The organism is Cohnella faecalis, from assembly GCF_003570905.1.
GTDB classification, from domain to species: Bacteria; Bacillota; Bacilli; order Paenibacillales; family Paenibacillaceae; genus Cohnella; species Cohnella faecalis.
The window spans coordinates 1-115,343 of sequence record NZ_QXJM01000042.1; the positions used below are offsets into that span (position 1 = coordinate 1).

At 53.9% G+C, this 115,343-nt stretch carries 93 protein-coding genes, 5 tRNA genes, 2 pseudogenes and 1 other annotated feature (1 of these 101 running past the window's edge); of the genes and pseudogenes, 17 read left to right on the forward strand and 83 right to left on the reverse strand.

The window, feature by feature from the left end:
* Positions 1-747 precede the first annotated feature (747 nt).
* Positions 748-921 carry a hypothetical protein gene (locus D3H35_RS30950; protein ID WP_158594262.1) on the forward strand — a complete coding sequence of 58 codons (174 nt, stop codon included), beginning with the start codon at positions 748-750 and terminating at the stop codon, positions 919-921.
* A 181-nt stretch (positions 922-1,102) separates the two neighbouring features.
* Here the strand turns inward: D3H35_RS30950 and D3H35_RS35060 are convergent, their stop codons facing one another.
* From D3H35_RS35060 to D3H35_RS25400, 11 genes are all read right to left on the reverse strand, one after another.
* Positions 1,103-1,417 (reverse strand): DUF6382 domain-containing protein, encoded by a 315-nt coding sequence (locus D3H35_RS35060; protein WP_411675178.1) that lies wholly within the window; start codon positions 1,415-1,417, stop codon positions 1,103-1,105.
* Positions 1,418-1,513: 96 nt separating this feature from the next.
* On the reverse strand, positions 1,514-1,996 hold the full coding sequence (locus D3H35_RS25355; protein ID WP_158594263.1) for a prepilin peptidase: 483 nt from the start codon (positions 1,994-1,996) through the stop codon (positions 1,514-1,516).
* Between the two features lie 18 nt (positions 1,997-2,014).
* Entirely contained in the window at positions 2,015-2,878 is an 864-nt protein-coding gene (locus D3H35_RS25360; protein ID WP_147355943.1) for a hypothetical protein, read from the reverse strand.
* A gap of 49 nt (positions 2,879-2,927) precedes the next feature.
* Complete coding sequence (locus D3H35_RS25365) at positions 2,928-5,186, reverse strand: hypothetical protein (protein ID WP_147355944.1); 2,259 nt, start codon at positions 5,184-5,186, stop codon at positions 2,928-2,930.
* The gene (locus D3H35_RS25370; RefSeq protein ID WP_119151961.1) at positions 5,183-5,872 is read right to left on the reverse strand and encodes a hypothetical protein; all 690 of its coding nucleotides are present in this window, start codon (positions 5,870-5,872) and stop codon (positions 5,183-5,185) included. Before D3H35_RS25370 ends, D3H35_RS25365 begins: the two co-directional genes overlap by 4 nt.
* On the reverse strand, positions 5,869-6,081 hold the full coding sequence (locus tag D3H35_RS25375) for a Flp1 family type IVb pilin (protein WP_233568160.1): 213 nt from the start codon (positions 6,079-6,081) through the stop codon (positions 5,869-5,871). The genes D3H35_RS25370 and D3H35_RS25375 overlap by 4 nt, the downstream gene beginning before the upstream one ends.
* Positions 6,082-6,105: 24 nt before the next feature.
* Positions 6,106-6,948, reverse strand: a complete 843-nt coding sequence (locus D3H35_RS25380) for a type II secretion system F family protein (RefSeq protein ID WP_119151962.1) — start codon at positions 6,946-6,948, stop codon at positions 6,106-6,108.
* A 27-nt stretch (positions 6,949-6,975) separates the two neighbouring features.
* Positions 6,976-7,716, reverse strand: coding sequence for a type II secretion system F family protein (locus D3H35_RS25385; RefSeq protein ID WP_119151963.1), 741 nt, complete (start codon positions 7,714-7,716; stop codon positions 6,976-6,978).
* 63 nt (positions 7,717-7,779) lie between these two features.
* On the reverse strand, positions 7,780-9,027 hold the full coding sequence (locus tag D3H35_RS25390) for a CpaF family protein (RefSeq protein WP_233568161.1): 1,248 nt from the start codon (positions 9,025-9,027) through the stop codon (positions 7,780-7,782).
* A complete protein-coding gene (locus tag D3H35_RS25395) occupies positions 8,984-10,162 on the reverse strand; it encodes an AAA family ATPase (RefSeq protein WP_158594264.1) in 1,179 nt (392 codons plus the stop codon). The genes D3H35_RS25390 and D3H35_RS25395 overlap by 44 nt, the downstream gene beginning before the upstream one ends.
* Positions 10,163-10,298: 136 nt before the next feature.
* On the reverse strand, positions 10,299-11,099 hold the full coding sequence (locus D3H35_RS25400; protein ID WP_119151965.1) for an alpha/beta hydrolase: 801 nt from the start codon (positions 11,097-11,099) through the stop codon (positions 10,299-10,301).
* A 184-nt stretch (positions 11,100-11,283) separates the two neighbouring features.
* Here D3H35_RS25400 and D3H35_RS25405 point away from each other — a divergent pair, with 184 nt between their 5' ends.
* Positions 11,284-13,677: an ATP-dependent DNA helicase gene (locus D3H35_RS25405; RefSeq protein WP_119151966.1), complete on the forward strand. Its 2,394-nt coding sequence runs from the start codon at positions 11,284-11,286 to the stop codon at positions 13,675-13,677.
* Between the two features lie 1,349 nt (positions 13,678-15,026).
* On the opposite strand, the gene D3H35_RS25415 is transcribed toward D3H35_RS25405, so the two are convergent.
* The 10 genes from D3H35_RS25415 to D3H35_RS25460 all read right to left on the reverse strand — a co-directional run bounded on the left by D3H35_RS25415 (position 15,027) and on the right by D3H35_RS25460 (position 24,673).
* The gene (locus D3H35_RS25415; protein WP_119151968.1) at positions 15,027-15,965 is read right to left on the reverse strand and encodes an SPFH domain-containing protein; all 939 of its coding nucleotides are present in this window, start codon (positions 15,963-15,965) and stop codon (positions 15,027-15,029) included.
* 6 nt (positions 15,966-15,971) lie between these two features.
* The gene (locus tag D3H35_RS25420; RefSeq protein WP_119151969.1) at positions 15,972-16,400 is read right to left on the reverse strand and encodes an NfeD family protein; all 429 of its coding nucleotides are present in this window, start codon (positions 16,398-16,400) and stop codon (positions 15,972-15,974) included.
* Between the two features lie 204 nt (positions 16,401-16,604).
* The gene (locus D3H35_RS25425; protein ID WP_119152043.1) at positions 16,605-17,198 is read right to left on the reverse strand and encodes a DJ-1/PfpI family protein; all 594 of its coding nucleotides are present in this window, start codon (positions 17,196-17,198) and stop codon (positions 16,605-16,607) included.
* Positions 17,199-17,459: 261 nt separating this feature from the next.
* Entirely contained in the window at positions 17,460-18,773 is a 1,314-nt protein-coding gene (locus D3H35_RS25430; protein WP_119151970.1) for a 6-phospho-beta-glucosidase, read from the reverse strand.
* Positions 18,770-19,753: an N-acetylglucosamine kinase gene (locus D3H35_RS25435; protein ID WP_119152044.1), complete on the reverse strand. Its 984-nt coding sequence runs from the start codon at positions 19,751-19,753 to the stop codon at positions 18,770-18,772. The genes D3H35_RS25430 and D3H35_RS25435 overlap by 4 nt, the downstream gene beginning before the upstream one ends.
* 22 nt (positions 19,754-19,775) lie before the next feature.
* Complete coding sequence (locus tag D3H35_RS25440) at positions 19,776-20,474, reverse strand: MgtC/SapB family protein (protein WP_119151971.1); 699 nt, start codon at positions 20,472-20,474, stop codon at positions 19,776-19,778.
* Between the two features lie 74 nt (positions 20,475-20,548).
* Positions 20,549-21,349, reverse strand: a complete 801-nt coding sequence (locus D3H35_RS25445; protein ID WP_119151972.1) for a histidinol-phosphatase HisJ family protein — start codon at positions 21,347-21,349, stop codon at positions 20,549-20,551.
* A 72-nt stretch (positions 21,350-21,421) separates the two neighbouring features.
* Positions 21,422-22,276: a carbohydrate ABC transporter permease gene (locus D3H35_RS25450; protein ID WP_233568162.1), complete on the reverse strand. Its 855-nt coding sequence runs from the start codon at positions 22,274-22,276 to the stop codon at positions 21,422-21,424.
* 14 nt (positions 22,277-22,290) lie between these two features.
* Positions 22,291-23,196 (reverse strand): carbohydrate ABC transporter permease, encoded by a 906-nt coding sequence (locus tag D3H35_RS25455; RefSeq protein WP_119151974.1) that lies wholly within the window; start codon positions 23,194-23,196, stop codon positions 22,291-22,293.
* A gap of 85 nt (positions 23,197-23,281) precedes the next feature.
* Complete coding sequence (locus D3H35_RS25460) at positions 23,282-24,673, reverse strand: ABC transporter substrate-binding protein (protein WP_158594265.1); 1,392 nt, start codon at positions 24,671-24,673, stop codon at positions 23,282-23,284.
* Positions 24,674-24,946: 273 nt separating this feature from the next.
* Here D3H35_RS25460 and D3H35_RS25465 point away from each other — a divergent pair, with 273 nt between their 5' ends.
* From D3H35_RS25465 to D3H35_RS25480, 3 genes are all read left to right on the forward strand, one after another.
* Positions 24,947-25,801, forward strand: coding sequence for a helix-turn-helix domain-containing protein (locus D3H35_RS25465; RefSeq protein WP_158594266.1), 855 nt, complete (start codon positions 24,947-24,949; stop codon positions 25,799-25,801).
* Positions 25,802-26,130: 329 nt separating this feature from the next.
* A complete protein-coding gene (locus D3H35_RS25475; RefSeq protein ID WP_119151978.1) occupies positions 26,131-26,817 on the forward strand; it encodes a response regulator transcription factor in 687 nt (228 codons plus the stop codon).
* Positions 26,814-28,217 carry a sensor histidine kinase gene (locus tag D3H35_RS25480; protein WP_119151979.1) on the forward strand — a complete coding sequence of 468 codons (1,404 nt, stop codon included), beginning with the start codon at positions 26,814-26,816 and terminating at the stop codon, positions 28,215-28,217. The genes D3H35_RS25475 and D3H35_RS25480 overlap by 4 nt, the downstream gene beginning before the upstream one ends.
* A gap of 147 nt (positions 28,218-28,364) precedes the next feature.
* On the opposite strand, the gene D3H35_RS25485 is transcribed toward D3H35_RS25480, so the two are convergent.
* The 16 genes from D3H35_RS25485 to D3H35_RS33690 all read right to left on the reverse strand — a co-directional run bounded on the left by D3H35_RS25485 (position 28,365) and on the right by D3H35_RS33690 (position 45,469).
* Positions 28,365-29,765 (reverse strand): glycoside hydrolase family 5 protein, encoded by a 1,401-nt coding sequence (locus D3H35_RS25485; RefSeq protein WP_119151980.1) that lies wholly within the window; start codon positions 29,763-29,765, stop codon positions 28,365-28,367.
* 30 nt (positions 29,766-29,795) lie between these two features.
* Positions 29,796-30,752 carry a sugar ABC transporter substrate-binding protein gene (locus tag D3H35_RS25490; RefSeq protein ID WP_119151981.1) on the reverse strand — a complete coding sequence of 319 codons (957 nt, stop codon included), beginning with the start codon at positions 30,750-30,752 and terminating at the stop codon, positions 29,796-29,798.
* Between the two features lie 118 nt (positions 30,753-30,870).
* Positions 30,871-31,869, reverse strand: a complete 999-nt coding sequence (locus D3H35_RS25495) for an ABC transporter permease (RefSeq protein WP_199728609.1) — start codon at positions 31,867-31,869, stop codon at positions 30,871-30,873.
* Between the two features lie 39 nt (positions 31,870-31,908).
* Positions 31,909-33,414 (reverse strand): sugar ABC transporter ATP-binding protein, encoded by a 1,506-nt coding sequence (locus tag D3H35_RS25500; protein WP_119151982.1) that lies wholly within the window; start codon positions 33,412-33,414, stop codon positions 31,909-31,911.
* Positions 33,415-33,463: 49 nt separating this feature from the next.
* Positions 33,464-34,483, reverse strand: a complete 1,020-nt coding sequence (locus tag D3H35_RS25505; protein WP_147355945.1) for a LacI family DNA-binding transcriptional regulator — start codon at positions 34,481-34,483, stop codon at positions 33,464-33,466.
* A gap of 216 nt (positions 34,484-34,699) precedes the next feature.
* Positions 34,700-34,900: a hypothetical protein gene (locus D3H35_RS32960; protein WP_119152046.1), complete on the reverse strand. Its 201-nt coding sequence runs from the start codon at positions 34,898-34,900 to the stop codon at positions 34,700-34,702.
* A gap of 105 nt (positions 34,901-35,005) precedes the next feature.
* Entirely contained in the window at positions 35,006-35,878 is an 873-nt protein-coding gene (locus D3H35_RS25515; protein ID WP_119151984.1) for an ROK family protein, read from the reverse strand.
* Between the two features lie 13 nt (positions 35,879-35,891).
* Positions 35,892-36,734 carry a sugar phosphate isomerase/epimerase family protein gene (locus tag D3H35_RS25520; RefSeq protein WP_119151985.1) on the reverse strand — a complete coding sequence of 281 codons (843 nt, stop codon included), beginning with the start codon at positions 36,732-36,734 and terminating at the stop codon, positions 35,892-35,894.
* Positions 36,731-38,365, reverse strand: a complete 1,635-nt coding sequence (locus D3H35_RS25525; protein WP_119151986.1) for a response regulator — start codon at positions 38,363-38,365, stop codon at positions 36,731-36,733. The genes D3H35_RS25520 and D3H35_RS25525 overlap by 4 nt, the downstream gene beginning before the upstream one ends.
* 3 nt (positions 38,366-38,368) lie before the next feature.
* A complete protein-coding gene (locus tag D3H35_RS25530) occupies positions 38,369-40,147 on the reverse strand; it encodes a cache domain-containing sensor histidine kinase (RefSeq protein ID WP_119151987.1) in 1,779 nt (592 codons plus the stop codon).
* 119 nt (positions 40,148-40,266) lie between these two features.
* A complete protein-coding gene (locus tag D3H35_RS25535) occupies positions 40,267-42,249 on the reverse strand; it encodes an alpha-amylase family protein (protein WP_199728610.1) in 1,983 nt (660 codons plus the stop codon).
* Between the two features lie 19 nt (positions 42,250-42,268).
* A complete protein-coding gene (locus D3H35_RS25540; RefSeq protein ID WP_119151988.1) occupies positions 42,269-43,111 on the reverse strand; it encodes a carbohydrate ABC transporter permease in 843 nt (280 codons plus the stop codon).
* A gap of 15 nt (positions 43,112-43,126) precedes the next feature.
* Positions 43,127-43,663, reverse strand: a complete 537-nt coding sequence (locus D3H35_RS25545) for a carbohydrate ABC transporter permease (RefSeq protein ID WP_158594267.1) — start codon at positions 43,661-43,663, stop codon at positions 43,127-43,129.
* Positions 43,600-43,995, reverse strand: coding sequence for a carbohydrate ABC transporter permease (locus D3H35_RS25550; RefSeq protein ID WP_119151990.1), 396 nt, complete (start codon positions 43,993-43,995; stop codon positions 43,600-43,602). Before D3H35_RS25550 ends, D3H35_RS25545 begins: the two co-directional genes overlap by 64 nt.
* A gap of 98 nt (positions 43,996-44,093) precedes the next feature.
* The gene (locus D3H35_RS25555; RefSeq protein ID WP_119151991.1) at positions 44,094-44,894 is read right to left on the reverse strand and encodes an extracellular solute-binding protein; all 801 of its coding nucleotides are present in this window, start codon (positions 44,892-44,894) and stop codon (positions 44,094-44,096) included.
* A complete protein-coding gene (locus D3H35_RS33690; RefSeq protein ID WP_119151992.1) occupies positions 44,843-45,469 on the reverse strand; it encodes a type 2 periplasmic-binding domain-containing protein in 627 nt (208 codons plus the stop codon). Before D3H35_RS33690 ends, D3H35_RS25555 begins: the two co-directional genes overlap by 52 nt.
* 289 nt (positions 45,470-45,758) lie before the next feature.
* On the opposite strand from D3H35_RS33690, the gene D3H35_RS25565 reads away from it, so the two are divergent.
* Positions 45,759-46,373 (forward strand): TetR/AcrR family transcriptional regulator, encoded by a 615-nt coding sequence (locus D3H35_RS25565; RefSeq protein WP_119151993.1) that lies wholly within the window; start codon positions 45,759-45,761, stop codon positions 46,371-46,373.
* 35 nt (positions 46,374-46,408) lie between these two features.
* Positions 46,409-48,772 (forward strand): MMPL family transporter, encoded by a 2,364-nt coding sequence (locus D3H35_RS25570; protein WP_119151994.1) that lies wholly within the window; start codon positions 46,409-46,411, stop codon positions 48,770-48,772.
* 312 nt (positions 48,773-49,084) lie between these two features.
* On the opposite strand, the gene D3H35_RS25575 is transcribed toward D3H35_RS25570, so the two are convergent.
* The 7 genes from D3H35_RS25575 to D3H35_RS25610 all read right to left on the reverse strand — a co-directional run bounded on the left by D3H35_RS25575 (position 49,085) and on the right by D3H35_RS25610 (position 51,675).
* Entirely contained in the window at positions 49,085-49,534 is a 450-nt protein-coding gene (locus D3H35_RS25575) for a hypothetical protein (RefSeq protein ID WP_119151995.1), read from the reverse strand.
* A 729-nt stretch (positions 49,535-50,263) separates the two neighbouring features.
* Positions 50,264-50,349, reverse strand: a tRNA-Leu gene (locus D3H35_RS25585).
* Positions 50,350-50,397: 48 nt separating this feature from the next.
* Positions 50,398-50,473: transfer RNA gene (locus tag D3H35_RS25590), tRNA-Lys, on the reverse strand.
* Between the two features lie 3 nt (positions 50,474-50,476).
* Positions 50,477-50,551 (reverse strand) — tRNA-Glu (locus D3H35_RS25595).
* 328 nt (positions 50,552-50,879) lie between these two features.
* A tRNA-Ser gene (locus D3H35_RS25600) sits at positions 50,880-50,970 on the reverse strand.
* Position 50,971: 1 nt separating this feature from the next.
* Positions 50,972-51,047, reverse strand: a tRNA-Asn gene (locus D3H35_RS25605).
* A 130-nt stretch (positions 51,048-51,177) separates the two neighbouring features.
* Positions 51,178-51,675: a SprT family protein gene (locus tag D3H35_RS25610; protein ID WP_119151996.1), complete on the reverse strand. Its 498-nt coding sequence runs from the start codon at positions 51,673-51,675 to the stop codon at positions 51,178-51,180.
* A 140-nt stretch (positions 51,676-51,815) separates the two neighbouring features.
* On the opposite strand from D3H35_RS25610, the gene D3H35_RS25615 reads away from it, so the two are divergent.
* Both D3H35_RS25615 and cmpA read left to right on the forward strand, forming a co-directional pair.
* Complete coding sequence (locus tag D3H35_RS25615; RefSeq protein ID WP_119151997.1) at positions 51,816-52,172, forward strand: hydrolase/acyltransferase; 357 nt, start codon at positions 51,816-51,818, stop codon at positions 52,170-52,172.
* A gap of 86 nt (positions 52,173-52,258) precedes the next feature.
* Positions 52,259-52,411 carry a cortex morphogenetic protein CmpA gene (gene cmpA / locus D3H35_RS25620; protein ID WP_119151998.1) on the forward strand — a complete coding sequence of 51 codons (153 nt, stop codon included), beginning with the start codon at positions 52,259-52,261 and terminating at the stop codon, positions 52,409-52,411.
* Between the two features lie 249 nt (positions 52,412-52,660).
* On the opposite strand, the gene D3H35_RS25625 is transcribed toward cmpA, so the two are convergent.
* The 9 genes from D3H35_RS25625 to D3H35_RS25665 form a co-directional block, all read right to left on the reverse strand.
* Complete coding sequence (locus tag D3H35_RS25625) at positions 52,661-53,317, reverse strand: nitroreductase family protein (RefSeq protein ID WP_119151999.1); 657 nt, start codon at positions 53,315-53,317, stop codon at positions 52,661-52,663.
* Positions 53,318-53,558: 241 nt separating this feature from the next.
* Positions 53,559-54,008, reverse strand: a complete 450-nt coding sequence (locus D3H35_RS25630; protein ID WP_119152000.1) for an RrF2 family transcriptional regulator — start codon at positions 54,006-54,008, stop codon at positions 53,559-53,561.
* A gap of 174 nt (positions 54,009-54,182) precedes the next feature.
* Positions 54,183-56,366: a Tex family protein gene (locus tag D3H35_RS25635; RefSeq protein ID WP_119152047.1), complete on the reverse strand. Its 2,184-nt coding sequence runs from the start codon at positions 56,364-56,366 to the stop codon at positions 54,183-54,185.
* Between the two features lie 71 nt (positions 56,367-56,437).
* Positions 56,438-57,031, reverse strand: a complete 594-nt coding sequence (locus D3H35_RS25640) for a TetR family transcriptional regulator (protein WP_119152001.1) — start codon at positions 57,029-57,031, stop codon at positions 56,438-56,440.
* A 94-nt stretch (positions 57,032-57,125) separates the two neighbouring features.
* A complete protein-coding gene (locus D3H35_RS25645; RefSeq protein WP_119152002.1) occupies positions 57,126-58,280 on the reverse strand; it encodes a YhgE/Pip domain-containing protein in 1,155 nt (384 codons plus the stop codon).
* Between the two features lie 189 nt (positions 58,281-58,469).
* Entirely contained in the window at positions 58,470-58,820 is a 351-nt protein-coding gene (locus tag D3H35_RS25650; protein WP_119152003.1) for a type II toxin-antitoxin system PemK/MazF family toxin, read from the reverse strand.
* Between the two features lie 4 nt (positions 58,821-58,824).
* On the reverse strand, positions 58,825-59,106 hold the full coding sequence (locus tag D3H35_RS25655; protein WP_119152004.1) for a CopG family ribbon-helix-helix protein: 282 nt from the start codon (positions 59,104-59,106) through the stop codon (positions 58,825-58,827).
* 145 nt (positions 59,107-59,251) lie between these two features.
* The gene (gene alr, locus D3H35_RS25660; protein WP_119152005.1) at positions 59,252-60,433 is read right to left on the reverse strand and encodes an alanine racemase; all 1,182 of its coding nucleotides are present in this window, start codon (positions 60,431-60,433) and stop codon (positions 59,252-59,254) included.
* 165 nt (positions 60,434-60,598) lie between these two features.
* Positions 60,599-61,750, reverse strand: a complete 1,152-nt coding sequence (locus D3H35_RS25665) for a LolA family protein (RefSeq protein WP_119152006.1) — start codon at positions 61,748-61,750, stop codon at positions 60,599-60,601.
* A gap of 570 nt (positions 61,751-62,320) precedes the next feature.
* On the opposite strand from D3H35_RS25665, the gene D3H35_RS25675 reads away from it, so the two are divergent.
* Positions 62,321-63,526 (forward strand): low temperature requirement protein A, encoded by a 1,206-nt coding sequence (locus D3H35_RS25675; protein ID WP_119152008.1) that lies wholly within the window; start codon positions 62,321-62,323, stop codon positions 63,524-63,526.
* A 349-nt stretch (positions 63,527-63,875) separates the two neighbouring features.
* Here the strand turns inward: D3H35_RS25675 and D3H35_RS25680 are convergent, their stop codons facing one another.
* Positions 63,876-65,291 carry a GNAT family N-acetyltransferase gene (locus D3H35_RS25680; RefSeq protein WP_233568163.1) on the reverse strand — a complete coding sequence of 472 codons (1,416 nt, stop codon included), beginning with the start codon at positions 65,289-65,291 and terminating at the stop codon, positions 63,876-63,878.
* A gap of 437 nt (positions 65,292-65,728) precedes the next feature.
* On the opposite strand from D3H35_RS25680, the gene D3H35_RS25685 reads away from it, so the two are divergent.
* Positions 65,729-66,370 carry a hypothetical protein gene (locus D3H35_RS25685; RefSeq protein WP_119152009.1) on the forward strand — a complete coding sequence of 214 codons (642 nt, stop codon included), beginning with the start codon at positions 65,729-65,731 and terminating at the stop codon, positions 66,368-66,370.
* Positions 66,371-66,438: 68 nt separating this feature from the next.
* Here D3H35_RS25685 and D3H35_RS25690 read toward each other — a convergent pair whose 3' ends face one another.
* Positions 66,439-66,909, reverse strand: a complete 471-nt coding sequence (locus D3H35_RS25690; RefSeq protein WP_119152010.1) for a 2-thiouracil desulfurase family protein — start codon at positions 66,907-66,909, stop codon at positions 66,439-66,441.
* Between the two features lie 223 nt (positions 66,910-67,132).
* On the opposite strand from D3H35_RS25690, the gene D3H35_RS25695 reads away from it, so the two are divergent.
* The 3 genes from D3H35_RS25695 (at position 67,133) to D3H35_RS25705 (ending at position 73,537) form a co-directional block, all read left to right on the forward strand.
* Positions 67,133-69,787, forward strand: coding sequence for a stalk domain-containing protein (locus tag D3H35_RS25695; protein WP_119152011.1), 2,655 nt, complete (start codon positions 67,133-67,135; stop codon positions 69,785-69,787).
* 13 nt (positions 69,788-69,800) lie between these two features.
* Positions 69,801-71,417 (forward strand): FAD-dependent oxidoreductase, encoded by a 1,617-nt coding sequence (locus D3H35_RS25700; RefSeq protein ID WP_119152012.1) that lies wholly within the window; start codon positions 69,801-69,803, stop codon positions 71,415-71,417.
* Between the two features lie 176 nt (positions 71,418-71,593).
* On the forward strand, positions 71,594-73,537 hold the full coding sequence (locus D3H35_RS25705; RefSeq protein WP_119152013.1) for an ABC-F family ATP-binding cassette domain-containing protein: 1,944 nt from the start codon (positions 71,594-71,596) through the stop codon (positions 73,535-73,537).
* 747 nt (positions 73,538-74,284) lie between these two features.
* Here D3H35_RS25705 and D3H35_RS25710 read toward each other — a convergent pair.
* From D3H35_RS25710 to D3H35_RS25720, 3 genes are read right to left on the reverse strand one after another with little or no spacing between them, the layout of a single operon-like run.
* Positions 74,285-75,007, reverse strand: a complete 723-nt coding sequence (locus tag D3H35_RS25710; RefSeq protein ID WP_119152014.1) for an amino acid ABC transporter ATP-binding protein — start codon at positions 75,005-75,007, stop codon at positions 74,285-74,287.
* Positions 75,000-75,671, reverse strand: a complete 672-nt coding sequence (locus D3H35_RS25715; RefSeq protein WP_119152015.1) for an amino acid ABC transporter permease — start codon at positions 75,669-75,671, stop codon at positions 75,000-75,002. The genes D3H35_RS25710 and D3H35_RS25715 overlap by 8 nt, the downstream gene beginning before the upstream one ends.
* A 47-nt stretch (positions 75,672-75,718) precedes the next feature.
* Positions 75,719-76,573, reverse strand: coding sequence for an ABC transporter substrate-binding protein (locus tag D3H35_RS25720; protein ID WP_119152049.1), 855 nt, complete (start codon positions 76,571-76,573; stop codon positions 75,719-75,721).
* Positions 76,574-76,730: 157 nt separating this feature from the next.
* Between D3H35_RS25720 and D3H35_RS25725 the strand changes: the two genes are divergently transcribed.
* Both D3H35_RS25725 and D3H35_RS25730 read left to right on the forward strand, forming a co-directional pair.
* Positions 76,731-77,909, forward strand: a complete 1,179-nt coding sequence (locus tag D3H35_RS25725) for a M20 family metallopeptidase (RefSeq protein ID WP_119152016.1) — start codon at positions 76,731-76,733, stop codon at positions 77,907-77,909.
* Positions 77,910-79,130: 1,221 nt separating this feature from the next.
* Positions 79,131-80,870, forward strand: coding sequence for a methyl-accepting chemotaxis protein (locus D3H35_RS25730; protein WP_119152017.1), 1,740 nt, complete (start codon positions 79,131-79,133; stop codon positions 80,868-80,870).
* A gap of 61 nt (positions 80,871-80,931) precedes the next feature.
* Here D3H35_RS25730 and D3H35_RS25735 read toward each other — a convergent pair whose 3' ends face one another.
* The 11 genes from D3H35_RS25735 to D3H35_RS25785 all read right to left on the reverse strand — a co-directional run bounded on the left by D3H35_RS25735 (position 80,932) and on the right by D3H35_RS25785 (position 94,950).
* A complete protein-coding gene (locus D3H35_RS25735) occupies positions 80,932-82,500 on the reverse strand; it encodes an S-layer homology domain-containing protein (protein ID WP_119152018.1) in 1,569 nt (522 codons plus the stop codon).
* Between the two features lie 5 nt (positions 82,501-82,505).
* Complete coding sequence (locus D3H35_RS25740) at positions 82,506-87,044, reverse strand: alpha-amylase family glycosyl hydrolase (protein WP_119152019.1); 4,539 nt, start codon at positions 87,042-87,044, stop codon at positions 82,506-82,508.
* 361 nt (positions 87,045-87,405) lie between these two features.
* Complete coding sequence (groL, locus tag D3H35_RS25745) at positions 87,406-89,040, reverse strand: chaperonin GroEL (RefSeq protein WP_119152020.1); 1,635 nt, start codon at positions 89,038-89,040, stop codon at positions 87,406-87,408.
* A gap of 48 nt (positions 89,041-89,088) precedes the next feature.
* The gene (groES, locus tag D3H35_RS25750) at positions 89,089-89,373 is read right to left on the reverse strand and encodes a co-chaperone GroES (protein WP_119152021.1); all 285 of its coding nucleotides are present in this window, start codon (positions 89,371-89,373) and stop codon (positions 89,089-89,091) included.
* A 227-nt stretch (positions 89,374-89,600) separates the two neighbouring features.
* A complete protein-coding gene (locus D3H35_RS25755) occupies positions 89,601-90,872 on the reverse strand; it encodes a methyl-accepting chemotaxis protein (protein ID WP_119152022.1) in 1,272 nt (423 codons plus the stop codon).
* A gap of 97 nt (positions 90,873-90,969) precedes the next feature.
* The gene (tatC, locus tag D3H35_RS25760; protein ID WP_233568164.1) at positions 90,970-91,710 is read right to left on the reverse strand and encodes a twin-arginine translocase subunit TatC; all 741 of its coding nucleotides are present in this window, start codon (positions 91,708-91,710) and stop codon (positions 90,970-90,972) included.
* 111 nt (positions 91,711-91,821) lie between these two features.
* Positions 91,822-92,058, reverse strand: a complete 237-nt coding sequence (gene tatA / locus D3H35_RS25765; RefSeq protein WP_119152023.1) for a twin-arginine translocase TatA/TatE family subunit — start codon at positions 92,056-92,058, stop codon at positions 91,822-91,824.
* 48 nt (positions 92,059-92,106) lie between these two features.
* Entirely contained in the window at positions 92,107-93,165 is a 1,059-nt protein-coding gene (locus D3H35_RS25770) for a molybdopterin-binding protein (RefSeq protein ID WP_119152024.1), read from the reverse strand.
* Positions 93,162-93,656 carry a MogA/MoaB family molybdenum cofactor biosynthesis protein gene (locus D3H35_RS25775; RefSeq protein ID WP_119152025.1) on the reverse strand — a complete coding sequence of 165 codons (495 nt, stop codon included), beginning with the start codon at positions 93,654-93,656 and terminating at the stop codon, positions 93,162-93,164. Before D3H35_RS25775 ends, D3H35_RS25770 begins: the two co-directional genes overlap by 4 nt.
* 137 nt (positions 93,657-93,793) lie before the next feature.
* Complete coding sequence (gene moaC / locus D3H35_RS25780; RefSeq protein ID WP_378125093.1) at positions 93,794-94,300, reverse strand: cyclic pyranopterin monophosphate synthase MoaC; 507 nt, start codon at positions 94,298-94,300, stop codon at positions 93,794-93,796.
* Positions 94,297-94,950, reverse strand: a complete 654-nt coding sequence (locus D3H35_RS25785) for a 5-formyltetrahydrofolate cyclo-ligase (RefSeq protein ID WP_119152027.1) — start codon at positions 94,948-94,950, stop codon at positions 94,297-94,299. The genes moaC and D3H35_RS25785 overlap by 4 nt, the downstream gene beginning before the upstream one ends.
* Positions 94,951-95,117: 167 nt before the next feature.
* Here D3H35_RS25785 and D3H35_RS25790 point away from each other — a divergent pair, with 167 nt between their 5' ends.
* Positions 95,118-97,061: an ABC-F family ATP-binding cassette domain-containing protein gene (locus tag D3H35_RS25790; protein WP_119152028.1), complete on the forward strand. Its 1,944-nt coding sequence runs from the start codon at positions 95,118-95,120 to the stop codon at positions 97,059-97,061.
* A gap of 1,149 nt (positions 97,062-98,210) precedes the next feature.
* Here D3H35_RS25790 and D3H35_RS25800 read toward each other — a convergent pair.
* The 14 genes and pseudogenes from D3H35_RS25800 to D3H35_RS30955 all read right to left on the reverse strand — a co-directional run.
* A complete protein-coding gene (locus tag D3H35_RS25800; protein ID WP_119152030.1) occupies positions 98,211-98,636 on the reverse strand; it encodes a protein phosphatase 2C domain-containing protein in 426 nt (141 codons plus the stop codon).
* Positions 98,633-99,016 (reverse strand): PP2C family serine/threonine-protein phosphatase, encoded by a 384-nt coding sequence (locus D3H35_RS25805; RefSeq protein ID WP_119152031.1) that lies wholly within the window; start codon positions 99,014-99,016, stop codon positions 98,633-98,635. The genes D3H35_RS25800 and D3H35_RS25805 overlap by 4 nt, the downstream gene beginning before the upstream one ends.
* A gap of 37 nt (positions 99,017-99,053) precedes the next feature.
* Complete coding sequence (locus D3H35_RS25810) at positions 99,054-100,634, reverse strand: 2-isopropylmalate synthase (RefSeq protein ID WP_119152032.1); 1,581 nt, start codon at positions 100,632-100,634, stop codon at positions 99,054-99,056.
* A 454-nt stretch (positions 100,635-101,088) separates the two neighbouring features.
* Positions 101,089-101,350: a binding site (T-box leader), on the reverse strand.
* Positions 101,351-101,395: 45 nt separating this feature from the next.
* Entirely contained in the window at positions 101,396-102,532 is a 1,137-nt protein-coding gene (gene tsaD, locus D3H35_RS25815; RefSeq protein ID WP_119152033.1) for a tRNA (adenosine(37)-N6)-threonylcarbamoyltransferase complex transferase subunit TsaD, read from the reverse strand.
* A pseudogene (rimI, locus tag D3H35_RS25820) lies at positions 102,529-103,067 on the reverse strand (ribosomal protein S18-alanine N-acetyltransferase). Before rimI ends, tsaD begins: the two are co-directional and overlap by 4 nt.
* The gene (tsaB, locus tag D3H35_RS25825) at positions 103,064-103,891 is read right to left on the reverse strand and encodes a tRNA (adenosine(37)-N6)-threonylcarbamoyltransferase complex dimerization subunit type 1 TsaB (protein ID WP_119152034.1); all 828 of its coding nucleotides are present in this window, start codon (positions 103,889-103,891) and stop codon (positions 103,064-103,066) included. The pseudogene rimI and the gene tsaB overlap by 4 nt, the downstream one beginning before the upstream one ends.
* A pseudogene (gene tsaE, locus D3H35_RS25830) lies at positions 103,888-104,386 on the reverse strand (tRNA (adenosine(37)-N6)-threonylcarbamoyltransferase complex ATPase subunit type 1 TsaE). The gene tsaB and the pseudogene tsaE overlap by 4 nt, the downstream one beginning before the upstream one ends.
* Positions 104,387-104,391: 5 nt before the next feature.
* Positions 104,392-105,438 carry a thiamine-phosphate kinase gene (gene thiL, locus D3H35_RS25835; protein WP_119152035.1) on the reverse strand — a complete coding sequence of 349 codons (1,047 nt, stop codon included), beginning with the start codon at positions 105,436-105,438 and terminating at the stop codon, positions 104,392-104,394.
* Positions 105,439-105,546: 108 nt separating this feature from the next.
* A complete protein-coding gene (locus D3H35_RS25840) occupies positions 105,547-106,881 on the reverse strand; it encodes a hypothetical protein (protein WP_119152036.1) in 1,335 nt (444 codons plus the stop codon).
* Positions 106,882-106,913: 32 nt separating this feature from the next.
* Positions 106,914-112,610, reverse strand: a complete 5,697-nt coding sequence (locus D3H35_RS25845) for an Ig-like domain-containing protein (RefSeq protein ID WP_119152037.1) — start codon at positions 112,608-112,610, stop codon at positions 106,914-106,916.
* A 26-nt stretch (positions 112,611-112,636) separates the two neighbouring features.
* Positions 112,637-113,350 carry a hypothetical protein gene (locus D3H35_RS25850; RefSeq protein ID WP_119152038.1) on the reverse strand — a complete coding sequence of 238 codons (714 nt, stop codon included), beginning with the start codon at positions 113,348-113,350 and terminating at the stop codon, positions 112,637-112,639.
* A 308-nt stretch (positions 113,351-113,658) separates the two neighbouring features.
* Positions 113,659-114,789 carry an ABC transporter substrate-binding protein gene (locus D3H35_RS25855; RefSeq protein ID WP_119152039.1) on the reverse strand — a complete coding sequence of 377 codons (1,131 nt, stop codon included), beginning with the start codon at positions 114,787-114,789 and terminating at the stop codon, positions 113,659-113,661.
* A 26-nt stretch (positions 114,790-114,815) separates the two neighbouring features.
* Positions 114,816-115,163, reverse strand: a complete 348-nt coding sequence (locus D3H35_RS25860; RefSeq protein ID WP_119152040.1) for a hypothetical protein — start codon at positions 115,161-115,163, stop codon at positions 114,816-114,818.
* Positions 115,164-115,263: 100 nt separating this feature from the next.
* Positions 115,264-115,343, reverse strand: the final stretch of a protein-coding gene (locus tag D3H35_RS30955) for a carbohydrate ABC transporter permease (RefSeq protein ID WP_158594268.1). 418 nt of this gene lie beyond the right edge of the window; only the last 80 of its 498 coding nucleotides appear in the window; the start codon falls outside the window, past its right edge; it ends in the stop codon at positions 115,264-115,266.

Genomic DNA, 115,343 nt, shown 5'->3' on the forward strand with positions numbered 1-115,343 from the left:
AGAGTGCTCCCGTTGCGCGATCCAAGATCTTTCGCCATCCATCCTTCGCCGCCGCACAAGCTCCAGATGAACGCGGATACTCCTTTGACTCGTCTATATGCCGGCGGCTTCGCGAGACTTTCCGATGACTAGAGATTCGCCTTGAGAGCTATTCTCGCTCTTCCTTCGGACTCCATTCGAGATAATAAACTTGCGATTCGCCCTCCGAATTCCGCTCCCAGTTGCTCCGTAGCCGCTTCTTGCGTGGGCAGCCAAACGGTATTTTGCGGCTTTTCTTCCATCGAAAGCTGACGAAATGACGCCCTCCGCTTTCGGAGTTCGGTATTGACGGCTGCGACCGCCTCCCGGAACGACGGCATCGTCTAGCGAAGGTTTATCTACTAAAATAGCAGCCTCCAGAGCGACGCTGTTCCGACCCCCGCGATTGGAGAATCCATTCCAAGCAATAGCGAGGCTGCTCCGGCAAGCAGCGTTAAGCCTGACGCCAGCCACATTCCCGGACCTGACGACTGTCCGACGTAGATCCATTTCCATCCCCCGCCGTACGATAGACGCGCCGCAAACGATCCAAATCCGCAACCGCTTGATTTCTTCCCTTTGCCTGATACGGGTCTGCTCTCCCCTCCGCGCCCCGCTCGGTTTAAACGCTCCGTGAGGCTTTTCCGCCGCTGCTTCCGCAGCTCCATTTCGCATCTCTTGAGGCTCATCGCCCAATAACCCGGACAACGAATGAGGATCTGAATTCGGTTGAAACCATCTCCAGCTCTCGCGCTTTTCGCGAACGGAAGGAAGACGGATATTTCCGAAGCGGCACCGACGGCAACGGAGCATTGGAAACCGATTGTTCCATTAATGGAAGCTGCGCCGTTCAGGCTTACGTTCTTCCACGCCTTGAAAATCGGATTGCCTCTCTTTCGCTGACGAGATTGATCCGGCCAACGTTTTCTCGCGAAAGCCCTTAGCGGTTAGAGAGAAGTCGTCCGACGCCGCGAGCGGAGAGCAAACTTTGCATCGTCGCTCCATCGACTTGGGGCACGAACATTATCCATCGCACGATAAGCCGCTCGATATTCTCGTTCAGAGTTCCATATCCCTCCGTGAATCACCGCAAATAGACTAGCCTTAAATCCAGCCAATCGTCGCCCACGAAAAAAATCGTCCGACAAAAAAACAAAAAATCAAGCGCGTAGTGGCGAGAATCCTCCAAAATCTCCGCTAGTCGGCAAACGCAGCCCAGCATCTCCGTCATGGACCATTTCGACGCTCTAAGCGCTTGCGACAGCATGCGAGTACCGGCCAGCGCATATCGCAATGAAACAGTCCCGTCAAATGTACGGCTTCCATCCCCCAATAGCCCTGGAACCTTGCAGGATTGTATCATTCGAATATGAAATTCATCGAAATGCTCCCTCGTCAAGGACGTTCCCTATTGACTATCATAAAATGACCTCGCCCTTGCTCGAACCGGATCCGATACTGCCGCATTTCGTCCCTCCTTCATCTGCCGGAGCTTTTACCGGCTGTCCAAACTACCGCTAAGCCGGCACAACTGCCAGCATGAACGAAATTTGACTCCCCGCGCGACGGCGGTCGGATGCTCCCCCCATGGCCACGGTATTTTCCTCGCCATTCTCTTGATCAACGGGGCTTTCATTAACGCGACGGCAACGGCGATAACACCTGCAATCAGAATCGACCACACGACCAGTTGCAAGGTTATCCCCGCTCCCGCCCAAATTCCGAAAGCTCCGAACCATTTTACGTCTCCCCCTCCCATGCCCTTTAGTAGCAATAAAAGTCCAAGGGGGAGCATCCCCGCAAGAGCGCCGAAAATGGCATATCCGAGTCCTACAGATCCGTCGACAATTCCTTGATACAATAACCCGGCAACGGCAAAGCCCGCATTGAGCGCATTCGGAATTCGCATCGTCGTTAAATCCGTCCATGCGGCTGCGAAAAGCAGCATAGCTGCAGCTCCCCATTCAATCTCATTCATCCTGCTCATCCTCGCCCTTCATTCATTCGCCCCCCGCTTTTTGACCTGGAAAGTCTGCTTAAGCCGGCTTCCGTCTCCCGACGCGGCCTCCCAAACCCATTCGCCGGGCGTCGTCCTGCCCGACACATGCCAAGTCCATTGGACGAAACCGGAGGAATCAACCGTTACGCTTCCCAAATGTTTGGCCTCGCTCGGACCGCTTTTGTATAATACATTCAAATCGACGATCTCCCCCGGCTTCCCTCTCAATAGCAAGGTAGCTTTCTTGCCGGGCCGAACGGGGTTCGGTTCGAGCGACACGAAAGAAAGCGTCCCTATGCTCGCTTCGCCATCCACCAGTCGAGCCGTTGAAGGCTTTCCTCCGATCCAAGCCCGTTCCTTCACCGTTTCGCGAATCGTAATCGGCCGATTTGTGAAAGGAATTCGAAACGGCAATCGATACTCCGCCGACAATGTAAGGAACGCCGTCTCCGAAAAATCCTCGGCAGGCACCTGCGCTTCCGTAATCCGGATACGATTTTTATCGATCATGCCGTCGTCGGCAGACGAACGAACCCATCGCTCCGTCGCTTCTCGGACGGGATAATTCGCAGCGTTACGCGCACCGTCCGCAGCATCCCGCGCCCAGCCCTTAAGCGGTTCGGGCAAATAATCGCCGTATTCGCCTATCGTTTCTCCAATATCGGTGAGCCGTCCTCTCCATTCCTCCGCTTGCGAATAGATCTGGTTATCGCGAGCCTTGTCCATTCCCAGCGAGATTGGATACCAGGCCGAAGCCGCTTGACGAGCAGTCTGCGACAATGCGCTATGCAGCGCCATCACCGTTATCGATGTCTGGATCAAAAACACAAGAACGAAAGCGACCGTCAAAAATATGGGCACGACGAGCGCGGCCTCCAACGTTACGGTACCTTCCGTTCGATCGCGTGTATTACTGGTAGGAGCTGTCCGCCGTGAACGTAACTTCATACCGATTTCCCCTTATCGTCCCGCCCAACGAATCCGATCTTCCGAACAGCTTCAGCAGCCCGGGAAAAAACCATAGCTTAAGAGATGCTGTGCCTTCGCCGCTAACGTAGGTATATGCTTTCGTTAGCGCAAGTCCGAGCTTCCGTTCCATCACGGCGATACACCTGGCCGCAGCGCTAGCGGGCTGTCCGTGGGCGATTAGGAAGAATCTCGCATAGTCCCCATAGGCCGTATCCGCCTTCGCATATTTGGACAGTGGCACGCTTCCTTTTTCGACCAGCCGCACGACATCCGTCAGAGCATTCGAAAAGCCGTATGCCAGCGCCGCCGCAAGAATGACGAGCGGATGACCAAATCCGCGGCATTCGATCAGCCCTTCCATCGTCCGGATCGCAAGCCGAAAAGCAAACAATTCTCCATAGGACGCGGCGACGTTCGCTGCAGGCTCGGTCAGACCGTACAAGATGAACTCGGTTTCCATTCGTTCGAGCGAAAGCGATGAACCGCCCTCGTTCCCTCCGCTCAGCGCTTCTCGCAGGTCGGCAGGCTCGAATCGGGAAAATCGTTCATAGACGTACTCTCCGAAAAATATGGAATCCCTCGCCTCGGCCACTCCGCTTAAGAGCAAATTCAGCCAGCCTTCGGTTGCCTCCAACGCCTCGTCCCGCTCTCCGGAGGCATCGTCCCGGCTATGTCGCTCCAAATGCTCTTCCTCCGTCTTGTTCCATTCCAGATTCGCCTTGTAGAGCTTGATCGCTTCCTCGAACCCAAGCCGCTGCTCCTTGGAGCCTTGCAGACTTTGAATAGCGCCTAACCATCCCGCCGCGCTCTTCCGGGCCTCGTTCGCCTTGTCTTCCTGCAACCGACGCTCGTTGTCCCCGGTTCTGTGCCCGTCCAGAAGCTTCTTTCTCTTGTCGGGTATGGAGCCTTCAGATCCATAGGCCAAATGAAAACCGTTATAGTCATTTTGGACATTGGCAGCCTCATCCTTCAATGCCTGTCCATCGTTTTCGGTTCCGATTGAAGCCGCAACAGCCGAGGCGACCCGATAAACGCTATCCGATACCGCGATTCCTGACGATCGCTGCTCTTCAAGCTCCGAGCGATAGTCAGAGAAAAACGAACCGTCCAACACCAGATCGGTAACGGACTTGCGAATGTCCGACAATGGCGAGATCGTATCCGCTCCAAGCTTGGCTTCCGGATCGTCGTAACCGGAATCTTCTCCGGAATACTCACCCTTCAAAGAGGAGGCTTCCTCGGCAAGACGGCTTAGCTCGGCATTGTAGCTCTCGGCCTCCTCTAGCTTCAGGCTCGCCATATCCAGCCGCCTGTCGAGTTCCTCTTTGAAATCGGTCGAAGCCGCATTTAAAGAAGCCGTCAACTTTGCCATACTCGCTTCATAAGCCAATATAGCTGCAGAATGGATCGGTCCTGCGGATTCCTCCGGAGCGTTTCCGTCTTCCTCGCTAAGTCGCCGAGCCTCGTCTCTGGCGGTATCCTCCCGCTTTTTTTCCACATAGTCTCCGTACATGAGGGCTGCGTCTGCCGTATCGACCGCTTTGCCTGCCGTCCGAACTCCCGACAAGGCAACCGGAGGGTACGGAATAAGTCCTCCAAAAGCGTGCGGCAAGCTTATTCCCGCCGACTCCTGCTCGCGTAGAACGCCGTCCAGCGCCGCCTCTCGCTTGTCGTAGGCATTGCGCATTCGCTCCAATACGTCGACCGTGCTTGCCGCATCCTTGACGGCAGGAACGATACCGCGAAAACGGGCCAGCAGCTCCAATGTCAGATTAATAGGCGCTTTGTATTTCATTTCTTCCATCGTTTGACGGCGAAAAACGCCATGCTCTGCGAGCGGTCGGCTTTCCGTCACGCCAATTCCGCTCCATTGCGCATCGAGATAGCGAAACAAGCCTTCTCCGTCGCCAATCTCGCCGTTTCCCTCCACCGTCTCGCGAAAGAGCTCGTCCGCCGGATCTCCTCCCCGGATGAACAATCCATATTTCGAATAAACGTCAGGATCGAAGGACGACAGCACCGAGCGTACTCCCGCTTTGGCCGCGAGCTCCGATTGCTTTCGGAACGCCGCCACCCTGGAGAAATCGATAAGAAGAGAAGTGAATGCCACGAATGCGGCCGTCACCATGATGAAATAGACCGACACCGTTCCGGAGTCCCGTCGTTGCCGACGATTATGACACGTTCGCCGGCCGTTCATTGTACGACTCCCAATCGGCCAACTATTGCAGCCGCTTTGCCTCGGTAAGCGGGTTCGCCTTCCTTGGAGCTTCTTATCTTAGCGGCATAATAGCGAATCAAATCGAAGGACCGGACGGATTCGGCCGGTTCAACGGACACCGCTCTCGCAGCCGAGCTTGCGTCGGCATCTTTCCCCCTGAACTTGGCGATCGGAGCGTACAAGGAAAGACCCCCGGCTTCAGCGACAATTAGGCCCCAAAGAAGATCGTTGCGGTAACGGAGCTCCCCGCGCATTCCAATGCCAAGGTCTCGTGATCCCTCACGGAGCTTTCTTCGCGACAAATCTTCGTCGTCTGACGGGACATTCGCGGGAAAAGCGACGGTCGTCTCTCCGTCATTCCCTGCGGCTATTCCAAACAAGCGGGCCAAGGCCGCATCCTCGAACAAACGACGATACAAGCCATCGTATCGCCCGTCCGGGTATGCTCCGGTAGCGAACGCCTTGGATGAATTGGACCAATTGAACGCGATTCTTTCCGCAGCCGCCGATGCGCGAAAATAGACGATCGCCCTATCGGCGGTCCATGCGGCAAAGACTACCACGAGCAGCATGACCGTTAATATGATGGGAAACACAAGCGTCGATTCGATAGAGAACGATCCCGACTCGCTCTTCCATAGCCGCGTTGTCGACAGGCTGCTCATCCGAAAAAGGTATCGGACTTTCCTTCGACCTTGTCCATGAGCGATTCGAGAAAGTCCAGAATCCAGTCTTTGAACAGCAAAGCGATAGCGATAATAACCGCTGCGATCAACACAATTTCCAACGTTCCGATCCCTTCTTCGTCTTCCGCCAGCGACTCCAGCTTTCGAACTGCACCCAAATAACAAGCAGTCATGAAATGATCGATCATATGAACCATCCCCTCCGATTGGCTTTACATCAGTAGCAACGCCGGTGCACCGGCCAGCGCCATAATTACGAGAAAGACGACGGCAAGCGGAAACGCAAGCCGAGAGGAAGCCTGCTCCCCCATCGTCAAAGCGACAACCTTGCGCTTTTCCCATAATGCGCGCGTGAGCTCCCGCAACGCGGGCGCCAGCGTCTCGCCTCCTCGTCTGGCATTCATAAGAAGAACGGTCGCGAACAGCTTTGCTTCCGGCACGGCGCATCTGCGGCCGAATTCCTCCATGGCTACGGTCATCGATTCCCCCCGATTCATAGCGGCGAGAGCCGCATTCAACTGATCGTATAGCGGATGGGCAACGGCCCCGCTTCCTCTCTCCGAGCTTCGGATCAGCGCTTTCATCACGTTCTCGCCGGCTCCAACCAGCAATAGCAGACGATTCAACAGCTCCGGCAGCTCGATTAGTATCCGTCTCCGTCTTGATTCAACGCGCTTCTGAAGCTCCTTCGCCCGAAGAAGCGGGAGCCCCGCTCCTACGATCAGCCCGATCCAAGCGAGCGCCGCATTGCCCGATAACGAACCGATAAGCAGAAAAGCCATTAATGCCGCGTAGCCCTGGCCGACGCTTTCCGCCGTCCAGCGAAAGAGCGCGTCGCGATCGGCTTTACCTTCCCGCAAAAGCAGCAGAGCGGATTCTTGCCGACGCAAGATCGGCTGCAACCGAACAAACCATCCGGTTCGAAGAAGAAGCTGACCGATCGGCTCCGTCAAAGCATGGAAAGCAGTTTCTCTCTCTTTTCTAGCCATCAAAGCCAAAATGAGTAGAACGACGTACACCGTTATCGTAATCGCCGAAGCCATCGTTATCAGCATCAATACCGTCACCTTTTTTAGATCAGCTTAGACCCGGATCGCCATTATTCGAGCTATCCACCAGCAGCAGAAGCCGAGCAACGCCAGCCCGCCCGTTAATAACACCCAGCCCATCCCTTGCCGCAGCGCAGCCATATATTCCGGAGCGAAAAATCCAAGGAGCCCGACAAAAGCGAACGGCATCGCCATAAGAAACTTTGATTCAAACCGTTTCTGCGCCATGAGCACCGTCATCTCAAGCTCGACCTCCAGCTTTTCGCCGATCAATTGGGACGTTCGCCGGATCACTTCGACCATGTCGCCGCCCGAACGCTTGCAGACGACGAACACTTCCGCAAAATTGGCGATATCCTCCACGCCGGAACGAACGGCCAGATCGCGCAACGGCTGCTCCAGCGGCTCTCCGTTATGCATCCGATTTGCAATCGTCCGGAGCTCCTTCAATAAATCCGATGTCCCCTCTCCAAGCAAATAAGCCAAATCCCGCTCCAGCAGGGCAAAAGCGCTCTCGACCGAACGGCCGGCGGCGAGAAGAGAGGACAATCCTTGCAAAGCTTCCTTGAAATGAAGCCGAAGGCGCTCCTGCCTATTGCGGCATAGCCGTTTCTTGAGGAGCCGTGGGTAAAACAACCCTGCGGACGATCCGATCGTTGCGATCCAGAAATTTTGATAAAGCAGCCAGATCGCTGTAAAACAAGCGAAGCACCCCAGCGCAACGCCAAAAGCTCGCTCACGCCGACTAAGCGTGTATGACCGGTAATCCGTCATCGTTTACTCGCCCCTATGATTTTCACCCGCCCTGTCGTTCGCGCTTTAATAGAGAGCTCGTCCTCATGCCGTATCCGTCCCTTCTCCTGCAAACCGCAGCTTGCTCTCGTTCCTAAGCCGACCGACCTGAACAAGCTTTCCGACCGATTCGCCTATCCGCTCTCCCTCCTCCTCGAACCGGAAGAGAGACGCTAGCTCCACCTCTCCGTTCTGCCCGATGCCGATGACCTCGCTAATCTCCGCCACACGCCGCGAACGGTCCCTAAATCGGCTAAGATGAATGAAAATATCGATCGCAGAGGAAATTTGCTTACGGACGACCGATACCGGCAGATCCGCTCCGCTGAGCACCATCGCCTCGAGCCTGGATACCATATCTTTCGTTCCGTTGCTATGAGCGGTACTCAATGAACCGTCGTGCCCCGTATTCATCGCCTGCAGCATTTCGAGCGCCTCTTCTCCCCGCACTTCGCCGACGATAATCCGATTCGGTCTCATTCGCAATGAAGCGCGGATCAGCTCCCGAATACCGATTCTCCCCTTCCCTTCGCTGTTCGCATTGCGCGTCTCCAAAGGAACCCAATTCGGAATGCCGCGAAGCCGCAGCTCGGCCGAATCCTCGATCGTAACGATTCTCTCGTCCTCTGGAATCCACTCCGCCAGCGCATTAAGGAAAGTCGTCTTGCCGGACCCTGTCCCTCCGCTAATGAACAGGTTGTACTTCGCTCGCACCAATCGACGAAGCAGTCTCGCAGCTTCTTCGGAGACCGAACCGCGAGCGACCAGCTCCTTCATGTCTAGCGGCTTCGGCGGGAATCGGCGTATCGTTACGGTTGGCCCGTTCAACGCGACGGGAGGAAGCACGACATGAACGCGCGATCCGTCGGGAAGCCTTGCATCTACGATCGGAGACGCTTCATTCACGATGCGATTGACGCCTCCGACCATGAACTGGATCAAATCCTCCAGCCGCTCGCGGCTTTCGAACTCGATTGGAACAGGCACGACCTCACCTTCCCGCTCGATATAGATGTCCCGATGTCCATTGATCATAATCTCCGTGATGCTTGGGTCGCTAAGGAGCGGCTGCAGCGCATCCAGTCCGCGGAACGAATGAAATACCCGGCTGACGGCGGAATGACGTTCCGCTGCGGTCAATCGGCGATGCTTCTCCCGCCGGAACAGCTCGGATTCGATCAAAGTCCGCAGATCGTCGTCGGATACTTGATCGTCCCATTCCATTGTTGCCCGGACCGCCTCTCGGAGTTCAGCCAATTCCCCGGACGACACCCCCGCTCCCATGGCTTCCATGACTATGGCTCCCCTCCTTCTCCCGGCTTCTTCCGCTGGCGCCCGGCGGTCCTCCTTCCGTCAAGCCAAGTCGATCCAGCACAGCTTCCAGCGCACCGCTGAAAGCGGGCGAAAGGAACCACTTTCCCGGCTGGTCAATCGCTTTCCACTGCGGGATGTAAGGCAGAACGGCATCGGGACCTCTTCCCGGCAATTTCCAGCCGTTCATGAGCTCTCCGATTTTCTTGTTCAGCACGTACGTAATTCCGATCGGCGTTCCGGACGCCTCGCCCTGCCAGTATCGATGCAATTGCTCCGCCTTGACCATGCTCGTCCATTCGTCGGTAACGACCCAAAGCACCCGGTCGCAGCAATTCTGCAGCCTCTTGTGCTTGTCCGTCGCGCCGCTGTCCGAATCGACTACTACAATATCGTAGCGGCCGATATCGCGAATTCCTTGAATGAGCTTCTCCAACTGCTCCGAGGTCATCGCCATGCGCTCTCCGGGATGATCGGGAGCATCGATATAGTCCGCCCGCAGCGTAGGCTGGTGCTTGATCGCCCGGCCCAATTCCTCTCCGAATCGTTCAGGGTAAGCCTGCATCGCATATAACAACCGAGATAAGCGATCGGGCTCGCCCGCCCCGAACAGCGTGCCGGAAGGATCGAGCGTCTCCATATTCAAATAGAACGTCCGCCAGCCCCGTTCGGCCGCTTGTCGAACGACATTCAAAGCAATCGTCGATTTGCCGACTCCTCCGGATGCCGAAAAGACGCCCAACGTCAGCGTTCCCGCCCTTGCCTCCCTGTTGCAGCCGATCTCATTGTCTAAGAGAATAGACCGAATCGCCGCCGCCAATTGCGGAAAGGGCTGATACAACGAAAGCTCCCTTGCTCCTCCGCCTTGACCCTGGTACTCCACCAGCGCGACACGCGACCGGATAGCGGCGCTTCCCTTGCTCTCTCCCGCGTCCGCCAAAAATTCAGGCGATGCTGCCAGCAAGTCGACTTGCCCGAACGACGCCAGCTCCCTCCGAAGAGCGGCCTGCTGCGTAACCGCAGCCGTCTCCCATTCCGGCTCCGCCTCTCGAAGGTAGCGGGACAGCTTAGCCGCGTAATCCCTATTCCCTATCGCTATCACCACGTTCACAGCCATATCTCCCCCCTCTCCCGGAACGCAAAAAAGCACCGCAACCTCGCGCATAGCGCGACGATTGCGGTGCTTCCGCTTCCGTTCGTTTTTCGTACCGTTACGATACCATGATTGGCAAAATACGTCAAGCCAGGTTCGGTTAAACAGGGCCGGCTCCGACCCTCTCCGGCAATGGCAGCCATTCCAGCGTCCTGCGAATAGCCGCATCCCAATAACCCCATTCATGGCCGCCCGGCCCTTCCTCGTACAAAAGCTCAAGCCCCAAAGCACGGATGTGCTTCAAAAAGCGCAAGTTGTCCTCATAAAGAAAATCCTCAGTCCCGCAGCATTGATACAGCTTAGGAACGGGCCCATCCGAAGCGGCCAGCTTCTCCGCCAATCGGAACAAATCGTCATCGGACCCCCGCGTCTCCGCCTTGCTGCCGAAAATTCTCTCGTACTCTCTCTTCTCGAACAGAAAATCCAGACTTTCGCTGACCACGTCCAACGCGCCGGAAAATCCCGCTCCCGCTGCGAACATTTCCGGACGGCGCAGCGCCATTTTCAAAGCGCCATAGCCTCCCATGGACAGTCCCGCCGCGAAGTTGTGCTCCCGTCTGGCGGACAGCGGAAAGCTAGCTTGCGCAAAAGACGGCACTTCTTCGCTGACAAACGTCCAGTAGTCGAAGCCGTTTTTCATATTCGTATAAAAGCCTCGATGAACGTTCGGCATAACGACGGCAATTCCAAACTCGTCGGCGTACCGCTCGATTGACGTGCGACGAAGCCAGATCGTATGGTCGTCCGACAAGCCGTGCAACAAATACAGCGTCGGATATTTGCCGGAGGACGAGCCGTCCGGCTCCTTCGCGAACTTCGACGGATCGCGCGGCAAAATGACGGTCATCGAAGTGGCCATTTTTAACGTATCGGAAAAAAAATCGCATTGAAACAGCGGCATCGTTCAGCTTCCTTCCCGGTTTTCGGATAACGTGAATACCCTCTTTTCAGCAAGCCCGCATCTATTATAAGCCAGCCGAGCTTCCGAATGCGATAATAATTAATTCAACCTTTCAAATAGGCAAGTATGCTAAAATAGTGAATAATGCGAACAAAATGCGAACAAAGGCTGGAGAAGAGATGCCATGCTTGACAAAGTTACCATTGCGGTCAGACCACTGGTCGAATATGCGTTTCGAGGCGGCAGTCTGGACGCGGGCTTCCGCTCGGCAGCCTCGCTGACGGAAGGAACGAAAGCGCACCAAGCCGTGCAAAAAGGGTACGGAGAGGCGGATCGCAGCGAGGTCTACGTCAGCGGCGAGATAGAATGCGACAATATCGCCTTCGTCATCGACGGAAGATGCGACGGCGTTCTTGCGTCGGACGACGGAACGTTTACGATTGACGAGATCAAATCGACGGTCCGAGATTTGGCGCTTATCGACGAAGAAAGCTATCCCGTACATTGGGCGCAGGCCCGTTGTTATGCTTATTTGTACGCCCGAGAGCACGCGCTGGACCGGATCGGAATTCAGCTAACCTACGTCCAGATCGACACGGACCGGCAAAAAAGGTTCGTTCAAGAAGCTACCTGCGACGAGCTGGGGGACTTCGTATCGGAGGTCCTGCATCGCTACGCGCCGTATGCCAAAATGCTTTTCGAGCATCAACGGCGTAGAGACGAGAGTATCCGCTCGCTTCCGTTTCCTTTTCGACAGTATCGCAAAGGCCAGCGAACGCTCGCAGGCGCTATCTACAAGTCGATCGAGAATGGAACGGGGCTGTTCGCCCGAGCGCCGACCGGCATCGGGAAGACGATGTCTACCGTTTTTCCTGCCGTCAAAGCGATGGGAAACGGCTTGCTTCAGCAGCTTTATTATTTGACCGCGCGAACGACTACGCGAACGGCGGCCGAGGAAGCTTTCAACCGTATGAAGGCCGAAGGGCTGCATCTCCACTCCGTGACGATTACGGCTAAGGAAAAAGTATGCTTCCAGGAGCAAGTCGATTGCCGGGCGGAAGCGTGCGAGTTCGCAAACGGCTACTACGATCGCATTAACGATGCCATTCTCGACGTGCTCAAGCGCGAAACGTCGATCGACCGAACCGTCGTCGAGAGCTATGCCCGGAAGCACCGCGTCTGTCCTTTTGAATTTTCCCTCGATGCGGCCTATGCGTCGGATGCGGTCATTTGCGATTACAATTATATTTTCGACCCCCGAGTTTCGCTCAAAAGAATGTTCGCCGAACGAAAGGCCAAGACAGCCTTGCTTGTCGACGAGGCGCACAACCTGATCGACCGCGCTCGCGAAATGTATTCGGCGGAGCTGAACAAGCGGGACTTCATGCTGCTGGAAAGAGAATTCAAGGGCATTCGAGCGGATATTGGCGAGGCTGCTAAGACAATTAATCGTCTGTTCATCCAGCTTCGCAAGCAAAAGGGAGGCGCAAGCTTCGCGCTGGCCGAGAAGCCGGACGAGCTGCTGAAAGCGGTGGAGGCATTCGCTGCAATCGCGGAGAACACGTTGGCCGGGCACGGCAGCGGGCATGACAGGAGTGGGGTCGGTGACGAAGAGGGCGCATCCTTCCAAGGATGGGGGGACGGCTCAAGAGACGTTGCCTCAGCCTCCGGTTCCGATCTGCTTCTGGAAGCTTATTTTGCGGCGTCGGCTTTCGTCCGGATCGGCAAGCTCTATGACGACGAGCGTTACGTTACGTTCGTCGAGCCCGTCGGCAACGAGGTTCGTCTGAAGCTGCTGTGTCTGGACCCTTCGGAACTGCTCAGACAAGCCGGGAAAGGATTTCGCACACGCATCTTTTTTTCCGCTACTCTGTCGCCTCTCCGCTTCTATATGGATGTGCTTGGCGCGGGTGAGAACGACTACTCCGTCTCCGTTCCCTCTCCATTCGAAGCCGCTCAATGGGAGGTCGCCGCGCTTCCGATCTCGACTCGTTACGCCGACCGGGCGGACAGCCGCGCTCCAATCGTCGCGCTGCTAGGACAATTGCTGGAGCGGAGGCCGGGAAATTATTTGTTTTTCTTTCCTTCCTACGCCTATATGAACGATATCTATGAGGCGTTCTGCGACAGCTGCCCGGACCAACGGACGATGCTGCAAGGCGCGGCGATGCCGGAGGAGGAGCGCGACCGATTTTTGGCCGCTTTCGACGCGGACAACGAATCGGCGTTCGCCGGATTCGCCGTTCTGGGAGGCGTCTTCTCCGAAGGCGTCGACCTGGTCGGAGATCGGCTGACGGGAGTCGTCGTGGTCGGAGTCGGCCTTCCTCAGATCGGGCCGGAGCGCGATTTGATCCGCGATCACTACAATGCCACGACAGGCAAAGGCTTCGACTATGCTTACGTTTATCCCGGCATGAACAAGGTGCTTCAAGCAGGGGGGCGGCTAATCCGATCCGAGACCGATCGGGGCGTGCTCATACTGGCGGACGACCGCTACTTGCTGCCTCACTATCGGCGCCTTCTACCGGAAGAATGGCGGAATTTCAAAATTATTCGTGGCGAAGATTCGTATTGGTAGTCGATATTGTAACAGATTGGCGGGGGCGAGCGCTCAACAGTGGAACGGGGTACCATTCTTTCGGCGATTGGCATGGTGCAGACGCGCAACAGTGGGACGAGGTACCATCCTTTCGGCGATTGGCGGGGGCGAACGCTCAACAGTGGGACGAGGTACCATCCTTTCGGCGATTGGCGGGGGCGAGCGCTCAACAGTGGAACGGGGTACCATTCTTTCGGCGATTGGCGGGGACGAACGCTCAACAGTGGGACGAGGTACCATTCTTTCGGCGATTGGCTGGGATCGGCGCGCAATAGTGGGACGGGGTACCATTCTTTCGGCGATTGGCTGGGATCGGCGCGCAACAGTGGGACGAGGTACCATTCTTTCGGCGATTGGCGGGGGCGAACGCTCAACAGTGGGACGAGGTACCATTCTTTCGGCGATTGGCTGGGATCGGCGCGCAATAGTGGGACGAGGTACCATTCTTTCGGCGATTGGCGGGGGCGAACGCTCAACAGTGGGACGAGGTACCATTCTTTCGGCGATTGGCGGGGGCGAGCGCTCAACAGTGGAACGGGGTACCATTCTTTCGGCGATTGGCATGGTGCAGACGCGCAACAGTGGGACGAGGTACCATTCTTTCGGCGATTGGCGGGGGCGAACGCTCAACAGTGGGACGAGGTACCATTCTTTCGGCGATTGGCGGGGGCGGGCGCGCAACAGTGGGACGAGGTACCATTCTTTTGACGATTGGCATGGTGCAGACGCTCAACAGTGGGACGAGGTACCATTCTTTCGGCGATTGGCGGGGGCGAACGCTCAACAGTGGGACGAGGTACCATTCTTTCGGCGATTGGCTGGGATCGGCGCGCAATAGTGTGACGGAGTACCATTCTTTCGGCGATTGGCATGGTGCAGACGCTCAACAGTGGGACGAGGTACCATTCTTTCGGCGATTGGCATGGTGCAGACGCGCAACAGTGGGACGAGGTACCATTCTTTTGACGATTGGCATGGTGCAGACGCTCAACAGTGGGACGAGGTACCATCCTTTCGGCGATTGGCGGGGGCGAACGCTCAACAGTGGGACGAGGTACCATTCTTTCGGCGATTGGCTGGGATCGGCGCGCAATAGTGGGACGGGGTACCATTCTTTCGGCGATTGGCATGGTGCAGACGCGCAACAGTGGGACGAGGTACCATCCTTTCGGCGATTGGCGGGGGCGAACGCTCAACAGTGGGACGAGGTACCATCCTTTCGGCGATTGGCGGGGGCGAGCGCTCAACAGTTGGACGGGGTACCAGCACCAAAAAAAGCCGCTCCCCGGGGAACAAAGCTATCCGGGGAACGGCCTCCGCCGCACCAACTATGCGTCGGTTTTTTTGACTGCTTTAAACATTTCGCCGATCGCCCCGACAGCGCCGAGCGTCTCAATCGCATTCGACGGGATGAACACCTTGTTCGCCGGCCCTTTGGCGATTTCGCCGAGCGCCTCGAACGACTTGTATGCCAGCACATTTTCGTCCAGCCCCGCCGCTCTCAGCATCTCGATGCGGACTTTTTCCGCCTCGGCGACGGCTTGGATCGCTTTGGCCTGACCGAGCGCTTCCAGCTCCTGCGCCTGCCTGAAACCTTCCGCCTCGCGAATGCGCGCTTCCTTGTCGCCCTCGGCTTTCAGAATCTTGCTCTGCTTGTCGCCCTCGGCCCGCAAAATCATATCCTGCTTCGCCGCTTCCGCCTCCAGCACGATAGCGCGCTTGCTCCGCTCCGCTTTCATCTGCTTATCCATCGAGTCCTGGATATCCGCCGGCGGCTTGATGTCCAGCACTTCCACGCGCTCGATCCGAACGCCCCACTTCTCTGTCGCCTCGTCGAGCGCATGACGGATTTCCGTCGAAATCTTTTCCCGTCCGGACAGCGTTTCATCCAACTCCAGCTTGCCTATAATTTGGCGCAGTGTCGCCGTCGTAATGTTGCGCACACCGAATACGTAATCGGAAATGCCATACGTAGCTTGCTCCGGCGATACGATCTGATAAAAAATAATCGTGTCGATCTGCACCTGTACGTTGTCTTTCGTAATAACCGTCTGAGGCGGTACGTTCGCTTGCTGAATGCGCAAATCGTGATTGACGCGCACATGGTCGATGATAGGCACAAGAATATTGATGCCCGGCGTCAACAGCCGATTAAATTTACCGAGCCGCTCGACAACCCCTACCCGCTGCTGCGGAACGATCTTAACCGATAATGCGATGGCTACAACGATGATGGCCAATATAACAAGAGCGATGAACAAACCCATATTCCTTTATCCTCCCTTTTTTCGGACTTCTAGCACGGTTGTGCCTCTGTGGATGACCGTCACCGTCTCGCCCGCCTGCAGCGGTTCATCGGCCGTCGCGCTCCACGTCTCGTTGCCGACCTTCACGATTCCGGTTCTTCCAATAACAACTGGATCAACGATAATGCCTTCCTTGCCTACCAACTCGTCGATCGCATCGCGATACCCTCGGCCGGATCGGAATTTTCGCGTCAACGGTTTCGTGTAGATCGTAAGCAATAGCGACGCAACAGCTCCCGCGATAATTTGAATGACCAGTGAATCCGGGAACAAAAGCCCGACCACCGCCGCCACAAGTGCTCCGATCCCCAACCAAAGCAAATAAAAAGTAAGCGTAAACATTTCAATCACAAGCAATACTCCGGCAGCGATGAACCAGATTACCCATCCATCCATCTAAATCACCACCTTTTCCAACCTATTTTACCAGTATCTCTATGAATTTACGACAAGTTTCGCAGATTCGAGAGTATCGCGTTCATCATTATACGTCGGCACAATCGAGGACATGACCGCCGACATGGAACTAACGTCGAGAAAATAAAAAAAACCGACGAGCGATCGCCGGCTTCTTTCTTATTATATTCACTAGTAAGCACGTTACTTGGTCGAAGAGGACAATTCCTTGTTAGAGGTCTGGCGAAGCAGATTCAAAAACTCGCGCATAAAGCCCGGCAGGTCGGGCCAGGCATGTCCGCTCACCAAGCGGCCGTCCACATGAAGCGTCTCGCTCGCATAAGTTGCTCCAAGCGATTCCACTTCCAGCTTGCAGGCATTGTACGCGGTTAGCGTCCGGCCTTCAAAGTAGGAACGGTCGCCAAGCGCGAGAAATACCTGGGCCCCATGGCAGATCGCTCCGACCGGCTTATCGGCATCGAGAAAATGCTTAAGGATTCGCGGAAGCTCGGGATCGTTGCGAATAAATTCCGGAGCCCTTCCGCCCGGAATGATCAACGCGTCATAATCGGCAGGCTCCACATCCGCAAAAGAGACATCGGCCGCGAGCAGATGCGCGGGCTTCTCGGTATAAGTGTCCCAGCCTTCTACGAAATCGTGGCACACCGTGTGCAGCACTTTTTTCTTCGGCGATGCGACAACCGCTTCATACCCTTCCTCTTTAACCCGATACAAAGGATAGTAAACCTCCAGCACCTCTGCTCCGTCACCCGTCAGAATAAGCACGCGTTTGGACAAGGAATCCACTCCCTATTCGTCATCTTTGGGGATTTTCGCTAACAGATAGAAATTACCATGGAATGCGCAGCCTCACAATAGTCTGAAAGGCAGACGCCTCTGTCGAACTTCCGGTAGCTGGAAATACCTATTTTCGGTTTTTATCGCATTCTCTCAATCGAGCTCCCGCTGTTAATGCTCGGCGGGTTGGAGGCCATGCACAGCGGGACAAATCAAACTATTCTCTTCACAGATTGCTTAAATTGCTTCTATATAGGGCCCTTACTTAAATTGAGGGAGATACTCTCGATGAGCTGCCAGAATATCAGCAAGCAAGCGTTTGGCTTTGTCCGCCGATCCCACTAGCGGATGAATCGTCAGCGCCTGCAGCGCTGCGGACTCATCGCCATGGACGGCAGCCTGCACGGTCAGCTCCTCATAGGCTTTAACAACCTGCAGCAGTCCGCGAATTTGCGGGCTAAGCTCTTTGGATGGCTGTACGGGCTGTGCGCCGTTGGCTCCGATGACCGCGTTCACTTCCACACTGACATCATTCGGCAGACAAGGCAAAATGCCGTTGTTGCGAACATTGACAGTCTGGATATCCTGGCGATCGTTATAGATGGATGTCATGAGGTTTACGGCAGCCTCCGAATAATAAGCGCCTCCGCGTTGCTCCAGCTGGGTTGGCTTGATCTTCAAATCGGGATCGCGGTATAGCTCGAATAGCTCCGCCTCGACTTGTTTGACCCGATCAGCCCGGGTAAAGCCTTGCTGCAGCTGCTCCTTTTGATGCTCCAGCATCTGTTCGGGCATATAGTAGTAGCGATGATAGCTGCAAGGCAATGCTCCCATTGAACGTAGAAAATCAGTGTCCCAGCCGAAGTCCGGAATATTCTTCATCGTCAGACCGCCGGCCCCGCTCGCTTTGCTGAGAAGAGCTTCCGTTACATCGATGCCTTCTACGCTTACACGAGTAGCCCAATTCAGATGATTGATGCCGACGACCTCGACATCCACTTTAGATACATCAACGTCGAATAGTTTGGCAATTTGCATCCGGGTGCCGATCGGCAGATTGCACAAACCAATGGTGCGAACGCCCCCGTGCTTTAATACAGCTTCTGTAATGATGCCTGCCGGGTTGGTGAAGTTGATAAGAAAAGCTTCGGGCGCCAGCTCCCGGATATCGCGGCAAATATCGAGAATAACCGGAATTGTCCTGAGCGCCTTGGCGAAGCCGCCGGCTCCGGTTGTCTCTTGTCCGATCAGGCCATATTCGGCGGGAATTCGTTCATCCTTCGCCCTGGCGTTCAATAGCCCGACGCGAAGCTGGGTGGATACGAAGTCGGCCCCCTTAATAGCTTTACGGCGGTCCAACGTCAATTCAATGTCGATAGGGACATTGGCTTCTTCCACCATCCGCTTGGCGAGCGCGCCGACAATTTCCAGCTTTTCGCGTCCGGCTTCGACATCGACAAGCACCAAGCGTTTAACCGGAAGCTCGCGATGATGTCGAATGAAGCCCTCGACCAGCTCCGGCGTATAGGATGAGCCTCCTCCAATTACGGCAACCTTCAGATTTTCGTTCTTCATTTATCGTGACCTCCGTATTGTATGAATTTTTGTTTCATCCCATCATCGATCTCTATGCCCAGCGTATCCATAGCGATCATAACGGCTCCATACACAGGCGCTGCTTCCGGAATGACCAGCTCGTACGCCAGGTTTTCCTGTTCCAGCGTGTCGCTTAACGCCTTCAGCAAGTGCGGGCTCCGTCCTTTCGTCAGAATACTGCCTACAAGGACAATCGGAATTTTTGCGAGCTCTTCGAATCCGCCTAATCGGCGAATAACGGATATAGCCGCGAGGCCCAGCTCTCTTCCGGTTTGTGCCAGTATGGAGCCCGCCGCCTCATCCCCTTGATCGGCGGCATCATGAAGCACAAGGGTTAAATGTGCCGGAACGCTGTAGATGTCTTTATCCAAGTAATCGTTCCATAACTGCTCCATTGTGTCGTAACCAAGGTGTCGGGGCACCAGATCGGTTAACAAGGAAGGACTCTCGCGCAATTCCCAGGAACGGACGGCAGCCCGGAATGTTGCAATGGCCATATCGCTGCCGCCAGCGCCGTCCCCGTACAGGAAGCCGAACCCTCCAGTTTGTACGGACTGGCCCTGCGGATTTCTGCCAGCGGCGTTCGTACCTGTACCGCACACAAGTACGACTCCCGTGTAATCCGAACTGCCGACACGAAGTCCTTCCATCGTATCGCATACCAAACCCCAATTCCGGCAAGGCAGGGCAGCAAGCGCAGGGCGAAGAATGTCGTAATCTTTGTCCCGGTCCGCCCCTGCGAGTCCGTATTGAAAGTAATCGATATCGTCCCAAGATAGCGCTGCCTCTTGCAGGGCCAGCTCGATAGATTTCTTAATCTGGCTTAGCGCCGCATGGATGCCGGCGGATTGATGATTGCCCCGTCCGGCCAGACCGGTTCCAAGAAGATTGCCTCTTTCGTCGACGAGCACAGCATAGGTTTTACTGCCTCCGGCATCCACACCGACAATGCGTGTCATAGCTGTCCACATCCGTTCCATATTATTCGATGGAGATGGCAAATACCCCATCGATCCGCCGCAGGTCGGCAATCATTTTGCTAATTTCGATGGATTTGGGGACGTCGATTTTCAAGTGCAGCTCGGTTTGTCTTTGATCGGTTAATTCGGATTTCGTATTCGCCCAGCGCATGTCTCTCGTAATAATCGCTTTATTCGTTAATTGATCGCACACCTGGTCAAGAAGCTGATCTCTTGTCGACGCCTGAATAATGAGCACCCTTGTTTTCCTTCTTTTCAGGAAACGCTGCTCGATTTTATTGAATACCCACAAATTGATCAGCACGATTACGCTGGCGGCTATCGCTGCGAAGTTAAAACCTGCCCCAACGGCCAGCCCAATTGCGGCAACAACCCATAGGGATGCGGCAGTGGTCAGTCCAGTGATGGATTTTCCTGTGAAAAGGATCGTTCCCGCTCCTAAAAACCCGACCCCGGTAATGACAGCCGTCGCAAGTCTGGCTGGATCGATTCGAACGTTCGCCTCGCCTACGAATTCTGCAAAACCGTACACGGACAGCATCATAATGAGCGTGGAGCCCATACAAACAAGAATATGAGTTCGAAAACCGGCAGGATGATTATGGTGCTCTCGCTCAAAGCCGATGGCTCCGCCGAGTATGACGGCGAGGAGCAATCGGATTAAAATATGGACATTGTCAATGACCCAAGGATTGTGCATAGCGATGGCCCCTCTCTAGCAGCCGTCGCATCTTGAAGATGCGGAGATTCAAGCTCAAAGTCACAGCATCAGCATTACCGTGCATGAAGTTCTACCATCGTTCTTTTTCGTCCACGGAATGTCGCCCACTCTCGATATCCGATATCCCGCAGGCTGCTTTGTACTTTCTCGAAATCGTGTCCTGTCTGTTCCGGCTCATGCGCATCTGAACCAAAAGTAACTTTAACGCCGTGGTACAGCGCTCTCTCCAGGAAAGCCTCGTTTGGAACCCAGTTGTTGTCGGATGAATTGATTTCAATGACTACATCGCTTGCGGCGATCGTCTTTAGCGTCACATCCGCAGCTTCCGTGCGCAAATCCGAATATTCAGGAAAATATCGATTCAACGCGTCGACATGGCCTAAAATATCGTATAATCCACATTTCGCGGATTGGGCAATATATTGATAATAGAGATTTTTGAGTTCGAGCTTTCCTTGGCTAGTCAAATTTGTCCAATGGTCTGCATTGTAAAGACCGATTCCTGCGAAATCATGTACGGAACCGATGACATAGTCAAAAGGGTAAGAGTGGATGACACTGCGATAAACATCCAGCGAGTCCGGCAGGAAATCCGCTTCAATGCCTAACAGAACTTCAATGCGTCCAGCATAATCTTGCTTGAGCTGAAGCACTTCGTTCACATAAATCGGGAACTCGCTTTTTGCCATTGCACCTCCGGGCCAAGGGCGATCCTCTTCAAGAGCGAATGCCGGAGTGTGGTCAGATATTCCAATAATGTGCAAGCCATTATTCAAAGCGGCTTCGATATAATCTCGGACAGAACCGCTCGCATGTCCGCAACGTTCGTGATGGGTATGATAATCAAATTTCATATTAAGTTCCTCCGAGTGGGTGCTGGCGCATAGATGATATCCGGCTCAATCAACAGCAAAATTTAACGATAATTATCCCTTGGAGCCGGAGACAACAATGCCTTGAATGAATACTTTCTGAGCAAAGAAAAAGATAAGAAGCAAAGGAGCTACCGCAACGATGGAAGCGGCCATAAGCAGATTCCAAGGCGTTTGCCCATAGGCAGCAGTAAAATTAGCGAGTCCTAGCGACAGCGGATATTGAGCGCTGTCGTTCAAATAAATCAACGGACCGAACAAGTCGTTCCACCGCGACATCAGCTCCAACACCGCTGCGGTGGCCAGCGCCGGCGCTGACAGCGGGAGCAGAATTCGCCAATAGAGCGTAAACCGGCTTCCCCCGTCAATCTTGACGGCTTCATCCATCTCTCGCGAGATGCCCAGGTAAAATTGTCGCAGCAAGAAGATGATGAAGGCACTGCCTGTAAATGCCGGCACGACGAGAGGCAGGTAGGAGCCTGTCCAATGAATCTCGTTAAATAGCAAATACTGCGGAATGAGCGTTACTTGCGATGGGATCATCATGGTGCTCAGCGCGAGGGCAAAAAGCAGAGTACTGCCTCTGGCTCGCAGGCGCGCGAAAGCAAATGCAGCCATCGAGGAAGCAATCATAATGCCGACTACAGAGACGCAGGTGTACCAGATTGAATTCCACAGAAATTTCCCCATAGGCGCATCGATGAATATTTGCTTGTAATTGCCCCATTGAATGGGAGAAGGAATCCATGTCATAGGTAGTTTATGAATGTCGCCAAGCGTTTTAAGCGAGGTGATCAGCATCCAGAACAACGGAAATACGAATAGAATAACCCCGCCGTATAGAACGAAATAGAGAAGACCTTTCTCCACGAGCTTGAGTTCACCATACGCAAATGATTTTCGTTTCATTCGGCAGGGCCCCCTTATCTCTTCGAGTCATATTCATAATGGACAAACCTTTTTGAACTCCAGAGAGAGATCAGTGTCAGCGACAAAATAATAATAAATAGAATCCACGCCTGCGCGGATGCGTATCCCATCCGGAATTGTTTGAACGCTGTATCGAACAAGTAGTATACATAGAAATACGAGTTCCAGTCGGGTCCTCCCTTGGTGATGACGTAGGACTCGGTAAATACTTGAAGCGCCGCAATCATGGCAATGATGGAATTGAACAAGATGACAGGCGAGAGCAGCGGCAGTGTGATTTGCAGAAACTTTCGCCATTTTCTCGCGCCGTCAATGGAAGCGGCCTCATACAACTCCGTTGGCAAGGACTGCATCGCAGCAAGAAAAATGACCATCGTGCCGCCTGAGGCTGTTAATTGCATCAGCACCATGGAAGGCACTACGGTGTCAGGACCTGTGAACCAGGCTGGCCCCACAATGCCGAACCAGTCGTAGAGCAATGAATTAACGACTCCAAAAGTCGGGTTGAGAAGCCAAGACCAGAGAAAAGAGACAGCAACCCCCGAGATGATGCTCGGAGCATAATAGAGAGTTCGCAATATCGTTTGGCCGCGCACTTTCTGGTTAAGCAGTGCCGCAATGATCAACGAAGTAATAATCGTAAACGGAACGGACAATACACTGTAGTACAGGGTGACCGACAATGATTTGAAGAATAGACGGTCATGGAACAGAGACTTAAAATTGTCCAAGCCTATTATCGTTGGCGATGAAATTACGTTGTATTCCGTGAAGCTGAGCAGTAAAGAGGCCAGAATCGGACCTCCCGTAAAACATAAAAAGCCGATAAACCACGGCAGAATAAACAGCCAGAAGGCGCGTTCTTCCCGTTTGTTTTCCAAGGTTATTCGCCGCTTCATTCGTCTCCCCCTTCCACAGCCGCTTGATGGTATGGCCGCAGCCGTACCATCAAGCGGCTGATTATTTAACGGCCTTGCAGAATGATTATTTCAAATTAAGCGAACGGAGATTTTGATCCATTTCCTTCAAGCCTGTATCTAGTGTTTTTCTGCCATTCCATACGGAAGACATCGTTTGATTCATGGTTTCCAGAATCGTATTGAACTTGACGATCAAGTGATTCTCGGCTTCACGACCGTATTTAATGGAGCCTTCATGGACCTGTTTGAAATCGTTCTTGTCCATATTGATTTGCTTTGAAATTTTCTCATACCACAGTTCAAACAGGCTGCTATCGGCCGGTGTTCTGCCAACTTCATTCATATACTTGTATGCGCCTCCGCCTTCGGCAGGGTTAGCCAGGTGCCGTACGAACTCCCAAGCTTCGTCCGGATGCTTGCTGCTGGCCGAGATGCTCCATGGGTCGACATAAAGCGTAACCTTGCGTCCATCCTTGTAAGGAACTGCAGCAACGCCCCATTTGAAATCGGCCTTTTCGTACGCGCCTAATCCCCAGCCTCCATTAATGAACATGCCTACCTTGCCCGTCATGAATACGTCTCCGAGCTGTGCGGAAGCAGCGACAGTCTGCTGATCCGGCGAGACCTTGTATTTCTCGATCAAATCGAGATTATATTGCAAAGCCTCTACATTCTTCGGATTCGAGAGGTCCGGCTCTCCCATAACTCCTGTCGTGTAGGCTTCAGGTTTGAAGAAATCGCCGCCGAATGACCAAGCCATTGCATTAGCGGTGAGATTGCTGGAGAAGCCGAAAACCTGTTTGCGGATATCGCCTACATCGTGGGTCAGCTTCTGGGCGATTTCGAGCATCTTGTCGTAAGTCCATGTCTTGTCGTCCCAGTCCGTAGTTGGATATGGAATGTTCGCTGCATCAAACAAATCCTTATTATAGAACAAGTACGTTGCATTGCTGACGAGTGGAATGCCGTAATATTTGCCGTCAATCCGATAAATATTCAGCAAGTCCTTATCCATGGTCTCTAGCTCCGGAACCCCTTTCTCGATATAAGGCGTCAGATCCTTGATGGCGCCCATGCTCATGTAAGTCGCAAAGCCGCTATCCGCCTGGTTCGGATTCCATACGTCAGGTGCATTGCCGCTTGAGATCATCGTTGTCAGCTTCTGATCGAATTGATCGTAGGGGATATTCTCAAGATGAACCTTGATATTAGGGTGCGAAGCTTCGAAAGAAGCAATGACCGAATCCTGCCAAGCTTTTTTGTCCGGGTCCGCAGCCATGACCCAGTTTATTTCAACCTTCTCTGTGTTGCCCGATGAAGCGGGTAATTCGCCGGTAGTGGATGGAGAAGCGGCATTATTAGTACCCGATTTACTGGAGCATGCTGACAACAGCAGCACGATAACCAATGTTAGCAGCAGTGAGGAGACGACTTTTTTCGGTGATTGTTTTGTCAAGGGACTTTCCCACCTTTTCGCTGTTTTGAATGAGATTTTACATTCCGGCAACATTATGAGATGAAAGTTAACATAAAGCAATCATTGCTGTTCACCGTTCCCGTGTTTTCCCTGTTGCCCTCCCTTTTTTCTAAAAGAATCTATCGAACTGGTTTTCATTATAAACGGTTAATAGTATGAATTTAAGCACATATCCTCGCTGTTTTACTTGATTTTCTACATTAATTACTGTTAATATAGTTGACACAGATGCTTCTTTGGGAGGGATTCCATATGGAAACCAATTTTTATGAAGCGCAGAACTTCGATATCAGTCGAGAAAAAAAATATCAATCCAGCATGCCAACGCAGCATTATCATAACGGGTTTGAAATCTTCTATCTGGTAGCCGGCGATGTTTGTTATTTTATTAACGATAAGGCGTATCAGGTTGTTGGCGGCGTTATGCTTCTCATTGATGTCGATGAAATTCATAAGCTTGTCAACTTTAGCGGGGATACCTTTGAACGTATTACGCTCGTCTTCAAACGGGAGTTTATTGAAGGTATTTTCCCAGGCAACCATTCCTTCGACGTTCTCTCCTGCTTTCTCAAGGATCGGCATATGCTGACGTTCAGCGGCTATGAGCAAAGCTTTATTGAAAAATTATTCGACAAAATGATTTCGGAGTTTACCAAGCAGCCGCCCGGCTATGAATTTTATTTGAAGACGTTGCTGTTCGAGCTGCTTATTTTCATCTATCGGCACCTTGAATCCTCGCAAACGAAGGCTTATTCGGAAGAAAACAACATCGTTAATCGGAAAATATTTGATATCGTAGATTTTTTAAATCGGAATTACGATAAGCAGCACACGATTCGCGATATCTCCAGCCGCTTCTTTATAAGTCCGTCCTATTTCTGCAAGTCGTTTCGCGATAGCACGGGATTTACCTTTACCGAATATTTGAACAACGTCAGAATTAAAGAAGCGCGCGTACTGCTGACCCAGACAGGCATGAAGGTGGCGGATGTTGCAGAGAAAGTGGGATTTGAAAATTTGACGCATTTCGGCCGTGTTTTCAAGGAAATAACCGGCCTTTCTCCGCTTAAATATCGGCAAGCTAATCGTGTAAATCCCGCTTCGTAGTGTATTATTTCCAAACAAGCTAGTACCATACAGAATGAACGGAAGATATGGCTTGCGAAGAGCGGGCGTTTATAGTCAAAAGGCATCCTTTCATTCTGCGGATGCCTTTTTTGCTTGCTGCCATAGTGCTGCCACGAAGCTGGTTTGAGCAAAACTCCCTCGTCTTTCTCCCCCTGTCCGCCATACCAGAAGATTTCCGCTTCCCTATTTACAAGAAACTCTTAATGAAATCTTAAAAGATTGGACAAATGCGACAATGAACTGACAACTGGAGGAGTATTCTTGCTATGATGAAACCAATCGATAATGTTGGACGGTGATGAAAAAGAATGGAACGAATTCTCGTGGTTGACGATGATCCGCAAATTCGCGAAGTGATCCGCACCCATATCGAGCAAGCGGGGATGGATGCACGGGAAGCCGAATCCGGAAATCAAGCGATTGAACGGATGGAATCTGAGCATGTGGATGTCATCATTCTGGATCTCATGATGGGTGATCGCGATGGTTTCGAGGTGCTGCGCTACTTGCACAACCGCAAATTAGACACGCTGGTCATCGTAGTTAGTGCAAGAAGACAAGAACAAGACAAGATCGTCACGCTTGGACTCGGGGCTGACGATTATATCACGAAGCCCTTTAGCCCGATGGAGTTAATGGCCCGCATCCAAGCCGTTCTGCGCCGACGACATCCGAAGTCAAGTCACTCTTCTCTAGTTATTCGTCTGAACAATATGATTCTGGACATCGATAATTTTACGTTGCTCGTTTATAATGAGAAGATTTCTTTAACATGGGTGGAGTGCGGACTTATGCAGCTCTTCATGCAAAATCCCGACCGTGTGATGACGAAGCTGGAAATCTATCAGCAAGTCTGGCAGCACGAACGGTATGACGATAACAACTTAAGCGTATATATGAGCCGGCTGCGCAAACAATTGGAACGGGCGCAATCGACTTGGGAAATTCAAACGGTTCGCGGTGTAGGTTACCGATTGACGGGAGTTGGAACATGAAGCTGCGCACCAAGTTATGGTTACTGCTTGTACTTAGCGCCGCTATGAGTATGGTGCTGTTCGGCTATACATCCGTCTGGATCGGTAAGATCGCGAATAAAGGGTACGCCTTGTTCCAATTGAATCCGCTCGCGCAATCCATCGTGGATTCTATCGAGGAACAATCTCCACTCGGTCGGGACTCGCTGAAGCTAACATTAGACCTCGCGCACGAGGAACATCCCGACATCCGATTGATATGGATGGACGACCAAGGTCAGTCTATCTATGATACGGCGGGACTCAATCCGACCTATACATTCAAGGATTTGGCACGGATGATGCAAAATATGCCTGAGCGATACTTAACGGAGGATGATGTTCATATCCTCACGCAGGCAACCAGCGGAGAACAGTCGTATTTCTTGCTTCTCAGTATTCCCTCCTCCGCGATGAAGCAAGGCGAGGTGTATTTTCTTGTACGCACGCATAAATCGTTGCTAACTTTGGTCGTTCCGCTTGTCCTGTCGTTTTCCATTCCTTTTTTGCTGGCCTTATGGATCTTCTCTCGAATTAACAAACGAATTCGCAAGCTGAACAAAGCGTTGAATCAACTCAATATCCAGGGCGATTCTCCCGTCATTAAGTTGGAGGATAAATCCAAGGACGAGCTTGGACAGCTTACGCAGCATTATAATTCTATGGCGCTTCGGATCCGCTCTCAATTCGCAGAGATTCAGCAGTTCGAGAACAATCGCAATCTCCTTCTGTCCAATCTGTCGCACGATCTGCGCACGCCTCTGACGACGATGCTCGGTTGCGCCGAAATCATTCGCACCGGTAACTATAAGGACGAAACCGAGCTTCAATCCCGAGCCAAAATCATTCTTCAACGTTGCAGATATATGGATAAGCTCCTTGATCAGATGCTGGACATCTCCCGTCAAGATGCGGATAGTCTGTCTCTTCAGTTAGTCAATCATAATTTGTCCGAGATCATTCGCAAAATCGCTGTCGAATATATTATGGTCCTCGACGGTGATCAGGTGGTGTTGGATGTCGATTTGCCGAATGAGGACATTGCGAACGCTATCGATGCTCCGCTTATGGAAAGAGCGCTGCGCAATCTCCTCGATAACGCGATCCGATACGGGAAAGATGGACGATATCTTGGCATTCGGCTGTCAGCGGACGAGCAATCCGTCAATATCACCGTGATGGATAAGGGCAAAGGTATTCCTCCGGAGCATCAGGCGCATATCTTCGAACGCTTTTACCGGGTAGACCGCGGAAGAACGGGAGAAGGTTTGGGAATTGGTCTGTCTATTGTTAAGGATATCGTCGAAGCCCACCAAGGCAGCATAGAGATGAGCAGTACGCCGAACGTGGAGACGGTGTTTCGGATCAAGCTGCCTTGCTAGAACGGAAGTTCAGCGACTAGGTGTTGCCTGTTCATGTGCTCTTGGATGATGCGTGCCTCTGGGCACGCCCGCGCCAAAAAGCCAACCATGAGCGGTTGGCTTTAACGAAGGTGACGGGGAAGCGTCCCTACTGCTAATCTTGTTCGGCTATGAGTTCAGAAATCGCTTGACGACCCCGAGAGAATCGTGACGCAGGCAACGGTCCTCGCGGAAGGCTTCGAGTATGCTCTCTATTCGTTCCGGCGTTTGGCCTTCGAAAAGCTTGACGTACGACGGCAACAGCAATACTTGCAAATAATTTTCCCTGACGCTCATCTCCAAGAAATAACGGTTCAGATCCCGGTCGATTCCAGCGTCTTCGATTGCTTCCTTCATTCGATCAGCCATAACGGCTACCTGCTGTCTTCCCCAGCCGTCGTCCCGGTTAAAAGCGTATTCCACCTGGAGCAAGGGGGCGATCATCCGGGCGTATTCCGATGACGGATCTATTTGGAGCAATCCCATATGGCCGATATCCTTGAACGTCCACACCGTCCAATGGGCCCCAAAATCCTCGAACGCCTCAATCATGTCTCCGAGCGCGCGATTGCGGGATTCCAATTCCTCCGGGTGAATATACAATGCTCCGAATTCTCCCACTAGCAACGGTACGTTATGCTTGCGGGCGAACTGCGCTCCTTCCGATTCGAAGAAAGCTTGACGCAGCTTTTCCTTATCCCACTCTTCCCCGTCGATCACGCCGGGATAGTGGCCCTCCTTGACGGCCGGGGGAGGATACAAATGACTGCTGTACACCAAATGTTCGGCAAACGGAGCTTCGAAGCCTTCGAAATAAAAACCGAGGTAATCTCCTTCGAGTATGAGAATCCGTTCGGCGTCGATTGCTCGGATCGCCTCTACCGCCCGCCGGTACACACCGTTGATCTTGTCCCAATCGCTGCGGTATTGGGCGGGAAAACGTCCGTACGACGCATTGGATACAGGTTCGTTCAGAAGATCGAATCCTGCGATGACGGCGCGTCCTCTGTATCTCGCTGCGAAGTGCTCCCAGAGGGTAATGAACCGGTCCTGGAATTGAATATGCTCCCAGAAATACGCCCTTTGCGAGGAGTTGTCGCTATGCCAGTCCGGACTTTGGAAGCCCGGCGCGGTATGCATGTCGAGAATGGCATACATCTCGTGCTTCTCGCACCACTCCAACGCCTGATCCAGAAGCTTGAAGCCCTCTTCGCGATAGACGAATGGCTGAAGATCGCTCTCGAAATGACGATAGTTGACCGGAATTCGCAGAACGTTCATCCCGCATGCCTTCAGAAACACGACGTCTTCCTCCGAGAACATGCCGGACAGCAACCGTTCGAAGAAATGGGCGGCCCCCGATTCGCCTAGCCTGAGCGCGAACTCGTTGCGCAGCGCGCTCTCCGAGCCGGGGTAGCCGTTCAGGAAGTTCTCCAGATTCATCCACGCGCCGATGTTGGCCCCGCGAAGCTTTACTTCCTTCCCGTCCGACGTTGCGATTTGGTTTCCTTTTACGATAAGCCTTTGCATTCCAATCACCCTATCCCGACTTCTGTCTGTTTATTTCGCTTCGCTCAAATTTTCTTTCGTAATCGCCTTAAACGGAATATTGATGTTTTCCAGACTCGAAGCTTCCGCTCCGTCTCTCAGCTTTTTGGCCAGATCAACGATCGCTTGAGCTTGCGATTTCGCATCTTGGAATACCGTCATCGTCATTTCGCCCGCTTCGATCGAAGCCAACGCATCGTCGCTGCCGTCGATTCCGATAACGATGACGCCGTCCAACCGGTTAGCCGCTTTCAGCGCTTCGACGGCGCCGAGCGCCGAGTCGTCGTTCTGCGCGATAATGGCGTCGAATTTGCCGTACGATTGGAGCCAATCCTCCGTCAAGGACATGCCTTTATCTTTCTGGTTGTCCGAAGATTGCTCGGCCAGCAGTTGAACGTCCTTGCGCACGTCGAACAGCTTGGCGGTCAAGCCCGCTTTGCGGTCAATATATTGCTGATCGTTCGTCTGGCCGGTCATGTAGAGTACTTTGGCGTTCTCCGGAAGCACTTTGGCCAAATATTCGCCTTGAACTTCGCCCGCTTGCTTATTCTCCGAGCCAACGTAAACGTATCCGTCGGTATTTACGTGCGTCAGCAACGATACGTAAGGAATTTTCGCATTCAGGCTGTTCTCGACTGCCGGAACGGAGCCGTCCAAATCTCCCGAAATTGCGGCGATCATATTCACTTTTTGCACGATGAAGTTGTCGATTTGGTCGTTTTGCTGCTTGACGTCTCCGGCCGCGTTCGCCACGACCACCTTTATGCCTTCCGCTCCCGCGATCTCTTTGATGTAGTCCCGAACTTTGACGCAATAAGGATAGACGTCGTTAATGTTGGCGAACCCGATCGTAAACGATTTCGAACCGCCGCTGCCGGCTTCATTGTTTTTGCCGCAACCCGCAATGACGAGCATGGTGATCATCAATATCGCTACAACTTGCCAAACGGCCGTTTTTCTCATTTTCATTCGAATAGCCTCCCGATGTTTGTGTTTGGACCAGCGACCCTGCCTCTGCTCTGCGAATAAGTCCCGAATGCGCGCGTCTCTTCGGGCCTCACCTCCTCTAAGATGCCTGTGAGAGATTTTAGGTACGCGAAGATTTGGTTCTCAGGTCGATAATGACCGCGGCAGCGATCAGCACGCCTTTAATAATGAGCTGGTACTGCGTCGATACGTTCATCAAATTCAAAATGTTGTTGATCATCCCGACGATCAAAGCGCCGATCAGCGTCCCGAATACGTTGCCAACGCCACCGTTGAAGCTCGTTCCGCCAACGATGGCGGCCGTAATCGCATCGAACTCGTAGCCCGCCCCGACGGAAGGCTGCCCCGAATTCAGGCGTGCCATCAGCACGACCCCGGCTAATCCGACGAACAAGCCGCTCAGACCGAAAATTCTCCGCTTCGCGCGGTTTACCGGAATACCCGAAGCGACTGTCGCTTTCTCGTTGCCGCCGATTGCGTAGATATAAAGTCCGAATCTCGTATATTTCATAATGACCCAAGTGAGCACGACGATGAGAAGCATGATGACGATCGGCAAAGGCACAAGGCCCAAATAGCCTTGTCCGACGTATTTCAGATCGCCGATTTTCGAGATCGCGCTGCCGCCCGTATACACTTGCGTAATTCCGCTGGCCACGTTCGCCATCGCCAGCGTAGCGATGAACGGCTGCAATCCGAATCTCGTAACGAGGAAGCCGTTAACCCAGCCGCACGCTCCGCCTACAATAATTCCGGTTCCGAGCGCGAGCGGTACCGATCCGGTGTTGACCATGACCCCGCACGCCAAACAGCCGGACAGCGTGAGAACGAATCCCGCGGACAAATCGATCATGCCGCTTACGATCAGAATTGTCTGAGCGCACGCGATAATCGCGATAACCGAATTTTGCCGCAAAATATTCAGAAGATTGGCCGGCTCCAGAAAGTTCGGATTCAGAATGGCGGAAATAATCATGATCGCCACAAAAATAAGCAAAATGCCGTACTTGCGGTAGAGCAATTTCCAATCGACGGAATTCCCTTTGCCGGACGCGTCCGCCGTCATCGCGTTTCCTTGACTGCCGAATTTGAAGCCCATGCTGTCATCCCCCTTAAATAGAACGCTTACAAGATTGCGCTACGCATCCTTCTTCGCATTTACGATCAGCTTCATAATGTTCTCCTGCATCGCTTCGCCTCGGCTTAGTTCCCCTTGAATGCGGCCTTCCGCCATAACGAGCACCCGGTGGCTCATGCCGATCACTTCGGGCAGCTCCGAGGAAATCATAATAATCGGAATGCCTTGGCGGGCCAGATCGCGCATCAGCTTATAAATTTCGGCTTTGGCTCCGACATCGATGCCCCGCGTCGGCTCGTCGAGTATGAGCAGCTTGATGTCCCGGACAAGCCATTTGGCGAGCACGACCTTTTGCTGGTTTCCACCGCTCAGTTGGCTGACCGGCATGTCCAAGGAAGTGGCTTTAACCGCCAGCGATCCGCTAATTTCCGAAGCCCGGCCGTTCAGCTTGTTTCTTAGAATGAAAGCCCATCGTGAGAAGATATCCATATTAGGCAGGGCAATATTGTCCTTAATCGATCTTACTCCGACGAAGCCCAAGTTTTTGCGGTCCTCGGAAGCCATCGCTATGCCTAACCGAATCGCTTGCTCCGGGCTGCGGATCGTTACCGTCTGTCCCATTAAGTTAAAATTTCCCGAGTCGGGCCGATCCAAACCGAAAATCGTGCGGGCGACCTCCGTTCTTCCCGCGCCCATAATACCGGAGATTCCGACGATCTCCCCTTGCCGCACCCGGAAGCTGACATCCTCGAACTCTCCTTTGCGCGTCAAATTACTGACTTCGAAAGCGATTGAAGCGCCCGGCTCTTCGAGTGGCGGATAAATATCGGTAATTTCCCGCCCAACCATCATCGCCACGATTTTGTCTTGGGTAAGCTCGCCGATCGGGTGGGTGCCGATAAATTTCCCGTCCCGAAGCACCGTCACGGTATCGCAAACGCGGAATATCTCGTCGAACTTATGCGAAATAAACACGATAGCGATGCCTTGCGCCTTCAAAGCGTCGATCTGCCGGAACAAATACTCGGTCTCCGCATTCGTTAATGCGGATGTAGGCTCGTCCATGACGATAATTTTGCTGTTTCTGGAAATCGCTTTGATGATTTCGACCATCTGAGTTTCCGCAACGCTTAGCTCCTTCATCTTCGTTCGAGGATCGTAGCTTAAACCGAGCTTGGTCATCAGCTCTTTCGTCTGATCGAATAATCGGCGGTAGGAGATGACGCCTTTCACTCTCGTCTGCGGCTCCCGTCCCAGAAAAATATTTTCCGCAATCGTCAGCTCCGCAATCGGAGTCAGCTCCTGTGCCACAATCGCGATGCCCGCTTGAAGAGCTTCCCTTTCGCTGCCGAATCGGACTTCCGTGCCTTCGAGCACGATTGTTCCTCCATAGTCCGAGTACATGCCGGTCAAAATTTTCATCAACGTCGATTTCCCCGCGCCATTCTCGCCGACCAGCGCATGAACGGAGCCTTTCTTCAGTCTCAGATCGACGCCATTCAGAACGGTAACGCCGGAAAACGCTTTGGAAATGTCAATCATTTCGACCGCGTAATTTTCGTTCATGCGGCATTCCTCCTTTTTGATAAAGCGTTTTACCAAACTTCAAAAAAATTTAGTGAGAGAGCCGAACGCTGCTTGCTCTCACCATAAGAGTCGGAGGAAACAGATTGCCTTCATACGACGAATCCCCGTTAATCAGGCTTAGCATACGCTTAGCGCTTTCTTCTCCCAGGCAATCGGCCGGATGAGTGACGGACGTCAAAGGAACCTCCAAAATTTCATTAAGGAAAGTATCGTCGAAGCCGACAATGGACAGGTCCGTCGGAATTTTTAGTTTGTATTGGCGGGCGGCTTTGTATACGCCAAGCGCCATCATATCGTTGAACGTAAACAGCGCTGTAACTCCTTGGCCCAGCAAATGCGGCAAAGCTTCCGCCCCGCTCTGAACGGCGAAATCTCCCTCATAAAGAAGGGATGGGTCGAAAGGAAGATCGGCTTCCGCAAGCGCTTTCTTGTAGCCCTCGGTTCGGGCGATCGAGGAAATCATATTGCCCGGTCCCGTCAAACAGCCGATACGCCGGTGACCGAGGTCGATCAAATGTTTGGTCGCTAAATAGCCGCCAGCCTCATAATCGTAGCTTACCACTCCGACCTTGGCGCTAACCGCTACGGGCTCGAATGTAACGACGGGTACATTGGCGCTTTCCGCTAATGAAAAGCATTGCCGGTCCGTCTCGGAAAGCTCAACAAGCATCGGCTTGGCGAAAATAATTCCTTCGACGCCTTTATCGATAAATTCCTTAAAATAAGCGAAGGCTTGCTCGTCAGATTTTCCATAGCTTCCTAAAATGACGATATAGCCGTTGTTTCTGCATTCCTGCTCAATCGCTTTGCTCATCTCGGCGAAGTGAAAGTTTCCGACATCCGGTACGATTAGACCAATCGTCTTGGTTTTCTTCGTCACAAGACCTACCGCCAGATGATTAGGCCGGTAATTCATCTCGGCCGCCGTTTTAAGGATTTTCGCGCGGGTCGCTTCGGAAACGCGGCACTCCCTGTCATTTAGAACAAGCGATACCGTAGCCGCCGATATTCCGCATGCCCGCGCCACGTCCTTGATCGTTACTCGCAACGAAATTCTTCCTTTCAAGTTGATTTTAGTTGGTAAACCGTTTTATCAATGAAATAATAACATTCGTAAACGCTTTCGTCAATAGGGGCTCTCCCCTGTTCCCTCATATGCAAGCTGCAGAAATGACAAAGCATCCCACGGAGCGGACTACCCGCTTGGAGGGGATGCTTTCGTGCTTGCTGCTTTTACAGTATCTCAAAACGCTGCGTAATACGTTCAACCCAATGAGGAAGGGATTCCGACTGATAGGGGATCTTCCGGACCAGTAACAGGGACAATATTTCCGTTGCTGAATTCTTTTACGATTTGACCAGCAGCCGTCTTGTATACAATGTATGTTTCGTTAGCTTTGGCATCCAGCTTTGCGCGATCACCTGTGAGCTTAATTAGCTTCTGAAGTTCCTTTAATTGATTCAGATAACCCACCGTCCCGTCACATTATACATCCCATTCTGATTGAATTATATCACAATCATTCGAGCTTGCTACCACGGGAGCGATTGAAGATACTTGGTTCTGAAATTAGGAGAGTGCGCGCACTCCAAGCGCCACGGATCCAAGCAGGCCGGCGTTATCTCCTAGTCCCGGAGGCACGATATACGTATCGATATGCTCAAGAATGTCCGAGGTATTTACGTAACCGTTCAAATTTTTGAGCACCTCGGAGCGAATCCGAGGAAACAGCTGCTTTTGTTGCATGACTCCGCCGCCCAAAATGACTTTTTGGGGAGACAGCAGCAGAATCGTGCCCGTTACAGCTTGCCCAATATAGAAAGCTTCGATATCCCATGCGGGATGCTCCGAAGAAAGCTCGCTGCCCTTGGCGCCCCAACGCTTCTCGATCGCCGGGCCGGCCGCCATGCCTTCGAGACAATCCCTATGGTAAGGGCAAATTCCTTCAAATGCATCTTGGCTGTGCCGTCGGGTCAGCACGTGACCGCCTTCGGGATGCACCAATCCGTGAACGAGCTTTCCTTCCGCGTAGACGCCTACGCCGATTCCGGTGCCGATTGTGTAATAGACGCAGTTGTCGAGCCCGCGCGCCGCCCCCCAAGTCGCCTCGCCAAGAGCAGCCGCATTCACGTCGGTGTCCCAGCCATAGGGAACATCGAATTCCCGCTTCAGTGTCTCCAGGAAGGGAAAGTCCGCCCAGCCCGGCTTCGGCGTCGTCGTGATGGAGCCGTATTGAGGGCTACCCGGATTTACATTAATCGGCCCGAAGGTACCGATTCCGATCGCATCAACCGACTTATCCTTGAAGTACGCGATTACGTTCGCAATCGTTGTTTCCGGACGTTCGGTCGGAAAGCTGACACGATCTTCGATCTCTCCTCTTTCGGTGCCGATTCCACAAACGAATTTCGTTCCCCCTGCTTCAATTGCTCCAATTCGCATCGATGGTTCCTCCTCAAGAACGAAAGTATTGATCCCTCATGCCTTTCAAAAACCTTATTCCTTCCTCTGCGAGAGTCCGGTTATCCGGCGCAAGCTGCCGCCAAACATAGCCCCCGTCCAATTCGATCACGCATTCCAGAGAAGCGTATCCGGCATAATTTATTTCTTGCAACGCGCCGAAAATTCCTTGCCAATCGGTGTGAGCGGTGCCCGGGATTCCCCAATCGCTTTCGTTCAGATGAATGTGCCCCAGCAAACTCCCGGCTTGTCGGATAGCGCCCGATACGTTCTTTTCTTCGATATTCATGTGGTACGTGTCAAGATGCACCTTCACATTCGGCTCGCCGATCAAGCGTATCAGCTTAAGCGCTTGCTCGCAGGTGTTGACTAGACACGTTTCATATCGGTTGATAGGCTCCAGTCCCAATGTAATTCCTAATTCCTTCGCATAATGCGCCACCTCGCGCAAACCGGAAGCCGCCCGATGCATAAGCTCTTCCGACGGCCGCCCCGTCGACAATTTCATATGCGGCCCGTAAAGAACCCCGCCGAAAAAATCCGCCCCTATTTCACTCGTTAGTCGCACGCATTTTTTAAGAAAGTCGATTCCGGCCGCTCGATTCTCGCTGAACTCGCTAGTAATATCGAACGATTGATTCGTGATCAGCGCCGAGGTGACCGCTTGCAGTCCAGCCTCCTTCAGGTTGTTCGCTATGGCGACAGCCCGAAGCCCCTCGTGCGATGTAAGAGGAATCTCCACAAAATCCAAACCGAGTCTCTTCGTTTCCCGAATCGCCGCAGTGGCGTTATCGTCCCGCCAATCCTTCCACGCCGACGCGTGCATGCCTAGTTTCACAAGAATGTTCCTCCTTCGCCCGTTCGCTGGTCTTTATATTCATTCGGAGTAAGCCCGGTATGCTTCTTGAAAACTTGAATGAAATAGCTGAAATCCTTGTATCCGACTAGCCCGGCAATCTCCGAAGCCTTCTTGGAGCCCGATTCCAATAGCCGCTTAGCTTGCTCCAATCGAACCTCCGTTAAGTTTGCCATGAACGTGTTTCCGGTTTCCTTGCGAATCAGTCGACTAAGGTAGGCGGTGCTGAGCTTGAATTGCTCTGACAACATGTCCAGGGAAAGATCCTCCCCATAGTCGTATTGGATCAGCTTCATAACTTCGGCGACCGTCGAACTGAACCGGGATTGACGGGATTCGTCCACGATACCGGCAATATCTTCGAACATGCGCATACATTCGTCAAACAAACGATCGACCGTTGCCATCGATTCCAGCCTAGATAACGGCATAGCGGCTTGCATCAACCGCTCGAGCATGCCGGGGTTGAATTGCCCGATGGCCCGCACCGAGCCAAACGCCAGCTCCATCAAGGAAATTTTCAAATGCGGAATGTTCACGCCGGGACTCTGCACGATCCGCAGCTTCATCCGCTCGACGGTCTCGCGGACTTTGCGAATATCCCCTGCCCGCAAGCCATTGATAAGCCCCTGCTTGTCTTCCTCCTCGAAAAAATAAGCTGTCTCCTTCTCCGACGCGATATCTTGGAAGCGGACAAGCGCATCGTCTCCCAGAAAAAAATTATGATTCAGCGCTTCAATGGACTGAAGATAGGCTTGATTGATCTTCTCGATCTTCTCCCAAGGCTCGGAAATCCCAATCGAAACGGTGAAAGGAAGATAGGTGCGTATAAAGCTCTGAATATCTATCCCGGTCTTCATCGAAGCCTTCGCGCAATCGGCTAACGAGTATTCGGGTCCATAAGACAGAACGATGCTGAACAAGTCGTGATCGTAATCGGTTACAGCCTGCAAGCCTATGGATTTGGCCGTCTCCTCGGCAATATTCATGACCGCGTATTCGAACAGCATCCTGTCCTCGCCCGAGTAAGCAGTCTCGAAGAGCTGGCGGTTATCGATTTGGATGGACATTACGGCATAGCGGCCGATTTGGATATCGAACGAAGCCAACCTATCCTTGATTACATTAGGGGCGTACAAATATCCGTGAAGCAAATCGTGCACCAGCTTGTTTTTGAGCAGGGGCAGCGCCGAGCGCATTTGATCTCTCAGCCTATCGTGTTCGCGGCGGGACATCTCCCGGTCACGGATGTCCACGATCAATTTCCGCACGGCTTTCTCCAATTCGTCGAACTTCGTCGGCTTCAGCAACAGGTCGCGGATACCGATATGCATCGCGGTTTTGGCGTATTCAAAGTCCTGGTAGCCTGTTAGCATCAGAATCTCAACTTCCGGGTAACGCTCCTTGACCGTCTTGGAGAATACGAGCCCATCCATCCCAGGCATCCGAATGTCCGTAATGATGAAGTGGGGTCGCGTCTCCTCCACGAGAGCCAGACCGTCTTCTCCGTCCTCCGCTTCGCCAGCGACCATGCAGCCCCATCGTTCCCACGGCATGCTTTTCAAGCCTTCCCGAATCAACGGCTCGTCGTCCACGATGATCATTTTCAACATTGCTTATGCCTCCTTTGGCAATGAAGAGGCGATACGGATCCGGACGACTGTCCCTTCTCCCGGAACCGAATTGACCGTTACCCCGTAATCCTTGCCGAAAATGTATCGAATGCGCTGATTCACGTTGCGAATGCCGATTCCGCTTCCTTTGGCTTGCGGATCGGCGATGCTTTCATCCGCCAGAAGCGCGTCGGCTTGTTTGGCGGTCATGCCACCCCCGTTATCCTCGACTTCGAAAATAATATCGCCGCCGTCGGCTTTTCTCCCTCGGACCCGAATTAACCCTTGGCCTTTTTTCATTTGAACCCCATGCAGCAAAGCGTTCTCCACTATCGGCTGCAGAATGAGCTTCGGAATGACGATGGGAAGCAGCTCGTCTTCCATTCGGATATCGGCCTGGACGCGATCCCCGAACCTTACTTTCTGAATGTATAAATAATCCGAAATATATTTGATCTCTTCTTCGACTGTAATGAATTCCTTTTCCGTATTGATGCTGATCCTCATCAAATCTCCCAGAGCGGTCACCATGCCGCAGATGGGGTCAACCCCATTCATCTTCGCCATCCAATTGATCGATTCCAAGGTGTTGTACAAGAAATGAGGATTGATTTGAGCTTGCAACGCCTTAAGCTCGGATTGCTGGAGCAAAATTTTCCCTCGGTAGGACTCTTCGACGAGCGAATGAATTTGACTGACCATATGGTTGACGCCCGTGCTCAATATCCCGATTTCATCCTTGCCGCCGCTTGGAAACGAAACGTCCAAATCGCCCATCTGCACTTTTTTCATCGGGATCAGCATTCTTTTGATCGGACGTGTAATCGTTTGAGCGAAAATGCGGGCAAGCACGAAGGCGAACAGCAAAATGACCAAGGTAACGACGATCATCCATTCCCTTATCATGCGGCTGTCTTCGTAGAGCTTATCGAGAGAGATGATGCCTACGGTTTTCCAGCCCGTATACTCGGAGGTTCGAAAGGATACAAAATACCGCTCTCCCCCTATGGTCTGGATGGAGGAGCCTGAAGAGAAAGCCGCGATTTGCCGGATTTCCTCGACGGCTTGCGGTTGCCCGAAAGGCTCCGAAGCGATAACCGGGCTCCCGTTCTCGTCCATAAGCAGCACCGCCCCGCTTTGGTCGAAATCGACGTTTTTCAGCAAGTCGGCGACCATCGACGATTTTAGGCTAATAATGACGGTGCCAAGCGGTTTGACCGCCGTCTGCAGCTCGTTTATTTCGCGGACGGCATACAGCAGCCCGTGCTCTTGGGCGTCGTTCAGCCACTTCGTTTTCCCGCGATAAACGGAAGCCATCTCCACAAATTGCTTGGGAGTCGGTCCGTTTCCTTGCTCGTTGAAGCTGCTTGGAACTTTAACTACGAGGCCGTTGTTGCCGTATATTTCAATGGAACGCATGATTTGGCTGTTATAGTGGGTGATCATGATCGATTCGATTTCGTTCACGGCGGCGATTGTTTCCCTCTCGCTCATGGCGCCCATATCCGTGTTGAATACGCGCTGGATCGTTTGATCGAAAGCCAGAATGCCGGAAAGGTCATCGATCCGCTCCAAGGTGTAATCCACGCTGGTCGAAATTTGCTGCACGGTTTCCACGTTGTATCGGCTCGTTTTTTTTCCGAAGATGGCCGACGATTTGTAGTAAGAGGAAATTCCTATGCCAAGTACGGATGCGATGATGACCACGACGAAACAGAGAAATATTTTATCCTGGATTTTCAAGTCGATGAATCCCCGATACAGCCTTCTCATGATGCCCATGCCCTCAGCCCCTGCGCGGTTGTTGCCGAATATGAATCAAGCATACAGGCTCGTCCGCGTCTTGGACAGCCTGTATGCCGAAAATGAAGATAACCTCATTCAGCGAAACGAAAGCTCGATCATCTGATGTCCCGTAATCTTGGGAACCTTAAACTCGACTCGGCCTTGTCGGTCTCGAAAGCTAACGGAACGTTCCCCGGAACGAGCGATACCGACTTTACGGGACGATCCTCACGGACCGAAATCGCGGTGTCGTAGAGAGGGATGACATCTTCCACGATATCCATGACCTTGCTGCGACGCTCCGGAATGTAGTGCAGCAGATGAACCACCTGTCGGGCTTCCTCCTCTTGCCTGTTCACTGTCGCGATGACCGTCGAAGGTCCGTCATGCTTGAGCAAAGGATCCGGCAGCAGCATGTCGATCGCGTTCCGAACCATTTGCTTCACCCACAAAGGCGCATTGTCATGATACTGGGTAAATACCGGATGGATGAAATAAATGACCCGGCCGCGCTTCACTATCGCCGGATATCCGATCTTGCCCGAGGAAGGCGAATGCAGGTGCGAGCTGAAATGCTCGAAAGATCGATTGAACACCGATGTGACGGCATCGACCAGCACTTCGCCGCCTTCCGATGCTTCCACCCAAGCACCCTGCTTGTACATGACGTGCTCCGCTTGATCCAACCCTTTGCCAACCTCTCCCTTAGGAACGACGAAATCCGGACTGTAAGGCGCATTGCCTTTGAAAATGACGCCCCATTCCGTTAAGGCAAACGAGTCTTTGTCCGGAGCAAGACCCGATTCGAAAGAGGCGATAACGCTGCCGCCCTCTTCAAGATATTGCTTCAGCCGCTGTGCGAAAGCATCGGAAACCGGTATGACGTCCGGAAGGATGAGCAGCCGGTATTTCGAGAAATCGGCCTCCGAGTCGATGAAATCGAATTGGTGTCCGCTCTCCTGCAGCAAGCGGCACACCCCTTCCGACGCTTCGGGCAAGTTGCCGGTATCCGCGCCGTGAAACTCCTCCGGAGTAAAGACGCCGATATCCGTCACAGCCGTTACGTTGCGGCACCACGGCTCCTTCTTCTCTACTTCAGCGTACACTTCTCCGATCCGTTTATACATCGGGACTGAGAGGACGCCGGACGGTTCGAGCTGGTCGCCGATGCTGCACTTGGCGCCTTGCGCCAGCATGTTGTAACACTCGAATTCCAAAGCCGCCTTGTTACGGTATGAGGAATTGTCCCCCCACGACGTATGGAATCTTCCGGTCATGCCGACCGTTTCGATGCCAAGAGTCCGGATGTACTTCACCGATACCGGGAAATCCATGTATCCCCAAGGCCCGCCCGGAAGAGATTCGAATGCGGCATAGGTGTAGTTGTCCAGTACCGGCTTGTCTACCCGGCCTACATGTCCTTTGTTATAGAAAATATTGTAGTCCGGGTTGAAGGAACGCACCTGTTCGCTCATATCCCGCACCCATTCATGATAGGTATCCTCGGCGTAGCGCTGCCGGTCTTCCGCGTTTTTCGGATTCAAGCCCGCAGCCTTCATCCCTTTCAAGCAAGAAGGGCAAACGCACTCCACCACGAACGAAGCGTCGAACCATACGCCCTCTGCGGGAATCTCCTCCATCACTTCCTGGAGGTTCTCCTTCAAAAATTTGCGATACCCCGTATTCACGCAAAGATTCCGGTAAAAACCAGCCTCGAGGTAACCTCTCTTCTCGTGGTCGCTGTAACGGCCTTCCGCATCGATCGCCACCCATTCCGGGTGCTCCGTATACGAATAGACATCCCAGCGAACCGTTATATACAGATTTACGTGAATGCCGCGTTTGCGGCAAGCTTCCGCCTGCTGCTTAAGAATATCCCGTCCTTTCAGATGGAGATGTACGCGTTCCGAAAACTTTTTGGAGTCGTAGTACATCATCCCGTGGTGGCATCGAACGAACAGGTTGATGGAATCGACCCTTGCTTCATCCAGCGTAGCCGCAAACCGTTCGGCGTCGAAGTCGTTGCCTACTCCTTCAATCAGCTCGCTCGTATGGAAATCCAAGTGTATTTGGCGAAACTTTACTTCGTTGACTGACATGCTCATATCCTCCCCAATCCTACGATTTCACTGCGCCGGCTGTCATTCCGGAAATAATGCTCTTGCTGAGAAAAAAGTACACAATGAACGTCGGCGTTACGGTAAGCATGATGGCCGAGAAGGTCGCTCCCCAGTCCGTCATGCCGTAATTGCCTACATAATCGCGCAATCCCAAGGTGACGGTCAGCAAGCTCTTGGAGTTCAAGAAGGTGAACGGAAAAATAAATTCGTTCCAGGCGAACACGCCGTATAAGGTGGCGACCGTCACTACAATGTTGGCCGCCATCGGAAGCACGATGCTTACGAACAATCGGTACATCGAAGCGCCGTCCATGACAGCCGATTCCATCACTTCATTCGGCAAATACTTATAGAAGGAGACGAACAGGAAGATGGACACCGGCAAGCCGAAGCCGATCTGCGGCAAAATAACGCTCGTATACGTGTTAAGAAGATGCAGGTCCCGGAAGATCTGATAAAGCGGAATCAGCGTCACCTGAATGGGAACCATGATCCCGAACAAGAAGAACAGAAGCCCCGCCTTTCTGAAGCGAAATCTCAGCTTTTCCAACGCAAATCCGGCCATGGAGCTGAGAACCAGAATGCCCGCGAGAACAAAAACGACAACGATCAGACTGTTCCGGAAGTAGAGAAGCAGGTCGCTTTTGAGAATCGCGTTCACGTAATTGTCCAGATACAACGATTTGGGCAAAGCAAACGGATTGGAGCCAACCCGGAATTCATCGATTGTTTTGAAGCTGGAAACCAGAACCCACAGGATGGGGAAAATCTGGATGGCCAGCATGACGAGCAGCAGGGCCGGGAACAGGAAACGCCCGACCGATCTGCGCAGCGTTTCCATATTAATCATCCTTTTTCATTTGGAAGATTTGCATAACGAGTCCGACCAAGAGAAAACACTCAACGGCGATGAACACGGCAATCGCGCTGCCATACCCGTAATACATGCTGCTGAACGCTTGCTTATACATATAGGTGGCGACCAATTCGCTGGAAGTGCCGGGCCGCCATACGTCAACAAGTACGGGATATCGAAGGACTTCAACGATCCGTTCAATACAAGAATGATGCTAGTAAAAATAATGCCTTTGATCATCGGGAGCTTAATATATCGATATAATTTCCATCCGGATGCTCCATCCATCCGCGCCGCTTCGATGACCTCTTCCGATATGCTGATGAGAGCGGAATAGAAAATCACCATATACACAGCCGCGAACTTGTAGCCCTCCGCGATTGCCACGATGAGCAGCGAACGGTGGGGATCGGACAACCATTCGGAATCCAGCATCGAGGGCTGGAACCAGCTCAAGAAATAGTTGAGCATGCCTACCGGATTGACGGAAAAGACGTTCTGAAAGATTTGAACGAGCGCAACCGTGGAAAGAACCACCGGCGCGAAATAGAGCGTCTGAAAAATCTCGCGGCCCGCTTGATCTTAGTTAACAAAACGGCAATGAATAAACCAACGGACACTTGAAAAACGACGTTCACGATCGTGAATACGATATTGTTCTTGAATACTTGCCAGAATACGTCGTCTTCCGTAAACATCCGAATGTAATTATCGAATCCCGTAAATTTCATCGGGGAAATGCCGTCCCATTCGTAAAAGCTGTAGACGGCGGACCAGCCGATCGGGAGCAATACCGTAAAGACGTAGACCACTAATGCCGGCAATAGGAACACCGTTATATACGACTTGCGGCTCAAATATTTTTCCATTGTTCCTCATTCCCGACTTTATGGTTTAGCTTGAGAGGGAAAGGGACAGCCGGAGGAGCCTTGCTTCTTTTCCTCCGGCGGCCCGCTCCTACGCGAGCTTATTTCTGGTCTTTGAAGAAGGAAGGCGCGTTCCGGCCGATCGCTTTGTCCACTTTCTCCGCGAATTCCTCCGGCGTAATGAGTCCGAGCGCCAATTCGTTAGCGGTCGATCCCACGACTTCATTGGAAGCCGGGTCCAGCTTATCGTCCCAGGAAACGCCGCCTTTAGCTACCGCTTCCAAGTCCAAAGAGAAATCTTTCGCCAGCTTGAACACATTAGAAGGAAGGTCTCCATTCATAGGCGAGAGATAGCCCCCAACATCGAATGCCGCTTGGTTATAATGCTCCACGACGAACTTGAAGAATCTTTTCGTTTCCGCATCGAACGTTTCTTTGTTGAACGCATACGCCAAGCCTGCCGTAATCGAGGTGTTCGGACCGTTATTCTCGGCTCCGGCCACCTCCGGGATGAAGAAGTATCCGATTTCGCCGCTGTCATATTTGTCCTTGAACTGCGCGAGCTCCCACGACCCGTTGTAATGGATGACGGCATTGCCGCCCAGGAAAAAGTTCAAGGTTTGCGTATAATCCATGCTGCTGAAGCCTTTTTGGAAATACCCGCCCTTGCCGAGCGTGGAAAGCAAGTTCGCCGCTTTCATGCCGATTTCTCCGGTAAACTTTTCGTCCCCCGTCTTCAGCTTGTCGATGAATTCCGTATGGGTCAGACGAAGAGGGATGAACGACAGGTAACGAACCAGCTGCCACATCTCCTTGCCGGATACCGCGATCGGCGTATAACCCTCCGCTTTCAGCTTCGCCGCCGCATCGACGAACTCGTCGAAGGTTGTAGGTACTTTAATGTTGTTTTCTTCGAACGGCTTCTTGTAATACCAGAAGGCTTCGCCGTATTTGCCCTCGGGAAGAGGTACAGGTTTCCGTCGCTAAAGGAAAGGAAATCGATAGCAGCTTTGTTGAACTCGTCGAACATGCCGAATTCCTGAAGCGTGGCTTTGATGTCCACCAGACGGCCCTGCTTAGCCAGATTTTCGCTCAACAGTCCGTTCGGGATTTTAAAGAAGTCCGGAAGCTGATTGCCCGCGATATAAGTTCTAAGCTTTTGAAAATATTGCGTGTCATTCGGAATCGACTCGATCTCCACTTCGAAATTCGGGTTCACTTCTTTTTGGTACTGATCGATCAACGATTTCATGACTCGGTAATCGGCATTGTTTTCGTTGCCCTTGGTGAAGAAACGGAGCTTTTTCTTGGGTTGGCTGTCCGCTGACCCTGTATCGCTGTTAGAAGCGCCTGTGTCGATAGCTGTACCGCTTGGCGAGGCGTTGCTGTTCGAGCTTCCATTGCCGCACCCCGCAAGCAGGCTGACTGACAATACCAGAACTAAAGTGAGCACCCCTAAAACCTTGAAGTTACGCATGTCATATCCCCCATTTGATTTGCCTAGGCTTCTATCGTAGCTACTGATTAACCGGTAACTTGATTATAGGATCGCCCCGACGGAAAAAAAATCAGAGCATTTTGACTTGATCTATCAAATATTTGACCCGGCAGATATCAAATCGGGATGGATGAAAGCTTGTCGGCATTGAGTCTCTTATCCCGTTCAAATTATTGCCCAATGAGCAAAATTGCTCATTGGGCAATAATTGTGCTACATTTAACTCATCCAGATAAACGGACTGCCAATCGGAGGTGAGATTTACAAATTGAACAAATCCAGCTTGCGCGAAAGTAAAAAAGAAGCGACCGCGCACGCTTTGGCGGAAGCGGCCTTTCAACTGGCGCTGGAGCGCGGGATGGACGGCTTCGTCGTGGAGGACGTCGTGCAGCGCTCCGGTTATTCCCGCCGCACGTTCGCCAACTATTTCTCTTGCAAGGAAGAGGCCGTAGCCACGGCGACAGTGCCGTATCACGATGTCGGAGAGTTCTACGAGCTGCTGAATCGGATGTCCGACTCCACTTCGCCTATTGACGCCCTATACCAGTTCGTGAAGATGCAGCTGGCGGAAGAAACGATCCGAAGATTGAGGCAGCTCTTCACTCTGTCCGAGAGCTATCCGAACCTGAAGCCTTACACGCTGACAGCCGTTCAGCGCCTGCAACGAGAAACCCAGGAGCTCATGGCCGAGCTGTTCCGGGAAACGCACCCTCGCGACTACAACTACTTGCTGGTAGGCTCGGTGTTCTCGATGATCGTCCCCATGTTCGACGGAACATTCCGCGTGCTTCTCCTCGGAGAATCGGCAGACGATGCCTCTGGCACTCAATCGTTCGACAATTATTTTGAAACGATCTTCGGCTACTTGCGGAATGGCTTTTAACTCGTTTAACCCCAATAAAGGAGAGATTTTTTAGCATGTCCAAATTACTGTATCGCATCGGCAAGGCCGCCTTCGACAAGCCCTGGGCTTTTATCGCGGCCTGGATTCTGATTATCGGCATCGTCGTTGCCATGCTCGGCGTGAACGGCATGAGTGTAAGCTCCGAGATGAAGATCGAAGGCACGGAATCGCAGAAGGTGCTCGACAAGCTGGAGAAGGAGCTGCCGGAAGCGTCCGGCGGACAAGCAAGCGTCCTCTTCACCGCCCCTCAAGGCGAGCGGTTGGACACACCGGAGCGCATCGCTGCGATCTCCAGGGCGGTTAACAAGGTTTACGGGCTCGACTATATCATTAATCCCTCTGAGCTGGCTGCCGCTGCGGGAGCGGAACTTAGCGCGGAGCAAGCCGCGCAAAAAGACGCATCTGCTGAGACTGCTCAAGACGGACAGCCCGCCGGTGCGGCCCAAGGTACTGACGCAACAAGCGCGGCCAACGCTGCGGGCGGAGAGATGCCGCCTTACACGCAGCTCATGATTGACGGACAGCCTGTGCCCGGCGTGCTGATCGCAACCGACGGCAGCATCGCGCTCCTCCAATTTCAATTTACCGTCCAACAGAACTCGCTGCCCCAAGGCGTGACGGATAAGGTCGTGGATGCCGTCACGGAATCAGTGGATGGCAGCGGCGTAATCGCCCTGCCAAGCGACTCTCTGAAAGCAACGGAGGTGCCTATCGGCATCAACGAAGTGTTCGGCCTTCTTATCGCAGCCATCGTCCTCGTGATGACGCTTGGCTCCCTTGTCGCGGCTGGCTTGCCCATCATCACCGCGCTGTTCGGCGTAGGGATCGGCGTTGGAGGCGCGTTCGCTCTTTCCACTTTCGTGACGATGACATCGTTTACGCCCGTTCTGGCTCTAATGATCGGACTGGCGGTCGGCATCGACTATGCGCTATTTATTGTAAATAGGCAGCGTCGCCTTATTTTCGACCAAGGTTTGACGGCGCGCGAAGCCGCGGGCCGGGCGGTAGGCACGGCGGGAAGTGCCGTATTCTTTGCCGGCCTGACGGTTATCATCGCGTTGTTCGGCCTACTGGTCATCGGCATTTCCTTTTTGAGCATGATGGCGCTCGTTGCCTCTGTCACCGTGTTCCTCAGCGTGCTGATTGCTCTTACGCTGCTTCCGGCGCTTCTTGGTCTGCTCGGCGAGCGCATCTGCTCCGCCAAGGCGCGCGAGAAGCACCGCCTCAAAGCAGCATCCAAACAACATGGCTTTGCAGACGTCTGGGTGAAAGCCATCGTGAAATTCCGCTGGCTGGTCATTATCGCGGTGATTGCCGTTCTCGGTGTAGCGGCGATTCCAGCAGTCAAGATGGAGATGGGGATTCCTTCCGGCGCAAGCGCGAATTTGGACACGTCTGCCCGCCAGAGCTACGACGCCATCTCCGCCGGTTTCGGAAAAGGCTTTAATGGCCCGCTCCTCATCGTCGCCGAATCGAATAATTCCGCAGGCGTCATCGCGCCGGAGACGCTTGGCGGCATTGTACAGGAAATTCAGAAGAACAAGCATGTATCTGTCGTAACGCCCCTTGGCATGAACGCGAACGGCAACATCGCCATTTTTAGCCTTATTCCGACAACGGGGCCGACCGACACCGACACGAAGGATCTCGTGAAGGAGCTGCGCAGCGCCGACTCGGCCATCGCCAAAAACTATGGCGTTACCCTTGGCGTGACCGGGCTTACCGCGATCAACATCGATATGTCCGCCAAACTCTCAGAGGTATTCCCAACCTACATCGGCATTATCATGGTTCTGTCGTTGATTATTCTATTGCTCGTCTTCCGTTCCATTCTCGTTCCGCTCAAAGCGACGGTCGGCTTCCTGCTCAGCATACTCGCGACGTTCGGCATCACCACCGCCGTGTTCCAATGGGGGTGGGCGAGCAGCCTGTTCGGCGTCGATACCGGCGGTCCGCTCATGAGCTTCATCCCGATTCTCGTCACAGGCATCCTGTACGGACTCGCCATGGACTACCAGGTATTCCTTGTCTCCTCTATGCGCGAATCCTACGTTCACGGGCATCGCGGCAGGAGCAGCGTCATTCATGGGTACGATCAAGCAAGCCGCGTAGTCGTCGCAGCCGCCGTCATCATGGTCGCCGTCTTCGCCGGCTTCGTCATGACGCATGACATTATGATCAAACAAATCGGCTTCGCGCTGGCACTGGGCATTCTGATCGACGCGTTTTTCGTCCGTATGGCGCTCGTACCGGCTGTCATGGCTCTCTTCGGCGACAAAGCCTGGTGGCTGCCGAAGTGGCTCGACCGCTTGCTGCCGAACCTCGATGTCGAAGGCGACAAGCTGATTGCCGAATTGCAGGCCAAGGAAGCCAAGTAAAACGGAAGAGTGAGTGCTTGAATCGATCGGTATTGACTGCATTCGGACTATTCCCTCGTTTGACAGTGAAAGCCCCCATGTTAGACATGGAGGGAACAGACACTGTCGCTCGAGGGATTTTTTTCTGCTAAAGGAAGGTTGGAAGATGGAGAAAGGTGTAGAGCGTGGAGTTAATTGTTGGACATCTTTTACCAGCTAATTTCATTCATTGTAGGTTAGCTGAAACAGCGGCCCTCGTAGGCAGTTTTATCAATTTGATAAAACGTCGAAAGACCGCCTGCGAACTTTTAATCGCAGACGGTCTTTCAGGGATTATTGTGCAGTGATCACCAACTGATAAGTGCTAGTGATATTGGGCCCTCCATAAACCAATACATAGTAAGATTTACCGGCTGTAGCGCTCCAATTAAGATTTGTATATGTGCCTGGACCGCTCGTAACTGTTTTTATAGCGAGCGGTGAAATAGATTGACCATTGCTATTGTCTAACTGGTAAGCGTCATATACAGCGACTGTGTATGATTGAGTATCCGGCGGCGCAAAAAACACATTTTGAGTTGCCGTTTTAGCCGTTGTGAATTTGTACCAATCCATATCACCGGACCCAGCGAAGAAATTGTAGGCAGTTCCTTGAGTCAAAATCCATGCTGTTGAAGGTGTGTCGTTTGCCGGACTCTCATAAGGATCCGCAGCGAAAGCGGACTGAGCTCCAAACAACAGTAAACACAACGATAATAGGATGGAAAACTTGAATTTCTTCATAAAATCAACACCTCACATTATGTTTTTTGAAAACTGGCCAGTTTTCTACTAGGTATAACACTTCCAATCATTAAATAGTTTCTTATTTTTTATTATTTTAACCATTCTTTAGTATGCGTTCTCTTTTTGTTCCTATTTTCCCTTTCAGTACATCATAACGACTAATGGAAATATGTGCCTTTTCAATGGATATAAATAGCCCTCACCTGGCAGCGGGGCAAGCTGGTCAATTTTTGATTGGGTTTCTCCGCTTGGAAATCGCGTTTCAGCAGATTTTCTCCCATGCGACCACCTATGGAAGTATAATGCTCCCATAGGTTGAGACACGGGAGGGGAAAAAATAAGTGTGAACGAACCGACACTGGGCAAGGCTATGACCGCGCTTGAATTTTTAAGTCAAGATGCCGAAGCACTCAGGCAGTACGAAATGTGACAAAAGGCGCTTCATGATGAAGCTTCAATGCTCCAAGGTGCGCGTATAGAGGGCGAGACTGTAGGAAAATTAGAGATTGCCCGAAATTTGATTCAAATGAGCATGGATATTATAAAAGTAGCTCAAGCAACAGGATTCTCTGTGCAGGAGTTAGAAAAATTGAAACAGATGCATTAATGATACGGCTTGCTACCACTGAGAAATTTTTAGCGCAGCCCCCTGTTATCACCCTTAGTCCGCCATAAAGACAAACAAAAAAATCCCTTGCATATCAAGGGATTTCAGCTTCATAAGTATGGTGCGGTCGAGAGGACTCGAACCTCCACGAGATTGCTCCCGCCAGCCCCTCAAGCTGGTGCGTCTGCCATTCCGCCACGACCGCATGTATCAAATGTCGTCCTAAGGCTCACAAGTGAATCCGGACTGAAAATGGTGAGCCATGTAGGACTCGAACCTACGACACCCTGATTAAAAGTCAGGTGCTCTACCAACTGAGCTAATGGCTCGCTTGGTGACCCGTGGGGGAATCGAACCCCCGTTACCTCCGTGAAAGGGAGGTGTCTTAACCTCTTGACCAACGGGCCGTTAGTGGGCAGCGAAGCCGGTGTTTACCGTGCCCTGTTTCAGACGACATGGATGATTATATAACGAATCAAGCGGGGAGTGCAAGTCCTTTTCGAAAAAAAATTCGAAAAAATATTGCATCAACTCCCCCTGCTGCCAAAGTGCTTTCTAACCTTATTATGGTGGGAATCAGATCCAGTTGCCCGGACGCTTTCTCGTTATTCATCGTACACTTTCATCCAAGAGCAAGCCGTTCCGCTTATGCTTCCCAAAACAACAAAATAAAATACCCGACAGGCGAAATCGCCAATCGGGTATTTTTATCGTCACTGATTTGTTGGAAAAGTGTGGCGGAGAGAGAGGGATTCGAACCCTCGCACCACTTACGCAGTCTAACCCCTTAGCAGAGGGTCCCCTTGAGCCACTTGGGTATCTCTCCATGGCTCCCCGAACAGGACTCGAACCTGTGACAACTCGATTAACAGTCGAGTGCTCTACCAACTGAGCTATCAGGGAATATGTTTGTTTCAAAAGTGACAAGAATTAATTTATCACGATTCAAAAATGAAGTCAAGCCTCTTTTGCCGGTATTTTTTTATAAAGATCAAACAACCGGTTACGTCGGACGGAGACGCTTCGCCCCCTCTCATACGCCCGCCGGCTGAGGCTCGGGCGATTCGGCTGCGGGTTTCGCATCAATGAGCGCCAGCCGCCCTCTGCAGCGCCCGCAGGCGTATTTGCGAGGGTCTGCACGCCGCTTCCTCGGGTAAGACATCCCGCAAGCCTGGCAGATCAGCAAATACTTCACCGGCAGTCTGCGAGCCGCTCCCGGCAATGGACGACAATGTCTCGTCGCCCCTACTTGAGCCAGCAAGCGCTTAAAATCCTCGTCGCGGTGCTGATAGCCGCGGCCAAGCAGATGGAGATGATAATGGCACAGCTCGTGCTTAATAATCGCTTCCGTCTCTTCAGGCCCGTGTACGGCAAGCTGATGCGGGCTGATCTCGATATTGTGGCTTCTTGTGAAATACCGTCCCCCGGTCGTTCGAAGACGCGGATTAAACGTCGCTTCGTGCTTGAAGGGTCTTCCGAAAAAAGTATCCGAAACCTTTTCGACCCATATCTGCAGCTCTTGATTGTCCATTCGGAGATCCCTCCCGGGGCTTGAACTACTTGAATTGTAGCCCGCAATTGGGCTACACTGTCAAGTAGAAAATGATGCGCGCAAGCCCCTGCGCTCCGCAGGCCGCCAATCGCATCGACTAAGGGGAGAACACCGACGTCATGGCCCAATTTTCATACGTATTGCTGCAGCGCGAAGACGGAACCTTGCTATTCATAGAGATGCCTGCTTCCCACGCTTATCAGCTAAGCGCGCTCAACCTGCGTCTTCATAAAGAGCTGTCCAAGCTTACCGCCGACAATGTGCCTCAGTTGCCGAGAGCTGTTGCGGAATGCCGCGATCTGGAGCTTCTGAACGAATCGGACACTCCGATCCACGGCCTGAAATACGTTAACGAGCTAGAGCAAGCCTTCTCCGCTATCCGCGAGAGCGCCTATCCGCTCGTTTCCTTGCTCACCGAAATTCGCGCTCTCCAAGCGCAGCTCGAGCAATGGTACGAAGAAGAGGATATGCTGTAACGATTTGCCCGTCTGGGACCTGCACGGTCATTCGCCTACTCCCATATGTTATTACTACAACATGCGACGGGAGGAGGGCGATTTCGATGCCGCAATGGTTGTGCAACCAGCTTATGCGCGCGTTCCAGAAGAAAGACCGCAGGCAAATTCGTTTGCTGAACGATTGCTGGTTCTATTACCGCACCAGACCCGACCATACGGATGCCAAAGACCAAAACCCGATGGGGATTATCCCCTGAATGCATAAGAGCCCTTCGCATCGCCGCGGACCGGCGGTGCGAAGGGCTTTTGCCACTTATGCGAAGCAATAACTCGCGAGCGAAGCCGATTCAAACCGGAACATCCCTAACAAACGCGGATTGGCCATCGCAAAGGAAATTATGAACGGGCATGGCGACTCTATCGAAGCTAAGCCTTTTGCGGACCGCTAAAAAACCGAAAAAGGCCGACTCCGTCACGATAACGGAGTCGGCCTTTGAATGAATTAGTTAAGCTTTCGGCAATTCGTTAAAGAACGCGACGTCGCCGATCGGCAGCCGTGTCGTAGGGCGGCCTTCCGCGGCCGCTTTGCCGATGGCGATCAGCATGACCGGCACGTAACGTTCCGCGACGCCGAACGCTTCGACGAATTGCGCTTTGTTATAACCGCCCATCGGCACGGTATCGTAACCTTTGGCGCGGGCGATTTGCATAATTTGCATCGAGACGAGACCGCCATCGGTGTAGATGATGGAACGGGCCACTTCCGGCGGCAACCCGGAATACATCGCGACCGTGCGTTCGATGAACGATTTGGCGACGTCGACCGGCATCATTCCGGCTTCGGCCGATGTCGTGTAGATTTTATCGGCGAACTTGTAGCTTTCCACGTCGCCGAGGACGGCGATCACAGCCGATGCCTCGACAACCTGCTTCTGATTGTTAGCGATCGGCAGCAGCTTCTCCTTCAGCTCCGGCGAATCGATGACGAGAAAACGCCAAGGCTGCAAGTTCGAAGACGAAGGCGCGCGCGTCGCCAGCTCCAGTATTTCGGTCAATTCCTCGCGCGGGATGCTTACCGAAGCGTCATACTGGCGAACGGAGCGGCGGTCTTGGATCACGTCGAACAAAGAAGCGGCGGCGGTTGCTTGCGTAGTTGTTGTCATTTTATATTCCTCCTCAATGGTTTTGACTGCGTGCGTTATGACACAGTTAAAGCGACTCGACCTCGGGCAGCAGCGCAGGTTAGGTGCTTATAATTGCCTCATCTTTCTGTGTAATAAATTCCACAGTATAAAGCAAAAAACTGTTCTGAATAATGCACAGTATAGCGTCACGAACAAGTCGTTGTCAATAGACAATTTCGCCCTGCTAACCCCGAATTTCGAAACGGCTTTCGTTCGCCGATCAATGCGTATTCGTCAGCATCCGATCGGCCAAATCGGCGATCGTATAACGGCTAAGCGTCGACCGCAAGCTCTGATTCATTTCGTTCGTCAATTCGCAAAAAGCCGCCTTCATCTCGACGCCGAAAGGATGCGTGCCCGTCGTCTCCTTGATTCCGTAGCACAGAGGTTGGCCAGTCTGGAACGCGTCGTACACTTCCGCCAGCGTAATCGACTCCGGCGTTCTTTTGAGCCGATACCCGCCATCCCGACCTTCCCGGGTTTCGAGAAAGCCTTCGCGGGCGAGCACCGCCAGAATCCGTCGCAGCAGCGTCGCTTCCGATTGCAAATATGCCGCGATTTCCACACTCGGGCACGTCTGGATATTTTCCTTGGACAAAATGATCAATGCTTGCACCGCCAAACCGAACCATTTCGGATGATGGTTGCCCGTGCACTTTTCAAGCTCCATGTTATTTTCCCCTTTCGCCCCCGGAATATCCGTCGTTTGTATCCCTGCATTGTATAATGAACCCGACTAGACTAGCAAGAGGAAAAAATCATGCAAATACAGCGGTCAAGAAAAGCAGGGCTCGGTCCCGGTCGCATGAAACCGCGGAACGAACCCTGCCATCGAAACGTAAGGTTAAGGCTGCCGCATCGTAAGACTTACGCGGCTTTTTTTCAACTCGACGCCAAGCACCCACACGGTAACCGTATCGCCTACAGCGACAGCTTCGGTCGGATGCTTCACGAACTTATTGCTTAGCTGGGAGATGTGCACAAGGCCGTCGTTTTTAATGCCGATATCGACGAACGCCCCGAAATCGACCACATTGCGAACGGTTCCTTGCAGCTCCATGCCCGGCTTCAAATCCTCGATATCCAGCACGTCCGTATGAAAAATCGGCGGCGGAAGCTCGTCCCTCGGATCTCGGCCCGGACGAAGCAAGCTCTCGATAATATCGCGCAAGGTCGGTACGCCCACGGACAGCTTCGCGGCCAGTTCCTCCACGCTCGCGGAGCGCAGCTTGCTCGCCAGCGTATCCGAGCCTATAACCGCCAAAGGAAGCTCCAGCTCTCGAAACAGCTTATCCACGACATCATAGGATTCCGGATGAATCGGAGTGCTGTCGAGCGGGTTTTTCCCGTCCGAGATGCGAAGAAAGCCGACGCATTGCTCGTAAGTTTTGGCTCCGAGTCGCGGAACCTTCTGCAGCTGCTTCCGGTCTCCGAACTTGCCGTTCTCCTCGCGAGCTTTGACGATATTGCGGGCCAAAGTCGCGTTAATTCCGGATACGTACGACAACAGTGCCGAAGAAGCCGTATTGACGTCGACGCCGACATGGTTAACCGCCGACTCGACGACTCCGGAGAGGCTTTCGTCAAGCCGCTTTTGGGCGACATCATGCTGGTACTGGCCGACCCCTATCGCCTTCGGCTCGATTTTGACAAGCTCGGCCAGCGGATCCTGCAGACGGCGCGCGATGGAGACGGCGCTCCGCTCCGCCACGTCGAGATCCGGAAATTCTTCCTGCGCCAGCTTGGAAGCCGAATAGACGGAAGCTCCCGCCTCGTTGACGATCAAATATTGCAAGCCAAGCTCGGGAAGCCCTTTAATAACGGACACGACGAACTGCTCCGTCTCCCGGGAAGCCGTTCCGTTGCCGACGACGATGAGCCCGACGCCATATTGGCTTATGAGCCGGCGGAACAACGCTTCGGCCTCCGCCTTCTTGTTGTGGGGAGGAGTTGGGTAAGATACCGCGACCTCCATGAGCTTGCCCGTATCGTCCACGACGGCAAGCTTGCACCCGGTCCGGTATGCAGGATCGACTCCGAGCACGACGCGCCCCTTGACCGGAGGCTGCAGCAGCAAATTCCGAAGATTTTCCGAGAAAATTCCGATCGCATGCTCCTCCGCCTTCTCCGTCAGCTCTCCCCGAAGCTCGCGTTCGATCGAAGGAGCGATCAGCCGCTTGTAGCAATCTTCGGTAACGGCGACGAGCGTATCCCGGGCAATCGAAGGATAGCGGATAATTCGGCGCTGCAGCTCGTCCGTAATCCGGTTGACCGGAACGTCCATCGAGACGGACAGCAATTCCTCGCGCTCTCCGCGGTTAATGGCAAGAACACGATGGGGCGGCAGCCGTTTGACCGGTTCGCTATACTGGTAATACATCTCGTACACCGACTCGGCTTCCGCGTTTTTCGCTTTGCTCACCAGCAAGCCGTTATCCCAAGTAAACTTGCGCACCCACTTGCGAATATTGGCATCGTCGGCAACGTTCTCGGCGATAATGTCCATCGCGCCCTGGATCGCTTCCTCCGGAGAAGCCACGCCTTTGTCGGCATCGACATACTTGGCGGCTTCCGCCCTCATATCCCCTTGCTTCGGCTGAGACATCAGCCATTCGGACAACGGCTCCAGCCCGCGCTCCCTGGCAACGCTCGCTCTTGTCTTGCGCTTTTGACGGTATGGCCGGTAAAGATCCTCAACCTCCTGAAGCTTGGCCGCTTTGGAGATCGAATCGCTAAGCTCGGGCGTCAGCTTGCCTTGCTCGTCGATCAAGCGAATAACTTCGGCCTTGCGATCCTCAAGACCTTTCAAATAATTGCGTCGTTCCTCAATATCGCGAAGCTGGTTCTCGTCCAGCTCCCCGGTCATCTCTTTGCGATAGCGGGCGATAAAAGGAATCGTGTTGCCCTCGTCAAGCAGCCCCGCTACCGTTCGTACTTGGTTATAGCCAATGCCAAGCTCGCCCGCGATTTGGCGAATCATTCGTTCCGTCTTCTCCGCCGCGTTCGCTTGGGTCGTCGTATCTGCCATTTTCCCGAATGCTCCTTTCGAATCCGGCACGCAAAGGAGCGCCTCCGGCCGGAAGCGCCCTTGTGCCGATTTTATGAATCCGCTTTGTACATGAGCCCGTTCAAGATGAACGCCGTCATATCTTCGATCAGCTGCTCCGGAGTTTGCTCCTCTTCCCGCATAAGCGGGGAGAAGTAGGTGGAATCCCGGTCAAAGAGCAGCGACATAATAAAGCTGAACGTATGATCGATTGAGCGAAAAGTAAACGTCCCCTGTTCCCGGCCCTGCTCAAGCAAATGCAGAAGCTTGTGCCACAGAGGAAATTTCCCCTGTCTCAGCAGTTCTATCCTCGGGCTGAACATCATGATTTCCATTTGGAACAAGCGAACCAATTCGGGCTCCCTTAGCTGGAACAGGATGACTTCCTTGACGACTTTCCTAATGCCTTCCACCGGACTCGGTTCCCCGCTTAGAATGTCGTCCATGACGGTTTGGGTAAAGAACGTCTCCAGAAGCGCCTGAAAAATCTTATCCTTGCCTCCAAAATAATAGGAGATAAGCGCAACGTTCGCTCCGGCCTCTTCGCATATTTGGCGGATCGTCGTTCCGTCGAAGCCTTGGCGAGCGAACAGCTTCTTGGCAGCCTGCAACAGGCGCATCTTCACGTCTTGTTCGGCTGGCTGCATTTACATATTCCCCCATTATCGGCATGATTATCGGCATGCTCCTTCTATTATGCCGATACCGGCAGGAGGAAGCAAGAGCTTCCAAAGCTGCAAGCTATCGGGAGCCCGCAGCGGAGGGGATCGCCTGCGGAGCCCGGCCGCGCTTCGCCGCAACGGCCAGCGCTCCGAGCGCAAGCGCCGCTCCGGCAATGATCAGCAAGCCCGTCGCAGCGTGACCGATGCCGGGGCCGCCGAACATGACGTTCATCGTCCCTTCTACCGCGAAGGTAGCGGGAAGCGCGTCTCCGAGACCGCGGTAAAAGCCGGACAGCAGCTCTCGCGGCACCATTGCGCCCGAAGAGACGAGCTGCGCGGACAGCGTCACGATGTTAAGCAGCATGCCGCCCATCCCTAACAGCAGCAAGAACAACTGCGAGACGAACAGGAACGTGAGCATAATAAGGAACAGCAATAGCCATAGTGTCCCAAAGCCTTGCTCCGCGCCTCCTCCGAACGCCGAGACCAGCGTTGCTCCGACCAGTGAGACGACGACGGAAGCGCCCAGATTAATAATCCCTCTTGCCGCGAATCGCTGCCAGCGCCCGGCTTGTCCGGCCAGCGCCATGGAGGACTGTTCCATATTCATACCCATGATCATAGCGCCGACGTAAGAAGCGAGAACGAGCATCATAGGCACCATTTGATTGTTCATTCCGTTCACTTTGTTCGTTGTCACCAGATTCGAGACGACCCGCTCCGACAAGGCGGAAGCCGAATTCGCCGCTTGATCCGCCGGAACGTTCGCGGTCGACAGAGCGCCTTGAACGCCTTGCGCGACAGCGATCTTATTGACGGCTGCCGTTACTTGCGACGATACGCCGGTCATCATGCTCTTGATCGTCGCGGGATTCGATTCGTTCAGAAGGTACTCAAGCTCCGCTTTCTTATCTGGAGTCGCCACATCCGCCGAGAAAGCAGCTGGAATACGAATGACCATTTGCAGCTCTCTCTCGTTCAGAGCGTGTTCCGCGCTCTGCGAATCGGCGAAAACCTCGGTCTGCACCGGGAGAGTCGTCCGCAGCTGCTCGACGATCTTCGCGCCGAAGCCCGGGTCTTCGTTCACGATCCCGACCTTAAGATTGCCCATTCGATCGGATACTCCATCGTACCCCGTCATCCAGACGACCGAAAAAATCACTTGAAACATCAACGCCGTAGCGAGCCCGATCCATGTCGTCGGACGTTTGAAAAACAAACGAACCGTATTCATTCTTTCATCCTTCTCCTCTCGCAAACATGTTGCGCTTCATTTTAATCGATTGATTTAATTATTTGTTTTAATCATTTGTTTAAATCGATTGATTAAAATATAACGCATGTCTTTCTCTTTGTAAACCCCTCTTAAACAGAAAAAAGGCGCCTGTTTCAACCGCCGGCATTCCGGCGCTGAAGGGCGCTTTCAAAAGTCGATCAAGCCTACGCTAATTTGCAAAGCCTCGTCGACCTTGCGCATCGTCTCGTCGTCCAGATGGGTTATTTTATCCGTCAGCCGTTGCTTGTCGATCGTACGAATCTGCTCCAGCAAGACGACGGAGTCCCGCTCCATGCCGTGCGTCTTCGCTTCGATCTCCACGTGAGTCGGCAGCTTCGCCTTCTGGATTTGCGCCGTAATCGCAGCGATAATGACCGTCGGGCTAAAACGATTGCCGATATCATTCTGGATGACAAGCACGGGGCGCACGCCGCCCTGTTCAGAGCCGACTACCGGCGACAAATCGGCATAAAAGACATCCCCGCGTTTAACGATCAAATGATTACACCCCGCTTACGAGACGATCCAGCGTACCGTCGGCATCGACTTCCGCTTGGAACGCTTCAGAGGCCATGTTCAAGTTAATCTTGGCCATTTCCAAATACCCGCGCTGCATGGAATCGCGGATCGCCCGCTTTTTCCGCTCCACCAAATATTGCTTCATCGCTTGGCGAATAATTTCGCTGCGGTTCGTATTTTCCTTTTCGACGACGAAGTCGACCTCCCGCAGCAGATGATCGGGCAGACTGATCATTATGCGCTTCGTATTGTGCAAATTGGCCACCGAACAAGCACCCCCAAAGATTTCCCGCGCCGAGCCTATTTTCCAGTATGCTTGACACTCTATCAAGCTATACGTTCGTTTCCCTAATCATTCGCGATTAAGGGACGTATTTCCTGCCGTTAAATGAAAAAGCGATCGATCCAATCTATGCCAAAAGCGGGTTGGTCACGCCAACGATTTCCCCGTTCTTCCGGTACAGTCGCGGAACCCGCGTCGCAAGCATGCAAATGAGTTCATAATTAATCGTTCCGAGACGAGCCGCAACTTCTTCGACCGTAATGAACGCCTCGCCCTGCCGTCCGATCAACACGACCTCTTCTCCCGGCAGAAGCGGAGCGTCGCCCTCGGACCATGCGTCGCTCAAGCGAACCATGCACTGATCCATGCAAATCGTGCCAACAATCGGAACCCGGCGCTCGCGGAACAAAGCTTCGGCTTTCCCGGAAAGCATGCGGCTGAATCCGTCGGCATAACCGATAGGCAGCGTGCCGATCGTCTCGTTTCCTTGCGTAAAATAGCGCGTACCGTAGCTGATTCCTTCGCCTGCCTGCAGCTGCTTCGCATGCACGATCCGAGTCTTGAGGCTTAAGATAGGCTCGAGATCGACGGCGCTGCGATTCACTTCATCGCTGGGGTACAGTCCATACATGCTGATTCCCAGACGAAGCATCTGTCCCGCATGCTCCGGCAAATCGATTCCGGCGGCGCTGTTGCCTGCATGAACGATCGAAATCGGCAGGCCGTTGCGGCGAACGTAGTCGACAACGGCTCCGAATCGTTCGATTTGCATCATCATGTAGCTTTTGTCGACTTCGTCCGCCTTCGCGTAGTGGGTGAACAACCCTTCCACCTCAAGCTGCGGCAGACGGCAAGCGCGTTCAATAAAGGCTTCCGCGTCCGAACCCGGCAGCAGTCCGAGACGGCCCATGCCCGAGTCGATTTTAATGTGCGCCTTAAGCTTCAATCCGTTCGTCGGCAGCGCAGCCGCGGCGGTTAACGTATCGTCCCTGTACAGCGTTATCGTAATTCCATTGTCTCGCGCCAATGCGAGTCCTTCCGGCGGCGTAAATCCAAGCACCAATATCGGCGCGGTTATGCCTTCGTTGCGAAGCTGAAGCGCCTCGTCCAGAAACGCTACCCCGAGGTAGTCCGCTCCGGAAGCGACGGCTTCCTTGGCAATCCAGGCCGCACCGTGTCCGTAAGCATTCGCTTTGACGGATGCGAGCAGCTTCGTGCCGGCAGGAATCTGGCGACGGAATGTCCCTATGTTCCGCCCGAGGGCGTCCAGGGAAACCTCGGCCACGGTCGGCCGGTAATAACAATCCACGGACCAGTCACCTTCCCAATAGCACATACTTCGATATCGTAATGTTACCGGGAGCGGGAAGCACTGTCAACGAAAGTCCTTCAGTCAACCTTTTCCTGTTCAAGACAATCTTGCATGAAAAGGCAAGGAACCGGCGCTAGCGCGACCGGTTCCTCCTTCCTGCCCTTATTTGCCCGAGGACTCCTCCATCGATTGCGCAATGGCGACCATATCCTCTTCCGGCAAATCGTTCGTCGTCAGCCGGTATTCCACTCCCGCATAGCTCCAAGTGAGCGTCTTCGTATCCGTTCCCGTCAACAGGCCGTAAGTAAAGCCGAGATCAAGGACAATTCCTTCGCTCAAGGAAGCCGCTCTGTCCTTGGAAGCCATCTCGAGAATCGTGAAATCGTACGTTCCCGTATACCGCAGCATGACGCCCATCGAGTCTCCGAGCTGCACGTCGATAGCTCCGTCGATCTGCTTCACGCCTACAGGCAGCGCGTCCGGATCCGGCTCGGAGACGGTAACGGTATCCGGCTGTTTGTCGATCGAGCCGGATGTCGGCTCTTCGTTCGTTCCCGCAGTCGCTTCCGGATCCGGCGACGACTCGCCGTCCGTCGGCTTCCCGCTCGCGGAAGGGGACTGCGAGGCATCCGGACTATTGGAAGCGTCCGGCCCCGAAGAGGAGGATTGCGAATTGGGCTGCTTCATATTCTCATTCATATCGAATACCAGGCTGTCGAACTTCTTGTCAAAAGCAAAACTGTCGAATTTCACGTCAACCATAACGTTGGCGTTCGTGTCCGTCACCTGGACTTGCTTCGGCGCGTAGTTTTCCTTGTCCAGCCATATTTTCTGGCGGGCGAACGAACCGTTCTGGTAGTTACCGGCCATGACATCGAAAATATAGGCATCCTTATCCGTCGTGAACTGCCGCGAATTATCGACGAGAATGCTCTGAAGCAACGTCTGGTAGAGGTAGACCTGTCCTTGATTTTCCGGCCAGTCGCTTTGGAACCTGTAGCTTTTGTTCAAGCTTGGAGTAAGGACGAATACGCCGTCTCCGTTGCGGAGAACGATTTGCGTAATATCCCTTTTTTCGTTGGTGAGCGCGATACGGTAGAAATTCGGCTTTTGGTACCGTACCTCGACTTTGTAAGTGAGCGGCTGCTGACCGGTATGTAGCGTCATCGTCCCGCTGCCCTCATAGCTCTCCATCTTGCTCTTGACTTTGTCCAGGTCCTTGACGATCGAGTCCGCGTTTTTGCTGCCGCATGCCGACAGAACGGCGGCCAGCAATAGAACGGCGGCAACGACCAATGGGATCCTACGACGCATAAGATCAACCCCTCTGCACTTTGGTTATTCCATGGTTCATTTGTATGAGGGGTCTTGGCCGATTATGCGGACGAGATGAAGCTTATCCAAATGTACTGCTGTTCCAATAGAGACTAAAAATAAAAACGGATAATGATGTTATCGAACCAGTGAGATATAATTATGGAAAAATTGCTATAATTCCAAGGCGGATAAGAAATCGCCTACAACTAAAGAACGGACGTGAAACGCAACTATGTTCAATTTCGGAGATCTGAGCAATGTTCCAATGGTATCGGGATGGGGTGTTTGCATAGTACTGGCGATCCTCTTAATAGGAGCGGTAAAAAAGGCTAAAAAATGGCTCGTTCGCTTCGCGACTGTTGCATTGGTCGCGGCCGTCGCATTTGTGTTCTATGCTTCAACCTTATCCGAAGACCCTGCCGCGGATGATCCGGCCTCCAACATCGTAAAGGATACCGTTCATGAGGTCATAAAGGAAATAAAATCCGATCGATAGATCAAGGCACGGGAACGATAACAGGAAAGATATTCTAAAAGCAGTTCATACGATGAACAGGAGAGCAGAACATGGAAAAACGCACATCGGAAGCCGCACTGTTCCGTAGCAGAGGGAATACGGATTCAGGAAAAGTATCGTTTATCGAATTGTTCTTTGACTTGATTTTTGTCTTTGCCGTCACACAGCTTTCCCACGCCCTTCTGGAAAACTTCACGTTGAAGGGGGCGGTTCAAGCCGCACTAATCACGATGGCCATTTGGTGGGTGTGGATCTTTACCGCATGGGTCATCAACTGGTTAAATCCGGATACGAAGCCGGTTCGGATTTTGCTAATCTCGCTCATGCTGCTCGGTCTTATGATGTCCTCCTCGATTCCGGACGCATTCGAACATACGGGGCTCTATTTCGGCATAGCTTATGCCCTGTTCCAGATCGGTCGGACCGGCTTCACAGTCTGGGTGCTGCGCCAAGGTCCGGACGAGCTCCGCCTCAACTTCATCCGCATTCTCGGCTGGCTGATCTTATCGGGCATGTTTTGGATCTCCGGCGGAATCGTACACGATTCGTGGCGGCTTGCGCTATGGCTGGCAGCTCTTCTCATCGAATATATTTCACCGTCGCTCGGATTTTGGATGCCTCGGATCGGCAGATCCCCGACCAATGTATGGAACGTTGAAGGCTCTCATCTAGCCGAACGGTGCGGTTTGTTCATTATTATCGCACTGGGAGAATCCATTCTCGTGACAGGGGCGACTTTCGCCAAGCTGGAATGGAGCCCGACTACATTGGGGGCATTCGCCGTCTCATTCGCCGGCACGGTAGCCATGTGGTGGATTTATTTCGAGATGACAGCCAAGATAGGGCACCATTATATCGCGCATTCTTCCGATCCGGGAAGAATAGCCCGATCGGCATATACGTATACACATCTCTTGCTGGTAGCGGGCATTATCGTATCCGCCGTTGCGGACGAATTGCTGCTCGTCCATCCGTCCGGCCATATCGATGCCAAGACGGCTGCGGTTATTCTCGGAGGGCCGGCGATTTACTTGCTCGGAAATATGTTGTTTATGAGAATCGTCGCCCGTACGGTGCCTATGTCGTACCTCATGGGGCTGGTTGCTCTCGTGCTGCTTGCTCCTTTTGCTTCGGAACTCTCGCCGCTTATTCTGTCCGCAGCCGCAGCCGCCGTGCTGGTGATTGTCTCTATTTGGGGAAGTGCTTTTTCCGAACGGCTTTGCAAGCTCGTTCCGTCCCCCGAATCGAGAGCTTGACCCGGCGGCTTCTCCTGCGTGGACAAGAACGAGGGGCGTTGCAAACACAGCGAATGCGATTTAGCGGCATCGCTCGTTTTGTCGCATACATCTATCAAACAGATCGACTGCCAACCTCGCATTCCGATACGTGAAGCAGCAACGGGGCACGACTGAAAGAGCGATTTTACAAACTAAGCGTGGCTAGGGAATCGCTGCACGTCGGGAATAGCTCGGCATATTCTCCAAGCTATTCCCGACGCGTTGCTGTTGCTGTTGGAAAAATGAATGTAAAAAGCCGCCAAAGCTATGGCGGCGGTAGTCAATATAGCCAAGTGGAAAAAGTGCAGGGCCTAAATGTAAGTCATTACTATTTCGATATTTTCAATTCTCGTATGACTTCGCGTTCATCACGGCCCACTTCTACAAAGCCCAGAGAAGCATATAAGTTGGATGCTCGCTTGTTCTCAGTCCGATGCCCAAGTACGATTTTGTCACAGCCGTGCTTTTCCTTCATATAGCGTATAAGCTCCTCCATGCCAGACCGCCCCAACCCTCTATGTTGGAACTTATGATCAATCATGTAGGCCATGATCCAATTGCTCCCGTCTTCGGGATCGATTGCGCAAACCGCAAATCCCACTAATTGTTCCCCAGTGTACATAGCCAGAGGAGTAAACCCGCAATAGGCCGACTCTGCGAGCCAATAAACCACCGGTACAGGAAAAACGTTCTTCTGCTCATCCGTCACTTCAAGTTGAGTACAGGTGTACCAATTGCTTTGATCGACTGGCCTGAGTTCTACTGTCGGCCGAAAACGTTCACGTATCCGATCGCACACCTTCAGCAGCTTATCCTTAAGCTGAATGGCCCACTCCGGCGAACTTTGGACATCCATATCCTCAACGCTGCGGAAGAGACGTGCGAAAGTATATAGGTCTGAAAACCGTTGAAATAGTGGAAACAATTCCACGTAACACTCATCCAAAGGCTTAATCGACCGATACCCGGATAGAAAATGCTCTATTTTCCGTTGAGTATTGTCCTCTTCTTGCTCTGTCAGATCGGCTATGGCGGATACAATATCCATCGCGTACCAATGGATCATCGCATCGTCGAAGTCGATAGCGCAATAGCGTGATTCCTCTTCATCGTAGAAAATGTTGTCAGTTTCGAAATCATAATGAATCAAACCCATATGTTCCGCGCTAGCAGGAAGCTCTGAGAGTTGCCTGCGCACTTGTTCAAGCTCACGCCGGGCACCTTCCTCGCAGGGATGCCGCTGCAAAACGGAAGAGACAAACGTCAGCGCATCGAGCCAGCTTCCCCGCTTTGCCTCTCCGGAAGTATACGCCCCCGATAGAATGTGCATCGAAGCAAGCGATCTTCCCCACTCTTGGGCATGCCGATCTGTCATTCTATCAAGCGGAAGATGAATTCCTTTGGCTTGTTCAAATACAACACCGTAGTAACATCCATTATCAGCCGCCCGGATCGTTTCAATCCTATTGCCATTTTTGGAGAGGACGGGAGCCACTGTCGGATAGCCGTTGGCTAATAGGTACAGCATAAAATCAAGTTCGGCCTGGATTTTCTCAATCGTGTTGTCCTCTTCATGAATAAATCGGAGAAAATGCCGAATGCCGTTTCTTTCAAACGAGTAGATGAAATTGCTGCTCGCTCTCCGAAACTTTAACGTGTCCGAATCATGCTCCCAAGACTGAATCAGTTGATTGGCTACGGAATCATTTTCTGATCCTCGTACCCTGTTCTTTAACGACATCATTTCTCGTTTGCCTCCCATTACCTAATGAGAGGTAGTCTTGTTTACAAATAACGACCTCTCACAGGCTCTTTTGCGTTGTTGTTCGAATTCAAACACCATCACTCCTTCAGATAATAGTAGGGGTATAAAAGCCGTGTCCGCTAAGAAACATTTCCCCATTAAACATTGTCGGATATCTTTCCAATTTTATCAAGGTTTGGGTTCTGTTAATTTGAATATCGGCGATCCGGGAGCGGAGTTTGACCTTTGGACGGGTGTCGCGGAGGGCCGGACAGAATTGCCGGGAAGCTTAGGACGCAGGTTCGGGAGGTCTGAGGAAAAGTAAACTTTTGAAACGGACAAATGTGATGACTTTGGCGGGGAACTCCGTTTGTGGTTGGCGAGCTACGAGGTGATTAGCGCGCGTAACCGGCCCTCGGCGGGTTACTGGGGGGCAGGTGCGTTCTTTCGGCGCGGATAGCCGGCTGGCGGCGGGTTACCGGGAGCGCGAGCGCTCTTTCGGCGCGGATAGCCGGCTGGCGGCGGGTTACCGGGGGCGCGAGCGCTCTTTCGGCGCGGATAGCCAGCTGGCGGCGGGTTACCGGGGGCGCGAGCGCTCTTTCGGCGCGGATAGCCGGCTGGCGGCGGGTTACCGGGAGCGCGAGCGCTCTTTCGGCGCGGATAGCCGGCTGGCGGCGGGTTACCGGGGGCGCGAGCGCTCTTTCGGCGCGGATAGCCGGCTGGCGGCAGGTTACCGGGAGCGCGAGCGCTCTTTCGGCGCGGATAGCCGGCTGGCGGCGGGTTACCGGGAGCGCGAGCGCTCTTTTGGCGCGGATAGCCGGCTGGCGGCAGGTTACCGGGGGCGCGAGCACTCTTTCGGCGCGGATAGCCGGCTGACGGCGGGTTACCGGGGCGCGAGTTCTTTTTCGGCGCGTGTAACCGGCTCTCGGCGGGTTACCGGGAGCGCGAGCGCTCTTTCGGCGCGGATAGCCGGCTCTCGGCGGGTTACCGGGGGCGCGAGCGCTCTTTCGGCGCGGATAGCCGGCTCTCGGCGGGTTACCGGGAGCGCGAGTTCTTTTTCGGCGCATGTAACCGGCTGACGGCGGGTTACCGGGAGCGCGAGCGCTCTTTCGGCGCGCGTAACCGACTCTCGGCGGGTTACCGGAGCCTACTGGCTCCCGTCGACAAGAGCCAACTCGCGTTCGATTTCGTCCAGTTGGTCTTCCCCGAACACCTTGAAGCCGTTACGACGCAGAAGCTCGGTCGTCGTTCCTTCTCCCGCAACGACCGTATCGGTGAAGGTGCCGTCGTAGATGAACAAGCTTCCGCAGGAAGGGCTGTCCTGCTTCAGAATCGCGAGCGCTACGTCATGTTCGTTAGCCAGCTTCAAAGCAGCGTTCGCGCCTTTCGCGAAAGGCTCGGTCACATCGGCTCCAGCGCCGGTCACAACACGGTCTCCTTGGCGCTGAGCGTCCGGACGCGGCGTCGGAAGCCCGCCTACCACCTCGGGACAGATCGAAACGAAGCGGCCTTCCTCGTACCACTTCAAAAACCTCGGGTCCAGACAAGGAACGTCCCCGTTGTCGTACCGCACCTTTTGTCCCAGCAAACACGCACTTACCAATATCTTTTTGGACATGGCTGCGCCTCCCGATCTTTTTCGCTATCAATTAAATGATAAGGAATAGAACCGAAAAAGTATAATTGAAAAAACTGAACCGTTGGCCAGTCTGGTTCAAATTGAGCGCATCCGAAAATAAATGTCGGAACCGCTCTATTTTTTTGCGAGAAATGCGCAACTTTTCCATTCCTTTGCCAGTCTATCAACTTATTGATAGAGTTGGAGAGGGGCTTTGCGCACCATGAGATCAAAATGGAAAAAAGCGCTCGGAACGCTGCTAATAACGACAGTGACGGCGACTTCAGTAACCGTTATATCGGTTCCGCAGCTTACATATGCCGAAGCCGCAACTACAGCGGCAGATCAATTGATTCTTAACAGCGAAAGTCCGATTACGTCGGGGGCGACCTTACGATCCTATACTTGGAAATCGACCCGCAACAAGAAAGCCATATCCGTCAATGCGAAGGTCATTGCCGTCGATCTTACCAATCCCAACGTGAAGCTGGACGTCATGACGGGATCGGGAGAGCAATTTACCAAAAAGCAGACGATAGCGGGAATGGCCAAGGAATACGGCGCCGCAGCGGGAATTAACGGGGACTTCTACAACACCAAAGCGGACGGAGCTCCGATGGGGCCGCAAGTCAGCGACGGAGTCGTCATGTCCACCGCTCCGCTTCTGGCCGGATACTACAGCTTTGCCGTGACGAAGGACCGCAAGCCGCTTATCGATACCTTCTCCTTTTCCGGTCTCGTTACGGCCGCCGACGGCGCCTCTTTTAATTTGAACGGCATCAACAAAGCGGTCTATTGGTACGGGAAGCCCAGCGTACATGCCATGAACGATTCGATGTTCATCTATACAAGCGCCTGGGGAAGCACGCTTAGGGCCGTTGATCGCAATACCGATCTGTTGGAGGTTCTCGTCGTGGACGGAATCGTGCAGCAGATTCAGCCTGGCGCCATCAAGGCGATCCCGCCGGAGAACGGCTATATTTTGAGAACGGAGGGCAAAGCCCGCAAGTTCGTGCTCGAGCATATGAAGGTCGGAGATCCCGTATCGTATACCTATCAGATGATAGGCAGCGAATTTAAGCCGCAAGCGGACGCCAGCCAGTTCAACGTCATGATCGGAGGCGGAACGTTGCTGGTCGACAAGGGTAAGCCGGTCGAAACGCTTTCTCTGCCGAACGACGCGGACGCCAAGTCGGCCAGATCGCGCACCTCGGTCGGCTTCTCCGCCGATCAGAAATTCGTCTACTTGGTTACGGCGGATAAAACCGGCAGCTCCAGCGACGGAGTAACGTTGAAGGAGCTCGGTAAGCTGCTGGCGCAAATAGGCGTATGGCGGGGCATTAATCTGGATGGCGGCGGCTCTACCCAGCTCGTGTCGAGACCGCTTGGGGATACGACGGCCGTAATCGCCAACGGTTTGGAAAACAACTGGCAGCGTCCGGTCGTCAACGGTCTCGGCGTATTTTCGACGGCTCCCAAAGGCCAGCTTGCAGGGCTAATCGTATCGGGCGCCAAGTTCGTGCTGAAGGGCGAGCAAGCAACCTTTTCCTTGAAGGGCTACGATCAATACGACAATCCCGTCGATGCGGCGGACTTGGCCAATGTCAGCTGGACAACGACCGATAAGAAAGCCGCGATGGAAGCCGGGGTCTTCACTTCAAGCTCCGCAGGAAAGACGAAAGTAACGGCCAGTCTCGGCGGCGTCAGCCAAAACTATGATGTGCAAGTCATAGGAAGAGACGATATTCAGAGCATGAGCGTCGTAACGTCAAGCTCCGTCGCCATTACCAACAGCTCGATCAAGCTTTCCGTAAAAGTCAAAACGAAGTCGGGGGCGGAGCGGACGCTTCCCGGCCAGCTTTTCTCCTGGGAGCTGCAAGGAATCGAAGGTCAGGTAACCGACAACATACTCAAGGTGAGCAGCGTCAAAGACAGCGCCGCGGCCCGTATCGTCGCTCATTACGACGGATACGGAGCGACTGCGACTCTGCCGATCGGCGTTGTGCAAACGATAGCCGATTGGGACAGCCCGGCGACCGATCTCGCAACCGCGTTCGCTTCAACCGCGGGAGTAACGGGCACAGTCGCGAATATTGCCGTTGAAGGCAACGAACAGAACCGGGCAATCGAGCTTGCCTACGACATGACGACCGGCACAACCGACACGAAAGCGGCTTACGTCTCCTTCCCCAAAGGAGTCGCGCTAAGCGGGCAGCCGCAAAAGATTCAAATGCAGGTACGGGGCGATCAGAGCTTGAACTGGCTTCGCGCGGAAATGATAGACGCGGATAATAAATTGTACTATATTGAGCTTGAGCCTACCGTGAACTGGAAAGGTTGGAAGACCGTATCCGCCGATCTCGCAGGCTTGAAGATGAAGTACCCCGTCAAGCTTAACAAGCTGTACGTAGCAAGTCCGAAGGTCGGCGAAGACGAACGAAATCCGATTGGCAGCGTCGCTTTCGATCAAATTTCGTTCCTGTACAAGCAAGCCATTCCCGGACTTAAGCAAAACACGGCAAAGCTGACCCTCGGCAAAAAGAAAATCGAAGTCAACGGCGTCGCGGCAACGATCGATGTCGCACCGCTGACCGTCAACGGCAGAACGTTCGTCCCTCTTCGCTTCATTGTCGACGCGCTCGGCGGCGAAGTTCAGTGGGATCCCGTCGATAAAAGGATTACCGTATTCCGCGGCAGTCAGATGGCGGAAATGCGGGTCGGCGAGAAAGATATGATTTTCAATGGCCAGAGAGTCACGACGGAAGCCGCCCCCATAAGCAAAAACGCAAGAACGCTGGTCCCTCTACGCTTGTTATCGGAGCAATTCGGCTGGATTGTCGATTGGAACGACAAGACTAAGGAAATTACCTTACGCTAAGGGAGCCACCCACTTGCCGCTCGTCACTTCTACTCCTGCCAAGGCACTTCGGCTAATCGCCGTAGTGCCTTCTCTTCTCGCTCTTCTTCTTGGATGCAGCGCCAACTCTACTTCTACTAAAGCTATACCGCCTATTAAAGCCGTCGACAACCTGGCGCAAAAAAAGACGATCGTTTCTTCTCCTAACTCGCCTTCTCCAAGCTTGGTTCCACGCCAAAGTCCAAGCCCCGTTCCGATTCCGACCGAAAAAGCGGACGTCGTGCTGATCGGCAGCGAACTCGAAGGAATGTATCTGGCCCGTGCTGCGGCCGACGAAGGCCTCGTCGTGAAGACGATCGATCCCCGCGACCAGCCGGGCGGACAGCTGCTTCAAGCGGAGATGCAGTTTCTGGACGCTGTCGTCGACAACGGCGGCAAAGGCAAGCTCATTGCCCAGGGACGCGTCAAGGAATTAATTACAGGCTTCCGCAAAGGTACCATCCGCAAGCCGTCCGAATTTACCGCCTATTACAACAAGCTTGTCCAAGGCATTCCTATCGAATCGGGAATTCAAATTCAAGATGTCGAGAGAGTGCCCGGCCTTCGCGGAGAATCGAAAATCGACAGCGTAACCTACAAGTCGAAGAACGGCTCCCTTCATCGAATCGAAGCGGACTACTGGGTGGAGAATACCGATTACGCTGCGCTGGTCGGTAAGCTCGGAGTGGAAAGACAGCCGGGGCTGGAAGCTTTTTTTGGCGCGAAGCAAGTGGAGTATATGAGCGCGGGACTCATGATGAAGTTCAAGAACGTCGATTGGGACGCCTTCCAGAAGCACGGCTATACGACCGTAGACGCCAACTATGGAGTCGGAGTGGTCGACGTTACGAAAAGGTACGTTTCGTCGAACGACCGCGTCTTCCTGCGCGGACTGAATGCCGTGAATCAGCGTGACGGCGAGGTGCTGGTCAACGCTCTGCTCGTCTATCAGATCGATCCTTCCGACGAGCGGTCGATAGAAGAAGGAATGGCGCTCGGGCGTCAAGAAACGGAGCTCGTGCTGCAGCATTTCCGGCAGAGCATGGCCGGCTGGGAGCACGCGGAGTTGAACGGGTTTCCCCATTCCTTGTATATTCGCGAATACAACCACTACAATGCCGACTACAACCTGCAAGTATCCGATATGCTGAGCGGTCATATGTTCTTCGACAACGTTAGCATTGCCGGTTACCCTCTCGATCTTCAAGGACTGCGGCATGCCAAATGGGGGACGGAGATGGGACGGCCGGACAAATACGGCATGCCGCTGCGAAGCTTCTTGCTCAAACGTTACGAAAATGTCATTCTCGCAGGCAAAAACGTAGGAACGACCGCAATCGCATACGGGAGCGCCCGAATTCAGCAGAACACCTCTATCGCTGCGGAGTCCATCGGAGCCATTATCGGTCATCTGCGCGGCGCCAAAAAGCTGAAAGAGCTGCAAGCCGGGGATTGGCCGGAGCTGCATCGCTTTTTGAACGCGAACTACCATATCAAGCTTTCGGGAATCGTTGCCAAAAACAAGCTTGCCGGCTGGACGACGGAGGAAATCGACCGGTTAAACGAAGGTAAAATCAACTATACGATTTTCGAGCGTACCGGCAAGAAGTAGCTTCCGGGTAACCTCGACAATAAAGAGAACGACTCCTTCCATGCCGACTTGACCGGAACGGACGTCGTTCTTTTTGCATTCGGCCGCTCCTCCGCGCCTGCACGGTTGTGGTATGATACGAGAGGGCCTGTCACCGCGCTAGCCCGATCATTTTCCGGAAAAGTAGGTATCTCATTATGCATTTGTTATCCGTTCAACATATATCCAAAAGCTATGGAGACAAAATTCTGTTCGACGACGTAACCTTCGGCATAGAGGAAGGCGAAAAAATCGGCGTCATCGGCGTAAACGGAACGGGGAAGTCCACGCTTCTCAAAGTGGTGGCTGGCATCGATCAGCCGGATTCCGGCTCCATCGCGGTCGGGCGAAGCGTCCGTATCCGCATGCTTGCGCAAGACCCGGCGTTTGCGCCCGGCGAAACGGCTCTGGAGCATGTGCTCGGCGGCGATTCTCCGCAGCTGGACGCCGTTCGCGAGCATGCTGCCGCTGCGGCGGCGCTGGAATTGAAGCCGGCGGACGAAGCGCTTCAGCAGAGGCTGATCGCCGCAGGGCTGCGAATGGACGAGCTTGACGCATGGGGAATGGAGAGCGAGGCACGAACGGCGTTAGGTAAGCTCGGCATCGCCGACTTTGACTCACCGGTCGGAACCTTCTCCGGCGGGCAACGCAAGCGGGTAGCCATGGCTGCCGCGCTGCTGCAGCCTTCCGACCTGCTCATCCTGGATGAGCCGACCAACCATATCGACAATGAATCGGTCGCCTGGCTCGAAAGCATGCTCCAAAAGCGCCGCGGCGCTCTGCTCATGATTACGCACGACCGCTATTTTCTCGATCGGGTCAGCAACCGGGTGCTCGAATTGGATCAAGGACGCGCCTATTTCTATGAGGCGAACTACAGCCGGTTTCTGGAGCTGAAGCTGGAGCGTGAGGAACGGGAAGCCTCCTCCGAGGCCAAACGCAAAAATCTGCTGCGCAACGAGTTGGCGTGGATTCGCCGGGGCGCCCAAGCCCGCTCGACGAAGCAGAAAGCGCGGATCGACCGGTACGAGGCGTTAAAGGAGCAAGGACCGAAGGCGTCCGCGGGCAAGCTTGACGTCTCCGTAGCCTCCTCCAGGCTCGGCAAAAAGATTCTCGAAATCGACGGCTTAACGAAACGGCTGGGCGGAAAAACGCTCATTCGGAACTTCAGCTATATCGCCGTTCCGGAAGATCGGATCGGAATCGTCGGACGGAACGGGAGCGGCAAATCGACTCTCCTCAATCTCATCGCGGGAAGACTGAACCCGGACGAGGGCAGCGTCGAACCGGGACCTACCGTGAAGCTGGGATGGTTCTCGCAGGAGCACGAAGAGATGGACGAGTCGCTTCGCGTCATCGAATACATTCGCGAAGGAGCCGATCAGGTCAAGACGGCCGACGGTACGACCGTATCCGCGGGACAAATGCTGGAGCGATTCCTTTTTCCTCCATCCGTTCAATGGTCGGTCATCTCCAAGCTGTCAGGCGGAGAAAAGCGACGGCTTCAATTGCTCAGAGTGCTTATGAGCGCTCCCAACGTACTGCTCCTCGACGAGCCGACCAACGACCTGGACATCTCGACGTTGGCCGTTCTGGAGGATTACTTGGACGAATTTCCCGGCGTCGTCATTACCGTCTCTCATGATCGATATTTTCTCGACCGGACGGCGGAACGGATCTTGGCCTTTGAAGGCGACGGCGTCATCGTTCAGTATGTCGGCAACTACACCGAGTATCGCGAATTCGCCGACCGGCGGGACCGGACCGGAGCGACGACGAGCGACGGCGGATCTTCGACGAAGCTTTCGTCGGCGGCCCCGGCTTCCAAACCGGAAGGGGGCGGAAACGGTAAAGACCGTCCGACGAAAATGTCCTATAAGGATCAAAAGGATTTCGAGCAAATCGACGGCTGGATTGCAGATGCCGAGGAACGTTTGAAGGCCGTAGCCGGCAATATGGAGGCTGCGAGCAGCGATTCGATGCGTCTGCAGGAGCTGATGGCGGAGCAAAGCAAGCTGGAGGAGCAACTCGAAAGTTTGCTCGAGCGCTGGACGGAGCTGAACGAGCTGGCCGAGCAGATCGCTGCTAACAAGCGGGGATAGCGGCCTCTGAAAGGGCTGGCTCACTTACGGGCCAGCCCTTTCGCGTTCGACCACACTTCTCGCCGAAAGTATGGTACCTCGTACCACTGTTGCGCTCTCGATCACACTTCTCGCCGAAAGTATGGTACCTCGTCCCACTGTTGGGCGCTCGATCACACTTCTCGCCGATTGTATGGTAGCTCGTACCACTGTTGCGCTCTCGACCACACTTCTCGCCGAATGTATGGTACCTCGTCCCACTGTTGGGCGCTCGATCACACTTCCCGCCGATTGTATGGTACCTCGTCCCACTGTTGCGCTCTCGATCACACTTCTCGCCGAAAGTATGGTACCTCGTCCCACTGTTGCGCTCTCGACCACACTTCTCGCCGAATGTATGGTACCTCGTCCCACTGTTGCGCTCTCGATCACACTTCTCGCCGAAAGTATGGTACCTCGTCCCACTGTTGGGCGCTCGATCACACTTCTCGCCGATTGTATGGTAGCTCGTCCCACTGTTGCGCTCTCGACCGCACTTCTCGCCGATTGTATGGTACCTCGTACCACTGTTGCGCTCTCGACCACACTTCTCGCCGATTGTATGGTAGCTCGTCCCACTGTTGCGCTCTCATTCACACTTCTCGCCAAATGTATGGTACCTCGTCCCACTGTTGCGCTCTCGATCACACTTCTCGCCGAATGTATGGTAGCTCGTCCCACTGTTGCTCGGAGTGGACGAATCTATAAGAGACGGACAACGGCAGACGATTACAGCACTTTGCTCAAAAATTCTTTCGTGCGCGGATGCTTCGGATTCGCGAACACTTCGCGGGGATCGCCTTGCTCGACAATGACTCCGCCGTCGACGAACAGCAGCCGGTCGCCGACCTCGCGGGCGAAGCCCATCTCATGGGTGACGATAACCATCGTCATCCCATCCTTCGCCAACGACTTCATGACATCGAGCACCTCCCCGACCATTTCGGGATCGAGAGCCGATGTCGGTTCGTCGAACAGCATAACGTGCGGCTTCATCGCAAGCGCCCGGGCAATCGCGACCCGTTGCTTCTGGCCGCCGGAAAGCCGACTCGGATACGTGCCGCTCTTCTCCTCCAGCCCAACCCGGCGAAGAAGCGCAAGACCGTCTCTCTCTGCTTCCGCTCTTGGCAGCTTTCTTACTTTTATCGGTGCGATCGTCACATTCTCCAGCACCGTCATGTGAGGAAACAGATTGAACTGCTGAAACACCATTCCCATGCTTTGCCGCAAAGCGTCGATTGGGACACCGCTTTCGGTAATCGGCTTGCCTTCGAACTCGATGGCTCCGTCCGTCGGCGTCTCGAGAAGATTGAGACACCGGAGGAATGTGCTCTTGCCCGAGCCGCTCGGTCCGATGACGACAACCACCTCGCCCTTGCTAATATCCGCATCGATTCCGTTTAGAACGACGTGCTTTCCGTATGCTTTTTTTAGGCCGCTCACTTTAATCACTCGCCCTCAGCCTCCTCTCTCCGATGCCCAGCAGCTTCGACATCGTGAAGGTGAGCACGAAGTAAATACCGCCCGCGATCAGCAGCGGCTCCAGTGAAGTGAAAGTCGCCGCGCGAATGGCATTCGCCTGGTAGATAAGCTCCCCTACCCCGATAACGGAGAGAATGGAGGACTCCTTCACAATGACAATCAGCTCGTTGCCTATGGCGGGAAGCACATTCTTGAACGCTTGCGGAAGAATGATCAGCCTTAGCGTCATCCCTCCCGACATACCGAGCGACCGCGCCGCCTCCATCTGGCCCTTGTCCACTCCTTGAATGCCTGCGCGCATGATCTCGGCAATATAGGCCGCGCTGTTGACGATCAAGGTGAGCGCCGCAGCGGAAAAGGCGCTAATGTCGATGCCGACGAAAATCGGCAATCCATAATAAAACAGCAGCAGCTGCAAAAGCAGCGGAGTTCCGCGTATGACCTCGACGTAGACGCTGCCTACGAATCGGACCGGCCAGAGCTTCGACAGCCTCAGAAGAGATAGCAGCGTTCCGAAGATGAGACCTCCGATAACCGCTGCTACGGATACCGCCAGCGTCATTTTGACCCCTGTCCAAAAATAGGATCCGTACTCCTCCATGAAAGACCAGTTCCACGTATATTTCAAAAGCATGACAGATTTCCTTCCTTCAAGCTTGATCTTATGCGATCAAACGGTCATTACTTCTCGGCAAGCTCCGTCATTTCGGATACCCATTTGTCAATCGTTTTGTCCGCCGTCAAGCGGTCCAGCGTTTTCTGAATTTCCGCGAGCAAGCCGGCTTCTCCTTTGGCGACCGCCACCGCAGATCCGCCGGATTCATATTTGGGCGTAATGTCCGTGAGGGCCAGATCGGGGTTGTTCGCCACGTAGCCTTGAGCAACGGGAAGCTCGACGATCAGCGCATCGACTTTCCTGGACTTCAGCTCCAAGACGAGTTCCGTCGTTTTGCCGAGCGACTTTACTTTGGCGTCTTTGATTCCTTTGGCGATCTTCTCCTGGGTGGAGCCGGTCTGTACGCCGATTGCCTTGTTTTCGAGATCGGCCAGCGTCTTGAATTTATCCTTGTCCTCTGAACGGACGAACACAGCTTGCACTGCTTCGTAATAATTTTTGGAGAAGTCGACGACTTTAGCCCGTTCACTATCCGGAGTCATGCCCGCGAGAACGAAATCGATACGGCCGATCTTTAGCTCGTTGAGCAGATTGTCGAAGCTCATGTCCTTGATTTCAAGCTCGACTCCGAAATCTTTCGCGATCTCCTTGGCAATCTCGATATCGAAGCCGACGATCTGATCTTTGCCGCCGACGTTTTTATGAAATTCGTACGGAGCGTATTCGGCGCTCGTTCCAAGGATGATTTTGCCCGCCGACTTGATATCCGCCAGCTTTCCCGTCGCCGTTTTGCCAGGGCTGGACGGAACGGTTGCAGATGGAGCCGCCGCTCCTCCGTTGCCGTTATTATTTTTATTTCCGCAGGCCGTCAAAGCCAGCGTCAGCGCGATCGCCAGAACGGCGATGAATCCTTTTTTCATGTTTTCCACTCCTGTTTGGTCTATTTTGAGCGATTGCGTTCTAATCAACGCGGTCTTCTTCGGCTGCTGGTGTTATCTTCCTGCCGCTGAATCGACTTGATTCCTTGGGCGCGGAACACTACGATGAGTAATAAGAACAATTAAAAGGAGTTTACCCATGTCTGCATCAAAATCAATCGTCCGCTCCGCCATTTCAGGCTATGCGCCGCGTTTGAAAGAGATTGCGGCTTTCATAGGCGCGAATCCCGAGCTAGGCCATGAAGAAAAGCAAGCCTCGGCTCTGCTGGCCTCCGAGCTTGAAGGTCTCGGCTTTATTGTAGAGCGAGGTACGCTCGGATTATCGACCGCCTTCGTAGCGGAATACCGTTCGGCGAAGCCAGGCCCGATTGTGGCGCTGCTTGCGGAATACGACGCTCTTCCCGAAATCGGCCATGCCTGCGGCCATCATCTGATCTGCACGATGGCGCTCGGCGCAGCGGCCGGCGTCAAGGCGGTCATCGACGAGACGGGCGGAACCGTGCGCGTATACGGCACTCCCGCCGAAGAAACGAAGGGAGCCAAAGTCGACATGGCCACCGCCGGATTATTCGACGATTGCGACGCAGCTTTAATGGCTCACCCTTTCCATGTGTTCGAAAAATCTGGATTATCTCTGGCAATGGACGCCTGGCAGTTCGAGTTTCACGGCAAAGCCGCACACGCCGCCGCCCATCCGCACCTCGGAATCAATGCGCTGGACGCCGTTATTCAGCTGTTCAACTCCGTTAACGCTATGAGACAGCAGACTCGCAGCGACGCTCGTATTCATGGCATCGTCTCTTCCGGCGGCGAAGCTCCGAATATTATTCCCGATTATGCGGCTGCGCAATTTTACGTTCGGTCTTTGGATCGCCGCTACACGAACGAGCTGTCGCAAAGGGTCGTCGCCTGCGCCGAAGCCGCCGCGCTCGCAACCGGCTGCACGGTGACGAAGAGCAACTACGAATATTCGTATGACGAGCTTCGGACGAACGAGCCTTTGTCCGAGGCGTTCACCTCCAATCTCATCGAAGCCGGTATACCCGCCGACGACATTCTGACGGGACACGATCACGGCTCTCTCGATCTAGGCAACGTCTCCTTGCGCTGTCCGGCAATCCATCCTTATATCCAAGTCGTCGAGCAGCCCTATCAATTGCACACGATCGAATTTCGAGATGCCGCACAGTTGGAGCGGGCATACGAGGGTATGGCTTTCGGAGCGACGATGCTGGCGTTCACGGCATTCGACCTCCTTTCGGACGAGGAGCTGCTGAAGCGCGTTCGGACCGCTTTCGAAGCCGGACGACGAGTGTGAAGAGCCGCTGACGCTGGCGAGAACTTCTTATTTGCAGCAAAGACGAGACTGTCCTTAAAGTGTCTGCAAAGACCATAGGGAGTGACTGCGAGCGCAACAGTGGTACGAGGTACCGTTCATTCGGCGAGAAGTGTGACTGAGAGCGCAACAGTGGGACGAGGTACCGTACATTCGGCGGGAAGTATGACTGAGAGCGCATCAGTGGTACGGGGTACCGTACATTCGGCGGGAAGTGTGACTGAGAGCGCATCAATGGTACGGGGTACCGTACATTCGACGGGAAGTGTGACTGAGAGCGCATCAGTGGGACGAGGTACCGTACATTCGGCGGGAAGTATGACTGAGAGCGCATCAGTGGTACGGGGTACCGTACATTCGGCGGGAAGTGTGACTGAGAGCGCATCAGTGGGACGAGGTACCGTACATTCGGCGGGAAGTATGACTGAGAGCGCATCAGTGGTACGGGGTACCGTACATTCGGCGGGAAGTATGACTGAGAGCGCATCAGTGGTACGGGGTACCGTACATTCGGCGGGAAGTGTGACTGAGAGCGCATCAATGGTACGGGGTACCGTACATTCGACGGGAAGTGTGACTGAGAGCGCATCAATGGTACGGGGTACCGTACATTCGGCGGGAAGTGGGGACGAGCGCTCAACAGTGGGACGAGGTACCGTACATTCGACGGGAAGTGTGACTGAGAGCGCAACAGTGGGACGAGGTACCGTACATTCGGCGGGAAGTATGACTGAGAGCGCATCAGTGGTACGGGGTACCGTACATTCGGCGGGAAGTATGACTGAGAGCGCATCAGTGGTACGGGGTACCGTACATTCGGCGGGAAGTATGCTTGAACGATAAAGGGGTGTCCCAAAAGGTCATAAAATTGACCTAAGGGACTGCCCCTTCTTTTTTTCGTTCAGGAATTCAATATGCTACGAACCAATCGTGCGCCAATATCCCAGTGAGATCGAAACCAGTCAAAATTACTTTTGAGACAGCACCGTTTACTGTTTTTGGGCGCTTTACGATAACGAAAATGCCGTTCTTAAATCCTTATCGCCAATTTGCTTAGTATTCTCTTAATATTTACACGATATCTTTTCTAACATTTCCCATTCAATATATGACTTGAAGTTCTACATTTACGACATTTTTGTCCGATAATGTAGATCGTCAACGAAAAGAACTTTCTCCATACAAACCCAAAGGGAGCCGAAAATGAACATGCGCCATCTTTCCGTCAAAGCGAAGCTATTATTGATGCTGATTGTCCCGTTGCTTCTTTTTGCAACGACCTCCGTCTATTTGCTTACTCTTAATTCCTCGAACATCAACCATTTGTCCGACACCTTGTTCGAGACGGGCAATCGCTCCTCAAGCCTCGTGTTGAACGCGGATCGCGATATGTACCAAGCATTGACGAGTTATATGACGGCCATTTCGGAATCGTCCGACGATAAGAAAAGAGACGCGGCCGTCAAGGATTTCCAGGAAAACGTCGGCCAAGTAAATGACCGTTTGCAGCAAGCCATAACGATCGTGCACGATCAGGGCTTAGGCGACCGGGCACATCCCGACAGCGGCAAGTCGCTTGAGCAGATCGCTACGGAAGTGCGCAAGGAATTCGACGCTTGGGCGAAGCTTGCGAACAGCCACCTCGAGAATATGCAGAACATAACGCCGGAAGGCGAGGACAAGTTCGGTGCCAGCTTCAACAGCGCCCGCGATAACGTAAATCAATTCGGCGAAATTATCGATAGCTACTCCGAAGACATCATTGACGAAGCCAATGCCGACAAGAAAAAAACGAACCTTATTACCTACTCCTCCTTAATAGTCGAGTGGATCGTACTGCTGACCGCTGGCGCATTGCTTATCCGGCAAATCAGCCGAACGGTTCATAACGTAATGAACAAAACGCGGCGCGTGTCCGAAGGCTTTCTGGACGTGCCCCAGCAGACGAAGTATTCCAACGATGAGCTCGGGCGAATTCAACAATCCATCGATAGTATGATCGGAAGGATGAGGGAATTGATCGGCAGCATTGCCGACAATACCCGCTCGGTCGCCGCCGCTTCGGACGAGCTTCACGCCAGCGCGAACGAATCTTCGCTTGCAGCCGGTCACGTCGCCGAAAACATTCAAGAGGTGACCTCCCTCGTTGAAGCTCAATCGAACATTACGGCGGAAGCGAGCAAAGCAATGGAAGAGATGGCTATCGGCGTGCAGCGAATCGCGGAAAGTACCGGAATCATCTCCGAGCACGCTTCGGATACGAACGGGCAAGCCGACTACGGCAACGAGCTGCTGATCAAATTGCGCGGGCAATTGGACGAGATGAGCCGTTCGATCATCAACATGAGCCGAAGCGTCTTTGTCCTTAACGAAAAATCCGAACGCATCGGAGCGATCACGGAGAAAATAACCGGATTCGCCAACCAGACCGGCATTCTCTCCTTGAACGCCTCCATCGAAGCGGCCAGAGCCGGCGAGCATGGACGAGGCTTCGCCGTTGTCGCGGGGGAAATCCGCAAGCTCGCGGCGAGCTCTCTCGAATCGGCCAATACGATTAACGACCTGATCGCGGATACTCGTACCGAAATCGGCAACGCCTCCGCGTATATGAAGTCAACCGTGTCTCAAGCCGAGAAGGGAACGGCCTTCATGGAGGAAGTAGCCGACGGATTCCAAGCCATCGCGGCTTCCATTAAACAAGTGGCCTCGCAAATTCACGACACCTCCGCCGTCACGGAACAAATGTCCGCCAGCTCGGAGGAAGTCTCCGCAAGCATGGAGCAATCCACTTCCTCCGTACGGGAGGTCGCGAGCAAAGCGGAGACCGTCGCGGCGGCAACCGAGGAGCAGCTTGCCCTCGTAGAGAACATCGCCCACTCCGCCGAGCAATTGCAGGAAGTCGTTCGCAATCTGAACAAGGCTGTTCATTATTTTAAGCTGTAGGAAAAGCGGTAGATTACCCGCAAAAAAACGCTGCCCTCACGTGAGAGCAGCGTTTTTTCTCTTATTTCGTCGAACCCGCGTAATCCAGCATTCTGCGAATAACCGCGGCCGATTCCGCACGACTAGCATTCGCTGCCGGAAGCAGCTTGGAATCCGCGTTGCCGAGCAAGATATTCGCTTGCAGGCTAATTTGCATCGCCTCAAGCGCCCACTTGCTTACGTTACCCCGATCTCCGAACTTGTTCAGCAAGCCGTCTGCAACAGTCGTTGCCTTAGCTTGCTTCTCCAGAGCGCGAGCGATCATAACCGCCATCTCTTCCCGGGTAATAAGCCCTTCCGGTTTGAAATGCGCGGCATCTTTGCCGCTAATCAGCTTTGCTTCATAAGCAGCCGCTACAGCGCCGGCATACCACTTATCGGAAGCAACGTCGGCGAAGGGAGATTTCGCAACGCCAGACGCTTTCAATTCGAGCGCACGCACCAGGAAGGCGGCAAACTCAGCCCGTGTAACCTGGCCTTTCGGATCGAACGTCGACTCTGTCTTGCCGTACACGATATGCTTGGCCGCCATTACTTGAATGTCGCGTGCCGCCCAGAACCCTGCCGTCACATCCGTGAAGGACTTTTTGTATTCCAAAACCGCATAAATGCTGAAATGGCTGATCTTCGCCAGCATTTGGCCGTTCTGGATCTTACCGCCAATATACTCCAATGTACCGTCATTGGCAATGAAATATACGCCAAGGAGAGCTTGGTCGGCATCAGCGTCGATCGCGAATGCTATTTCGAGCGGTTCTTCGAAAGAGGTGATCGTTTTTTCTTCCCCGTTCGGCATCTTGACGGTCAACTTAAATTCGTAAACGGAGCCGGCTGCGTTAAGCCCCGATTTGTCGCCGCTTGCCGCTTTCTCAAGCAACGAATCGGACTGCTGCTTAGGCAAAGTTGAGACCGTTAACGAGATCTCGGATGTCGCTTGAACGTCCGCAGGCACCGCACCTTGCAAGATAACGAGTACAGAATGCGGGATGACGATCGTCAGCTTGTCCGACTTCAATTCGAGCGAGTTATCACCGATGATGTCCGCCGTATTTGCAGGCAGCACTACCTTCGCACTGCCATTCGATCCGCCGATCGTTCCTTGGGGAATCGTAATTGAAACTTTACCGGCTGAAGGGTTTCCTTTCAGATCATCCTTGGTGAGGTTGACAACCCCTGGTTCAGGGGTTGTTCCTCCTCCTCCTCCAGAAGATACAGGCGGCGTTGTCGTGCCAGCGGTATACGTGAACGAGGTTACCGCCTGCTCCTCCTTCGAGATGCCGCTTCCGCCTACTACTACACCGTACTGACCTTCTCGCGCGGTCGAGCTCAGTGTGTACACGAACTGATAGCTGCCGTTCGCCAAGCTCGTCGTCTGGTTAACGTACAGTTGTTCATTCTGAGGACCTTGTACCTTTACGGTTACTTGCTGCCCGGCCCCCGAAGAAATTTGCCCGCTAATTTTTACTTCCCGGGTTTTGTTATCGATTTGCGCCGATGCTGTAATTGCCGGTCCCGTGGCGAATGCTGCGGGAGCGAGCAATGAAGCAATCACTCCAATCGTCAGTAGAAACGCTAATACTTTTTTAGTCATTCTGATTACCCCGCTTGTGGAAACGTGATTTTATTGGAGAGGGGTTGCATGCCGTCCAAAGTATCCCATACGAATACTTCAATATAATAGCCGGTCACAGTATTCGGAAGCTTAAAGCCCGCCGTCAACGTTTCCGTCCCACCGCCGCTAATGGATTTTTCGACGTATGCGGCATTCACAACGTCTCCGCCTGCGTTTTTCAACACGACGATCAAGGTCCCGTCTTCTCCGTTTACCGAATGGTTCGTAATGCCAACGGTCACCTTAATGAATCCATTGTTTGTCAACGTTGTTACTGGATCACCAGCTAAATTCTTGAACTGCGGCGTTCCTACTGTAAGAGCTTTTACAGTTGAGCCATTTTCGAGAAGGCTGCTCGATTCCGGTGCCAACTTTTCGTTAGACTGTCCAATAATACCCGAATAGCCCAATGTTGGCTCTTCGTTAAGATAGATTTTTCCGTTTAAGTGCAACGTGATCGTTTTGTTGTCAGAGCCGGTATATTCCGCCGACGCAACCGTCGCCGCCGTATTTACTAATTCGAATTGATTTGCTGCTAGAGCAACTTCGTGGTCTAACGGACGGTTAAATTGCATCGAAATTTCGGTGCCGGTAACGCTAACTGCCGCGCTGGCCAGTTCAAGTTCGTATGCAGCCGCCAGAATAAAAGTTCCGCCGTTGTCCCGCGAAGGCAGTTGAATTGTGACTTTATGATCGTTGCTCACCGTATACAATGTGTTGTTATCGTAAAGATCGGTTACTTTGATACCCGCTTCGAACGGAACTTCAATCGTGACAGTTTTTTCCGTACTCGTTGTATTCAATCCGACGAGAACATGTCTATTTTCATACGCCCGATCAAATACAAGATATCCGTCGCTGTCGCTACCCGCTACTTTTGTTCTCGTTCCTTTGGAGAACACTTTGGAATACTCCGCACGGATGTTCAACAGCTTTTTGTAGTGATCGTGCAGAGCCTGTTCTTCCGATACTTTGTCCCACGGCATGTCTTTACGATTTTCGCTAAGCTGGCCTTCTGCCAAGTTGCCGCTCTTCTTGCCTGATTGTCCCAGTTCTTCGCCGTAGTAAATGACCGGCTGTCCTTTGGACGTTATTTGTAAAGCCGCCGCGACTTTCAGCATCCCTTTGTCGCCACCCACACGATTGGACAAGAAACCGTCCTCGTCGTGGCTGCTTAGGAATTGCCCCATCGTCGTCGTATTGTCGATAAGAGCGTTGCGATGTTCTAGATACTCTTCGACTTCATTAATTTTACCGCTTTCCACGAACTGCTCTGCGCGGTCCTTGAAATCGAAATCAAGCAATGAATCCATTTGTCCGGTACGAAGCGCTCCACCGGTTGCATCAATGCTCGCTCCATAGTATTCGCCGATCATCTTGAATTCCGGATTGATTTCCGTCAAAGCGTTTTTGAAAGCTCTCCATGTCGTATCCTCAACGTGCTTGATCGTGTCGACACGGAAATAATCGATCATATCCCCTCGGTCGGTTTTCGCGCGCTCCAACCAACCAGCTTGCCAATCAATGATTTTTTCCCGCACAGCCGGGTCTTCCGTAATGAGATCCGGCAATCCGGCCAATTCGCCTTTCACTTCGTCGGTACCCGAATCAACGCCATTGGTACGGAGCATACCGCTAAACCGATCTTTATCCGCTTGCTCTACTTGATTATTCGTATCGCCCGGTTTCAAGCCGTAGCCGGTATGATTCAGTACGACGTCAACCATGACCTTAATGCCTTTGTCATGAGCCGTATCGAGCAGTTGCTTGAACGTATCCAAGTCTCCCAAATGCTCGTCGATCGTTTCGAAATTTTTAGCCCAGTAGCCGTGGTAGCCATATTGCTTGCCGCCAAATCCGACGCCTTGGTTGAAGTCGATGTTGTCAACGATAGGCGAAATCCAAATCGTATTGATACCAAGATCCTTAATGTAATCCAGCTTCTCGATCAAGCCTTTGAAGTCTCCGCCGTGATAGGCTTCCAAATTTGTCTTGTCCACATCGGCATTATTCGTACTGTCCCCGTCGAAGAAACGATCGGTCAGCAAGAAGTAAATGCGCGCCTCATCCCAATCGAAATCAAGCTTGCCGACGGATTGTCTCGGCTTCACTTGAATCGATGCCGTGCCCGTGTGCTTGTTGCCGTATTGATCAACTGCGGTAAGGGCGATCGTTTTGACCCCTGCAGAAACAGAATCCGTCACACCGATCGTACCTTTTCTCAAATCCAAATCGATCGGCATTTTCGACGTTCCTCCGAGAGTGGAGAGATCCGCGAAAATTTCCCGATATTTCAATCCTTGCAATGTTGAACTCAAGTTTACCGACAATACCGCGTTTTCATTGGAAGAAATTGCATTCGGTGCCGCTGTGGCGGTTACATTAACTTCCGGCGAACGATATTCGAACGCCGACACGCCATTAACCGTATTGCGCGGGTCGTTCTTTTCCGTAGTCGCTTCGTCTTTCGTTACCAAGAAGCTGTACGTATAGTTGCCTTCCTGAAGAGCTGGAAGCTTGTATTCAAAATACTCATTCTTAGCGTTGTACGTCATCGGGTACTCTTGTGTGTCACCATTTACTGTTACTTTTACTTTGACGCTATCGATCGTATTCATTTCGTTCTCGCCGTAGAGACCATCGTCGCGGTAATAGAACGTAACGCCGCCGTTATCAAGATAAGGGCCGTTTACGGAAGGTATGGAGTAAATCGCCAGCTCTCCGCTAGTTACGATGACTTTGGTCAGCGCTTGTTCAAGTGGCGCATCGATATAACGGTCCGCATTTACGTCCGTTTCAACCCAGTCGCCCTTTCTTACCTTAAATCCGATTCGCTTTGTTAGTGCGCCGATTTCAATCCGGGCTTTAGCCACACCATCAGCTACTGAATTAAATAAAATTTGATCGTTTTTCTTGCCTGTGCTCCACACCCATAGGTTCCAATCCGTATAGTCCTCATCAGCGCGGACGTAGGTTAAATCGATGTAACGTTTAACCGGAACAGGGGTTTGAGCGATAATGTCTAGTGCTTCGCTTTCTGAATAGTAGACATCTGGCTTGCCTTCCACGATCCAGACATCTACCGAATCTTGACCTTCAGGAATAAAGATTTCGTGTTCAAGATCCTGCTCGGTCCATTGACCCGGACGTTGAATCGTTTTGATCGAAGTATACGGCAGCTTTACTGCAACAGTGGCAAAATGGTTGGAATCAACACCTGTAAAGTCGTACTCCGTCCCTGCCATTCCCGCTCTGAAAATCCAGTTGTCCCAGTTCGTCAGTACTTGGTCCAATCTATAGTACTTAATATTGAACGTGTACAACTTGTCTGTGATGTTAATCTTCTTCTCAGCTGTTTTTCCATCGAGAGTGGCTACCACGGTCACAAAATCGTTAGCCGGCACCACATAGTCGGAGTCGACGGTTAACGTCGAGTTGGCGATCGATATTCCAGCTTTTTCCTCCTTCAACGACCATGTCGGAGTCACAGCCGCTGCATCGCCAGCTGGTCCAACCAAATCGGCTGTCAATGGAATCGAAGAGCCTTTCACAATGTCATTGGCAGAGTTGATCTTGATGCCTTGAATGATGAGAATGGAATTCGTATCAGCAATAACCGGATTCAATGGATCCGTGAAGGAGCCGTTATAGCTTCCTGACGTTATCAGAAATTTATATCCGTACTTACCTGGTTCTAATGGAAGCGTCAGACTAAAAATCCCTTCATTCTTCGTAAAAGGGAGCGGAGCATCCTTATCCCATCCATTCATATCTCCGACCAAATACAAATTGTCGCCCGTATGAGTCTTATTATTAAAAGTTACAGTTCCATCTCCATTGATAACGGGACTTTTTAGCAGTTCGCCTACAATATTGATCGATTGCGTAGCCGTGACGGTAACCGAATTAACGACGTATGTAGCCGTCACCGTAACATTACCCGGAGTGGCCTCGTTTGTCACCTTCAGCATGCCGTCTTCAATACTGACGCCTGTCTTTGGCTCGATACTCAGAGCTGCGGCATGTTTCGTATCCGTCACTCCGGTATAATAGTCCGCAGATAAAGCGGTTTCAGAATCAAGTTCAACTTCTTCAGATGCATTGAATTTGATTCCTGGAACGGAAAGGCCGGGGTTGCTGTCATTTCTTACTAGGTTAAGATCATCGCCCTTCCAGTCATTCCCTACAGAAATTCCGTATTGATACCAGCCCGCAGGAATTTCTCTGGTCAACGACCAGACGTTGTTATCCCCTTTGACAAGAGGAATCGTTTCTGCCCAGTTCTTGTAAAACGATCCTTTGACGTTAACGTTCTCATCCGCTGGCAGGGCTTGATAATTAAACGTAACCGAAGAGCCCTTCCCGTCAGCGTTAAGAGCGCCGATGACCGGGCTTTGCAGTTGCTGGACTTCTGCCCTTGCTGCGGGAGCCCCTGTGGAAAACAAGCTCACCAAGATGGCTAAAGCTAGCATTGCAGAAATAATTGGGTGTTGCATTTTCCTCATGATGCGGATCGCCTCCATGCTTCTTTTAAGATAGATTGTGCAAACGTTTGAACAAGTCCGTAAAAATAGGAAACCGAGTCAACGTTATTTTTCCGGATACTTTTGGTTCAATATCTAGTATACATGAAATTTCAAAAATATAAAGCGGTTTCATAGCACTTTTGAGACCAATACTAGTCCTTTTAAACTATTTATTTTGTCGATACGATAAGCTGTCAAAAATCGATTAGTCCTTTACGATGCTTTTTGTGCAACTGTTTATGCAACTGTTTGCGCAACTCTGTGTAACGCCAAAAAGCAAAGAAACCCGCACACGGGGGAGCTCTCCCCGGTACGGGTTCCTATCAAGCGAGGCCGTGCACAGCCCGCGCTCGGCTTCTTACATCATGTCCATGCCGCCCATGCCGCCCATGCCGCCTGGCATGCCGCCAGCCGGTTTGTCCTTCTCAGGCTTATCGGCGATGACCGCTTCGGTCGTCAGGAACATAGCTGCGACAGACGCTGCGTTCTGCAACGCGGAGCGCGTCACTTTCACCGGATCGATGATGCCGGCTTCGAACATGTTGACCCATTCGCCGGTAGAGGCGTTATAGCCGATGCCGACTTTTTCTTTTTTCAGACGGTCGACGATAACGGAGCCTTCTTGTCCCGCGTTGGCAGCGATCGTGCGGATCGGCTCTTCGAGGGAGCGAAGGATGATGTTGACGCCCGTTTTTTCGTCGCCTTCCGCATTGACTGCGGCAACAGCGCTATATACGTTAACGAGAGCCGTACCGCCGCCGGAAACGATGCCTTCTTCAACGGCAGCGCGCGTGGCGTTCAAGGCGTCTTCGATGCGGAGCTTGCGCTCTTTCAGCTCGGTTTCGGTAGCCGCGCCGACTTTGATTACCGCTACGCCGCCAGCAAGCTTCGCAAGGCGCTCTTGCAGCTTCTCGCGATCGAAGTCGGAAGTCGTGTCTTCGATTTGAGCTTTGATTTGGCTAACGCGTGCGTCGATGTCCGCTTTGTTGCCTGCGCCGTCGACGACGATTGTATTTTCTTTGTTGACGCGAACTTGACGAGCCGAACCGAGTTGAGCGACCGTAGCGGATTTCAGCTCAAGGCCGAGCTCCTCGGTAATAACCGTACCGCCGGTCAGAGCCGCGATATCTTGCAGCATCGCTTTGCGGCGATCGCCGAAGCCCGGAGCTTTGACGCCGACGCAAGTGAACGTGCCGCGAAGACGGTTGACGAGAAGCGTAGCGAGAGCTTCGCCTTCGATGTCTTCCGCGATGATAAGCAATTGCTTGCCGGATTGAACGACTTTCTCCAGCACAGGAAGAATCTCCTGGATGTTGGAAATCTTCTTGTCCGTAATCAGGATGTACGGGTTGTCGAGAACGGCTTCCATTTTGTCCGTATCCGTGATCATGTACGGGGACAGGTAGCCGCGGTCGAATTGCATACCTTCGACGACTTCCAGCTCGGTTTGGAACCCTTTGGACTCTTCAACCGTAATTACGCCGTCTTTGCCGACTTTGTCCATCGCCTCGGCGATCAATTGGCCGACTTCGTCGTCAGCCGCGGAAATAGCCGCTACTTGAGCGATGCTCGTGCTGCCTTCGACCGGCTTGGAAATCGAACGAAGCTCTTCGATTGCCGCGCGAACGGCTTTGTCGATCCCTTTGCGAACGACCATCGGGTTAGCGCCCGCGGTTACGTTTTTCAGACCTTCGCGAATCATCGCTTGAGCGAGTACGGTAGCGGTCGTCGTTCCGTCGCCGGCTACGTCGTTCGTTTTGGTAGCTACTTCTTTAACGAGCTGGGCGCCCATGTTCTCGAAAGCGTCTTCCAGTTCGATTTCTTTCGCGATCGTTACGCCGTCGTTCGTAATAAGCGGGGAGCCGAATTTTTTCTCAAGTACGACGTTGCGGCCTTTCGGTCCGAGCGTTACTTTAACGGCGTTCGCCAGGGCATCTACCCCGCGAAGCATCGCGCGGCGCGCGTCTTCGCTGAATTTGATTTCTTTAGCCATTTTAAATATACCCTCCTCAAAATATAGGTATGTCAGACGGATCCCGGATTAGCCGATGATCGCGTGGATGTCGCTTTCTTTCATAATCAAGTACTCTTTGCCCTCGTACTTGATTTCCGTGCCTGCGTATTTGGAGAACAGCACAACGTCTCCTTCTTTCACTTCAAGAGCGACGCGAACGCCGTCTTTGTTCACGGAGCCGCTGCCGACGGCAACGATTTTGCCTTCTTGCGGCTTTTCTTTTGCCGTGTCCGGCAAAACGATACCGCTGGCGGTTTTCTCTTCTTTCGCGACTGCTTCGACCAGTACGCGGTCACCCAAAGGTCTGATCATGAAAATAGCCTCCTTTTAACTCCATGTAAAGGTATGTTTTGTTTTGCTCAATTAGCACTCAACATAAGCAAGTGCTAATAACCATTTATTATGATACGGTTTTTAGCGGACGTTTTCAAGTCCTATCCTCAAAAAATCATCTTCAAAAAACAAGAAGACCCGCATCTCCTGCGGGTCTTCGCCGAGTTGGCACGCTTCCCATTGTATCCCAATGAGAGCAACCTCATTCAAGTTTTGTAGTTGCCGACGAGCCCCTTCAGTCTGGCGGCCATCGAGCTAAGATTGTCAGCCGTCCGAGCCATCTCTTCTGTTGAGGAAAGCTGCTCTTCGGTCATTGCCGATACTTGCTCCGTGAACGACGCTGTTTCTTCCGTAATACGCGAAATATCCTGAATCGACTGGACGACGGACGCGCTGCCGGCGGACATCTGCTCGACGGATGCGGCGACGTCCACGATGTTGCCGCTCAACTGGCTGACGTTGTCGACGATTTCCCGGAACGTCTCTTCGGCGTTCTTCATGCCGGCCACCGCCGCGAACACTTGTCCCGCGCTCTGCTCGAACATGGTCGCTACCTGCGCGATATCTCCGGACATCGCTTCGAGCGTGTCCGCAATTTGCACGGCGGACTGCTGCGTCTGATCGGCCAGCTTCCGGATTTCGCCGGCGACGACCGCGAAGCCGCGGCCGTGCTCCCCTGCGCGGGCCGCTTCGATGGCGGCGTTAAGAGCGAGCAGGTTCGTCTGATTCGATACTTCGGATATGTAACCGATAACTTCGCGAACTTGTTCGGATTTGTGGTTCAGTCCGCGCACCGTCCCCTGCAAGGAGCGGAACGCTTTCTCTACCTGGATAATATCAGCGGAAGTTGTACGAAGCAGCTCCGAGCCTTCGGACGCGCGGCTTCGGGTCGTTTGCGCCATATCGGACACGCCTGTCGTCGTCGATGCCACTTGATTCAAGCCGTCGAGCGTTTCTTGCATGACCGCGGATATTTCTTGCGTCTGGGCGACTTGCGTCTCCGAGCCTGAGGCGACTCTCTCGACGGCTTTGGACACTTCGCCGCTAACTCTCGCGTTCTCGTCCGCTCCTTGCTTGAATTGAATGGCCGCTGCGGCGAGCTCCGCGGTGCTGTCTCTAAGCTCTTTCATCATCTTCTGGAGTCCGTCGAGCATTCCGTTAGCGGAAACCGCCAAATCCCCCACCTCGTCGTAGGAGGTCACGTGAACGCGGCGCGTAAGGTCTCCTCCCGAAGAAGCGATATTTTTCAAGGTTGAGGTAACTCCGCCGATCGATCCGGTAATATTCCGTTCCATGATGAAAAGCCCGAATCCGGCCGCCGCGATGACCACGACGAAGATCGCAATCAATTCAATGAACAAAGCCATGTTGTCGCTAACGTCCAGCTGAATGACGATCAAGAGAAACGCCAAAACAAGCAGCACGACTAGTCCTAAAAACCCATATGCAAATTTGCGCCCCAATGACAAATTCCGCATCCATTTGTCCCCTTCCGAATGGTTAACACATAATGTAAGCCTTTTCTAAGACTAGTGTACCATATTTTCGGGAACGGGAATATCGAAATTTGACAGCTTATGCAACGGAATCGTCTTCCTCTTCGGCGCTTTTTGCAGATAGTTTTTTTCGGTATGCGATCCGGGACAGCATGACGCTGAACTCATACAGGAGAATCAAAGGAATGGCAACCAGACTATCCGATACAAAGTCGGGAGGAGTAACGATAACGCCGATTACGATAAGCGCGAACCACGCGTAGCGACGCATTTTTTGGAGCAAGCGAGGCTGCAAAATTCCGAGTCGGGTCAAAAAGAGAATGATGACCGGCAGCTCGAAGAGCAAGGAAATCGGAAGCAAAATGTTGAACAGAAACGAGAAGTATTGGGTAACTCCGTACATCTGCTGCAGACCCATGCTGTGAGTCACGTTTTCGGTAAAATAGAACGCCATCGGGAAAACGACATAGTAGGAAAATGCTAGTCCGATCAAAAACATGATTAACGTGCCGGGGACGTACCGGAGCGTCGAGGATTGTTCCTTCCGCGCCAGCCCGGGCTTGACGAACGCCCACAGCTGAAACATGGCGAACGGCAAAGCGACCAGCAGCGAAATGAGCATCGCGAATTTCATGTACAGTCCGATCGCGTCCCAAGGCGAGAAAGCGTTCAACTCCAAATTGTCCACAGGAGCCGCCGCCACGAGATAGTCGAACAACGGCTGCGCGCCGAACAAGCCCCCTACAAGTCCGAGGACGAATACGATCAGGCAAAACAAAATCCGTTTGCGGAGCTCGCCGATATGTTCGAGTATCGGCATCCATTCCTCTTGCGATTCCGGAATGTTCTTTGGTTTCACTCGCACACCTCCAGGAAGCCTTGCCAATAAGAAAGGCGGCTGATAGGCAGCCGCCCGTTGCATGCCTCCGGCTTATTCCGGCAGGCGTCTTTCCGCTTTCGGCGTCTCGTTCTCCGCTTGCGGGGAAACTTCCACGCGGCGCGCGTTCCGATCCGACGGTTGTTCATCCATCAAATCGTTCGCGCCTTTCTTGAATTCGCGAAGCGTCCGTCCGAATGCTTTGCCAAGCTCGGGGAGCTTATTGGGCCCGAACAGCAGAAGCGCGATCAGCACGAGCAAAATAATGCCCGAAGCGCCTATTCCCGACATAAGGGATCACTCACTTTCCTTCTTGATTGTATCGTACGCAGCCGCCGATCAACAGCGGTGCAATCCTCCGTAACCCATGGCGACGATGTCTTCCTTGCCGATGCGATCCCCCGCCAGCACGCGGGGCAGCAGAACGTCGAACGACGTATACGGATCGTGCATGACGCAGCCCGGCAAACCGAATATCGGAATTCCGCGCAAATAGCCGAACAACAGCATCGATCCCGGCAGCATCGGAGTTCCGTAGCTGACGATGTCCGTTCCGGCCTCTGCGATAGCTCCCGGCGTACGATCGTCCGGATCGACCGACATTCCGCCCGTTACGAGTATCATATCATACCCTTGCTGAAGGAAATAGTGAATATCCTTGACAATTATTTGTCGATCGTCGGGGGCGAATCGCTGCTCCGCCACTTCGGAGCCGAGAGCTTCGAGCTTCGCTCGCACGGCGGGTCCGAATTTGTCGGCGATCCGGCCGGCATACACTTCGCTGCCCGTCGTCAGGAGTCCCGCGCGAGCTTTTCGAAGAGGCCGTACCGACACCGGAGCTTCCCCATGCCGTTGCTTGTATTCGGCGGCAAGCTTCTCAACCTTCCGCACCTTCGATTCCGGGACGATCAACGGGATCGCCCTTGTCGCCGCCAACGCTTCTCCGGCATGGACGACGCGATGGTTCGTCACCGTCGCAAGCGCAATCTCGCCCAAACCGTTAACGCCATCAACGAATTCCTTGGCGATGCAAGCCAATCCGGTGCGGTCCGATTTCACGGACACCTTGCCTTCGTGCGGCTCGCCGAACGCGGTGCCGGTTCCCGACAGCGCCGCCGCCATTCGCAGCGCGGCGTCGTCCTCGTGAAGATCGCTCTCGGCAAGCTCAATGACATACAGATGTTCTTTGCCGATGTCCTTAAGCTTGGGGATGTCTTCCGCTTCGACACGGTGGCCTTTGCGAAACAATCGGCCTTTGAACGAGCCCGGCAAAATCTGGGTAAGATCATGCGCGAGAACCGTACCGATCGCGTCCTCCACCTTCACTTCCCTTAGCACCGAGGAGCTTAGGATCGTATGTTCCGCAGCTCCGGAATCCGAACTGCCGCGGCCGGTCATCCTTCTTTCCCCTTCCGCGAGCCGGACACCTGCTCCAGCGCTTCCGGAAGCAAGTCGATGACAGCCATCAAATGATCGTGCACGCCTTTGGGATCGCCTGGCAAATTAACGATCAGCGTGCGCCCGCGAATGACGCATACTCCGCGAAACAGCGCGCTTCGGCGCGATCGCTGCATGGATGCGTAACGCATCGCCTCCGCGATGCCCGGAACGTTGCGGTCCGCGATCATAAGCGTCGCTTCCGGCGTCACGTCCCGAAATCCGAGGCCGGTTCCTCCTGTCGTAAAGACGAGATCGGCTTGATAATAATCCGCCATCTCGATGAGCGCCGCCCGGATTTCCCCCTGCTCGTCCGGAACGATCCGGTAGTCGACGATGTCTCCGATCAGCTCTTCCTCTACCAGTTCCCGAATAACTTGCGCGCTCGTGTCTTCCCTCTCTCCGCGTGAGCCTTTGTCGCTTGCCGTCAATAACGCCACTTTCCAGCGCATGCTTCTTCCCCCCGTCCCATGAGTTCGAAGACCGAAATGAACGAATAAGAAAGCTTTGTTCCATTGCGCTTATCCGATTCATTTTCCCAAAAAAATAGTTCCCGAAAGAACGAATGCTTTGCGCGGCAGGCAAGCGGCTACGCCGGCCCGGCTTCCGATGCCGCTTCGTAGTCGCCGTTTTTCCCGCCTGTCTTAAGCAGCAATTGAACGGGGCCTATCACCATATCCTTCTGCAACGCCTTGCACATATCGTAAACGGTAAGCGCCGCGGCGGACACCGCCGTAAGAGCTTCCATCTCGACTCCCGTCTTCCCGGTCGTCTTTACTTCCGCCGTTATGAACAGCGTGTCCTTGCCGTTATCGCCGAAGGTAATGTTCACTCCGGTCAAAGGCAGCGGATGGCACATCGGAATCCAATCTGACGTTTTTTTCGCAGCCTGGATGCCGGCTACCTGCGCGACCGCCAGCACGTCGCCCTTGGCGACCGCTCCTTCGCGTATTCTTCGCAGAGTATCGGGCGCCATGACGACTTTGCCTTCCGCTTTGGCTGTCCGGGCCGATACCGGCTTGTCCGACACGTCCACCATGACGGCGCGGCCTTGTTCATTGAAGTGGGTAAGTCCGTCATGCGCGTCTCTCATCATAATCCCTCCGTCCAAGTGGAGTTCCAATAAACGTCTTTCTCCGTCGCCAAAGCGTCCATTCGCAAATCGTGGGACTCCTTCGGCAAACGCTCCTCCGTCACTTGCAGCGAGTAAGCGAATCCGATCCACCGCGTTCCTTCGCGGAGACCGGTCGTCTCGGCCGCATAGAGCCGGTCATAAAATCCCCCGCCATAGCCAAGCCGTCCTCCGAACCGGTCAAAAGCAAGTCCCGGAACGAGAACGACGTCGAGCGGGGCGCTTTCGGGATAGCGGGTCGTCCGTGCCGGGTCCGGCTCCGGCACTCCCCACTTGCCGGAAATAAAGCTCGCCATGGATCTCACTTCGCGAAGCTCCAGGCTTCGTCCGCTGTCCGAACTTACCATCCTCGGTGCGACGATCCGGTCGCCTGCTCGCAACGCTAGCTCGAACAGAAGTTCGGGGTCCGCCTCCGAGCGGAAAGCCCCGTATAAACATATCGTTAACGGTCTATCCGACCGGCGGCGAAGAGGTGCGAGAATGCCATCCTCCACCATTCGGCATGCGAGTGCCGAATTCCTTCGCCGCTCATCGGAATCGAGCGTATCTCTTAATGCCGTCATCCGGTTGCGCCAGCCCTTTTTGTCGAACGGCCCATTCCCCTGCGCTTCCATCAATGCCGCCTCACCTTGAAAACAAATGAAAATCCTGGTTTCAGTGTATCACTTGTCGCCCCCATTCGCCAATAACCCAAGGCGTCCGCGGGCTTGGACGCTCCGCCGGATTTACGGTACACTGGAATCATCGTCTTAAGAACCGAATTGTGACGGAGGGATCCCTCTTGCTTTTGCAAGCTTCAGGCATTATTAAAAATTACGGCGTTACCCCGATCTTGTCAGGCGTATCGCTTCAAGTGGGAGAGCGCGACCGGATCGGTCTCGTCGGCGTGAACGGAGCCGGCAAATCGACTTTTCTCCGGATCTTGGCCGGCGAGCTGCAGGCGGACGGCGGCTCGGTATCCAAGCCCAAAGAGCTGCGAATCGGTTACTTGGCTCAAAACGGCGGGCTTCAAGGCCACTTGACTCTTCAAGAAGAAATGACATCCGCTTTCGGCCCTCTGCTCGATCAAGAGAAGGAGCTTCGCGCGATGGAGCTGCGGATCGCCAATCCGAACGAGCAAGCCGATCCGATCAAGTACGAATCGCTTCTAACTCAATACGCCGATCGGAGCGAACGCTTTCGCGAAGCCGGCGGCTATGAGATGAACAACCGCATCCGCAGCGTTCTTCATGGAATGGGCTTCGGCGAATTCGCTCCGGACACCGCCATTTCCAGCTTAAGCGGAGGACAGCGGACGCGGCTTGCGCTTGCGCGGCTTCTGCTCGTTCAGCCGGATTTGCTTCTGCTGGACGAACCGACCAACCATCTGGACATCGATACGCTATCCTGGCTGGAGCAATATTTGCGCAACTACTCCGGATCTATGGTTATCGTTTCGCATGACCGTTACTTTCTCGATGCTACCGTTACTTCTATAGTAGAAATCGAACGCCACGCGGCGATTCGTTACACCGGCAACTACACTCGATTCATGGAGTTGAAGGAAGCCGATTATTCGCAAAAGGTAAAGCTGTTCGAGCAGCAGCGCAAAGAAATCGCGCGAATGGAGGACTTCATTCAACGCAATATCGTTCGCGCCACCACGACCCGCCGCGCCCAAAGCCGCCGCAACGCTCTGGAGAGAATCGAGCGGCTGGAAAAGCCGGGAACGTTGAAGCAGGCAAGCTTTTCCTTCGCGACCGAACGAAGAAGCGGCAAGGATGTGCTCGAGGTATACGATGCCGCAGCGGCGCCGCAGCCGGATATGAGTCCGTTGTTTCACAACGTTGCCTTCGAGGTAAAAAGGGGCGAACGGGTTGCCCTGCTCGGTCGGAACGGGGTCGGAAAAACGACTTTGCTCAAAGCGCTGGTCGGCAAGACGGAATTGCGCTCCGGAGCTTATAGGTGGGGAACGGGCATCTCGCTCGGATATTACGATCAGGAGCAGCGCGAGCTGAACCCCGCCAACACCGTTCTGGAGGAAGTGTGGAGCGCGTTCCCTTCGCAGCCGGAAGCCGAAATCCGGACGGTGCTGGGCAACTTTCTATTCAGCGGGGAAGATGTTCGCAAAAGCGTAGGCTCCTTGAGCGGCGGGGAAAAAGCGAGGGTCGCGCTCTCGAAGCTCATGCTGCTGAAGGCGAATGTGCTGCTGCTGGACGAGCCTACGAACCATCTCGATCTGATGAGCCGCGAGGTTCTGGAGGCCGCGTTGGAAGAATATGAAGGAACGCTCATTTTCGTATCTCACGATCGATACTTTCTCAATCGGCTAACGGATCGGATTGTCGAACTTCACCCGGACGGCGCGAAGCATTTCCTGGGAAATTATGACGAAATGGTTGCGAAAAAGCGGGAAATGGAAGAATGGTTAGCGTCATCAAACGCCGCCGCTTCCCAAGTTCCGCAATCCGCATCCGTCGGTTCGGCATCCTCCGCCAACGCGACAAGCTACGAAGCGGACAAACAGGCAAAACGAGACCAACGCGCAAAGCAGCGGAAGCTTGAGCAGGCGGAAGCGGATATCGCCAAGCTTGAGGAAGAAATCGCGGCTTTGGAAGAGGAGATGGCTTCGCCCGAAGTCGTCACGGATTATGTACGGCTCCGCGAGAAACAGGAAGCCGTCGAATCGCGGCGGACCGCGCTCGAACTAGCATTTGCCGTGTGGGAATCCGCCATGGAGGAGTAATGTAAAGCCGGCGTAAACTATTCACAACGTTATCCACAGCTTGAGTTAACCGGAATTCGGAAGGCCTGTCTATCTTCAGCCTCGAAAACCGTTTGTACTCAAGCTTTTTTCATTCTATTTTTCGTAATTCCCGTACTTTTCCACCGAATTATCCACACTACCCACATTATCCACTATAAAACTGTGAAAAAGTCATCCCCGTTTGCATGTTTACATTCCCTTTACAGTGCCAACGGGTTCACGCGTTTGTCCACAGTATACACAGGTGGTGTGGATAACTTTGTCCACATCTACTTGAGAATAAGTTTCACGTTGTGAACGGCAGCGGGACGACGTACCATACTTCAGCTCGCAGAACACACCTTGCGGCGAATGTATGGAACGACGTACCACTCTTCGACTCACAGCAGCGCCCTTCGGCGAATGTATGGGACGACGTACCACACTTCAGCTCGCACAATCGCCCTTCGGCGAATGTATGGGACGACGTACCACACTTCAGCTCGCACAAGCGCCTTTCGGCGAATGTATGGGACGACGTACCACACTCCGGCTCGCAGAAGCGCCTTCCGGCGAATGTATGGGACGACGTACCACACTCCGGCTCGCACAAGCGCCTTTCGGCGAATGTATGGGACGACGTACCATACTTCAGCTCGCACAAGCGCCCTTCGGAGAATGTATGGGACGACGTACCACACTCCGGCTCGCAGAAGCGCCTTCCGGCGAATGTATGGGACGACGTACCACACTTCGGCTCGCAGAAGCGCCTTTCGACGAATGTATGGGACGACGTACCATACTCCGGCTCGCACAAGCGCCCTTCGGAGAATGTATGGGACGACGTACCACACTTCGACTCACAGAAGCGCCTTTCGGCAGAATGTATGGGACGACGTACCATACTTCAGCTCGCAGAAGCGCCTTTCGGCGAATGTATGGGACGACGTACCACTCTTCGGCTCGCAGAAGCGCCTTTCGGCAGAATGTATGGGACGACGTACCACACTTCAGCTCGCAGAACACACCTTCCGGCGAATGTATGGGACGACGTACCACACTCTGGCCAGCAGCCAAATGGGCGAAGTAGGTCATTAACGTGACGAAGGACCCGGCCGCTCGTGCCAGGTCCTTCGCCAAATCGATGAGTCACTCGCCCGGCATAACGCCGGGATGCGGATTGTTGACGGGCCACACAAGCAAAGTCGTGCTATCTTTCGTTCTCGCCGCATGCAATCGCGACAAAAATGCCAGCACTCCGCGTTCCAGCTCGCGCGCCGAGCCGCTCAGCCGCAGCGGCCAATCCTTCATGACGTTAACGTCGCAGCCTTCCGAGTCCAAAAAGCCGTCCGTCGCCATCACGATTGCGTGCTGCCCCTCCCTCAGCTGCCTTCGCCCCGCAGAATAACAAGGAACCGGCAGATCGAACGTATTGACGTTCCCGATCCATTCGAAGAAATTGCGCTGGTTAAGCATCGACTGCTCCCATGCAAGCAGCTCCGGATGAAGGAGAAACAGCATGCAATCGCCGACGGACAGCCACCACAAATAATTTTCCATCCGGCAGACGATCAAGCAGGAGCATTCCCCTTGACAGCCGCACAATCGGAGCGGAAAGCCTCCGAACGAAACAGAGCGAGCAAAGTCGATTCCAAACCGGAAAAAGCAGTGTCTACGGGCTCGGATAACAGGCTTTCTATCGAGGGACGTTCCGTCAGCAGAGCATCGATGACCAGTTCGGCGCTTTCGCATGAGCCGTGCGCGTCGAGAATGACCGCGAACTCCCAACGGCCTTCGCCGTCGCTCCAAACCAACAGACCGTCTTCATTTTTGTCCGCTCCGCTTGCCGAGCTGCCCCCGTACCGGCCTACGCAAATCCCGTCTAGCCGAGTCGCATCCGGCCGATCCAAATAGGATTCCGCTCTTCCCGTCCAGTAAAAGGCTTCGTTGCCCATTGTAATTCGACGCTCCTTCGGGAATTAGCTTTCCTTATTATTGTCCGGAAGCTTCCTCCCGTACAACCGCTTTTCCGGTACGGATTGCAATAGCGACGCTGTTGCATGCCGAGACGTAAGCCCGAGCGGCCGCCAGTATGATGTCATTGTGAATGGCCGTGCCGCGATATCGCTGTCCCTCGTAGACGACGGTTACGACGGCTTCGCCGGACGCTCCCTCTCCCGTAGACAACGAATGCAGCTCCAAATCCTCGAACTCCACGCCGGATGGAACCGCCTGCCGAATGCAATGAATAATCGCTTCGAGCGGGCCTTCGCCGGCGCCGGTGAAAATCCGTTCCTCGCCGTCCTCGCTGCTGCGTATCGAAACCGAAGCGATGCGGGCACGATGGGAGCCGGCAAGCACTTGAACGTCTGTCAGCGAATACGGCTCTACGACGGAATCGGTCGATTCGCCTACCAATTGCATCAGCACATCGTCGGTAATGATTTTTTGCACATCCGCTTTTTCCTTGAAGCGACCGTACAAATCGTCCAGTTCCGTATCCGTCAGCTGCACCCCGAACTCCGAGACGCGGTGCTTGATCGCATGGCGGCCCGAATGCTTGCCGAGGATGATCATATTGCGCGGAATGCCCATCGCTTCGGGATCCATGATCTCATAGGTGTTGCGGTTCTTGAGCAAGCCGTCCTGATGGATGCCGGACTCGTGCTGGAACGCGTTGCGGCCAACAATCGGCTTGTTGAAGGCAATCGGAAAATGCATCGTGCGGCTGACCAGACGGGACGTCTCGTAAATATGCTCCGAACGAATGCCCGTCTCGACGCCGAACGAGCCGCCCCGCGTCTCGATCGCCATGACAAGCTCCTCCAGAGAGCAGTTGCCCGCTCGTTCGCCGACACCGTTAACGCTCACCTCGACCTGCGTGACGCCGTGGCGGATAGCCGCCAAGCTATTGGCGACGGCCAGCCCCAAATCGTTGTGGCAATGGGTGCTGTAGACGACTTTGTCGCCGCCCCGCACGTTTTTACGAATTCGCGTAAACAGCGGGCCGAATTCCTCCGGCAGCGCATAACCCATCGTGTCCGGCACGTTAATAATCGTTGCTCCGGCCTCAATCGCGGCCTCTATCATCCGAAAGAGGAATTCTTCGCTCGCGCGGGAAGCGTCCATCGGCGAAAACTCGATTTCATCCACAGACTGTTTGCCGTAAGATATCATGTCTTTCATCATGTTAATGACTTCGTCCTGCGATTTGCGCAGCTGGAAGTCCAAATGGATTTGGGACGAGGATATGAACAGGTGCAGACGGCGACGGGCGGCGTCTTGCGTCGCCGCGACCGCTGCGTCGATATCCGCTCTTACGCAGCGCGCGAAGCCGGCGATTTCTACCTCTTGCAGCTCGCGGGAAATTTGCTGAATAGCGGCAAATTCGCCCGGACTCGATATGGCGAAGCCCGGTTCGATCGTATCGACTCCCAAGCGGGCCAATTGACGGGCGATAATAATTTTTTGCTCGGGCTTCATCGAGGCGCCGGGAGCTTGCTCCCCGTCGCGCAAAGTCGTGTCAAAAATTCGGATTCGTTTGTTGTTGTTAGCGTTCGTCGCGGTTGTCATGTCTCTTCTACCTCCTGAAATGTTAACGTAGTAAGGTTTGGAAACGACAAAAAGCCCGTCGTCTCCTGATCTGCAAGAGACGACGGGCTTCGAAGGCCGCCGCGGTACCACTCTTTTTGGAGCCGTTCGTCTCCGGTAGACGAATCCTGCTCCCCCTTGTGCGCCGATGTTCCAACCGTCCGGACGGTTGAATTCGGCGAGCGCCTTGTATCGGAGGCCAACCGTATAGGCATACTTCCGGCAAGCGCCGCGTTAGCCGCTTGTTCCGTCGTTCCGCCAATCCGCTCCCGGGCGAGTTCGGAGTCCCCTTCGGCTGCGTCGCACCGACCCGCAGCTCTCTGATTACCGGAGGATATATCCTACTGATCCCGATCATCGCGTTGATGATGTAAGGTATGGGTGAAACGCGTCCGGCCGACTTAAAAGAATACAAAAAAGCCCGCCATCTCTTTATTCAAGAGACGGAGGGCCTGTCGGCTGATCCGCGGTACCACTCTCGTTGACGCATTCCTGCGTCCGCCTTAAGCGAAAACTCCAGCTTGCTTCGGAGCTTTCCGCGCCCGATCACGGGGGCTAGCCGTTCCGATGTACGCGGCGCAAGCCGTTCCATCGATCCGCTCCCAGGCGAGTTTCGGATTTCCCTTCGGCTGCGTTGCACCGTCCCGCAGCTCTCTGATTACCGGGTAAGTCCTACTGTTCCTGTTCGTCGCGTTTGATTATGGTTGAGTTGGACTTTATTATATTCACCGAAAATGGTTCTGTCAATTCCCGAAAACAGAATTTCCAATAACGGAATTTCCGGCTGCGGATTCAGACAAGGATGGACTCGGCTCTTTTCCCACCGACCATCCCTCCAAAGAAATCATCGGGTCCGCCTTCATGTCGAGAGAGGTAAATTCCCCTCGCCGCCACTTCAGATCGGCGGCGGAAGCAATCATAGCCGCATTGTCGGAGCATAGCGACATCGGCGGAATAAGCAGCGGAAGCCGCGCTTTCCCGCACAGCTCGGACAGCTTCGCGCGAAGCCCGCCGTTCGCCGCGACGCCGCCGCAGAGCAGCAACTGACGTACGCCGAATTCCGCGGCGGCCTTCATCGCCTTGGTCGTAACTACGTCGATGACCGAGTTCTGAAATCCGCGTGCAAGCGCGGCTTCTCTCACCGGCTCGCCCTTCATTTTCGCGCGGTTGATTTCCGCAAGCACCGCCGATTTAAGCCCGCTAAAGCTGAAATCGTACGAATCCGGCTCCAGCCAGGCGCGCGGCAGCTCGATCTCCTCTTCCGCTCCCTGGGCAAGCTTGTCGACGTGGGGCCCGCCCGGATAAGGAAAGCTCAACGCGCGCGCCACCTTGTCGTACGCTTCTCCGACGGCGTCGTCCCGCGTCCGTCCGACGATGCGGAATTCTCCTTCCCGTTCAAGCAAAACAAGCTCCGTATGCCCGCCGGAAACGACCAACGCAAGCGCGGGATATTCGATCTCGCCGATAAGACGGTTCGCGTAAATATGCCCGGCAATATGATGCGTTCCGATCAGCGGCACATCGAGCGCGAGCGCCAAGCTTTTGGCGGCGACGACTCCGACGAGCAAGGCGCCGATCAAGCCCGGCCCTTGCGTAACGGCGATCGCATTCACGTCGGCTAATCCGACCCCTGCAACCTTCAGAGCCTCCTCCAAAATGACCGTTATGCTTTCGACATGCTTTCGCGATGCAATCTCGGGAACGACACCGCCGAATCGGCGATGGGTTTCGATTTGGCTGGACACGACATTGGACAGCACTTCGCGGCCGTCGCGCACAATCGCCACCGAAGTCTCGTCGCAGCTCGTCTCAATGGCAAGAATATAATAAGGGCTCGCGTTCTCGCCCGATTGCTCTCTTTTTTGTTGATCCGATATCATGAGCTTCGTTCCCCTTCCGCCGCTCCCGCTATTTCCGTTCCGGCGTTCTCCTCCGGCACGAGCTCCGCCCACATGATCAAGGCATCCTCACCGTTGTCCGAGTAATAGCCGGGACGAAGGCCCGCGCCGTAAAAGCCGAGCTTGCGATAAAGCGATTGGGCGATTTCGTTGGATACCCGAACCTCCAGCGTCATCCTCAGCATACCGAGCCAGCTAGCCGTCCTCATCATTTCCCGAAGCAGCTTTTCGCCTAATCCCTTGCCGCGATAAGGCTCTCGAACCGCAATATTCGTCACGTGCGCTTCATCGACGATAAGCCACATGCCGCCGTATCCAATAGGATGCCGTCCTGCTCCATGATCATATATTTGGCGAACATATTTTGAGTCAATTCCGCCCGAAAAGCTTCCTCCGACCAAGGAGCCGCGAACGATTCCTTCTCGATCTGCACGATCGTATCCAGGTCGTCCATCGTCATTAATCGAAATTGCAGCTCTCCGCCATCCGCCTCGTAACCGTAAGCCCGCTCCGTCATTTCGCGCCTCCTTGCCGAGAGGCTTCGAGCAGCTTCACTTCCGCCTCCGTCAGTTGCGTATAGTTAGGAACGAACGAATGAACGTCGTCCGCTTCTCCGCGGCTAAGACGCCGTTCCGCCAATCGTCCCAAAGCTCCCGCGTCCATCGCGAACGGAAGCAGGCGCCCTCTCCCGTATTCATCCGCCGCTTGACGGATCGCCGCTTCGTGAGGCGCCGTCTCGCCGACGAACCATACTTCGCCCGCGCCTTCGTTCTCCGCTTCAGCCAGCAGCCTCTTGGCCCAGCTCTCGATCAGACGAATGCCGTCGTTGTCGATTCGCTCCCACGATCCGTCGTTAGCGGCAGCGAACCTTGCAGTATATACTTGTCCTCGCCGGGCGTCCATAATCGGAACGATCCATCTTTTTTCCGAATCCGGACGCTCGTCTTCGCCCGGCTCGAGCAGAATCGTATCATGCGCCCCCAATGCGAGAGCTTCGAGGCTGGACACGCCAATAAGCGGCTTGTTCCACGTCCAAGCCAACGTCTTCGCAGCCGAAACGGCAATCCGGACGCCCGTATAAGAGCCGGGTCCCTGTCCGACCGCGATGGCGTCCAGCTCTTCCCGGCCAATTCCGCTCACACGCATAATATCCTTTAGCTCCGATACGATCCTTACCGAATGGTTGCGTTCCGCGAACGACTGCGACGCACCGATCGCAACGCCGTCCCTTATAACGGCAACCGAGAGAGAAGCCGTCGATGTATCGAAGGCCAGCAAGGTTACCGGCTGGCGTTCCGCGCCCGTATTCGTACCCAAATCTATCGCCTTTCTTTCGCTCATAAGCTCGGTTCTCCTTCCGCCCGTTGAAGCCCGAGCTCCCGAATCCAGGCCCGGTAAAGCTCGCCTTCCGGCTTGCACCACAGCCGCCTCGAAGTCGGTCCCGTCGTCTCGAGGTAAACGCGCAGCCGTTCCGCAGGTAAAATCGGCTCGATCAAAGACGCCCATTCCACAAGAGTCACCCGTCGCCAAAAAAATAATCGTCCATCCCGAGCTCGTCCGCCTCCTCCAGAGACAGCCGATACACATCCATATGATAAAAGGGCAGTCTCCCGCCCTCGTATTCCTTAATGATCGTAAAAGTCGGACTGTTCACGATGCCCGAACTCCGAGCGCGTCCGCAAAAGCTTTCGAGAACCTCGTCTTGCCCGCTCCGAGATCTCCGTCCAGTGCCAGCAGCGATCCCGGCACCGAACGACGAGCCAGCTCCGCCGCGAATGCCGCCGTATCCGACTCCGTATACGCTTCCGTTACGTACCAACCGCTCTCCGTGTCCATTCCCCTTATCCTCTCGCGAAATGATTGTAGCCGCGCTTGTCCAGCGGCTTTCGCTTGCCGCCTTCCGAATCGAGCCATACGCCGGCATCGCCCGCCTCCGTCTCTCCGATGACGAACAACGGCAAGCCTTCGGAGCGAAACAGCGCTCTAAGCTCCGCCTCGGAAGACTTGTCCGCTGTACCGAGCAACACGTAATCCTCTCCTCCGTACAGCATCCATTCCAGCGGGTCGACTCCGCAATGTCTCGCATACGAAGCCAATTCCCCCGCGAGCGGCAGACGCGGCTCCTTCAATACGATCGATACGCCGGAAGCTTCCGCGATTTCCCATGCTTCGCTTGCCAAGCCGTCGCTGACGTCGTTAAGAGACGAAGCGAACCCTTGCTCCAGAAGGAGCCGTCCCGCTTTGACCGACGGAGCCGGACGCCGATGAGCTTGCACGAGCGATTTGGGCGGCGGCGGAGTTTTCTTAGCCCGAGGTATGCCCGTCTCCGCTGCCGAAGCAGAGCCAAGCATTCCGTGCAGCCCGCCCGCAGAAAGACCGACCGGGCCGGTTACGAACACGATCTGGCCCGGACTCGCCCCGCTTCGTCGGATCGCTCGCCCTTGCTCGACGACGCCGACAAGAGTAACCGAGACGACCAAATGGCGGGGCGCCGACGTCGTGTCGCCGCCGACTACCGCCACTCCGTAGCGCCCCGCGCAATCGTACAAGCCGTCGAAAAGCCTCTTCATTCGTTCGGGAGTCCATGACGGAGGAATGCTGACCGACACGAGAGCGTGCAAAGGCACGCCGCCCATCGCCGCAATGTCGCTGACGTTGGCGGCAAGCGCCTTGTAGCCGACATCCTCGTCGGTCATCGTCTCATCGCGAAAATGCACCTCTTCGACCATCGTGTCGACGGCAAAGAGCCAATCCTTGTCCGGAGCGGCTTCCACGGCGGCCGCATCGTCGCCGATGCCGATCCGGACGCCTGCCGCGGACAGCCATTCCTTGGGCTGACGGCGTTCCGTCCAGGCCCGGATCAGCGAGAATTCGTCGAGTGGGAGCACATTCGGATCCCCTTTGCATGATTTTGACCTTATTATATCGGGGCATGCCCGAACATGCAAAAGAAAGAAGCCGCTGCTTCGCGGCTTCCCCCTCCCTGCGCTCGGCCCTTATCGAGCTTCATGCTCCAGCCATTCGTAATAAACGCATTCCGCTATGAAAAACAACGAAAGATACAGCTTCCCCCATTCATACTGAGTCAGCAGCCGGCGAATCGGCTCCCGCGCAAGCTTAAGGACGGCAGGGTCGCCGCTTAACGCAACGAACCATGCGGCCCAGAGCGGCTCCCGAACGTATTGCGCTTCATACACTTTGCGCGGCGAACGCTCGTGCCACTCCCGAGACTGGATTTCCGCGACCGTTACGGCATCCTCTACGCTCTCTTGCCGCTTCCACCAAGCGTTGAGGAACCTCCAATCGATGTCGAAAGGAATCTCGTTGTCGTTGTCGTAGGCCGTATACTTTTCCTTGCGAATATATGCCAACGCTCGCTGTGCATTATGGTCCAAGCCTGCCGCGAACATGAGCTTCCGGTTCTCGTCCCGTTCAAGCTCGCGAAGCTCCCGCAGGCAGGCTTGCGCGCTGGCCGACGTCCAATACGGGTATTTGCGGAGCCGGCTTCCGCCGGTTCGCGCCTTCTCCTGGCCGGCGCACACTTCTTTCGTAAGAAAATCGCTTTCGTAACGGGAACCCGGCTCGTCGCGCAATCCCGTCTCGCACCATTGAAACCGGGTTTTTCCCGCACCTCCCGGTTTTTCTTCTCCGGCTTCGACGTATAAATCGCCCCATTTTCGATCTCCGGTCAACTCGCCCGTCACCTTCAGAACGAATAGAAGCCTGGCCGCATGGATAAATCCCGCTTTGCGCCAATCTCCGCGGAAAGCGTAGAAATCGCGATCGCACGGGAGCCTCCAGCGAAGGCGTACGATCGCCTCAGCCGCAGCGGCGACCGACCGTTCGATACGCGGCTTCATTTCCGGCGAACACAGGCCGCTTCGCACATATTTCCACAACCCGTAGAACCAAGGGGCGGTCTGATCGTCCGAGCCGATGAAATGATGGCCTCTTCCGTCCGTCGCGATCCCCCGCGCCACGAATCCGGGGGAATCGCCGACTTCTCCCAGCCGTACGAGACCGAGCGCGATTTTCTCGGCGCGAATGCGGTCCCGCTCCTCCCCCGTCGTCTTCCATCGGTTAATGAGGCCGTCCAAGTACAGCCCGTTGAAGAAAGCGCCGTTCTCCGCCGGGCACCACCAAGCCAGCGCATTCGGCTTGCCTTCCCGGCATTCCTCCGGAGTCGGCAAAGATACGGTGCCGTCGAGGCCGGCGTAATCGAGCACGATGCCGTATCCTTCCTGCTCGTGAATGAACCGCCGCCATATTTCGTCATGCGCCCGTTCAACCGCTAACGCGACGGAGTCGCTTCGATTGACTTGCCAGCCCACGTCGGATTCTCCTTTCTTGCCTAACTACAGCTTTAGAGTGGAATATCGAAAGCCGGAGTCGCCGCAATGTCGCGAACGATCGTTTTGTTCACGCCTCCGTAGGCCGCTCCGAACGTATAAGTGCCGGGGAGCAGCTCTTTCACGGCCTCGCCTGAAATCGTCAGCCCGACCATCCTCCAGCTTCCTGCGTAATATTTGACGAGAATGCCTTCCACAGCTTGGCCTGCCCCGTCCTTTACCGAAACCTTGACACTAACGGTCTGGAAAACGACGATCGGGTTCGCGCCGATGTTTTGCACAAGCTCCCTATACGTTCCCTCGTAAGTCATCGCGAACGTGTACGAGCCCGGCAGCAGCTCCTTCCCGGCTTCCCCGCCGCTCGTGCTTCCGAACGTCCTCCAGCTTCCCGCGTAATATTTCGCCGCTCCGACGTCCAGCGGATTTCCCGTGCTGTCCCGCAGCCTCACTCTAACGTTCGTCGTCTGAAAGACGACAATCAGGTTGGCGCCGATATTTTGCACAAGCTCCCTATACGTTCCCTCGTAAGTCATCGCGAACGTGTACGAGCCCGGCAGCAGCTCTTTCCCGGCTTCGCCGCCGCTCGTGCTTCCGAACGTCCTCCAGCTTCCCGCGTAATAGCTCACGGCTCCGACATCCAGCGGATTATCTATGCTGTCCCGCAGCCTCACTCTAACATTCGCCGTCTGGAAAACGACGATCGGGTTCGCGCCTGTATTTTGTACAAGCTCCTTATACGTTCCCTCGTAAGTCATAGCGAACGTGTATGAGCCCGGCAGCAGCTCCTTCTCGGCTTCCCCGCCGCTTGTGCTTCCGAACGTCCTCCAGCTGCCCGCGTAATATTTCGCCGCTCCGATGTCCAGCAGATTGCCACCGCTGTCCTGCAAACGAACTTTGACGCTCACCGTCTGAAAAACGACGGTGGCGTTCGTTCCGGTATTCTGCACCGTTTCCTTGTACGTTCCCTCGTAAGACATTGAGAACGTGTAGCTCTTCTCCGGAAGCGACAGGAAAGCCGTTCCCGAGCTGTCGGTAACGCCGAGATCGCGCCAGCCGCCGTCGTAATATTTGACGATTCCGCCGCCAACGGGATTGCCGGCGCTGTCCAGCAAGCGGACTCTCGTCCTCGTCGCGGACAGACTGAAACCGATGCTGCCCGCCGTCTCGACATTTCCGGCCCAATCCGCAGACCGATACCGCAGCGTATGCACCCCCGCCTTCTCGAAAGCAACGGGAGCGGTATACGTCTGCCACGAATTGCCGTTATCGAGACTGAACTCGGTATATTTCACGCCCGAATTCGTATCGGCTGCCGCCAAAGCAACCAGAACCGGACCGACGTAAGCGCCAGCCGTTCCGTCCGGCTGCGAAGGCGACAGCACGGCATTCGTTATCGGCGGCATACTGTCAGCGATCAAGGATGCCGACGCCTGGAACGACCCGTCCGCCGTCGTCGCCTTAATGAGCGCCTGCCCATTGCCGACGGTCTGAATCGTTCCGTTGCCGGAGACGGTTGCGACGGTCGGGTCGCTAGTGCTCCACAAGACGTTCTTATTGGTCGCATTCGCGGGCAATACGGTCGCCGCGAGCGTGTCCGCCGCGTTCAGGTTTAACACCAGCGAGCTTTTGTTCAAACGAATTCCCGTTGCCGAGTACGATACAATTTTTCTGATCTCCACATCGTCAAAGTAAAAAGAACCGGTCGCTGCGGGAGTATCCGTGTACATGAACATAACGACGTTCGTGACTACGCCCGATTCGACGATCGTATACGTTCCTTTGATTTGTTTCCACGCCGAAGCGCTTAATGCGGAGCTCGTGAACATAATAAGCTGCTTGACGACACCGTTCAGCTTGTATTGCAGGCAAGCTCTCATGACGACGCCCGGAGTCGCGTCCGACCCAAGCTTAGCCCACGCCGAGTAATAGTACTCCTTGCCCTGCTCGATATTCGCCGGGAATTGAATGCTTCCGTATTTCTCCGTCGCGGTCACCTTCAAGGATTGACCGCCTCCGTGGAACTCCGAAGAGGTCAGTTGGGTTAAAATCTTATAGCCGGAATATAGGATCGTTGTCCCTTCCATCCCCGGATCGTTAACGAGATTGCTCGCCATGACGGCATTGGACGGCACCGTAACGGCGACCGAGGCTGCCTTGCTGCCATCGACGGTTTTCGCTTGGATGACGGCGGTTCCTTCCAGCTTCGCGACGACAGTCCCGTCGCTGGCGACGCCCGCTACGTTCGCGTTGTCGGAGCTCCAAACAACCGCTTTGTTCGTTGCGTTCGCCGGAAGAACGGTCGCTGTCAACGTTTCGCTCAAGCCCAGAGGAATCGCAGCCGCCGTCTTGTTAAGCTGCACTCCCGTTACCGGAACGTCGGGAACGACCGTAACGGCGCATAACGCGAGTTTGCCGCCGTCGCTCGTTCTGGCGGTTATCGTCGCCGTCCCCGCGCTCGCCCCGTATACGGTCCCGTAAGCGTCAACGGTCGCCACTTCTGGACGATCCGAGCTCCACAGCACCTCTTTGTTGATCGCGTTGGCAGGCTGGACGGTTGCCGCAAGCGTCTCCAGCTTCCCGGCGACGATCGTTGCGGACGCTTTGTTCAAGCTCATGCCCGATACATAAACCCAAGCCGGACTCGCCGTATATTCGACCGGCCGGATTTCGACGTCGTCCAAATAGTAAGTGTCCGTCTCAAGCGGCACGCTCGTATAAAGGTACATCGTCGTATTGGCGACCGTGCCTGTCTCGTTAATGGCGTAAACCCCTTGCACCTGCGTCCATTCCGTATCGCTCATCGGAGCGCTGGAGAAGAGAATCGTCTGTTTTTCTACGCCGTTCAAGCTGTACAGCAAGCCGAGCCTCATGATTTTGCCGGGAGCCGCCCCGGCGGGAAGCTTCACCCACGCGGAATAATAATAATCCTTCCCCTTGGCGATGCTCACGGGAAACTGAATGCTTCCGTACACGTCCAGCTTCGTCACCTTCAGGGATTGATGGCCGCTTCGCGCTTCCGCCGTGCTGAGCTCCCTCGTAATCTGCCAGCCCGAATACGGTATCGAGCTGATCTCCATGCCGGGATTGAGAATCAGATTGGCCCCCTGCACCGGAATACCTGTCGCCATGTCCAGCTTGATCCAATCGATGCTGAAATCTCCGGCTGCATTCGCGGCTACGAAACGAAGCTGCTTGATGACGCCCGCCCATTCGCCGGCTTGCGTCGTGTCGAACACGTACTCTCTATACCCCGTATCGTTAGACAGCACATAGCCTTTCAGCATTTTGGACCAATTCCATATTTGATCGCCGACCGTCGTATAATAAAGCTTCGCCCGCGTGCCCGCCGTACCGTTTTTCAGCCTGACGCGAACTCGTTTTACGGCCGACGCCTGAATATAGATTCCGGCCTCCGGCGAGACGATCGTCGGCTCGGTTCCGACCGACACCCCGTCGTAATGCCCCGCATCGGCGGAAACGTTCGACACTTGCCCTCTCACGGACCATCCCTGCTTGCCGTTGAATTCCCACAGAACGGACGACGTATACATATTGACGAACCGGGATGTCTCGTCGGCGGCTACGCTGTATCCGAACGCCTGATTGAAGAAATCGCCCGGAATGAGCACGGTGCCTGTAGGCAGAAGAACCGGATCGTGCGAAAGATCGATAGCCTGACCGTTCAAGTAAGCGGTCGGATCGCTCACCTTCAAGCGCAGCACCATGTTATCCTTCACGGCGATGACCGTCTGCGAAGAAGCGTCCCATTCGACGGTCGCCCCCACCTGCTTCAAAGCGTCCTTGGCCGGAAGCATGACGACGCCGTCTTGCATAACCGGAGAATCGCCGGAACGCAGAAGAGACCCGTTGACCAGCAAGTGCATTCCCGGCAGCCAAGACCTCGCCATCCCGACGAAATCGATGCTGAACGCCCCCGTGCTCTCCATCGGATCGACTCGGAATCTTTTGACGTACCCTTTCCAGCTCTGGTTTTTCCACATGCTCGCATAATAGTCGCCATAGGGCTGTCCCGGCGCGACATAGAAGCTTTCTCCCTTATTCTCGCTCCATTCCTGATCGGCTTCGGTAATGAAATAGATTCGAGCCGAAGCGGGGGTGCTGCTGTTCATCCGAATATGAATATACGGCACTTCTTCCGCCCGAATTCCGAGATCGTCCGGGGACAATATTCCCGGATCGCTTCCGACGCTCGTTCCCGAATAAGCGCCCCCGGCCACGATAAGCCCGTCGATCTGTTTATCGAGGCTCCAGCCTTCGGGATCGCCGTTTTTATCGAATCTCCAAGCTTTCAAATAGTCCGTCGCAGTAGGCGGAGATGCCGGAATCAGCTTCGGAAGCGTTCTGTCCGGCGGGTACAAGACGTTTATCCGCGATTTTTGCGCTTCCGTCGGCAGTACGTCCTCATGCGCGCCTCCCCCGGCGAATACGTTGCGGATCGCGTCCACGTAGCCGAATCCCGCCAAGCCGGCCGGCATAATGAAGTGGCCTTCCCCGAATTCGTTCCAGTTGTCGATCGTCATCATTCTCTTGCCGAGGCTGCCGCCGGGAAGAGAGGGAATGAACGTCGTCTTCAGCCATTCGGCGATGCCCTCAAATTCTTCAACCGTCGTTTGATAGCCGGAGCTCAGTCCCCAAGCCGTATCGTCTCGCCCCATCCCCAAAGTCGGTACGATGTCGATGATGCCCGCCGCTTTCTGGCGGCTCAGGAAGCCTTGCTGGTATTCGGCATGACCGCCCGAGTACCCCCAATTGTAGGAGTAGATGGCGTCGAACCCGGCCGCTTGCCGGTCGGTCATCGCTTGGACGTCCAAGCCGCCGTAGGTGCACAGCAGAATAACGCCGTCGAATCCGGCTTCCACCGCAGCGTTCCTTAAATAATCGAGCTCGTCTTTGACGTTTTGCACGGTTCCGAAGTCTCTCTTCAAGGAGGGCAGCGAGTAGATCGACAAGACCGGTTTATTGTCCAGAACCAAATAGCGGGGGTCCTTGAAGTAGTACTCGATCCAATACGGAACGATATTCGAACGAAAATCGGCGCTGTCCTTCGCATTGGAATTGGCATTTTCCCACATGATTGCGAACTTCATCAGATCGCTGTATTTGGCGTTGAAGAAGCCTTCGTGCAAGCCGTAGCCGAGATAAGGATCTTTGATCGGAGAGCCTTCTCCTCCGGTCGGCCTGAACCAGCAATATAACTGATAGCCGATTCCGTGCTCGACCAGCCATTTGATTTCCCAGTCGGCCGTCTCCGGGCTTCCTTCGTCATAGAAGCCGAGATACGGGGTTCTCTCCGGATAGGGGTTGATCGTATCCCAGCCGAAGTGATGCCCTTCCCGCCACAAGGAACAGTTCTGCACGCCGATCAGGAGATCTCCCGTCGTCACCTTGTCCGGAACGGGGACGTAGTCGGCCGGCTCCGGCCGCTTCTCGTACAACAGTACATCGTCCAGCCACAGCGTTCCCTTGTTGACGGAGGAGACGACGAAAGCTATTCCGTCTATCGCTCCGGCATAAGAGGCAAGCTCGGCTCCTTCCGCCCGCAGCTTTCCGTTCAAGAAGATGTCCGCCTTGGATTCAGCGCGGTTTAACGCAACTTTCACGTGATACCATACGCCGGGCTTGTAGTCGTAGATTTCGCCAGGTTGTCCCGCCGCGTTCAAATAACACAGCTTTCCGCCTGCCGTGAACAATTTGACCGCGCTTGAATTCCCGCCTTTCAGTTCCGCCGACAGCCCGTCCTTTTTTTGGGAATCAGCATTTTGTATTCAAAAATCAAATCGTCCGACTGCGGCGTGAAAGACGTGGAGAAGCTCATGTCGTTCGAGGCGTTCGCGGCATCCAGCTTCAAGCTGAACGCGTCGGGGCGGGTGGAGCTGACCATCTCCTCGACGGAGATCGCGCCTCCGCCGCCTGCGGCGCTCCAATCTCCCGGCAGCGTTCCGGGCGTAACGGAAAGGAACCTCTCGTTGACGACATACCCTTTGTAAAGCTTTACGGGAGCAAAGAACAGTTCTCCCATAGACCCGCTTCCGGTTTGCGCTTGAAAATTGTTCAAGGTTGCCAAAGGTTGCTTGAAAGGCGCAGACGAAGCTTTCAACGCGCCGTTAACGTACACGTCCGCCGAATTCGCTCCGATGTCCGCCACGACTTTGATCCCGTACTCAATACCGGACGAATAAGGCTGCAAAATCGAGGCTTGTCCGCCCGCCGTTTCTATCGAAAGATGGGTATTGTCGGCAACGATGCTGACTCCTTCAAGCTCGTCGCCGCGAAGCTGCCATTTGACGCCCGCCATCGCCGCGCTCATCTTGAACCTGAATTCGAGCGTCAGCTTGCCGTTGTCTTGTTCGGCAAACCTTTTGTTGAGAATGACGGGAAGCACTGCGCTTTTATCGATGATTTTGAACCAGTTGTTGTACGAGTATGCCAAGCTTCCCGCCGCCCTCCGAACGTCCCATCCGGAAGGCTTCAGCTCGCCGGGTTCCGGGGAAAAGGAAGGGAGAAATCTTCATCCAGCAAATACCCAAGCTCTATCGAATTGCCTCCCATACAATCACGCCCCTCGAATGATTTGGTAGATCATTGAAGAGAACTCGCAATGGCCGCAACTAGCGATTGGCAGCCTGACCGGACAAAGCCGTTTCCGGGGAGAAGCTCCGAGCAGGCCGCCAGCAAAGGATAGCCCGTGCATATTATTCTATGAGAGACTGCCGCTTTATGAACCTGAATGGTTCCAATCTATTTGTTAGCCTCTTTCCAAGCGTCGATCTGCTTCTGTACCTCGATCATGATCTTATCCATGCCGGCATTGTTCAGCTTCTGCTTGGCATCCGCAATATACTTGTCGAAATCGGGCATCGAGCCTGTCAGCAGAATCGGTTTGATCTCCGCGAACACGGCGCTGACCTGAGCGACCTCGGCTTTGACCGGCTCGGAATTGAAGCTGAAGCCGAGCAAGGCGGACGTCTGGGCCGCATCGTTGTTTTTCTTCATCGCCTCAAGCGCCTTGGTGGAATTCCAGTTCGAATCCCATTGATCCCACAGAGGCCCGAGCCAGTTATGCCATATCGCCCACGTTTGCTCCGCGCCGCTCTTGGCTTCTATCGTCGGGTTATCGGTTCCCTGACCGGACTTCACCGTATAATTTTGGCCTTCGAGACCGTAAGCCAGCGTGTTGGACAGCTTTTTGTCCTGCCAGATCAAATTGAGCAGCATCATCGCTCTATCCGGGTTTTTGGACGTTTTGCTAATGGCCGTAGCCGCCTGGATCATACTGTCGGTCGAAATAATCGGATAGCCGTACAGCGACTCGACCGTCGGATAGCCGAATAGCGCCGTCGATTTCGAGCCGTCCTCCGTATATCCTCCCGAATCCTTCAGCACGCCGTACTTCCCGGACTTTGCCTCGGCCAGAAAGTCGGTCTTGACGGCCGCATCCTTGGCGATGTACCCCTTCCGATAAAAATCGTTCACGGTTCTCAAATGATCCACGTAGTCGGGTACGTCCAAAGTCAAGACCGGCTTCCCGTTCTTCTCGTCGTAGACTACTCCGTCGATGATCGATCCGTAATCAAGGAGCGCAACCCCTGCCATCCCCCCTCTAGCGAAAGCCATAATGGGTGTAATGTCCGGCTCGTTCTTCTTGAGCTTCTCCAGAAACGGCTCCAAATCCTTCAATGTTTTAACATTTTTATAGTCGAATTGGTATTTATCGACGAGCTCTTTTTTGAAAACGAAGCCGATCGGCTGCGTGTAAGGAGTCTGAGCCGGAATAGCCATAATTTTGCCGTTGTAGGTGACCGCCTTCCACGCGCGTGGATCGACTTTTTTCTTAATATCTTGACCGTACTTATCCAGCAGTTCGTCCAAAGGCAGGAACGCCCCTCTTTGAACGTTCAAATACAAACGGTTCGAGTACGTGGACGTAAAAACAAGATCGTACGCTTCGCCCGCCCCGACATCAGCTTCATCTTGTCTTCCCAGCCGGCGTTGTCGATCAGGTTAAAGTGGAGCTTGGCGTTGATTTTCTCCTTGAACACTTTGTTCGCTTCCTCTTCGACCGCAGCCTGATCCTTCTCGTTATCGATCGGCTTGCTCATGTACCAGCTTAATTCGACGAAATCCTTGGTACCGGCTTCGTCATTGCCGTTCTTGCTGCAGCCCGCTGCAAAAATCGCCGAGACGAGGAACACCGAAGCCGCGATTCCTAGCCATTTCGAAGCTTTGCCCTTCGCACGAATCATCCGATTTGCCTCCCTGATCATTAGTATCCATCTATATCAACGGCTGGGCGATTTCGTGACCGCCCCGCCGGAATCGCTCAGCCTTTGACCGACCCGACGGTCAGCCCGCGAATGAAGTATTTTTGAAAAAACGGAAATATAACGAGCATCGGACCGGCAGCCAATATGCACATAGCCATT

Excerpts from the sequence above, each read along its gene's own strand:
- D3H35_RS25355 (WP_158594263.1), bottom strand. The coding sequence starts at position 1,996 with ATGAATGAGATTGAATGGGGAGCTGCAGCTATGCTGCTTTTCGCAGCC.
- D3H35_RS25365 (WP_147355944.1), bottom strand. The coding sequence starts at position 5,186 with ATGAACGGCCGGCGAACGTGTCATAATCGTCGGCAACGACGGGACTCC.
- D3H35_RS25370 (WP_119151961.1), bottom strand. The coding sequence starts at position 5,872 with ATGAGCAGCCTGTCGACAACGCGGCTATGGAAGAGCGAGTCGGGATCG.
- D3H35_RS25375 (WP_233568160.1), bottom strand. The coding sequence starts at position 6,081 with ATGATCGATCATTTCATGACTGCTTGTTATTTGGGTGCAGTTCGAAAG.
- D3H35_RS25380 (WP_119151962.1), bottom strand. The coding sequence starts at position 6,948 with ATGCTGATAACGATGGCTTCGGCGATTACGATAACGGTGTACGTCGTT.
- D3H35_RS25385 (WP_119151963.1), bottom strand. The coding sequence starts at position 7,716 with ATGACGGATTACCGGTCATACACGCTTAGTCGGCGTGAGCGAGCTTTT.
- D3H35_RS25390 (WP_233568161.1), bottom strand. The coding sequence starts at position 9,027 with ATGGAAGCCATGGGAGCGGGGGTGTCGTCCGGGGAATTGGCTGAACTC.
- D3H35_RS25395 (WP_158594264.1), bottom strand. The coding sequence starts at position 10,162 with ATGGCTGTGAACGTGGTGATAGCGATAGGGAATAGGGATTACGCGGCT.
- D3H35_RS25400 (WP_119151965.1), bottom strand. The coding sequence starts at position 11,099 with ATGCCGCTGTTTCAATGCGATTTTTTTTCCGATACGTTAAAAATGGCC.
- D3H35_RS25405 (WP_119151966.1), top strand. The coding sequence starts at position 11,284 with ATGCTTGACAAAGTTACCATTGCGGTCAGACCACTGGTCGAATATGCG.
- D3H35_RS25415 (WP_119151968.1), bottom strand. The coding sequence starts at position 15,965 with ATGGGTTTGTTCATCGCTCTTGTTATATTGGCCATCATCGTTGTAGCC.
- D3H35_RS25420 (WP_119151969.1), bottom strand. The coding sequence starts at position 16,400 with ATGGATGGATGGGTAATCTGGTTCATCGCTGCCGGAGTATTGCTTGTG.
- D3H35_RS25430 (WP_119151970.1), bottom strand. The coding sequence starts at position 18,773 with ATGAAGAACGAAAATCTGAAGGTTGCCGTAATTGGAGGAGGCTCATCC.
- D3H35_RS25435 (WP_119152044.1), bottom strand. The coding sequence starts at position 19,753 with ATGACACGCATTGTCGGTGTGGATGCCGGAGGCAGTAAAACCTATGCT.
- D3H35_RS25440 (WP_119151971.1), bottom strand. The coding sequence starts at position 20,474 with ATGCACAATCCTTGGGTCATTGACAATGTCCATATTTTAATCCGATTG.
- D3H35_RS25445 (WP_119151972.1), bottom strand. The coding sequence starts at position 21,349 with ATGAAATTTGATTATCATACCCATCACGAACGTTGCGGACATGCGAGC.
- D3H35_RS25450 (WP_233568162.1), bottom strand. The coding sequence starts at position 22,276 with ATGAAACGAAAATCATTTGCGTATGGTGAACTCAAGCTCGTGGAGAAA.
- D3H35_RS25455 (WP_119151974.1), bottom strand. The coding sequence starts at position 23,196 with ATGAAGCGGCGAATAACCTTGGAAAACAAACGGGAAGAACGCGCCTTC.
- D3H35_RS25465 (WP_158594266.1), top strand. The coding sequence starts at position 24,947 with ATGGAAACCAATTTTTATGAAGCGCAGAACTTCGATATCAGTCGAGAA.
- D3H35_RS25475 (WP_119151978.1), top strand. The coding sequence starts at position 26,131 with ATGGAACGAATTCTCGTGGTTGACGATGATCCGCAAATTCGCGAAGTG.
- D3H35_RS25480 (WP_119151979.1), top strand. The coding sequence starts at position 26,814 with ATGAAGCTGCGCACCAAGTTATGGTTACTGCTTGTACTTAGCGCCGCT.
- D3H35_RS25485 (WP_119151980.1), bottom strand. The coding sequence starts at position 29,765 with ATGCAAAGGCTTATCGTAAAAGGAAACCAAATCGCAACGTCGGACGGG.
- D3H35_RS25490 (WP_119151981.1), bottom strand. The coding sequence starts at position 30,752 with ATGAAAATGAGAAAAACGGCCGTTTGGCAAGTTGTAGCGATATTGATG.
- D3H35_RS25495 (WP_199728609.1), bottom strand. The coding sequence starts at position 31,869 with ATGGGCTTCAAATTCGGCAGTCAAGGAAACGCGATGACGGCGGACGCG.
- D3H35_RS25500 (WP_119151982.1), bottom strand. The coding sequence starts at position 33,414 with ATGAACGAAAATTACGCGGTCGAAATGATTGACATTTCCAAAGCGTTT.
- D3H35_RS25515 (WP_119151984.1), bottom strand. The coding sequence starts at position 35,878 with ATGCGAATTGGAGCAATTGAAGCAGGGGGAACGAAATTCGTTTGTGGA.
- D3H35_RS25525 (WP_119151986.1), bottom strand. The coding sequence starts at position 38,365 with ATGTTGAAAATGATCATCGTGGACGACGAGCCGTTGATTCGGGAAGGC.
- D3H35_RS25530 (WP_119151987.1), bottom strand. The coding sequence starts at position 40,147 with ATGGGCATCATGAGAAGGCTGTATCGGGGATTCATCGACTTGAAAATC.
- D3H35_RS25535 (WP_199728610.1), bottom strand. The coding sequence starts at position 42,249 with ATGTCAGTCAACGAAGTAAAGTTTCGCCAAATACACTTGGATTTCCAT.
- D3H35_RS25540 (WP_119151988.1), bottom strand. The coding sequence starts at position 43,111 with ATGGAAACGCTGCGCAGATCGGTCGGGCGTTTCCTGTTCCCGGCCCTG.
- D3H35_RS25550 (WP_119151990.1), bottom strand. The coding sequence starts at position 43,995 with ATGGAAAAATATTTGAGCCGCAAGTCGTATATAACGGTGTTCCTATTG.
- D3H35_RS33690 (WP_119151992.1), bottom strand. The coding sequence starts at position 45,469 with ATGCGTAACTTCAAGGTTTTAGGGGTGCTCACTTTAGTTCTGGTATTG.
- D3H35_RS25570 (WP_119151994.1), top strand. The coding sequence starts at position 46,409 with ATGTCCAAATTACTGTATCGCATCGGCAAGGCCGCCTTCGACAAGCCC.
- D3H35_RS25575 (WP_119151995.1), bottom strand. The coding sequence starts at position 49,534 with ATGAAGAAATTCAAGTTTTCCATCCTATTATCGTTGTGTTTACTGTTG.
- D3H35_RS25610 (WP_119151996.1), bottom strand. The coding sequence starts at position 51,675 with ATGGACAATCAAGAGCTGCAGATATGGGTCGAAAAGGTTTCGGATACT.
- D3H35_RS25615 (WP_119151997.1), top strand. The coding sequence starts at position 51,816 with ATGGCCCAATTTTCATACGTATTGCTGCAGCGCGAAGACGGAACCTTG.
- cmpA (WP_119151998.1), top strand. The coding sequence starts at position 52,259 with ATGCCGCAATGGTTGTGCAACCAGCTTATGCGCGCGTTCCAGAAGAAA.
- D3H35_RS25625 (WP_119151999.1), bottom strand. The coding sequence starts at position 53,317 with ATGACAACAACTACGCAAGCAACCGCCGCCGCTTCTTTGTTCGACGTG.
- D3H35_RS25630 (WP_119152000.1), bottom strand. The coding sequence starts at position 54,008 with ATGGAGCTTGAAAAGTGCACGGGCAACCATCATCCGAAATGGTTCGGT.
- D3H35_RS25635 (WP_119152047.1), bottom strand. The coding sequence starts at position 56,366 with ATGGCAGATACGACGACCCAAGCGAACGCGGCGGAGAAGACGGAACGA.
- D3H35_RS25640 (WP_119152001.1), bottom strand. The coding sequence starts at position 57,031 with ATGCAGCCAGCCGAACAAGACGTGAAGATGCGCCTGTTGCAGGCTGCC.
- D3H35_RS25645 (WP_119152002.1), bottom strand. The coding sequence starts at position 58,280 with ATGAATACGGTTCGTTTGTTTTTCAAACGTCCGACGACATGGATCGGG.
- D3H35_RS25665 (WP_119152006.1), bottom strand. The coding sequence starts at position 61,750 with ATGCGTCGTAGGATCCCATTGGTCGTTGCCGCCGTTCTATTGCTGGCC.
- D3H35_RS25675 (WP_119152008.1), top strand. The coding sequence starts at position 62,321 with ATGGAAAAACGCACATCGGAAGCCGCACTGTTCCGTAGCAGAGGGAAT.
- D3H35_RS25680 (WP_233568163.1), bottom strand. The coding sequence starts at position 65,291 with ATGATGTCGTTAAAGAACAGGGTACGAGGATCAGAAAATGATTCCGTA.
- D3H35_RS25690 (WP_119152010.1), bottom strand. The coding sequence starts at position 66,909 with ATGTCCAAAAAGATATTGGTAAGTGCGTGTTTGCTGGGACAAAAGGTG.
- D3H35_RS25695 (WP_119152011.1), top strand. The coding sequence starts at position 67,133 with ATGAGATCAAAATGGAAAAAAGCGCTCGGAACGCTGCTAATAACGACA.
- D3H35_RS25705 (WP_119152013.1), top strand. The coding sequence starts at position 71,594 with ATGCATTTGTTATCCGTTCAACATATATCCAAAAGCTATGGAGACAAA.
- D3H35_RS25715 (WP_119152015.1), bottom strand. The coding sequence starts at position 75,671 with ATGCTTTTGAAATATACGTGGAACTGGTCTTTCATGGAGGAGTACGGA.
- D3H35_RS25720 (WP_119152049.1), bottom strand. The coding sequence starts at position 76,573 with ATGAAAAAAGGATTCATCGCCGTTCTGGCGATCGCGCTGACGCTGGCT.
- D3H35_RS25725 (WP_119152016.1), top strand. The coding sequence starts at position 76,731 with ATGTCTGCATCAAAATCAATCGTCCGCTCCGCCATTTCAGGCTATGCG.
- D3H35_RS25730 (WP_119152017.1), top strand. The coding sequence starts at position 79,131 with ATGAACATGCGCCATCTTTCCGTCAAAGCGAAGCTATTATTGATGCTG.
- D3H35_RS25735 (WP_119152018.1), bottom strand. The coding sequence starts at position 82,500 with ATGACTAAAAAAGTATTAGCGTTTCTACTGACGATTGGAGTGATTGCT.
- D3H35_RS25740 (WP_119152019.1), bottom strand. The coding sequence starts at position 87,044 with ATGGAGGCGATCCGCATCATGAGGAAAATGCAACACCCAATTATTTCT.
- groL (WP_119152020.1), bottom strand. The coding sequence starts at position 89,040 with ATGGCTAAAGAAATCAAATTCAGCGAAGACGCGCGCCGCGCGATGCTT.
- groES (WP_119152021.1), bottom strand. The coding sequence starts at position 89,373 with ATGATCAGACCTTTGGGTGACCGCGTACTGGTCGAAGCAGTCGCGAAA.
- D3H35_RS25755 (WP_119152022.1), bottom strand. The coding sequence starts at position 90,872 with ATGCGGAATTTGTCATTGGGGCGCAAATTTGCATATGGGTTTTTAGGA.
- tatC (WP_233568164.1), bottom strand. The coding sequence starts at position 91,710 with ATGCCGATACTCGAACATATCGGCGAGCTCCGCAAACGGATTTTGTTT.
- tatA (WP_119152023.1), bottom strand. The coding sequence starts at position 92,058 with ATGTCGGGAATAGGCGCTTCGGGCATTATTTTGCTCGTGCTGATCGCG.
- D3H35_RS25770 (WP_119152024.1), bottom strand. The coding sequence starts at position 93,165 with ATGACCGGCCGCGGCAGTTCGGATTCCGGAGCTGCGGAACATACGATC.
- D3H35_RS25775 (WP_119152025.1), bottom strand. The coding sequence starts at position 93,656 with ATGCGCTGGAAAGTGGCGTTATTGACGGCAAGCGACAAAGGCTCACGC.
- moaC (WP_378125093.1), bottom strand. The coding sequence starts at position 94,300 with ATGATGAGAGACGCGCATGACGGACTTACCCACTTCAATGAACAAGGC.
- D3H35_RS25785 (WP_119152027.1), bottom strand. The coding sequence starts at position 94,950 with ATGGAAGCGCAGGGGAATGGGCCGTTCGACAAAAAGGGCTGGCGCAAC.
- D3H35_RS25805 (WP_119152031.1), bottom strand. The coding sequence starts at position 99,016 with ATGGGCAACGAAGCCTTTTACTGGACGGGAAGAGCGGAATCCTATTTG.
- D3H35_RS25810 (WP_119152032.1), bottom strand. The coding sequence starts at position 100,634 with ATGACAACCGCGACGAACGCTAACAACAACAAACGAATCCGAATTTTT.
- tsaD (WP_119152033.1), bottom strand. The coding sequence starts at position 102,532 with ATGATATCGGATCAACAAAAAAGAGAGCAATCGGGCGAGAACGCGAGC.
- tsaB (WP_119152034.1), bottom strand. The coding sequence starts at position 103,891 with ATGAGCGAAAGAAAGGCGATAGATTTGGGTACGAATACGGGCGCGGAA.
- D3H35_RS25860 (WP_119152040.1), bottom strand. The coding sequence starts at position 115,163 with ATGATTCGTGCGAAGGGCAAAGCTTCGAAATGGCTAGGAATCGCGGCT.